83 protein-coding genes, 2 pseudogenes and 1 riboswitch (1 of these 86 running past the window's edge) are annotated in these 115,343 nt (G+C 67.7%); of the genes and pseudogenes, 35 read left to right on the forward strand and 50 right to left on the reverse strand.

Annotated features, from left to right (window positions below; genetic code table 11):
• Positions 1-66 precede the first annotated feature (66 nt).
• The 3 genes from ABE472_RS09630 to hflK all read right to left on the reverse strand — a co-directional run bounded on the left by ABE472_RS09630 (position 67) and on the right by hflK (position 2,307).
• Positions 67-252, reverse strand: coding sequence for a DUF2065 family protein (locus ABE472_RS09630; RefSeq protein ID WP_346466085.1), 186 nt, complete (start codon positions 250-252; stop codon positions 67-69).
• Between the two features lie 70 nt (positions 253-322).
• Positions 323-1,186, reverse strand: a complete 864-nt coding sequence (locus tag ABE472_RS09635) for a protease modulator HflC (protein ID WP_346466086.1) — start codon at positions 1,184-1,186, stop codon at positions 323-325.
• Entirely contained in the window at positions 1,183-2,307 is a 1,125-nt protein-coding gene (gene hflK, locus ABE472_RS09640; RefSeq protein ID WP_346466087.1) for an FtsH protease activity modulator HflK, read from the reverse strand. The genes ABE472_RS09635 and hflK overlap by 4 nt, the downstream gene beginning before the upstream one ends.
• Before the next feature lie 221 nt (positions 2,308-2,528).
• Between hflK and ABE472_RS09645 the strand changes: the two genes are divergently transcribed.
• A complete protein-coding gene (locus ABE472_RS09645; protein ID WP_346466088.1) occupies positions 2,529-3,524 on the forward strand; it encodes a YhdH/YhfP family quinone oxidoreductase in 996 nt (331 codons plus the stop codon).
• Positions 3,525-3,613: 89 nt separating this feature from the next.
• The gene (pilH, locus tag ABE472_RS09650) at positions 3,614-3,997 is read left to right on the forward strand and encodes a twitching motility response regulator PilH (protein ID WP_313210920.1); all 384 of its coding nucleotides are present in this window, start codon (positions 3,614-3,616) and stop codon (positions 3,995-3,997) included.
• A 123-nt stretch (positions 3,998-4,120) separates the two neighbouring features.
• Here pilH and ABE472_RS09655 read toward each other — a convergent pair whose 3' ends face one another.
• Positions 4,121-5,017: a DnaJ C-terminal domain-containing protein gene (locus ABE472_RS09655; protein ID WP_313210922.1), complete on the reverse strand. Its 897-nt coding sequence runs from the start codon at positions 5,015-5,017 to the stop codon at positions 4,121-4,123.
• A 250-nt stretch (positions 5,018-5,267) separates the two neighbouring features.
• Here ABE472_RS09655 and ABE472_RS09660 point away from each other — a divergent pair, with 250 nt between their 5' ends.
• Complete coding sequence (locus ABE472_RS09660; protein WP_102788119.1) at positions 5,268-5,750, forward strand: peroxiredoxin; 483 nt, start codon at positions 5,268-5,270, stop codon at positions 5,748-5,750.
• Between the two features lie 29 nt (positions 5,751-5,779).
• The gene (locus ABE472_RS09665) at positions 5,780-6,352 is read left to right on the forward strand and encodes a ferritin-like domain-containing protein (protein WP_102788120.1); all 573 of its coding nucleotides are present in this window, start codon (positions 5,780-5,782) and stop codon (positions 6,350-6,352) included.
• 194 nt (positions 6,353-6,546) lie between these two features.
• Here ABE472_RS09665 and pbpC read toward each other — a convergent pair whose 3' ends face one another.
• From pbpC to prpB, 7 genes are all read right to left on the reverse strand, one after another.
• Entirely contained in the window at positions 6,547-8,922 is a 2,376-nt protein-coding gene (pbpC, locus tag ABE472_RS09670; protein ID WP_346466089.1) for a penicillin-binding protein 1C, read from the reverse strand.
• Positions 8,923-8,967: 45 nt separating this feature from the next.
• Positions 8,968-13,887, reverse strand: a complete 4,920-nt coding sequence (locus tag ABE472_RS09675; RefSeq protein WP_346466090.1) for an alpha-2-macroglobulin — start codon at positions 13,885-13,887, stop codon at positions 8,968-8,970.
• Between the two features lie 155 nt (positions 13,888-14,042).
• Positions 14,043-15,500 carry a bifunctional 2-methylcitrate dehydratase/aconitate hydratase gene (locus ABE472_RS09680; RefSeq protein WP_070471381.1) on the reverse strand — a complete coding sequence of 486 codons (1,458 nt, stop codon included), beginning with the start codon at positions 15,498-15,500 and terminating at the stop codon, positions 14,043-14,045.
• Positions 15,501-15,520: 20 nt separating this feature from the next.
• On the reverse strand, positions 15,521-16,705 hold the full coding sequence (gene prpF / locus ABE472_RS09685) for a 2-methylaconitate cis-trans isomerase PrpF (protein ID WP_346466091.1): 1,185 nt from the start codon (positions 16,703-16,705) through the stop codon (positions 15,521-15,523).
• Between the two features lie 56 nt (positions 16,706-16,761).
• Positions 16,762-19,377 (reverse strand): Fe/S-dependent 2-methylisocitrate dehydratase AcnD, encoded by a 2,616-nt coding sequence (gene acnD, locus ABE472_RS09690; RefSeq protein ID WP_346466092.1) that lies wholly within the window; start codon positions 19,375-19,377, stop codon positions 16,762-16,764.
• 139 nt (positions 19,378-19,516) lie between these two features.
• Positions 19,517-20,674, reverse strand: coding sequence for a 2-methylcitrate synthase (gene prpC, locus ABE472_RS09695; RefSeq protein WP_088432970.1), 1,158 nt, complete (start codon positions 20,672-20,674; stop codon positions 19,517-19,519).
• 27 nt (positions 20,675-20,701) lie between these two features.
• Positions 20,702-21,592, reverse strand: a complete 891-nt coding sequence (gene prpB / locus ABE472_RS09700) for a methylisocitrate lyase (RefSeq protein WP_346463302.1) — start codon at positions 21,590-21,592, stop codon at positions 20,702-20,704.
• Between the two features lie 157 nt (positions 21,593-21,749).
• Here prpB and prpR point away from each other — a divergent pair, with 157 nt between their 5' ends.
• Positions 21,750-23,372, forward strand: coding sequence for a propionate catabolism operon regulatory protein PrpR (gene prpR / locus ABE472_RS09705; protein WP_346466093.1), 1,623 nt, complete (start codon positions 21,750-21,752; stop codon positions 23,370-23,372).
• 12 nt (positions 23,373-23,384) lie between these two features.
• On the opposite strand, the gene aac(6') is transcribed toward prpR, so the two are convergent.
• Together aac(6') and pdxH are read right to left on the reverse strand one after the other, a co-directional pair.
• Positions 23,385-23,840 (reverse strand): aminoglycoside 6'-N-acetyltransferase, encoded by a 456-nt coding sequence (aac(6'), locus tag ABE472_RS09710; RefSeq protein ID WP_346466094.1) that lies wholly within the window; start codon positions 23,838-23,840, stop codon positions 23,385-23,387.
• A complete protein-coding gene (gene pdxH, locus ABE472_RS09715) occupies positions 23,837-24,436 on the reverse strand; it encodes a pyridoxamine 5'-phosphate oxidase (RefSeq protein ID WP_313210947.1) in 600 nt (199 codons plus the stop codon). Before pdxH ends, aac(6') begins: the two co-directional genes overlap by 4 nt.
• 41 nt (positions 24,437-24,477) lie before the next feature.
• Between pdxH and ABE472_RS09720 the strand changes: the two genes are divergently transcribed.
• Positions 24,478-25,305, forward strand: a complete 828-nt coding sequence (locus tag ABE472_RS09720; protein WP_313210949.1) for a kinase — start codon at positions 24,478-24,480, stop codon at positions 25,303-25,305.
• A 26-nt stretch (positions 25,306-25,331) separates the two neighbouring features.
• Here ABE472_RS09720 and ABE472_RS09725 read toward each other — a convergent pair whose 3' ends face one another.
• The gene (locus tag ABE472_RS09725) at positions 25,332-25,535 is read right to left on the reverse strand and encodes a dodecin family protein (protein ID WP_123730473.1); all 204 of its coding nucleotides are present in this window, start codon (positions 25,533-25,535) and stop codon (positions 25,332-25,334) included.
• A 95-nt stretch (positions 25,536-25,630) separates the two neighbouring features.
• On the opposite strand from ABE472_RS09725, the gene ABE472_RS09730 reads away from it, so the two are divergent.
• The 5 genes from ABE472_RS09730 (at position 25,631) to mdtD (ending at position 30,674) form a co-directional block, all read left to right on the forward strand.
• Entirely contained in the window at positions 25,631-26,173 is a 543-nt protein-coding gene (locus tag ABE472_RS09730; protein ID WP_313210952.1) for a shikimate kinase, read from the forward strand.
• Positions 26,170-27,279, forward strand: coding sequence for a 3-dehydroquinate synthase (gene aroB, locus ABE472_RS09735; RefSeq protein WP_313219137.1), 1,110 nt, complete (start codon positions 26,170-26,172; stop codon positions 27,277-27,279). Before ABE472_RS09730 ends, aroB begins: the two co-directional genes overlap by 4 nt.
• Before the next feature lie 71 nt (positions 27,280-27,350).
• Complete coding sequence (locus ABE472_RS09740; RefSeq protein WP_313210956.1) at positions 27,351-27,602, forward strand: WGR domain-containing protein; 252 nt, start codon at positions 27,351-27,353, stop codon at positions 27,600-27,602.
• 77 nt (positions 27,603-27,679) lie between these two features.
• Positions 27,680-28,753: a uroporphyrinogen decarboxylase gene (gene hemE / locus ABE472_RS09745; RefSeq protein ID WP_313210958.1), complete on the forward strand. Its 1,074-nt coding sequence runs from the start codon at positions 27,680-27,682 to the stop codon at positions 28,751-28,753.
• Positions 28,754-29,270: 517 nt separating this feature from the next.
• The gene (mdtD, locus tag ABE472_RS09750) at positions 29,271-30,674 is read left to right on the forward strand and encodes a multidrug transporter subunit MdtD (protein WP_313210960.1); all 1,404 of its coding nucleotides are present in this window, start codon (positions 29,271-29,273) and stop codon (positions 30,672-30,674) included.
• A gap of 38 nt (positions 30,675-30,712) precedes the next feature.
• On the opposite strand, the gene ABE472_RS09755 is transcribed toward mdtD, so the two are convergent.
• The 4 genes from ABE472_RS09755 to ABE472_RS09770 form a co-directional block, all read right to left on the reverse strand.
• On the reverse strand, positions 30,713-34,243 hold the full coding sequence (locus tag ABE472_RS09755) for an ATP-binding protein (RefSeq protein ID WP_346466095.1): 3,531 nt from the start codon (positions 34,241-34,243) through the stop codon (positions 30,713-30,715).
• A 53-nt stretch (positions 34,244-34,296) separates the two neighbouring features.
• The gene (locus ABE472_RS09760) at positions 34,297-37,806 is read right to left on the reverse strand and encodes a response regulator (protein WP_346466096.1); all 3,510 of its coding nucleotides are present in this window, start codon (positions 37,804-37,806) and stop codon (positions 34,297-34,299) included.
• A complete protein-coding gene (locus ABE472_RS09765; protein ID WP_346466097.1) occupies positions 37,803-41,309 on the reverse strand; it encodes an ATP-binding protein in 3,507 nt (1,168 codons plus the stop codon). Before ABE472_RS09765 ends, ABE472_RS09760 begins: the two co-directional genes overlap by 4 nt.
• 194 nt (positions 41,310-41,503) lie before the next feature.
• Complete coding sequence (locus tag ABE472_RS09770) at positions 41,504-45,052, reverse strand: ATP-binding protein (RefSeq protein WP_346466098.1); 3,549 nt, start codon at positions 45,050-45,052, stop codon at positions 41,504-41,506.
• Between the two features lie 195 nt (positions 45,053-45,247).
• Here ABE472_RS09770 and ABE472_RS09775 point away from each other — a divergent pair, with 195 nt between their 5' ends.
• The 3 genes from ABE472_RS09775 to ABE472_RS09785 are packed head-to-tail and all read left to right on the forward strand — an operon-like array spanning position 45,248 to position 47,099.
• Positions 45,248-45,961, forward strand: a complete 714-nt coding sequence (locus ABE472_RS09775) for a YceI family protein (protein WP_313210970.1) — start codon at positions 45,248-45,250, stop codon at positions 45,959-45,961.
• Positions 45,958-46,530 carry a cytochrome b gene (locus ABE472_RS09780; protein ID WP_313219756.1) on the forward strand — a complete coding sequence of 191 codons (573 nt, stop codon included), beginning with the start codon at positions 45,958-45,960 and terminating at the stop codon, positions 46,528-46,530. The genes ABE472_RS09775 and ABE472_RS09780 overlap by 4 nt, the downstream gene beginning before the upstream one ends.
• Positions 46,531-46,532: 2 nt before the next feature.
• Entirely contained in the window at positions 46,533-47,099 is a 567-nt protein-coding gene (locus ABE472_RS09785; RefSeq protein ID WP_019186059.1) for a YceI family protein, read from the forward strand.
• Between the two features lie 149 nt (positions 47,100-47,248).
• Here ABE472_RS09785 and ABE472_RS09790 read toward each other — a convergent pair whose 3' ends face one another.
• Entirely contained in the window at positions 47,249-47,467 is a 219-nt protein-coding gene (locus ABE472_RS09790) for a glutaredoxin family protein (RefSeq protein WP_313210975.1), read from the reverse strand.
• 97 nt (positions 47,468-47,564) lie between these two features.
• Between ABE472_RS09790 and ABE472_RS09795 the strand changes: the two genes are divergently transcribed.
• Together ABE472_RS09795 and ABE472_RS09800 are read left to right on the forward strand one after the other, a co-directional pair.
• On the forward strand, positions 47,565-48,947 hold the full coding sequence (locus tag ABE472_RS09795) for an L-serine ammonia-lyase (RefSeq protein WP_123730460.1): 1,383 nt from the start codon (positions 47,565-47,567) through the stop codon (positions 48,945-48,947).
• A 311-nt stretch (positions 48,948-49,258) separates the two neighbouring features.
• Positions 49,259-50,260, forward strand: a complete 1,002-nt coding sequence (locus ABE472_RS09800; RefSeq protein ID WP_346466099.1) for an alpha/beta hydrolase — start codon at positions 49,259-49,261, stop codon at positions 50,258-50,260.
• Between the two features lie 120 nt (positions 50,261-50,380).
• On the opposite strand, the gene ABE472_RS09805 is transcribed toward ABE472_RS09800, so the two are convergent.
• Genes ABE472_RS09805 through ABE472_RS09815 form a run of 3 tightly spaced genes read right to left on the reverse strand, consistent with a single transcriptional unit; the run spans position 50,381 to position 53,717 of the window.
• Positions 50,381-51,448, reverse strand: a complete 1,068-nt coding sequence (locus tag ABE472_RS09805) for a homoserine dehydrogenase (RefSeq protein ID WP_346466100.1) — start codon at positions 51,446-51,448, stop codon at positions 50,381-50,383.
• Entirely contained in the window at positions 51,445-52,689 is a 1,245-nt protein-coding gene (locus ABE472_RS09810) for an O-succinylhomoserine (thiol)-lyase (protein ID WP_313210980.1), read from the reverse strand. The genes ABE472_RS09805 and ABE472_RS09810 overlap by 4 nt, the downstream gene beginning before the upstream one ends.
• Positions 52,686-53,717, reverse strand: coding sequence for a homoserine O-succinyltransferase (locus ABE472_RS09815; RefSeq protein ID WP_313219753.1), 1,032 nt, complete (start codon positions 53,715-53,717; stop codon positions 52,686-52,688). The genes ABE472_RS09810 and ABE472_RS09815 overlap by 4 nt, the downstream gene beginning before the upstream one ends.
• Positions 53,718-53,795: 78 nt before the next feature.
• Positions 53,796-53,916, reverse strand: a riboswitch (SAM riboswitch).
• Positions 53,917-54,033: 117 nt separating this feature from the next.
• Between ABE472_RS09815 and ABE472_RS09820 the strand changes: the two genes are divergently transcribed.
• The 4 genes from ABE472_RS09820 to ABE472_RS09835 all read left to right on the forward strand — a co-directional run bounded on the left by ABE472_RS09820 (position 54,034) and on the right by ABE472_RS09835 (position 59,777).
• The gene (locus ABE472_RS09820; protein WP_313219752.1) at positions 54,034-54,936 is read left to right on the forward strand and encodes a M23 family metallopeptidase; all 903 of its coding nucleotides are present in this window, start codon (positions 54,034-54,036) and stop codon (positions 54,934-54,936) included.
• Positions 54,937-55,011: 75 nt separating this feature from the next.
• Complete coding sequence (locus ABE472_RS09825) at positions 55,012-56,616, forward strand: peptide chain release factor 3 (RefSeq protein ID WP_313210984.1); 1,605 nt, start codon at positions 55,012-55,014, stop codon at positions 56,614-56,616.
• Between the two features lie 99 nt (positions 56,617-56,715).
• Positions 56,716-57,357, forward strand: coding sequence for a hemolysin III family protein (locus tag ABE472_RS09830; protein ID WP_172407499.1), 642 nt, complete (start codon positions 56,716-56,718; stop codon positions 57,355-57,357).
• Positions 57,358-57,794: 437 nt separating this feature from the next.
• Positions 57,795-59,777, forward strand: a complete 1,983-nt coding sequence (locus ABE472_RS09835) for an AsmA family protein (protein WP_346466101.1) — start codon at positions 57,795-57,797, stop codon at positions 59,775-59,777.
• A 63-nt stretch (positions 59,778-59,840) separates the two neighbouring features.
• On the opposite strand, the gene ABE472_RS09840 is transcribed toward ABE472_RS09835, so the two are convergent.
• Genes ABE472_RS09840 through mtgA form a run of 3 tightly spaced genes read right to left on the reverse strand, consistent with a single transcriptional unit; the run spans position 59,841 to position 62,040 of the window.
• Positions 59,841-60,272, reverse strand: a complete 432-nt coding sequence (locus ABE472_RS09840; protein ID WP_313212927.1) for a CBS domain-containing protein — start codon at positions 60,270-60,272, stop codon at positions 59,841-59,843.
• Complete coding sequence (locus ABE472_RS09845; RefSeq protein ID WP_313219749.1) at positions 60,232-61,251, reverse strand: glycosyltransferase family 2 protein; 1,020 nt, start codon at positions 61,249-61,251, stop codon at positions 60,232-60,234. Before ABE472_RS09845 ends, ABE472_RS09840 begins: the two co-directional genes overlap by 41 nt.
• A 39-nt stretch (positions 61,252-61,290) precedes the next feature.
• Positions 61,291-62,040 carry a monofunctional biosynthetic peptidoglycan transglycosylase gene (gene mtgA, locus ABE472_RS09850; RefSeq protein WP_313212924.1) on the reverse strand — a complete coding sequence of 250 codons (750 nt, stop codon included), beginning with the start codon at positions 62,038-62,040 and terminating at the stop codon, positions 61,291-61,293.
• A gap of 79 nt (positions 62,041-62,119) precedes the next feature.
• Between mtgA and ABE472_RS09855 the strand changes: the two genes are divergently transcribed.
• The 3 genes from ABE472_RS09855 to ABE472_RS09865 all read left to right on the forward strand — a co-directional run bounded on the left by ABE472_RS09855 (position 62,120) and on the right by ABE472_RS09865 (position 67,350).
• Entirely contained in the window at positions 62,120-63,016 is an 897-nt protein-coding gene (locus ABE472_RS09855) for an Hsp33 family molecular chaperone HslO (RefSeq protein ID WP_313219748.1), read from the forward strand.
• 152 nt (positions 63,017-63,168) lie between these two features.
• Positions 63,169-63,993: a hypothetical protein gene (locus tag ABE472_RS09860; protein ID WP_183073752.1), complete on the forward strand. Its 825-nt coding sequence runs from the start codon at positions 63,169-63,171 to the stop codon at positions 63,991-63,993.
• Positions 63,994-64,344: 351 nt separating this feature from the next.
• A complete protein-coding gene (locus ABE472_RS09865; RefSeq protein ID WP_346466102.1) occupies positions 64,345-67,350 on the forward strand; it encodes a TonB-dependent receptor in 3,006 nt (1,001 codons plus the stop codon).
• 141 nt (positions 67,351-67,491) lie between these two features.
• Here the strand turns inward: ABE472_RS09865 and ABE472_RS09870 are convergent, their stop codons facing one another.
• Positions 67,492-68,094 carry a TetR/AcrR family transcriptional regulator gene (locus ABE472_RS09870; RefSeq protein ID WP_019185113.1) on the reverse strand — a complete coding sequence of 201 codons (603 nt, stop codon included), beginning with the start codon at positions 68,092-68,094 and terminating at the stop codon, positions 67,492-67,494.
• Positions 68,095-68,233: 139 nt separating this feature from the next.
• On the opposite strand from ABE472_RS09870, the gene ABE472_RS09875 reads away from it, so the two are divergent.
• The 3 genes from ABE472_RS09875 to ABE472_RS09885 all read left to right on the forward strand — a co-directional run bounded on the left by ABE472_RS09875 (position 68,234) and on the right by ABE472_RS09885 (position 72,163).
• Complete coding sequence (locus ABE472_RS09875) at positions 68,234-69,154, forward strand: alpha/beta hydrolase (protein ID WP_313212918.1); 921 nt, start codon at positions 68,234-68,236, stop codon at positions 69,152-69,154.
• A complete protein-coding gene (locus ABE472_RS09880) occupies positions 69,151-71,628 on the forward strand; it encodes an acyl-CoA dehydrogenase (protein ID WP_346463275.1) in 2,478 nt (825 codons plus the stop codon). The genes ABE472_RS09875 and ABE472_RS09880 overlap by 4 nt, the downstream gene beginning before the upstream one ends.
• 64 nt (positions 71,629-71,692) lie before the next feature.
• Positions 71,693-72,163 carry a hotdog fold domain-containing protein gene (locus ABE472_RS09885; protein WP_313219746.1) on the forward strand — a complete coding sequence of 157 codons (471 nt, stop codon included), beginning with the start codon at positions 71,693-71,695 and terminating at the stop codon, positions 72,161-72,163.
• A gap of 42 nt (positions 72,164-72,205) precedes the next feature.
• Here the strand turns inward: ABE472_RS09885 and ABE472_RS09890 are convergent, their stop codons facing one another.
• Together ABE472_RS09890 and ABE472_RS09895 are read right to left on the reverse strand one after the other, a co-directional pair.
• Positions 72,206-72,562 (reverse strand): DUF1304 domain-containing protein, encoded by a 357-nt coding sequence (locus ABE472_RS09890; protein WP_346466103.1) that lies wholly within the window; start codon positions 72,560-72,562, stop codon positions 72,206-72,208.
• Between the two features lie 31 nt (positions 72,563-72,593).
• Positions 72,594-73,931, reverse strand: a complete 1,338-nt coding sequence (locus ABE472_RS09895; protein WP_313210512.1) for an MFS transporter — start codon at positions 73,929-73,931, stop codon at positions 72,594-72,596.
• Between the two features lie 169 nt (positions 73,932-74,100).
• Here ABE472_RS09895 and ABE472_RS09900 point away from each other — a divergent pair.
• The 3 genes and pseudogenes from ABE472_RS09900 to ABE472_RS09910 all read left to right on the forward strand — a co-directional run.
• Positions 74,101-75,724 (forward strand): annotated as a pseudogene (locus tag ABE472_RS09900) (choline dehydrogenase).
• A 164-nt stretch (positions 75,725-75,888) separates the two neighbouring features.
• Positions 75,889-77,283: a serine hydrolase domain-containing protein gene (locus tag ABE472_RS09905; protein WP_346466104.1), complete on the forward strand. Its 1,395-nt coding sequence runs from the start codon at positions 75,889-75,891 to the stop codon at positions 77,281-77,283.
• 260 nt (positions 77,284-77,543) lie between these two features.
• Positions 77,544-78,023, forward strand: a pseudogene (locus ABE472_RS09910) (hypothetical protein); the annotation flags it as partial.
• A gap of 924 nt (positions 78,024-78,947) precedes the next feature.
• Here the strand turns inward: ABE472_RS09910 and gcvH are convergent.
• From gcvH to nudE, 8 genes are all read right to left on the reverse strand, one after another.
• Positions 78,948-79,343 (reverse strand): glycine cleavage system protein GcvH, encoded by a 396-nt coding sequence (gene gcvH / locus ABE472_RS09915; RefSeq protein ID WP_123730439.1) that lies wholly within the window; start codon positions 79,341-79,343, stop codon positions 78,948-78,950.
• A gap of 98 nt (positions 79,344-79,441) precedes the next feature.
• A complete protein-coding gene (gene gcvT / locus ABE472_RS09920; RefSeq protein WP_313219742.1) occupies positions 79,442-80,554 on the reverse strand; it encodes a glycine cleavage system aminomethyltransferase GcvT in 1,113 nt (370 codons plus the stop codon).
• A gap of 85 nt (positions 80,555-80,639) precedes the next feature.
• Entirely contained in the window at positions 80,640-81,071 is a 432-nt protein-coding gene (locus ABE472_RS09925) for an NfeD family protein (RefSeq protein ID WP_313210505.1), read from the reverse strand.
• A gap of 1 nt (position 81,072) precedes the next feature.
• Positions 81,073-82,035 (reverse strand): SPFH domain-containing protein, encoded by a 963-nt coding sequence (locus ABE472_RS09930; protein WP_046272684.1) that lies wholly within the window; start codon positions 82,033-82,035, stop codon positions 81,073-81,075.
• A 96-nt stretch (positions 82,036-82,131) separates the two neighbouring features.
• Positions 82,132-82,455, reverse strand: a complete 324-nt coding sequence (locus tag ABE472_RS09935) for a YnfA family protein (protein WP_313210501.1) — start codon at positions 82,453-82,455, stop codon at positions 82,132-82,134.
• A complete protein-coding gene (gene mazG / locus ABE472_RS09940) occupies positions 82,452-83,264 on the reverse strand; it encodes a nucleoside triphosphate pyrophosphohydrolase (protein ID WP_313210499.1) in 813 nt (270 codons plus the stop codon). The genes ABE472_RS09935 and mazG overlap by 4 nt, the downstream gene beginning before the upstream one ends.
• 16 nt (positions 83,265-83,280) lie before the next feature.
• Positions 83,281-84,084 carry a 3'(2'),5'-bisphosphate nucleotidase CysQ gene (gene cysQ / locus ABE472_RS09945; RefSeq protein ID WP_121039024.1) on the reverse strand — a complete coding sequence of 268 codons (804 nt, stop codon included), beginning with the start codon at positions 84,082-84,084 and terminating at the stop codon, positions 83,281-83,283.
• Positions 84,081-84,629: an ADP compounds hydrolase NudE gene (nudE, locus tag ABE472_RS09950; RefSeq protein ID WP_121039027.1), complete on the reverse strand. Its 549-nt coding sequence runs from the start codon at positions 84,627-84,629 to the stop codon at positions 84,081-84,083. Before nudE ends, cysQ begins: the two co-directional genes overlap by 4 nt.
• Before the next feature lie 50 nt (positions 84,630-84,679).
• Between nudE and bioA the strand changes: the two genes are divergently transcribed.
• Together bioA and ABE472_RS09960 are read left to right on the forward strand one after the other, a co-directional pair.
• On the forward strand, positions 84,680-86,071 hold the full coding sequence (gene bioA / locus ABE472_RS09955; RefSeq protein WP_313219740.1) for an adenosylmethionine--8-amino-7-oxononanoate transaminase: 1,392 nt from the start codon (positions 84,680-84,682) through the stop codon (positions 86,069-86,071).
• Complete coding sequence (locus ABE472_RS09960; protein ID WP_346463268.1) at positions 86,062-86,796, forward strand: 16S rRNA (uracil(1498)-N(3))-methyltransferase; 735 nt, start codon at positions 86,062-86,064, stop codon at positions 86,794-86,796. The genes bioA and ABE472_RS09960 overlap by 10 nt, the downstream gene beginning before the upstream one ends.
• Positions 86,797-86,955: 159 nt before the next feature.
• On the opposite strand, the gene ABE472_RS09965 is transcribed toward ABE472_RS09960, so the two are convergent.
• From ABE472_RS09965 to pilG, 7 genes are all read right to left on the reverse strand, one after another.
• Positions 86,956-87,429 carry a chemotaxis protein CheW gene (locus ABE472_RS09965; RefSeq protein ID WP_121039036.1) on the reverse strand — a complete coding sequence of 158 codons (474 nt, stop codon included), beginning with the start codon at positions 87,427-87,429 and terminating at the stop codon, positions 86,956-86,958.
• Positions 87,430-87,460: 31 nt separating this feature from the next.
• Positions 87,461-88,804 carry a chemotaxis protein CheB gene (locus ABE472_RS09970; RefSeq protein WP_346466105.1) on the reverse strand — a complete coding sequence of 448 codons (1,344 nt, stop codon included), beginning with the start codon at positions 88,802-88,804 and terminating at the stop codon, positions 87,461-87,463.
• The gene (locus ABE472_RS09975) at positions 88,770-95,456 is read right to left on the reverse strand and encodes an Hpt domain-containing protein (RefSeq protein ID WP_346466106.1); all 6,687 of its coding nucleotides are present in this window, start codon (positions 95,454-95,456) and stop codon (positions 88,770-88,772) included. The genes ABE472_RS09970 and ABE472_RS09975 overlap by 35 nt, the downstream gene beginning before the upstream one ends.
• A gap of 94 nt (positions 95,457-95,550) precedes the next feature.
• Positions 95,551-97,587: a methyl-accepting chemotaxis protein gene (locus ABE472_RS09980; RefSeq protein WP_346466107.1), complete on the reverse strand. Its 2,037-nt coding sequence runs from the start codon at positions 97,585-97,587 to the stop codon at positions 95,551-95,553.
• A 43-nt stretch (positions 97,588-97,630) separates the two neighbouring features.
• A complete protein-coding gene (locus tag ABE472_RS09985; protein WP_088432919.1) occupies positions 97,631-98,161 on the reverse strand; it encodes a chemotaxis protein CheW in 531 nt (176 codons plus the stop codon).
• A complete protein-coding gene (locus tag ABE472_RS09990; protein ID WP_123730426.1) occupies positions 98,161-98,523 on the reverse strand; it encodes a response regulator in 363 nt (120 codons plus the stop codon). Before ABE472_RS09990 ends, ABE472_RS09985 begins: the two co-directional genes overlap by 1 nt.
• Before the next feature lie 18 nt (positions 98,524-98,541).
• Positions 98,542-98,943 carry a twitching motility response regulator PilG gene (gene pilG / locus ABE472_RS09995; protein ID WP_121039045.1) on the reverse strand — a complete coding sequence of 134 codons (402 nt, stop codon included), beginning with the start codon at positions 98,941-98,943 and terminating at the stop codon, positions 98,542-98,544.
• A 257-nt stretch (positions 98,944-99,200) separates the two neighbouring features.
• Here pilG and gshB point away from each other — a divergent pair, with 257 nt between their 5' ends.
• The gene (gene gshB / locus ABE472_RS10000) at positions 99,201-100,151 is read left to right on the forward strand and encodes a glutathione synthase (RefSeq protein ID WP_121039048.1); all 951 of its coding nucleotides are present in this window, start codon (positions 99,201-99,203) and stop codon (positions 100,149-100,151) included.
• Positions 100,148-101,035, forward strand: coding sequence for an energy transducer TonB (locus ABE472_RS10005; protein ID WP_313219737.1), 888 nt, complete (start codon positions 100,148-100,150; stop codon positions 101,033-101,035). Before gshB ends, ABE472_RS10005 begins: the two co-directional genes overlap by 4 nt.
• Before the next feature lie 28 nt (positions 101,036-101,063).
• On the opposite strand, the gene tsaB is transcribed toward ABE472_RS10005, so the two are convergent.
• The 4 genes from tsaB to mrcB all read right to left on the reverse strand — a co-directional run bounded on the left by tsaB (position 101,064) and on the right by mrcB (position 106,886).
• Positions 101,064-101,771 (reverse strand): tRNA (adenosine(37)-N6)-threonylcarbamoyltransferase complex dimerization subunit type 1 TsaB, encoded by a 708-nt coding sequence (gene tsaB, locus ABE472_RS10010; protein WP_346463263.1) that lies wholly within the window; start codon positions 101,769-101,771, stop codon positions 101,064-101,066.
• Positions 101,772-101,776: 5 nt separating this feature from the next.
• Entirely contained in the window at positions 101,777-103,834 is a 2,058-nt protein-coding gene (locus ABE472_RS10015; protein ID WP_346466108.1) for an ATP-dependent DNA helicase, read from the reverse strand.
• 70 nt (positions 103,835-103,904) lie between these two features.
• On the reverse strand, positions 103,905-104,432 hold the full coding sequence (locus ABE472_RS10020; RefSeq protein WP_123730421.1) for a hypothetical protein: 528 nt from the start codon (positions 104,430-104,432) through the stop codon (positions 103,905-103,907).
• 15 nt (positions 104,433-104,447) lie between these two features.
• On the reverse strand, positions 104,448-106,886 hold the full coding sequence (gene mrcB, locus ABE472_RS10025) for a penicillin-binding protein 1B (RefSeq protein WP_346466109.1): 2,439 nt from the start codon (positions 106,884-106,886) through the stop codon (positions 104,448-104,450).
• A 96-nt stretch (positions 106,887-106,982) separates the two neighbouring features.
• Here mrcB and ABE472_RS10030 point away from each other — a divergent pair, with 96 nt between their 5' ends.
• Positions 106,983-109,082, forward strand: coding sequence for a glycosyltransferase (locus ABE472_RS10030; protein ID WP_313210472.1), 2,100 nt, complete (start codon positions 106,983-106,985; stop codon positions 109,080-109,082).
• Here ABE472_RS10030 and ABE472_RS10035 read toward each other — a convergent pair.
• Positions 109,079-110,641 (reverse strand): hypothetical protein, encoded by a 1,563-nt coding sequence (locus tag ABE472_RS10035; RefSeq protein WP_346463259.1) that lies wholly within the window; start codon positions 110,639-110,641, stop codon positions 109,079-109,081. The two genes, ABE472_RS10030 and ABE472_RS10035, sit on opposite strands and share 4 nt — an antisense overlap.
• A 29-nt stretch (positions 110,642-110,670) precedes the next feature.
• Positions 110,671-112,824 carry a bifunctional (p)ppGpp synthetase/guanosine-3',5'-bis(diphosphate) 3'-pyrophosphohydrolase gene (locus tag ABE472_RS10040; protein WP_346463258.1) on the reverse strand — a complete coding sequence of 718 codons (2,154 nt, stop codon included), beginning with the start codon at positions 112,822-112,824 and terminating at the stop codon, positions 110,671-110,673.
• Between the two features lie 132 nt (positions 112,825-112,956).
• Between ABE472_RS10040 and ABE472_RS10045 the strand changes: the two genes are divergently transcribed.
• Positions 112,957-113,469, forward strand: a complete 513-nt coding sequence (locus ABE472_RS10045) for a hypothetical protein (protein WP_313210466.1) — start codon at positions 112,957-112,959, stop codon at positions 113,467-113,469.
• Between the two features lie 55 nt (positions 113,470-113,524).
• On the opposite strand, the gene hrpA is transcribed toward ABE472_RS10045, so the two are convergent.
• Positions 113,525-115,343: the final stretch of an ATP-dependent RNA helicase HrpA gene (hrpA, locus tag ABE472_RS10050; protein WP_346466110.1), read on the reverse strand. Its footprint extends 2,285 nt past the window's final position; the window shows 1,819 of its 4,104 coding nt (coding positions 2,286-4,104); its start codon lies beyond the right edge, outside the window — the gene reads right to left on this strand; its stop codon occupies positions 113,525-113,527.

A 115,343-nucleotide genomic window follows, 5' to 3' on the forward strand; every position in this document is an offset into this window, starting at 1 on the left:
GCTCGCAGGATGGCCTGGAGCCGGCCAGCGGCCGGCACTACCAACGAGCGCATGGCGGGAACCCTTTCAGTGCTTGAGCCACCACAGGGTAGTGAGGCCCGCCAGCAGGATCACCCCGCCCCAGGTGCGCAGGGCACTGCTGCGCAGCATCAGCAGCTGCTCGGCCATCCGCTTCCAGGCAAACGGGGCGGCGAACAGGAACAGGCCTTCGAGCACGGCCACCAGGCACAGGGCCGAGAACAACTCTTTCATGACATCTCCACCAACAAAACGGGGACCCGGTCTGCACCGGGTCCCCGTGGGTTACCTGCCGCCTGCAGCCTCAGCGATCGCTCTTGAGGTACTGCAGGAACGGGTCGTTCTTGTCGAGCACGATCACGCCGTTGCCGTCGGCCATCGAGCCACGATAGGCCTCCAGGCTGCGGTAGAAGGCGTAGAACGACGGGTCGGCCGAGCCGGCCTTGCCGTAGATGCGCGCGGCTTCGGCATCGCCGGCACCGCGCAGCTGCTGTGCATCGCGCTCGGCTTCGGCCACGATCACGGTGCTGTCGCGGTCGGCCTGGGCACGGATGGTCAGCGACTGTTCCTCACCCTCGGCACGCAGCTTGGCCGCTTCCTGCTTGCGCTGGGCGCGCATGCGCTCGTACACATCGTTGATCACCTGGCTGTCTGTGGGCAGGTCGATCTGCTTGATGCGCAGGTCGACGATCTCCATGCCCAGTTCCTTGACCGCCTTGTTGATGCCGGTCAACTGGTTGGCGATCAGTTCGGTGCGGTCGCCCGACACCAGCTGCTGCAGGGTGCGCGAGTTGATCTGGTTGCGCAGCGAGTCGGTGATGATCGGCGCCAGGCGGGCGTTGGCCAGGGTCGCATCGCCGCCGGTGGCGCGGTAGTAGCTGCGCACGTCGGAGATCCGACCGATGGCGAAGAAGTCCACGCTGACGTCCTTCTGCTCGGCGGTGAAGTAACGCGCCGGCGCGGTGTCCAGCACCTGGAAGCGGCGGTCGAACACGCGCACCGATTCCACCAGCGGCACCTTGAAGTGCAGGCCCGGCTTGATGTCCGCACGGACCACCTTGCCCAGGTTCAACACCATCGCGGTCTGGTCCTCACGGACCACGTACACCGAGCCCAGCAGGCCCAGCAGGGCGGCCACGGCCAGCCCAATCCAAAGGGAACTCTTCATCGGCTGACTCCTTCACGACCGGTGGGGCGGGTGGTCGGGCGTTCGGTATTGCGCACCCCATCCACCGGCGTGCTGGCCGGCAGCGACGGCAGCATCACTTCCGGCGTCACGGCCGGTGCGGCCGGTGCGGCAGCGCCGCGGGTGTCGCCGGGCATCGGCACGTAGATCAGCTGGCGGCCATCGCCACCGATGATCTTGCGGTTCTGGCCGAGCACCTGCTGCACGGTTTCCAGCCACAGGCGCTTGCGGGTGACTTCCGGGGCGTCCTTGTACTGGGCCTGCAGCAGGGTGAAGCGTTCGGCGTCACCCTCGGCCTTGGCCACGGCGGCCTGCTTGTAACCTTCGGCCGTGGTGCGGGCACGCGAGGCCTGGCCGCGCGCTTCCGGCACGACCTTGGCCGCGTAGGCCTGGGCTTCGTTGATCAGGCGTTCCTTGACCTGCTGGGCGCCGTTGACCTCGTCGAAGGCCGGCTTGACCTCTTCCGGCGGGCGCGCATCGGGCAGGGTCAGGCCGGTCACGACCAGACCGGTCTGATAGGCCTTCAGCGAGGCCTGCAGGCGCTCTTCGGCGACCACGGCCAGCGGGCCGCGGTTGTTCAGCACGGCATTGAGATCGGCACGACCCACCTGCTCGCGCACCGCGCTCTGCGCCGACTGCTCCAGCACCTGGTCGGCCGAGACCGAACCGAACAGGTACTGCTGCGGATCGGCGATGCGGTACTGCACGTTGACCGAGACGTTGACGATGTTCTCGTCCCGGGTCAGCACCGGTACCTGGCTGCTGAAGGTCTTGATCTGGGTGGCGTTGACCTTGGTCACCGACTCGATCGGCCAGGGCAGCTTGAAGTTCGGGCCGGGCCCCAGGATCCGCGAGAACTGGCCGAAGCGCAGGACCACGCCGCGCTGCTGTTCGCCGATCAGCTGGAAGCTGGAGAACAGCAGCAGCAACACCGCAGCCACTGCGACCCACCGCAGGATGCCGCCATCGAACAGGTCTTTCAGCGGACCGGGCAAACCGCCCCAACCGCCGCCATTGCCGCCACCGCGAGGACCGAACGGCCCACGTCGATTCTCGTCGGGGCCTTGTCCGCCCTTGTTGCCGCCGGGTGTATTCCAGGCCATGCACGCTCCATCAAGGTAAGGTTGCCTGCGGGCCACTCCCGCACCGTCAACCGTTAAAACGTTAAATCGCTGTCGATTCTACTAGATGGGGCAGATCGACAGGATTGGAAGGGGGCACGCATCTCGGGGAACGATTCATAACCGCCTCCGCGACCGTCCGTGAGGGTCCCCGCGCGCCGGAGCAGCGGGTAAGGTGGTGTTTTCCCCCGTCAGGCATCTTCATGGCAATTCCCGACCGGTTCAACGCTTTCCGCATCCACCAGGACGATACCGGCTACCACGCCGGGCTGGAACCGATCGGCCTGGACCAGCTCAACCCCGGCGAGGTGGTCCTCCGCGCGCACTGGTCCTCGGTCAACTATAAAGATGCGTTGGCCGGCACCGGCAAGGGCAAGATCCTGCGACGCTTCCCGCTGGTCGGTGGTATCGACGTGGCCGGCACGGTGGTCGCTTCGACCGACCCGACCTACCGCGAAGGCGATGCGGTACTGGCCACCGGCTGCGGGCTGAGCGAGACCCGCGATGGCGGCTACAGCCCGTATGTGCGCCTGGCCGCCAGTGCGGTGATCCCGCAGCCGACGGGACTCACCCCGCGTGAGGCGATGATTTTGGGCACGGCCGGCTTCACCGCTGCGCTGGCCCTGGTGCGGATGCTGGACAACCGGCAGACCCCCGCCCACGGACCGCTGGCCGTGACCGGGGCGACCGGCGGGGTCGGCTCGCTGGCGGTGGACATCTTCACCCGGGCGGGTTTCGAGGTGCATGCGATCAGCGGCAAGGCCGACCAGGCCGACTACCTGCGTGGACTGGGTGCCCGCGAGGTCCTGCCGCGGGATGTGCTGGCGACCGCCCGGCCGATGGAATCGGCGCGCTTCGGGGGCGGCCTGGACAACGCCGGCGGCGCGATGCTGACCAGCCTGCTGGCCCAGACCGTGCCCTACGGCTCGGTGGTCAGTGCCGGCCTGGCCGCGAGCCCGGCGCTGGACATGACGGTCATGCCCTTCATCATCCGCGGCGTGTCGCTGATCGGTGTGTCGTCCTCCAGCGCACCGCGTGATCTGCGCGAAGCGGTCTGGGCGAAGCTTGGCGGCGCCTGGAAACCGGCGCATCTGGAGACGATCTGCACGGGCGAAGTCGGGCTGGATGGCCTGCCGGCGGCGTTCGATACCCTGCTCGCGGGCGGCCACCACGGCCGCACGGTGGTACGAATCGACTGAGCGTGGCAGCCGGGCGACGGACGGCACGTCCGGCGCTTCACGACGGTGCGAGGCCCGCACTACACTGCGGGCATCACACGGGGAACACCATGGCACGCATTCTGATCGTCGACGATTCACCGTCGCAGCTGTTGGGGATACAGCGGATCGTCGAAAAACTCGGTCACCAGATCCTGACCGCCACCGATGGCGCCGCCGGGGTCGAAACGGCCAAGGCCGAACTGCCCGATCTGGTGCTGATGGACGTGGTGATGCCCAACCTCAATGGTTTCCAGGCGACCCGCACGCTGGCGCGCGACGCCTCGACCAAGCACATTCCGGTGATCCTGGTGACCACCAAGGACCAGGACACCGACCGCATGTGGGGCATGCGTCAGGGCGCCAAGGCCTATATCACCAAGCCGTTTTCGGAAGACGAACTGTCCGAGGTGCTGGAGCGCGTTTTCAGCCACCAGGAACCGCCGACGGCGTGAGCTGATGGCACGGTGAGCCGACCAACGGTCGGCTTCTACCGCCAAGGCAATCGCGGCCGCCCCGGTAGACACCGACCGTTGGTCAGTGCGCAACGATGACCCGGACGCCGCGCACCACCTGCCTCAGACCTTCTCGCCAAATGCCTTGGCCAGCGTCTTGTACGCTTTCTTCTGCGCCTCATCGGTCGGCGCCGGCGCAATGATCTCCAGCTCCACGATCTGATCGCCATCCGGGTTGCCCGGCAGGCCGCGGCCACGCAGGCGCAGCTTGCGGCCGGCATCGGACTCGGCCGGCACCTTCAGCTCCACCGCACCGCCCAGGGTCGGCACGCTGATGCTGGTCCCCAGCGCAGCCTGCCACGGGGTCACCTGCAGGGTGTACAGAATGTTGCGGCCATCCACCTCGAACTGCGGGTGCTCGGCGTATTCCACTTCCAGCAGCAGGTTGCCGCCACCGGTGCCCTGCCCGGTCAGGCGGATCACCTGGCCCGGGCGGATGCCCTTGGGCACGCGCACATCCAGCTGCTTGCCGCCCACGTTGATGCGCAGGCTGTCGCCCTGATAGGCCGCTTCCAACGGCACCGACAGCTTGGCGCGGGTATCGCGGGTCGGCTGCGGCCCCTGGCTGGCGCCGCCGAAGCCACTGGCGCGACCACCGCCACCGCCGCGCTGGCGCGCGAACAGGCTCTCGAAGAAATCGCTGAAGCCGCCGCCACCGGCGCCGCCCCCGAACACCTCTTCGAAGTCATAGCCCTGGCCACCGCCATAGTTCGGCGGGGTATGGAACTCCTCGCCAGGCCGGTAGCCCTGCGCCTTGAGCTGGTCATAGGCCGCGCGCTTCTGCGGATCGCGCAGCGCCTCGTAAGCCTCGTTGACCGCCTTGAATTTGTCCTCGGCCCCGGCTTCCTTGCTCACATCCGGGTGGTACTTGCGCGCCAGCCGACGGTAAGCGGTCTTGATCTCAGCATCGCCCGCGGTGGGTTCCACCCCGAGCGTGGCGTAGTAATCCTTGAATTCCATCCAAACACCTCGACTAAGTTCGGCCACCCGCGTGGGCGGGCGCCGTCCGCGCAATTCTAGCCGCTGCGGACCGGCCCACCGTGACGCCGGGCGCGAATGATCCTGCGCAATGCGGCGGACATCCCAGCCGGCTACGCTGCCCCGGTAGCCCGCCTCTCCCGCTCCAGATGGGTCTGCACGTCCGGTTTTCAACGTGTTGACATGGCCATCCCATGCCCCTCACTACCCTGCCTGTGTCCAAGGAGTCCGTATGACCATCCACGTTGGCGACCGCATTCCCGAAGTCACCCTCAAGCGCATCCGCGAGGGCATGGAGACCATCGACACCCATGCCCTGTTCGATTCGCGCAAGGCGGTGCTGTTCGGCGTGCCCGGCGCATTCACCCCGACCTGTTCGGCCCGGCACCTGCCCGGCTTCATCGAGCAGTTCCCCGAGTTCCGCCACCGCGGGATCGAAGTGTTCTGCATGGCGGTCAACGATCCGTTCGTGATGAAGGCCTGGGGCGAGAGCCAGCAGGTGCCCGACGGCCTGCAGCTGTTGTCCGACGGCAATGGCGAGTTCACCCGGGCCCTCGGCCTCGAGATGGATGCCAGCAGCTCCGGGATGGGCATCCGCTCGCGCCGCTTCGCGCTGTACGTCGAAGACGGTGTCGTGCGCGAAACCTTCATCGAGGAACCCGGAAAATTCGAGGTGTCTTCGGCCCAGTACGTGCTGGAGCATCTCCCCCGCTAGACCCACGCAACAGAGGAACCCGGCCAGCCATGTCAACGCCAGCCAAGAACACCCCCAACAACGCCCGCCCGCCGGGCATCAGCGACACCGCCACCCTGCGTGCCAAGGCCCGCAAGGACATCGAGGATGGCGCGATCACCGACAGCTACAGCGCCGACCGCAAGGCGGTGATCAAGCTGCTCAACGATGCGCTCGCCACCGAGTACGTCTGCGTGCTGCGCTACTACCGCCATTACTTCATGGCCAAGGGCATGCTCGCCGATTCGATCAAGGCCGAGTTCCTGGAGCACGCACAGCAGGAACAGGCGCACGCCGGCAAGCTGGCCGAACGCATCGTGCAGCTGGGCGGCGAGCCGGATCTGAACCCGGATACGCTCACCGCGCGCTCGCATGCCGAGTACAAGGAAGGCAGCGACCTGCGCGACATGGTCCGCGAGAACCTGATTGCCGAGCGCATCGCGATCGACAGCTACCGCGAGATGATCAACTTCGTCGGCGACAAGGACACCACGACCAAGCGCATCCTCGAAGAGATCCTCGCGCAGGAAGAAGAGCACGCCGACGAATTCGCCGATCTGCTGGATGGCTGGATCGGCGAGTAATGCCGACCGCGTGCCGGCTCTTGGCCCTGTAGTGCCGGCCGCTGGCCGGCTCCTGCAGCATCCGAACGGCGTGCAATGCCGGCCAGCGGCCGGCACTACCGTTCATGGTGTGATGCCGGCCAGCGGCCGGCACTACCGTTGATGGGATGATGCCGGCCAGCGGCCGGCACTACCCGATCGCGGGCAGCAACCCGTCAGCGCAGGATCCGGAACCGCACCTGCGTCCACGCACCATCGGCGGCCAGCGCGGTCAGCGTGTGCTCACCCACCTCGTCGAAATCGCGCTGGAACAGCCGCGCGCCTTCAGTGCGGGCGATCCAGCGGTCATCCAGCAGCCAATCCACGGTCGTTTCATTGCCCAGTGCACGCAGTTGCAGGCGAACGCCGCGCTCGGCGTTCGGCGCGCGTGCGAGGGTGGCGCGGTCGTTGAGCCCCTCGATATGCAGCGTCCCACCACTCTCTCGACCATCGTCGCTGCAGTCCGGGGACAACGCAGGCAACTGCGAGGCCTGACGCTGCGCCTGCGGCAACCACGGCGACAACAGCGCCGGCCAGCGCGCGATCTCACGCGACTCCGCCGCATGCGGTCGGCTGCACTCCGGCGACAGCCGCAGCCCCGTGCGCGCATCCACCTGGAACCGCTGCAGACCCGGCTGCCACAGCCGCGCCTCGCGCTCGGCGAAGGTCGGCGGCACCGCCCCATCGAGCACGAACGCCGGCATCCGCCGCTGGCACAGCGCGGGCGCCATCTGCTCGGCCAGACCACCGGTCGGCCAGCAGATATCGGCCTGCGCCACGCTCGCCGGCATCGGCGCCGCACGGGCATCGCCGGCCTGGCGCGGCAGACTGTCGACCACCTCGAACATCAGCGGCAACGCGGTCACCGCGCCGTACTGCCCGGGCAGCGGCGTGCCATCCGGGCGCCCCACCCACACACCTACCGTGTAATGGCGCGTCGTGCCGATCGCCCAGGCATCGCGGTAGCCGTAGCTGGTGCCGGTCTTCCAGGCCACACGTGGGCGGCCGGTGACATCGAAGGTGCCGGTGCCGTAGCCCGGGCGGGGATTGGACTCGAGCACCTCGCGGGTGATCCACGCCGCGCCGGGGGACATCAGGCGGCGCTCGATCACCGCATCCCCGGCGGTATAACGCACCCGCCCGGCGATACCGTTGCGGTTGAACGCGGCGAAGGTGCCGACCAGATCCTCCAGCCGCGCGCCGGTGCCGCCGAGAATCAGCGAGAGATTGGGCGCACTGCCGTGCGGAAAGCGCAGATTGATGCCCGCATGCGACAGGCGTGCCGCGAAGCGCGCCGAGCCGACGCGATCCAGCAGGTCCACCGCCGGCACGTTGAGTGACAACCGCAGCGCCGTGGCGGCACCGACCGGCCCGTTGAAGGCCGCATCGAAGTTGCCCGGCCGATACCCGCCGAAGCTCTGCGGCGCATCCACCATCAGGCTTTCCGAATGGATCAGGCCATCATCCAGCGCCATGCCGTACAGGAACGGTTTCAGCGTTGAGCCCGGTGAGCGCCACGCCTGCACCATGTCCACATGGCCGAGCCGCTGTTTGTCGCCGAACGCCACCGAACCGACGTAGGCACGTGCCTCCAGTGTGCGGTTGTCCACCACCAGCAACGCCGCCGAGGTGCGCTCGGGCAGCTGTGAAAAGTAGGACGACACACGCTCTTCCAGCGTGCGCTGCAGGCCGATATCCAGCGTGCTCTCGATCCGCGCCGCCCGCGGCTGCGCCGAGCGCAGGCGCTGCGCCAACAACGCCGCATGCAGCGGGGGCTGCAGGGCGCGGGTGACCACCGGCTCGATGCGCGCATCGTCGACCTCCTCGCGTGACCACACACCGAGTGACACCATGCGTTCGAGCACCTTGTCACGCGCCCGCTGTGCCGCCTCCGGATGGCGGTCCGGACGCAACCGGCTGGGCGACTGCGGCAGCACCGCCAGCAACGCCGCCTCGGCATGCGACAACTGCGAGGCCGGCTTGCCCAGATAGGCCCAGCTCGCCGCCTCCACGCCTTCGATGGTGCCCCCATAGGGTGCACGTTCCAGATACAGCGCCAGGATCTGCGCCTTGCTCAGGTGCAGTTCCAGCTGCACCGCGCGCAGCAGCTGCTTGGCTTTGCCCCACGGCGTGCGCGTATGCGGATCGAGGATTCGCGCAACCTGCATGGTCAGCGTTGAACCACCGGAGACGATCCGCTGCTCGAACAGCCATTGCTTGCCCGCGCGCAGCAGGCCCCACGGGTTGATGCCGGGATGCCGCCAGAACCAGCGGTCTTCGTAGTTCAGCAGCGCCTTCAGATACAGCGGCGAGACGCTGTCGGCGGAGGCCGGGTAGCGCCACACCCCGTCCGCATCGGCGAACGCACGCAGCGGCGTGCCATCGCGCGCAACGACCAGGGTACTGGTGTCGCGTTGCCTGGGCAGCGGCGGCGGGAACGCGAGGTCCAGCACCAGCAGCAGTGCAAGCAGCGCCGCCGTTCCCCAGCGCAGGCAGGGCAGCACGTTGCGTCGCACGGATACCCACGACCGTTTGGAAAAAAGAGACATCATGTCCATTCAGCAGGCGGGCCGTCATCGCGACGGCCCGCCCTGCGATCAGGGCTGCACCACGGTCAGCGAGGCCGGGAGGCTGCGCCCCACCCCGCGCAGGTCGGGACGGTACATGTCCTCCACCAGCGGCGGCGGCACGCGGTAGGTGCCCGGCGTGACCGCACGCACCAGATAGAACACCTTGGCAGTGCTGCCCCGCGAGAGTTTCAGCGCGGCCACATAGCGGTCATCGCGGAACTCTTCGTGCTTGATGTTGGCCGCATCGCCGCGGTCGTTGACGCTCAACCCGTCGACCACCACATCGGCCCACTGCTTGGCATCGCCCAGGTTGAAGTTCTCGATCTCCAGCCCGGCCGGCAGCAGATCGGTCAGCAGCGCATCGGGCATGTCCACGTTCGGGGTGACGCTGACCCGCACGATCAGGGCCTCGCCTTCCTTCAGCGGACGCGGCGTCCACGGCTTGCCATCAGTGGTGTACCAGCTGCGCTCCACGCCGAGCGTGCGGCTGTCCGGCTCCGGCGGGTTGCGCGGAATGCCGGCCACTTCCAGGCTGGCGAACATCGGCGGCTCCCCCTGCGGGGTGAAGCGCACGCCCTTGGCCAGCGCGGCGTAGTCGACGCTGCGGCCGAACATGCGGCGTGCCGAGATGCTCTCGCTCTCGCCCCCCACCACCAGTTCGCCCGAGACCAGCTTGGTCTGGTTGGCCGACAGCGCCTTGCCCATGCGCGCCAGCGCCACCTGCTCCTGGGTGCTCAGCCACATCCAGCCACTGTTGCGGCGGGCGTCCAGCGCGCGACCGAGATCGACCGCGCGTGCATCGTAGGCCGGCTTGGACAGCTTGCGTTCGTGCAGCAGCGCGATCATCAATGCGTCATCGCGCACCGCGCTGCCGTAATCGCCGAAGTAGGCCGGACGGTCGTCCGCGCTCTTGGCGAAGCCGGCGGCAATGGCCGCATCGCCGCGCTTGTGATCGCCCTGCAGGGACAGCGCGATGCCCAGGTGCACCAGCGACAGGCCGGTCAGCGACTTGCTGCGTTCGTTGTCGTACAGCGCGCGCAGGGTACCCAGCGGCGCGCGGTTGACCCGGGCCAGCACGTAGCCCGAATACGCCTGGTTGGCGAACTTCAGGTTCTCGCGGCGGTCCTCGCCGTAGAACTGGTTGCCACCGGACAGCAGATCTTCACTCAGGCGGTTCAGCGCTTTCTGCAGCACGTTGTCCGGTACGGCGAAGCCGGCGTCCTTGGCGTCGAGCAGGAACTCGGCGATATACGGCGTCAGCCACGGATTGATGTAGCCGTCGTCGCCCCACATCGAGAAGTTGCCGTTGGCGACCTGCATCGAGGCCAGGCGGCCGAAGGCACCTTCCATGCGCTCGCGGCGGGTCTTGGCATCCAGCCCGTCCGCACCCAGCATGGCCGAGGTCGCTTCATCCAGCATCAGCGCGGCATAGCCCTTGCTGGTGGTCTGCTCGGCGCAGCCATACGGATAGTTGAGCGCGCCATTCAAGGCACTGGCGAACGGAATCGGCGGCAGCGCGCTGACCAGCATGCGTGCGGTCACCGAGTCGTTCATCAGGCCATCGGCCAGCCCGGCGTCCATCGTGACGGCGGCCAGCGGATCCAGCGTGCGGGTCTGTGCGCGCAGCACCTGCGGCCATGCGGCACGCACCGGCAGGTCATAGCGGCGATCGACCTTGAAGCCGTTGCCATCCACGCGCACGCGGACCTTGGCTACCGTGTAGCCCTCGCGCGCGGTCAGCGGGAAGCTCAGCGTGCTCTTGGCGTCGGCGTTGAGCTTGAGCGTGCGGCTGGCGTCGCCCAGGGTCAGCGGCCCGATGCCATCGACCTGCACCTTGAACTCGCCCGGCGTGCCGGTGAAGTTCTGCACATCCAGGGTGACCGTGCTGGTATCCCCGGGCGCCATCACGCGCGGCATGCTGGCTTCGGCCAGGATCGGCGCGCGCACCACGGTCTCCACATCGCGCTTGCCGTACTGGTCATCGGCGTACACCAGCGCCGAGACGCGCAGGGTGCCGTTGAAATCCGGCACCTTCAGCGCGATCCGCGCGATGCCCTTGGCATCGAGTTTCACCGGGCCGGAGAACAGGTCCACCGTCTGCACCCGCGCGGTCGGGCGCTTGGCCTGCGGCATCGCGGCCAGCGCCATGTCGCCACCGAACTTCAGCTTGCCGCTGCTGCCGTCGAAGCTTTCGATCACGCGGCTGTAGATGTCATACGCATCCACGCCCAGACGACGCTGCGCGAAGAAGTGCGCAGCGGCATCGGGCACCGGGAAGCGGGTGATGTTGAGGATGCCCACATCCACCGCCGAGACCGTCACATGCGCGACCTTGCCGGCCAGCTGTGGGGCACTGACGGTGACCGGCAGCTTCTGCTCCGGGCGCATCTGCTTCGGTGCCACCAGGCCGACCGCGATCTGCCGCGCCTTGCGGTCCATCGGCACATGCACCACGCCGACCGCACGGGCCGGGGTGATCTTGCTCGGGGCACTGCCGCCACGGAACACCAGCGCGGTGATGTAGACGTCGTGGCGTTCCCATTCGGCGGTGACCGGAATGTCGTAGGTGCTGCCCGGCTTGGCGTCGATATCCTGGACGTAGAGCATCTTGTCGCTCTCGACCATCAGCACGCCCTTGCCGGCATGCGGCGGGGTCACGGTGACGCGCACGGTATCGCCGGCCTTGTAGCCGGTCTTGTCCAGCGCCAGCTTGACCTTGTCCGGCCGCGCATCCAGGCCGCGGTTGTCGTCGTTCCAGCTCCAGCCGGCGTTGAAGGGATAGCGGCTGGTCAGCCCGGTGGCCGGATCGAACACGTCCAGTCGGTACTCGCCCCACTCCACCGGGACATCAACGCCGACCGCCGCACTGCCCGCATCGACGGTGCGGGTGTCCTTGTTCTCGAAGCGGCGGGTGAAGTCGTAATCCCAGCGGTTGTCGTTGAAGGTCCAGTGGTAATCACGCAGCTCGCGCACCAGCGTGACCTTCAGGCCCTTGGCCGGCTGCGGCTTGCCCGCCGCGTCCACGCGCATCAGTTCGAAGCGCGCGTTGCTGTTGGCATCCGCGCCATCCTTGGGATCAAACAACGGGCGCACACCGACCAGCGCGGCGGCCGGCCACATCACCCGCTTCAGGGTGCGGGTCACGGTGCGGCCACCGGTTTCATACACGCTGCCGGAGAGCACCACGGCGATCGGTGCGGTCGGCTTGACCTCCGCCGGCAGCTCCACGTCCTGGCGCAGTTTGCCGTCGGCCGGGAATTCGGTATCGATGACGTCACGCGCCTCGCGCGGCAGCGCGGTGGTCGGGTCGCCGAAGAAGTAGCCCGGCAGCGACTCGACCGGCGACTGCTCGGCCGCCACGGCCAACCGTGCGGTGAAGCGGTTGCCGTCGGCCGGCGCGCCGTACAGATACGCGGCATCGGCCTGCAGCTTGAGCGGCTCGCCCGGCTTGAGCGTCTTCTGCACGCTGTCCAGGTCCAGCTTCATGCGCTCGGGCAGGAACTCCTCGATGCGCAGGGTCATACCCTGGATCGCTTCCTTGCTGGCCGGGTTGGTGCGGAACTCCACCTGCCAGCGCCCGGTCGGGGCCTCGGCGGGGATCAGCTGCTCGAAACTGAAGTAACCCTGTTCGCCGGGGGTCAGGCGGGTCTCGCGGAAGGTCTTGCCGTCCGGCTGCTTCAGGCGCAGGAAGACGGGCTGCGGCTTCACCGGCTTGCCGTCGTTGTCGCGCAGCAGTGCGGAAATGCGCACGGTCTCGCCGGGACGGTACAGGTCGCGGCCCGACCAGGTGAACACGTCGAACCAGGCGTTGTCGCGCCCGGCCACGGCGAACTCGCTCAGGTCCAGCGCGGGCTGGTTGAACGGCAGCATCGAGGTATCGCCGCCACTGCTGGCGATCAGCACATGGCTGGCATCCAACGTGTAATTGAGCAGCGCATTGCCGTTGCCGTCGGTTGCGCCCTTGAGCACCACCTCACCCTTGCCATCGAGGATGCGCAGCTCGATCTTCTTCAGCGACGCCCCGCTCTGCAGCGAGGCGGTGTGCACGAACAGCTTGTCCTTGTAGGCACGCGTATGCAGGCCGATGTCGCTGACGGTGAAGAAGGCGGTGTCGTACTCGCCTTCGAACGAACCGCTGCGCTTCATCACCGCGAAATACAGGCCGGGCTGCTGCAGCTCCTTGATGTCCTGGGTCGGCAGGTAGGTGAGCACGCGCTCGTTCTGCTTGCCGCCGATCACGAAGCGGTTGACGTACACCGGCTCGGCCAACTGCGACATCGGCGTCTTGTCGCCGTAGTCGCTGTCCAGCTCCCAGCTGCCGCGGCGCCCGCCGCGCTGGTACTGGCTGAAGAAGTTCGGCAGTTCCTTCTCGCGCACGCGCAGGAACTCCACGTCCACTTCCGGCACGTTGACCGAGACCACCGGCAGGCCGCGGCTGTCCTTGGCGGGCAGCACGCTGCCCTGCGAGGCGAACCCGGCCACCGGCTTGAGCTCGCCGGTGAAGACCTTCTGGCGCAGCTCCTTGCCGATCCGGCTGCCATCGGCGGCGAGCAGATCGGGCGAAACGATCAGCGAATATTCCTTGGCCGCCTCCACGAACGGATAGCGCAGGGTCTTGCCGTCATCGGACAGCGACCAGCTGCTGTCCTCGGTGCCGACCTTCTCGGCGAAGCGGACCAGTGCATCGAAATCCTGGGTGCCGACCAGCGGGCGCGAGAACTCCAGCGCCAGCGACAGGCCGTCGCTCTTCTGATCGGGGTAGGCCCGGACCAGGGTGAACTCGGTGACCGCCTCGGCCTTGGCCGTGATCGGCGCGCCGGACGGGGCTGGTAGCTGGCCGCTGTCGTTGCGCTTGCAGCCCCCGACGCCGATGGCCAGGCCGGCGACCAGCGCCAGGCCCGCGATTCCCTTCCAGCTCCACTGCCCGAACCGACTGCGGCTAGCCATGACGTCACTCCTTGAACAAGGCGGCCAGTATACGGGCCGTCCCCGTCCGTTCACGGGCGACCCCGGGCGATCCGGGCGTCATGGGTGACCGGCAGGGCCACCGCCAAGGGCAGCCGCCAAGAGCCATCGCTAAGGCAGCCGACCAACGGTCGGCTCTACCCGGCGACGTAGAGGTCGACGTACTCGTGCACCGGCATCGCTTCCAGCGCGACCGGGTCCAGCGACGCCTCGATGATCCGGCGCTGCTGCACGGTCGGGAACACCCCGGCCAGGTGCCGGCGGAACTTGTCCTCCAGCAGCGGGATGCCCTCGGCCCGGCGCCGGGCGTGGCCCAGCGGATACTCGACCACGGCCTCCATCGTGCTGCCATCGGCGAACGTCACGTGCAGCGCGTTGGCGATGCTGCGCTTGTCCGGGTCCAGGTAGTCGGCCGTGAACTGCGGCTCTTCCACGCAGGTGATCGTCGCCCGCAGCGGATCGATGCGCGGATCGGCCGCCACGTCGTCCTCGTAGTCCTCGGCAACCAGCCGGCCGAAGATCAGGCCGATCGCCACCATGTACTGCACGCAGTGATCGCGGTCGGCCGGGTTATGCAGCGGGCCGGGTTTGTCGATGATGCGCAGGCAGGCCTGCTGGGTGCGCAGGGTGATCTGCGCGATGTCTTCGCTGCGTTTGCCGCTGGCGCGCATCTGCGCATGCACCTGCATCGCCGCTTCGACCGCCGTCTGGCCATGGAACTCGGCCGGATAGCTGATCTTGAACAGCACGTTCTCCATCACGTAGCTGCCGTACGGCCGCTGGAAGCGGAACGGCTGCCCGCCGAAGGAGACATCGTAGAAGCCCCAGGTCGGCGCGGTCAGCGCGCTGGGATAGCCCATCTCACCGGCCGCGGCCATCAGCGACAGGCGCACCGCACGGCTGGTGGCATCACCGGCCGCCCAGCTCTTGCGCGAGCCGGTGTTGGGCGCGTGCCGGTAGGTGCGCAGCGACTGCCCATCCACCCAGGCCAGCGACAGCGCATTGAGCATGCGCTCACGATCCAGACCAAGCAGGTGTGACACCACCGCGGTGGAGGCGACCTTGACCAGCACCACATGATCCAGCCCGACCCGGTTGAACGCATTCTCCAACGCCAGGCAACCCTGGATTTCATGCGCCTTGATCATCGCCTCCAGCACATCGCGCATGGTCAGTGGCGCCCGGCGCAGCGCCTCGGCATTGCGGCTGAGCCAGTCGGCGGTGGCGAGGATGCCGCCGAGGTTGTCGGAGGGATGCCCCCACTCCGCGGCCAGCCAGGTGTCGTTGAAATCCAGCCAGCGGATCATCGCGCCGATGTTGAAGGCGCCCTGCACCGGATCCAGCTCGAAGCGCGTCCCTGGCACCCGGGCGCCGTTGATCACCTGCATGCCGGGCACCAGCGGCCCGAGCAGCTTGCTGCAGGCCGGGAACGATAGCGCCGCCAACCCGCAGCCCAGCGTATCGATCAGGCAGTGCCGCGCGGTGGTGTACGCCAGCGGCGAGCTGACCGGGTAGTCGCGGACGTAATCGACGATGTCGGTCAGGACCGTGTCCCATGGCGGGCGCTGGTTGCTGTGGCTGTCATGACCGGACATCGCGATTCTCCTGTTGGGACTTACAAGGTGGTGGCAGGCACCCTTACCGCACCGTCCATCAAGACGCGGGCACTGCGGCTCATGATGGCCTTGGTGACCGTCCACTGACCGTCAACGAGCGCCGCCTGCGCGCCCACGCGCAACGTGCCGGAGGGATGACCGAAGCTCACCGATTCACGCCCACCGCCACCGGCGGCCAGGTTCACCAGCGTGCCCGGGATCGCGGCGGCAGTGCCGATGGCGACTGCGGCGGTGCCCATCATCGCGTGGTGCAGCTTGCCCATGGACAGCGCGCGCGCGTGCAGGTCGATCTCGCCCGCGGCGATCTGCTTGCCACTGGAGGACACGTAGTCCTGCGCCGGGGCGACGAAGGCGACCTTCGGTGTGTGCTGACGGGTCGCGGCCTGCTCGATGGTCTCGATCAGCCCCATGCGCACCGCGCCGTGCGCGCGGATCGCTTCGAAACGCGCCAAGGCGGCCTTGTCCTCGTTGATCGCCGGCTGCAGTTCGGTGCCGGTGTAGCCCAGATCAGCCGCGTTGAGGAAGATGGTGGGAATGCCGGCGGTGATCATCGTGGCCTGGAAACTGCCCACGCCGGGCACGTCGAGCGTGTCGACCAGATTACCGGTCGGGAACATCGCCCCGCCCTCACCATCATCGGAGGGATCCAGGAACTCCAGCTGGATCTCCGCGGCCGGGAAGGTCACGCCATCGAGGTCGAAATCGCCGTCCTCCTGCACCTGGCCCTCCACGATCGGCACGTGCGCCAGGATGGTCTTGCCGATGTTGGCCTGCCAGATCCGCACGGTGCACAGGCCGTTGTGCGGAATCCGCGCCGGATCGATCATTCCGTTGCTGATCGCGAACGGTCCGACTGCCGTGCTGAGGTTGCCGCAGTTGCCACTCCAGTCGACAAACGCGGTCTCGATCGAGACCTGACCGTACAGATAGTCAACGTCGTGCTCCGGTACCGACGGCGCGGAGATGATCACGCACTTGCTGGTGCTCGACGTCGCGCCGCCCATGCCATCGGTGTGCTTGGCGTACGGATCCGGCGAGCCGATCACGCGCATGAGCAGCGCGTCCCGCGCCGGGCCAGGCACCTGCGCGGCAGCCGGCAGGTCGGTCAGCTTGAAGAACACACCCTTGCTGGTGCCACCGCGCAGGTAGGTGGCCGGAATGCGGAGCTGGGGGAGAAACGCCATATCGAAGTCCTGATGGAAAGACGGCCCGTTGCCGGGCCGTCGTGATGCGGGTGGGATCAGGCGACCTGCGCCGATTCCAGGAAGTCTTGGGCGAACCGCTGCAGCACGCCGCCGGCCTCGTAGATCGAGACCTCTTCGGCGGTATCCAGCCGGCAGGTGACCGGCACCCGCAGCTGTTCACCGTTGCGGCGATGGATGACCAGGGTCAGCTCGGCGCGCGGCACGCGGTCGCCAAGCACATCGAAGGTTTCGGTGCCATCGATGCCCAGGGTCTTGCGGTTGACGCCTTCCTTGAACTCCAGCGGCAGCACGCCCATGCCGATCAGGTTGGTGCGGTGGATGCGCTCGAAGCCTTCGGCGGCGATCGCTTCCACACCGGCCAGACGCACGCCCTTGGCGGCCCAGTCACGCGAGCTGCCCTGGCCGTAATCGGCACCGGCGATGATGATCAGCGGCTGCTTGCGGCCCATGTAGGTTTCGATCGCTTCCCACATGCGGGTGACCTGGCCTTCCGGCTCCACGCGCGCCAGCGAGCCCTGCGTGACCTGGCCATCGATCACGGCCATTTCATTGATCAGCTTCGGGTTGGCGAACGTCGCGCGCTGCGCGGTGAGGTGGTCACCGCGGTGGGTCGCATAGGAATTGAAGTCTTCCTCGGGCAGGCCCATCTTCGCCAGGTACTCGCCGGCCGCGCTGCTGGCCATGATCGCGTTCGACGGCGAAAGGTGGTCGGTGGTGATGTTGTCGCCGAGCACGGCCAGCGGTCGCATGCCGGTCAGGCTGCGGGCACCGGCAAGCGCGCCTTCCCAGTAAGGCGGGCGGCGGATGTAGGTGCTCTGCGGGCGCCAGTCGTACAGCGGGCTGATCGGGGCGCCGTGCTCCACCTTGAAGGTGAACATCGGGTCGTAGACCTTGCGGAACTGTTCCGGCTTGACGCAGGCCTTGACCACCGCGTCGATCTCGGCATCGCTCGGCCACAGATCCTTCAGCGTGATCGCGTTGCCGTCGGCATCATGGCCGAGCGCATCCTTTTCAATATCGAAGCGCACCGTGCCAGCGATCGCATAGGCCACCACCAGCGGCGGCGAGGCCAGGAAGGCCTGTTTGGCGTACGGGTGGATGCGGCCGTCGAAGTTGCGGTTGCCCGAGAGCACGGCGGTGGCATACAGGTCGCGATCGATCACTTCCTGCTGGATCTTCGGGTCCAGCGCGCCGCTCATGCCGTTGCAGGTGGTGCAGGCAAAGGCCACGATGCCAAAGCCCATCTGCTCCAGTTCGGTCAGCAGGCCGGCTTCTTCCAGATACAGCTGCACGGCCTTGGAACCGGGCGCCAGCGAGCTCTTCACCCACGGCTTGCGGGTCAGGCCGGCGCGGTTGGCGTTGCGCGCCAGCAATGCCGCGGAGATCACGTTGCGCGGGTTGCTGGTGTTGGTGCAGCTGGTGATCGCGGCGATGATCACCGCGCCATCGGGCATCAGGCCATCGGCCTGTTCCTGCCTGCCCGAGGCCAGCTTGCCTTCATCGGCGATGCCGCGCGCAGCCAGGTCGGTCGTCGCCACACGCTTGTGCGGGTTGGACGGGCCGGCCATGTTGCGCACCACGGTGGAGAGGTCGAACTGCAGCACGCGCTCGTACTGCGCGGTGGCCAGGTCGTCGGCCCACAGGCCGGTGGCCTTGGCGTAGGTTTCCACCAGCGCGACCTGGGCATCTTCGCGGCCGGTCAGGCGCAGGTAGTCCAGGGTCTGCTGGTCGATGTAGAACATCGCCGCGGTGGCGCCGAACTCCGGCGTCATGTTGGAGATGGTGGCGCGGTCACCGATGGTCAGCGCGTTGGCGCCCTCCCCGTAGAACTCGATCCACGCCCCCACCACGCGCTCCTTGCGCAGGAACTCGGTCAGCGCCAGCACCACGTCGGTGCAGGTGATGCCCGGCTGCGGTCGGCCGGTCAGCTCCACGCCGATGATGTCGGGCAGGCGCATCCAGGACGCACGGCCGAGCATGACGCTCTCCGCTTCCAGGCCGCCCACGCCGATCGCGATAACCCCCAGCGCGTCCACATGCGGGGTATGGCTGTCGGTGCCGACGCAGGTATCCGGGAAGGCCACGCCCTCGCGCACCTGCACGACCGGCGACATCTTCTCCAGATTGATCTGGTGCATGATCCCGTTGCCCGGCGGAATCACGTCGACGTTCTTGAACGCCTTCTTGGTCCAGTTGATGAAGTGGAACCGGTCTTCATTGCGGCGGTCCTCGACGGCGCGGTTCTTCTCGAACGCGGCCTTGTCGAAGCCGGGGAATTCCACCGCCAGCGAGTGATCCACGATCAGCTGGGTCGGCACTACCGGATTGATCTGCGCCGGGTCACCGCCGGCATCGGCGATGGCATCGCGCAGGCCGGCCAGATCGACCAGGGCGGTCTGGCCGAGAATGTCATGGCACACCACGCGGGCCGGGAACCACGGGAAATCCAGGTCCTGGCGGCGCTCGATCAGCTGCCGCAGTGACGCATCCAGGGTGGCCGGGTCGCAGCGGCGCACCAGGTTTTCGGCCAGCACGCGCGAGGTATACGGCAGCGTGGCATAGGCGCCGGGCTGGAGCGCGTCGACCGCGGCCCGGGTATCGAAATAGTCCAGCGCGGTGCCGGGAAGGTTCTTGCGGTACTGAGTATTCATGGCTGGCGATAGCTGCTTGTTGGCGGGCCGGGGCGTCGTGACACCGGCGAAGAAGGAGTAGCGACGCCGCAACGGAGCAGACCGGCATCGCGCCGGCCTGGTCCGCAAGGCACCCGCGAACGGGTGCGGTACGTCTGTCTTACTTGCGCTGGTCGATCGGCACGAAGGCCTGGTCTTCCGGGCCGGTGTAGTTCGCACTCGGGCGGATGATCTTGCCGTCGATGCGCTGCTCGATGATGTGCGCGCTCCAACCGGAGGTGCGCGCGATCACGAACAACGGAGTGAACATCGCCGTCGGCACGCCCATCATGTGGTAGCTGACCGCGCTGAACCAGTCCAGGTTCGGGAACATCTTCTTGATATCCCACATCACCGATTCCAGGCGCTCGGCGATGTCGTACATCTTGACGTTCTGCTGCTCGGCGGACAGGTCCCGTGCCACGTCCTTGATGATGCTGTTGCGCGGATCGCTGACGGTGTAGACCGGGTGGCCGAAACCGATCACGACTTCCTTGCGCTCCACGCGGGCCTTGATGTCGGCCTCGGCATCGTCGGGGCTGTCGTAGCGCTTCTGCACTTCGAAGGCCACTTCATTGGCGCCGCCGTGCTTGGGACCGCGCAGTGCACCGATGCCGCCGGTGATCGCGCTGTACATGTCGCTGCCGGTGCCGGCGATGACGCGGCAGGCGAAGGTCGAGGCGTTGAACTCGTGCTCGGCGTACAGGATCAGCGAGGTATGCATCGCCTTGACCCACGAATCCTGCGGCTTCTCGCCGTGCAGCAGGTGCAGGAAGTGGCCACCGATGGAGTCATCATCGGTTTCCACGTCGATCGCACGACCGTTGTGGCTCCAGTGGTACCAGTACAGCAGCATCGAACCCAGGCAGGCCATCAGCTTGTCGGCGATATCGCGCGCGCCGGGATGGTTGTGGTCGTCCTTCTCCGGCGACACGCAGCCGAGCACGGAGACGCCGGTACGCATCACGTCCATCGGGTGCGCCGACGGCGGCAGTTCTTCCAGCGCGGCCTTGACCGCGGCCGGGATGCCACGCAGCGACTTCAGCTTGGTCTTGTAGGCGACCAGCTCGGCGCGGGTCGGCAGCTTGCCATGGACCAGCAGATGCGCGATTTCCTCGAACTCGCTGGTGTTGGCCAGATCGGCGATGTCATACCCGCGGTAATGCAGGTCGTTGCCGCTGCGGCCGACGGTGCACAGCGCGGTGTTGCCGGCGGCGGTGCCCGACAGGGCGACGGATTTCTTCGGCTTGAAGCCGGGGGCGGTAGTGGTGTCGCTCATGATCCCTCCAGAAAACAGTGTGCGGTCTTACTTCTTGGCGGCGAACAACGCATCGAGCTGCTGCTCGAAGGCGTGGTAACCGATACGGTCGTAGAGTTCCTCGCGGGTCTGCATCGCCTCCACCACATTACGCTGGTGGCCCTCGCGGCGGATGATCTCATACACGTTCTCTGCCGCCTTGTTGGCAGCGCGGAACGCGGACAGCGGGAACAGCTGGATGGCGACGCCGGCCGAGGCCAGCTCGTCGCGGCTGAACAGCGGCGTGGCGCCGAACTCGGTGATGTTGGCCAGCACCGGCACCTTCACCGCATCGACGAAGCGGCGGTAGGTATCCAGATCGTAGGCGGCCTCGGCGAAGATGCCATCGGCACCGGCCTCGACGCAGGCGATGGCGCGTTCGATCGCGGCATCCACGCCATCGACCTGGATGGCATCGGTGCGTGCGATCAGGAAGAAGTCCGGATCGGTCTTGGCATCGGCGGCGGCCTTGACCCGGTCCACCATCTCGCCCTGCGACACGATCTCCTTGCCCGGGCGGTGACCGCAGCGCTTGGCGCCGACCTGGTCTTCGATATGGCAGGCGGCCGCGCCGGCCTTGATCAGCGACTTGACCGTACGCGCGATGTTGAACGCGCTCGGACCGAAACCGGTGTCGATATCCACCATCAGCGGCAGGTCGCACACATCGGTGATACGTCGCACGTCGATCAGCACGTCTTCCAGGGTATTGATGCCCAGGTCCGGCAGGCCCAGCGAGCCGGCCGCGACGCCGCCGCCGGAGAGGTAGATCGCCCGGTAGCCGGCGCGCTTGGCCAGCAGCGCGTGGTTGGCGTTGATCGCGCCGATCACCTGCAACGGCGATTCGGCGGCCAGTGCGGCGCGGAAACGGGCGCCAGCGGAAGAAACGGGGGTGCTCATGCGACATTCCATCGTGATTGACCCATTGATAGGCGCAAAGGCCGTGCCAGGTGACAAGTGTCTGATTTCATTGAGGCAGCGAGGTGACTGCGACGTTTCACCTTGAAACATTGAAACATCTGTAACATGGCTGAAACTGAACCATTGAAACAGCCTCATGTCGATCAGCCTGCCCCGCCACCGCGCCCGCCTGTCCGATCCCGATGCCGGCCAACTGCCGGTGATCTGGACCGTCAGCGTGTCGCGCCTGACCGGACTGCTGGGGGATGTGATTCCCGAGTTCGACCGCCGCGCCCGCATCGTGCCGATCAACCTTGGTTTCGAGGAGGCAGTGGATGTCATCGGCCAGCGCCTGCGCCGCGAACACTGCGATGTGGTGATCGCCGGTGGTTCGAACGCGGCCTACCTGCGGAGCCGGCTGGAGGTGCCGCTGGTCCCGATCCAGGCCAATGGTTTCGATCTGATGGAAGCGCTGGCGCGCGCGCGCCGGATCGCCCCGCGGATCGGTCTGGTCACGCATGCCACCGACGTGCCGACGTTCGGCAGCTTCCAGCACAGCTTCGGGCTGGACATCGAGCACCGCCGCTTCGTCACCCGTGAGGATGCGCGCGACTGCATCGCCGATCTACGTGCCAACGGCATCGAGGTGATCGTCGGCACCGGCATGGCGATCGACCATGCCGAGCAGGTCGGCCTGCCCGGGGTACTGCTGTACTCGGCCGATTCGGTGCGGCAAGCCTTCGAACATGCCTTGGAGCTGACCCAGACCCTGGCCCGTTCCGGGGCATCGTCACTGCGGCGGCGGGCACCGGCCAAGCGCCGGGATGCCGACCACGCCCTGCTCGGTGACAGCGCGCCGATGCAGCAGGTGCGCGAGCACATCGCGCTGTACGCCCCGTACGACAGCACCGTGCTGGTGACCGGCGCGACCGGCACCGGCAAGGAGCTGGTCGCGCGGCAACTGCATACCGCCAGCGGCCGCCGGGGCCGTTTCGTCGCGCTGAACTGCGGGGCGATCAGCGAGTCACTGCTGGAAGCCGAGCTGTTCGGTTACAACGAAGGCGCCTTCACCGGCGCACGTCGTGGCGGTCGTGTCGGTCTGGTCGAAGCCGCCGAGGGCGGCACCTTGTTCCTCGATGAAATCGGCGAACTTCCGCTGCCGTTGCAGACCCGGCTGCTGCGGGTACTGGAAGAGCGCGAAGTGCTGCGCGTGGGCGCTACCGAGCCGACGCCGGTGGACGTGCGCGTGGTCGCGGCCACGCTGCAGACGCTGGAATCGCTGGTGGACACACAACGCTTCCGCCGCGATCTGTACTACCGCCTGGCCGCGCTGCGCATCGCGCTGCCGACGCTGCGCGACCGGCGCGCGGATGTGCCCTTGCTGATGAGCCACTTCTTCCGGCAGCTCGCGGATACGGATTCGCCGCTCTCGCCGGAGGCGCTCGCGCGGCTGCGCGACTACGCCTGGCCGGGCAACGTGCGTGAGCTGCGCAACATGGTCGATCGCCTGCGCATCCACTGGCAGCAACAGCCGGGCGCGCTGACGTTGCCGCAGATGCTGCAGTGGTTGCCGGAACTGCACGCGGCGCAGCGGCCACTGGCGGTTCCAGGCGGCGGCACCCCGGCAGCCCTCACTGCTGCGTCAACGGCGCGACCGGATGCGGCCGCGCTGCGGCGGTTGCTGGCCGACTGCGGCGGCAACCGCGAGCAGGCGTGCGCGCTGCTGGGCGTATCGCGGACAACGCTGTGGCGGTGGCTGCGCGAGGGGTCGGTGGGTTGAACAGACCGCGCGTCAGGCAGCCGGATCCAGCGGCAGCCGGAAATACACCACGCGCTCGGTTTCCTCGAATCCACAGGCCCGGTGCGCCGCCTGGGCAGTCACGTCTTCAAGCCGGCTGTCGGAGGCCAGCTCACTGCAGCCCTTCGCGCGCGTCCACGCCTTGGCCGCCGCCAGCAGCGCGCGGCCCAGGCCACGTCCCTGCCAGTCCGGCTGCACGTACCAGCCTTCCAGGAAGCCGACCGGCGTGGTCTCGGTTCCGTTGACGTAGTCGTGCCGGAGCCGCACCTCGGCAAATCCGACCGCTGCATCGGCGCAGGCCAGGAAGACGGCAGCGTCGGCGTCAGCCAGGGCGTCCTGGAGCTCCCCCAGCGTCTCATCGGCATCAGGCCACAGACCCCGCCGCAGGCTTGCCCACGCCGTGGCGTCCACACGCGTCGCGTGCCGGATGACCGGCGCGGCAGCGTTCACGGGAACAACATCCGCTTGCTCCACTGCCCGTCCACACCAGTCTCATAGCACCAGCGCTCGTGCAGACGGAACTGCGCGCCGTACCAGAACTCGATCCGCTGCGGCACCACGCGCAGGCCGCTCCAGCCGTCCGGACGCGGCACGTCGCGGCCCTCGAAGCTGGCCTCGGTGGCCGCCACGCGTGCGTCGAATGCTTCGCGCGAGGCCAGCGTCTTCGATTGCAGTGACGCCCAGGCGCCGATCTGGCTCATGCGCGGGCGCGAAGCGAAGTACGCATCGGCCTCGGCGTCGCTGACCTTCTCCACTCCGCCTTCGATCCGCACCTGGATGCCGGCTTCGCGCAGGCTGCGCCACAGGAACAGCAGCGCGGCGCGTGGATTGGCCTGCAGTTCACGCCCCTTGTGGCTGTCCAGATGGGTATAGAACACGAAGCCGCGCTCGTCGAACGCCTTCAGCAACACGGTCCGCGCGGAGGGCTGGCCGTTCGGGTCGGCCGTGGCCACCGTCATCGCATTCGGTTCGACTTCGCGGCTTGCCTTGGCTTCTTCGAACAGCCCGGCAAAGGTGGACAACGCTTCGGCATACAGATCGGTCATGGCGGTTTTCTTGTCACGCGGTTTGGGTTTATTGTCGCTGCATGCCTGCACCTGCGTACATGCCCCCGACGAAAGGTTTTCCGGATGCACTGGTCGCGCAGGCGCTGGACGACGCGCTGAACTGCGGCGCGGCCGTTCCAGTATTGGCGATCAGCGGCCTGCAGGGGAGCGGCAAATCGACGCTGGCGGCCCAGGTGGTCGCATTGGCGGCATCGCGCGGCCTGCGCGCGGCCATGCTCTCCATCGACGATGTGTACCTCACCCGTGCCCAGCGCCAACGTCTGGCGCGGCAGGTGCACCCGCTGCTGCTGACCCGCGGCCCGCCAGGCACCCACGATCTGGCCCTGGCCCATGCCACCTTGGACGCGGTCGCGGCCGGCGGCCCGGTCGCCCTGCCCCGTTTCGACAAACTGGCCGACGAGCGCCTGCCCGAAAAGGACTGGCCGCGCCTCGACGGCCCGCTCGACCTGCTTGTGTTCGAAGGCTGGTTCCTGGGCACGCCGGCACAGGACGAGGCCGACCTGGATCCACCGCTCAACGCACTCGAGCGCGACGCCGATGCCGACGGCCGCTGGCGCCGCTGGTGCAATCACGCGCTCGCGCAGGACTACCCCGCGCTGTGGCAGCGTTGCGACCGGCTGTGGTTCCTGCAGCCGCCGGACTTCTCGGTGATCCCGCGCTGGCGCTGGCAGCAGGAGCAGAACCTGCAGGCCGCCCAACCCGACCGCAGCAGCATGAGCCGCGCCCAGCTGGAGCGCTTCGTGCAGTACTACGAACGGGTCAGCCGGCAGGCGCTGCGTACGTTGCCGGCGCTGGCCGATACGGTGATCGCACTGGACGAACAGCGCCGGATCGTCGCGCCGCGCTGACCGCGGCATCGACGGAAACGCAGCACTCAGCCGACCAGGAAGGTCACCCGCAGATTCACCCGCCATTCGGTGATGTTGCCCTCGCCATCGGTGACGACCTTGGTTTCATTGATCCAGGCGCCCTGGATGCCCTTGACCGTCTCGGCCACCTTCTTCAGGCCGCTGCGTACCGCGTCCTCGACGCTGGTCTTGGAGGACGCGTTGATCTCGATGATTTTGGCGACGGACATGGGGCGCTCCGGTGGCGCGCGGGAGAGTCCGCGCCGGCCCACCATGGGGGCCGGCACGTAAAGGCGATGGCACGGAGATGTTAGGATCGAGGGTAATGAATCCCGCGCCGAACCTCATCCTGATTGGCCCGATGGGCGCCGGCAAAACCTGCATCGGGCGCCGGCTGGCCGAGCGCTTCACGCTGGACTTCGTGGACGCCGACCAGGCCATCGTGGACAGCACCGGCGCCAGCATTCCGGCGATCTTCGAACACTCCGGGGAGGCCGGCTTCCGCCAGCACGAGCGCCAGGTCCTGCACGCCCTGCTGGACGGCCACGGCCAACTGGTCTCCACCGGCGGTGGCGCGGTGCTGGATCCGGACAACCGCGCCGCGATCGCACGCCGGGGTTTCGTGGTCTACCTGCGGGTCAGCGTGCCGGCCCAGCTGGAGCGGCTGGCCCGTGACCGCGGCCGCCCGCTGCTGCAGCGGCCGGACCGCGAACAGGTCCTGCACGACATGGCCGCCGCCCGCGACCCGCTTTACCAGGGCCTGGCCGATCTCACCCTGGATACCGATCTCTACACGCCCGCCGAGGCCACCGCGCAGCTGGTGCTGCGCCTGGCCGCGCAGTGGCAGCGACAGGAAACACCCGAATGACCCCCTCCCCGCGTACCGTTGCCGTCAGCGGCGACACCCCCTACACCATCCACATCGGCCCGGGCCTGCTCGGCCACGGGGAGCTGCTGGCCCGCCACGTGCGCGGCCGCCATGTGCTGCTGCTCAGCGATTCCTCGGTCGCCCCACTGTATCTGGCCGGAGTGAAGTCGGCGCTGCTGGCCGCGCGTCCGGATCTGCTGATCGGTGCGCTGGTGCTGCCGGCCGGCGAAGCCTCCAAGACCTTGGCCCACTTCGGCGATGCGATCACCGCACTGGCCGCCCTCGGCGCCACCCGAGATGCCTGCGTGATGGCCCTCGGTGGCGGCGTCGCTGGCGACCTGGCCGGCTTCGCAGCCGCCTGCTGGATGCGCGGCGTGGACTGCGTGCAGTTGCCGACGTCACTGCTGGCGATGGTCGACTCCTCGGTCGGAGGCAAGACCGCAGTGGACATTCCCGAAGGCAAGAACCTGGTCGGCGCCTTCCACCCGCCGCGCGCCGTGATCGCCGATACCGCCGCCCTGCGTACCCTGCCGCCGCGCGAGCTGCGGGCCGGCCTGGCCGAGGTGATCAAGTACGGTGCGATCCGCGACCCGTTGTTTTTCCAGTGGCTGCAGGCCGAACACGCCGCGCTGCTGGCCGGCGACGACACCGCGCTGGCCCAGGCCATCGCGCGCAGCTGCGAGCACAAGGCCGAGATCGTGGCGCGCGATCCGCTGGAAAAAGGCGAGCGTGCCCTGCTCAACCTGGGCCACACCTTCGGCCACGCGATCGAAACCGAACAGGGCTACGGCGCACCGGGCAACGACAACCTCAACCACGGCGAAGCCGTCGCGGTCGGCATGGTCCTGGCCGCACGCCTGTCGGCCCGGCTGGGCATGAGCGAGGACGCCGACACCGACCAGCTGCGCGAGCTGCTGCTGCGCTACGAACTGCCGGTGGCCATTCCTGCCGGCCTGCAGCCTGAGGCGCTGCTGGCCCGGATGCGGCTGGACAAGAAGAACGTCGCCGGCCGCCTGCGCCTGGTGCTGTGGCGTGGGATCGGCCGGGCCGAAGTGGTCGCCGATGTCGACGAGGCCGACGTGCTGCGCGTGCTCGCCGCCGGCTGAGCCTGCGACCTTCCGCCGCACCTGCCCCGACGCTGACGGCCACCTCCGGCGTTCACGGCTACAATCGGGGCATGCGCGTCTTCCTGCACCAACACGCCCGCGGTGCCGATCCGGCCCGCTATCTCCAGCTCACCCTGCAACCGGACCTGTTCGGCGGCTGGGAGCTGCTGCTCGAATCTGGCCCCATCGGCGGGCGCGGGCAACTGCGGCGCGAGCTGCATCTGCAGCAAGACCTGGCGCTGGCCGCGTTCGAGAAGGCGCGCGACGCGCACCTGCATCGCGGCTACGAAGTGACCTACACCAGCGGTGATCCGCCGCCCTGAGCGGCCATCGCACCGCCATCGCCCTACCGTCATACCCCCCTTCGGCCCCGCGCCACCAGATCCCAAGGAAGCGTTCCGTGACCAGCCCCTCCCGCCATGATCGCCTGCTGCGCGCCCTGCGCCGCGAACCGGTGGACTGCACCCCCGTCTGGCTGATGCGCCAGGCCGGCCGTTACCTGCCCGAGTACCGCGCCACCCGCGCCAAGGCCGGCAGCTTCCTGGCGATGGCCAAGAACCCGGACATCGCCTGCGAAGTCACCCTGCAGCCGCTGCGCCGCTTCGACCTCGATGCCGCCATCCTGTTCTCGGACATCCTCACCATCCCCGACGCGATGGGCCTGGAGCTGTACTTCGTCGAAGGCGAAGGCCCGAAGTTCCGCCACCCCGTCCGCGATGCGGCCGCCATCGCCAAGCTGGCCGTGCCGGACATGGAAACCGAACTGCGCTACGTGATGGACGCCGTCCGCGTGATCCGCCGCGAACTCGATGGCAGTGTGCCCTTGATCGGCTTCTCCGGCAGCCCGTGGACGCTGGCCTGCTACATGGTCGAAGGCGGCGGCAGCAAGGACTTCGCCCGCATCAAGGCGATGGCCCTGAACGAACCGGCCGCCCTGCACCAGCTGCTCTCGGTCGTCACCGACGCGGTGATCGCCTACCTTGCCGCCCAGCGCGCGGCCGGCGCGCAGGTCCTGCAGGTGTTCGACACCTGGGGCGGCGTACTCAGCCCCACCATGTACCGCGAATTTTCCCTGCGCTACCTGACCCGCATCGCCCAGGAACTCGAACGCGGTGAGGGTGCCGAACGCACCCCGCTGATCCTGTTCGGCAAAGGCACCGGCCTGCATCTGGGCGCCCTCGCCGACACCGGCGCGGACGCCCTCGGTGTCGACTGGACGCTGGACCTCGCCGACGCCGTCGCCCGCACAGGCGGCCGCGTCGCCCTGCAGGGCAACCTCGACCCCACCACCCTGTACGGCAATCCCGCCGCCATCGAACGCGCCGCCGGCCAGGTGCTCGACAGCTACGCCCAAGGCAACGGCGGCTCGCGCGAAGGCCACGTCTTCAACCTTGGCCACGGCATGTCGCCCGACATGAATCCCGACCATGTCCAGGTGCTGGTGGAAGCTGTACACCGCTTGAGCCGACGCTGATCGCCATCGGCAGGTAGCCGGCCAGCGGCCGGCACTACCCTGGCTTGGCCGACGACGCACGCGTTCTGCATCCAGGACGCGTGAGCTCGTTTCCACCCTCGAGACGCACCACACGTGCCGTCCGCAGGCGATGGGTGCCAATCATTGCCGCGCTGCGCGCGGCCATCCACGCATGGCGTGGATCTACCCATGTCAGTCCCGGCATTACATCCATTCCAGACGAGCGACTGGTTTCCTGCATGTCCGCTCTTCCCCTGACAGCCAGACAACGGTCATGGGTGTGGCACGGGTGGGTTGGCGGGACCATGAGCGCCATGGATGGCGCGACATGAGCCTCCATGGACGGATTTACGGCGTGTCCCGCCAACCCACCCGTGCCGCACCCTCTCCGCGACACCGACCGAGCCGATGCTTCGGCTTCGGCTTCGGCTTCGGCTTCGGCTTCGGCTTCGGCTCTTGACCACACCCTGATCCCACATCGGCGATCATATCGCCCTCGTTGACGAAGGCCCGCACCATGACGACCAGCAGCTACGCCTCGATCCGGCCCCTGTTGTGGCTCGTATCGCTGGCCATCTTCATGCAGATGCTGGACTCCACCATCGTCAACACCGCATTGCCTGCCATGGCCCGCAGCCTCGGTGAAAGCCCGCTGCAGATGCAGTCGGTCGTCTTCAGCTACGCCCTGGCCGTCGCCACCTTCATCCCTGCCTCCGGCTGGATCGCCGACCGCTTCGGCACACGACGCACCTTCCTTGTCGCGATCATCCTGTTCACCCTCGGCTCGCTCGCCTGCGCGCTCGCCCAGACCCTGCACCAGCTCGTCGGCGCCCGCGTCCTGCAGGGCATCGGTGGTGCCATGCTGTTGCCGGTCGGCCGCCTGGCCGTCATGCGCTCGGTGTCCCGCGAAGAATTCCTTCGCGCCATGAGTTTCATCGCCATCCCCGCCCTGATCGGCCCGCTGATCGGCCCCACCCTGGGTGGCTGGCTCGTCGAAGTCGCCTCCTGGCACTGGGTGTTCCTGATCAACCTGCCGATCGGCATCATCGGCTACGTCGCGGCGATGAAGATCATGCCGGACCACTACGCCGAACACCGCACACGCTTCGACATCGCCGGCTACCTCATGCTGGCCTTCGGCATGGTCGTACTGTCCCTCGCGCTGGACGGCATCTCCGGCATGGCCACCCCGCATGCACTGGTCATGCTCATGACCGTCGCCGGCCTGGCCGCCCTCGTCGGTTACTGGCTGCACGCCGCCAACTCCACGGCGCCGCTGTTCTCGCTCGCGCTGTTCCACGTGCCCAGCTACCGCATCGGCATCCTCGGCAACCTGTTCTCACGTATCGGCAGCAGCGCCATGCCGCTGCTGATTCCACTGCTGCTGCAGGTCGGCATGGGCATGAGCCCGATGAATGCCGGCCTGTTGATGATCCCGGTCGCCGCGGCAGGCATGGTCTCCAAGCGGTACGCGGTCAAGCTCGTCGAGCGCTTCGGCTATCGCCGCGTGCTCATGGTCAATACCGTGCTGGTCGGCCTGGCGATGGCCAGTTTCATCTTCATGACGCCCGGCCAGCCGCTGTGGATCCGCATCATCCAGCTGGCCCTGTTCGGTGCCGTCAATTCACTGCAGTTCACGGTGATGAACACCGTGACCCTGCGCGATCTGGACCGCGACTTCGCCAGTGCCGGCAACAGTCTTCTTTCGATGGTGATGATGCTCGCAACCGGCTTTGGTGCGGCCGCTGCCGGCAGCCTGCTCGCCGCGTTCAATCATCTCGATGCTTCGCATGGCGCGACGGCTGCGCTGCACGCCACCTTCGTCTGCGTCGGCGCCATCACCCTGACCTCCACACTGATCTTCTGGCAACTGCCGGACACGCGGCCCTCGCCACGCGACGTTGAGGAAGTCGCCGAGTAACGGCGGGCACGCACCGTCAGCGGACCACCGGTCCGCTGCTACCGGGTGGCGTGCAATACGCGCGCGATCGCCTCCACCAGCAGATCGCCGGTGACCGGCTTGCGCAGGAAGGCATCGAAGCCTGCGTCGCGGGCCTGCTGCTCGATCGATGGATCGGTGCGCGCCGTGACCGCGATCAGCGGCATCTCGAACCCTTGGCTGCGCAGGTGCTCAGCCAAGGCGATGCCGCCCAGTCCTGGCAGATCCAGATCCATCAACACCACCTCGAACGGTGCCTCGCTGACCTCGCGCAGCGCCGCCAATGCGTGCTCGGCATGGACCACCTGGTGGCCACGCGCCGATAGCAGGCCACTGACCACCTCGGCCACGGTCAGATCGTCCTCCACCAGCAGGATGCGCAGCGGCGGCAATACCCATTGCTCGCCCTCGGCCGCGCCCGGCGCGCCGGTGGTTGCCTGCTCCAGGGGCAACGGCAGGGTCACCGTGAAACGCGTTCCCACGCCGAGCTGGCTCTGCACGCCGATCTGCCCCTGCATCGCCAGTGCCAGCTCGCGGCAGATCGCCAGACCCAGCCCGCTGCCCCCGTACTGCGCGGCGGTGCGGGCGCCATCGGCCTGCTCGAAGCGGCGGAACAGTCGCTCCTGTTGATCGGTGCTGATGCCCGGCCCGGTATCGGATACCTCGATGTGCAACCCGCGGCCGGCCGTGATCGCGCGCAACGTCAACCGTACTTCGCCGTGGCTGGTGAACTTGACCGCGTTGCCCAGCAGGTTCAGCAGGATCTGGCGCACGCGCAGCTCGTCACCGACCGTGCGGGTGCCGGCCGGCAAGGTGTTGTCGACCACGAACCGCAGCCCCTTCTGCCCGGCCAGCGCGGCCATCAACGCGCAGACGTCGTCGATCGGTCGCTGCAGCTGGAACGGCTGCGCCTGCAGTTCCAGGCGCCCCGACTCGATCCGGGCCAGGTCCAGCGCGTCGTTGACCAGATGCAGCAGGTGCTCGCCTGCGTGGCGGATCGACTCGGTGTAGCCGCGCTGCTGGGGGTTCAATGGCGAGGACAAGAGCAGCTCGCTCATGCCCAGCACCCCGGTCATCGGCGTGCGCACCTCATGGCCCAGGTTCGCCAGGAAACGGGTCTTGGCCATCGAAGCCTGCTCGGCCAGTTCCTGCTTCTGCAGTGCCAGCTGATACGCATGCCGGCGCTGCAGCCGGCGCCGGTACAACCAGGCGAACAGACTGAGCAGCAGCAACACGGCCGAGGTCAGCAGCAACAGGCCCGACAGGCTGCGCCACCACGGCGGCAGCACCCGGAACTCCAGCACCTGCACCCGCGACCAGATGTGGTCGGCCGAACGGGCCTGGATTTCCAGCCGGTAGCGGCCCGGCGGCAGGCGCGAGAACAGGCGTTCGCCGCCGGGCCCCACTTCCACCCAATCCGGGTCGTAGCCGGCCAGCCGGTAACGGTAGTTGTTCGAGGTGGAATCGGCGAAGGACAGCAGCCGCGCGACGATCCGCAGATCGCGGTCGCCGTCGGCGATGTCCAGCGGAACCGCATGGGTCAGGTCCAGGACACGCTCGCCACGACGCACCTCGACCCGCTCGATCACCAGGGGCGCGCGTCGCGTCGCCGGCTTGACCTGTGCCGGATCGAATACCACCACCCCGGCAGGCGTGCCACCCACGATCCGACCACTCGGGGTCAGCGTCAGCGTGCGGCGGCGAAATTCCTGGCTGGGCAGGCCATCATGTACGCCGTATTGGCGCACGCTGCCCGCCTCCGGATCGACACGCACCAGGCCCCGAGCATTTGCTGCCCAGACCACGCCCTGCCGGTCCACCACCAGGCCGGTGGCGGTGATCGCGGGGTAGCCGGCACTGCTGCCGATCACTTCCTGCAGGGTCAACCGATCGCCCTGCCAGCCGTAGTGCGAGAGCTTGCCTTCCTCGGAAAGCCAGACACTGTCATCGCCGGCCAGCGCCATCGCATGCACGCTCGCCGCGGGGCCACCCGGCAGCGGCTCGAAACGCGAGCGCGCCGCGACCCACTGCAGCAGCCCCCGCCCGGTGGCCACCCACAGGCGGTCCTGGGGACCGCACCGGATATCGAGCGCGTTCTGGCCAGCGCTCAATCCGGCGTGGCCGAGCGCGACGCGATGCAGAACGCGTCCATCGAGATCGCGCTGCTGCAGCCCGTTGGCCGAGGCCGTCCACAGGCGCTGCCCGTCGCACAACGCCAATGATTCGATCGCGCCCTCCATCGTGGCGTCCACCGCCGCGTCGCGCCCCCAGCGCCGTATCCGCTTCTGCCGGGGGTCATAGCGCAGCAGCGCGTCCCAGGATCCGATCCAGACCTGGCCGCGCGGATCCTCCAGCACCGACTGCAGCCATTGCGTGCCGTCCACCCAGGTCCGGTGCTGTTCGATCTTCCCGCTGACCGGGTCGAACTTGTCCAGGGCACCATGCGTACCCACCGTCCACACGCCGCCGTCCGCGGCTGCGCCCATGCCCAGCACATACGCATTGCGCAGCGAGGCCGGGTCATCTTCCAGGCGCGACAGCACCGAGAACTGCCACCATCGCGGCAGCAGATGCCACAGGCCGCCGTTGGTGCTGGCCAGCCAGATGCCGCCCTCGCGATCTTCGTAAGCGCCGGTCCAGTTCGGCCGCACCTGCCCGCGCGCGATCGCGCTGTACAGTGGCACCTGCTGGAACTGACCGTCCATCGCACGGCCCAGGCCCGAACGGGTGTCCAGCCAATACCCGCCCTGCTCGTCGCGCAACATCATGCCCAGGATCTGATCGCCATCGGCAACGGCCCAGGGAGCCGGTTCGAAACGGCCATCCGGGCGGCGCACCGCCACCCCGACATTGCTGCTGATCCACAGGCTGCCATCGGGCTCGGCGGTGAGGCCATTGATGACGCGCGCCGACAACTGGGCACTGGGCACCGGTTCGAAATCGTGTCCGGTCCAGCGCGCCAGGCCGGCTTTGGATCCGATCCACAAGGTGCCATCCAGGGTGGTGGCCAGATTGCCGACCGATGCCGCCGGCAGGCTGCGCGGGTTGCCCGGCTCGGGCATGAAGCGGGTCAGCGTGCCATCACGCTCCAGCCGGTGCAGGCCGCCCTGGTAAGTGCCGAACCAGATCGCACCGTCCGGGGTGGACGCCACGCTCCAGATCGTGTTGCTGCCGATTTCCGGATGGCTGTCGCGATCGTAGAAGCGGATCTCGCGGCGATCGGCCGACATCATCGCCAGGCCGGCGTTCTCCGTGCCGATCCACAGCTGATTGCGCGCATCCACGTGCACGCTCCAGACGTGGTTGTCGCGCAGGCCGTCCTCGGCACGCCAGATGCGGTAGTTGCGGCCGTCGTAACGGGCCAGGCCATCATTGGTGGCAATCCACAGATAGCCGTAGCGATCCTCGGCCATGCGATTGACGGTGTTGGATGGCAGGCCATCGAACACGGTGAGCTGCCGCGGCGTCGGCGGTACCGGCTGGGCCGACGCAAGCGCCGGCCAGAGCACACACAGGCCGATCAGCAACGGCCACAGCACACGCAACACCAATGGCTCTCCCGGGTCTGTCCCTCGATTCACTGCCGTCGCCCGGAACGGGCCTGTCACCCCTGACCACCCCGGTCGTCGGGCAACGCCCCGCATAGTAAACCGTTCCCTGCGCCGGCACGATCCACGCGCGGCAAGGCGAGCCGTTGTATCGCCGCGTGCAGCACATCGCCCTGCAGCGGCTTGTGCACCACACCGTCCGCCCCTGCGGCGATGACCTGCATCTCCAGGTCCGGCTCCCGTCTCGCCGTGAGCACCAGTACCGGCAGGCGTTGGCCCTGCTGACGCAGCAGGCGCAGCAATGACAGCCCGTCCATGCCCGGCAGGTCCAGATCCAACAGCATCAGCTGTGTGCCGGGGCGGGCCAGCGCGGTCAGTGCCGCCAGCGCGTGCGCGGCATGGACGACGGTGTGACCGCGCAGCCGCAGCAGTGCGCCGACCACCTCGGCCACCAGGGGATCATCTTCCACCAGCATGACCTGCAGGGCATCGAGCGCGTCGCCCTGCGGTGCCGCCGCGTGGGGCTCGATCGGCTGGCAGCCTTCCAGCGGGACACTCAGCGTGGCCTGCCAGCGGTGATCAGGCAGCCGCACCACGCTCACGTGCCCGTGCATCGCGCCGATCAGTACATCGACATCGGCCAGCGCCTCGCGCACCTGCAACGTCGCTGGAGACGGACAGGCCCCCGGTTCGGCGAGCACATCCATCAGCAGGCCACTGCGGCCTGGCCGCCAGCCGATGCGCAGGGTCAACCGCACCGCCCCGATCTGCTCTGCCAACCCGCACGCGAACAGTGCCACGGCTTGCCGCAACCGGTCCGGGTCGCCCACGACGCTGGCACCGGGCTGCACTGGCGGAGCCAACGCGAGGCGGCAGCCACCCGCCTCCAGACCACCGGCCACGGCGGCGTGTACCTCGTCCCACCACGGCCCGATGGCAAAGCCCCGCGGATGCAGCGTCACCTTGCCGGCCTGCAGCCTGGCCATCTCCAACGCCTCGTCCACCACCTGCAGCAATGCACGCCCGCCCTGCTGGATATGCAGCACTTGTTCGTGCGCGCCGGCTGGCAGCGGCGTGGTCAACAGCAGTTCGCTCATGCCAAGCACACCGGTGAGTGGTGTCCGGACTTCATGCCCAAGCGTGGCCATGTAGCGCGCCTTGGCCTGCGCGGCCTGCTCGGCCCGTGCCTGGCGACGCGTGGCGGCCCGCCAGGCGAGCGCTCGCTGCCGCCGCTGCCTCAGCGCCCACACCAGCAACGTGCCCGCACTGGCGGCGAGCAGCCACAGCAACACCCACGCCCCAGGATGCGCCCACCCGTTGTAGGCCACATGCAGGTGCACCTGCTGCAGGGCCGACCATTGCCCATCCACGTCACGTGCCTGGAATTCCAGTACATGCTCACCGGCCGGCAGACGGGGGAAGCCGCGCGTGCCGCGTCGCCCGGCGCGGACCCATTCGGGGTCTTCGCCCCGCAGCCGGAATCGATACCCCGTCACCCCATCGGGTCGGCCGCTCAGCAGGCGCGCCGACAACTGGATGTCGCGATCATCGGCGTTGAGCTGCAGCGGATCGGTGGAAGGCAGCTCGACCCAGCGCCGCTGTCGGCGCACCTTCACCTGGTCGATCACCAGCGAGGCCGGCGTCGTGGCGTCGACCATGCCCGCCGGATGCAATACGAGCACGTCGCCTTTGGCCTCCATGGCGAGCAGATGCGCTCCGGCAGCAACCAGTCCGTTATCGAACACCATCATCGGCAGGCCATCATCGGCGGTGTACAGCCGCGCACTGCCGCGATCCGGGGCAAGACGCACCACCCCGCGCGCCGTAGTGGCCCATAGCGCACCATCCTGGGCGTCGGTCAATCCGCGTGGCAATGCGGCTGGTATTCCCTGCCCCGCGTCAACCCGCCGGCTGTGAGGCGGGCGGCCAGGCGCATGCTGGTAGGCCGACCATCCTTCCGCATCGGCCGCCCAGAGCCACCCATCGGTGCCCAGATGCAGCGCGCCGATCTCCCGCCGCCCGCTGCCCGGCACCGGGAGAAAACGGCTGGCGGCCACGTGCCACTGTTTGAGACCCTCGCCATCCCCCAGCCATACCTCTCCGCCGGGGCTGCACTGGAGCGCGAATCCCGCTACGCCCGGACGCAGGCCCGCCGCCTCGTAGGCAGCACTGGCCAGGACCCTGCCATCGCCCGAACGCTGCTCCACGCGGCCATTGCCGGCGAGCCACACTCGATCGCCACAGGCCAGCAATGCGGCCTGCGGCGACGTCCCCGACGACACACCGGCCGGCCCCACCTGCCAGCGCTGCCGACGCCGGCGCGACGGATCGAACCGGGTCAGCCACGGCGCCGCGAAGACCCACACCACGCCCTGCGGATCTTCAACCACCACGTGGCGATCGGCACGGGCTGGATCCTGTGCATAGGACCACCGCGTGTGGGGGAAGCCCTGCTCCGGCGAGAGACGGGCGAGTGTGCCGCCGCGTGCCCACCATGCGTGGCCATCTGCCGTCGGGGCCAGGCTGCCTGCCGCAGCGGAGATGGGTCCCGCCGGTGCGGCAAAACGCTCCAGGTGCCGCCACTGGGCGCCGAGTCGCCACACGCCCTGGCGGCTTCCCGACAACCAGACCCGCCCCTGCCGATCCTCGAACACCCGCCCGATGCGCGACACATCGCGCCCGTGCGGCCGGGGCAGTTGGAGTGCGTGGTGGTTCCGGCCGTGCTGATCCTGCCACCACACCTGGTCGCCATCGCCGAACCAGTCCCCGCCGCGCCACGCCGGCCCGAGCCAACGGGCCGGTGTGCGGTGCCCGGCAACGGGTTGCAAGGACGGCAGCTGCCGCACCCGCGACCCCTCGGCCGTGCTGGAATGCAACCGCCCCTGCGAATCCAGGCCGAGCGCGGTCACCGGCCGCGTGGAAGCCCCCAGCATCGCAGGCGTCTGGAACCGATCGTGCTGCCATCTCGCCAGCCCGGCGGCACTGCCGATCCACAGGCCGCCGTGCGGATCTGACACGAGCCACTCCACCCGTGCCGACGGCAAACCACCACCGCCAGCGGCCGGCAGGTGCTGACGCAGGAGGTGATCGCGGTCGAGCCGGAACAGACCGGTATCGCGGGTACCAAACCAGACGCTGCCATCGTCCATGGGCTGGATCGCCAGAATCGGGCTGGCCGCCACGGTGGGTGCCGGCGGCCCCGCCCACCGGGCGAACTGTTGGCGGTCCGACGAAAGACGCTGCAGATAGCCGTTGCCGGTGCCGATCCATAGCTGGTCACGGCCATCCAGGGCCAGGCTGCGCACCACGTTGTCGGCCAGACCGTGTTCCATCCGCCAGATCCGGAACCCGCTGCCGTCATAGCGCGCCAGGCCGTCGCCGGTCGCGAACCAGAGATAGCCCTTGCGGTCCTCCACGATCTGATGCACCACGTTGGACGGCAATCCGTCGACTGTCGTCATCCGTATGCCATGGCTGGACAGCGCCAGCACCGGAAACGCCTGCAGCAGCCAGAACAGCAGCCCCCACCATCCGCACCGGCGCCATGGGCGCGGCAGGCCGCTCATGCGCTGCGCCGGCATCTGGCCAGCCCATCGCCCAACGCCGCCCGGCTCACCGGCAGGCGCAGGAACAGCTCGAAGCCGGCCGCGATCGCCTCGCGCTGCGCAACGGCATCCGCGCGCGCAGACAGCGCAACCCGTGGCACCCCCGGCCACCTCCGCGACAGGCGTGACCCCACGCGTTCGCCATCGATCCAAAGGGCTGGATCGACCACGATGACGTCCCAACCCGCGCCGTCCGCGGCGGTGGGCGGCAATGCATCCGCGCCAGGAAAGTGCACGGGCAGATGGCCCAGAGAGGCCAGCATGGCCAGCAGCACTTCGGCAACGACCGCTGACGGACAGACCACCAGCACCCGCAGTGCGCCGGCCGCAGCCGGTCCCGGCGGCGCACACGATGCCACGATGGCGGTGGGGAGCTCACCGCGCGGCAATGGCAGCGCCACCTGGAAACAGGTGCCCTGGCCGGGAACGCTGGTCACGGTGATATCGCCGCCCATGGCCACCGCCAGATCGCGTGAGATCGACAATCCCAGCCCACTGCCGCCGTAACGGGCCGCGGTCCGCGCGCCATCGGCCTGTTCGAAACGCTGGAACAGGCGCTGGCACTGCGCCGGCGTCATGCCCGGCCCGGTATCGCACACCCGCAGCACGACCCCTTGGCCATCGCTTACGCCGTGCGCCTCCAGCCGTACCGTTCCCCGTGCGGTGAACTTCAGCGCGTTGCCGAGCAGGTTGAGCAGGATCTGGCGCAGGCGACGCGCATCGCCGATGACACACGCCGAGGCCGGCAGCGTGCTGTGCCACTCCAGCGCAAGCGCCTTGCCCTGCGCCACCGGCAGCAGCAGCGCGTGCAGCGCTTCGATCATCTGCTGCAGCACGAACGGTGCAGGCTGCAACTGCAGTTCCCCCGATTCGATGCTTGCCATGTCCAGCGCGTCATCCATCAGCCGCAGCAGGTGTTCGCCGGCGTAGTGCAGGCTGCTGACCCGGCTGCGCTGGGGTGGCGGAAGCGGCAAGCGCAGCAGCAGTTCGCTCCATCCCAGCACCGCGGTCATCGGCACCCGGATGCGGGTCCCCAGCGAGGTCAGGAAGCGGGTGCGCTGCACGGATGCGCGCTCGGCATGCCCCTGCCGGGCGCGCAGCCAGCGCCAGCGCCGCTGTCGACCGCGGCGTACGTGCAAGCGCCATCCCCAGAGCCACACCGCGCCCAGCCCGGCGGCCGTGGCTGCCCACCGGGCCGGCGGCGCCTGCCACCATGCCGGGGCCACCTGCAATGTCACCCGGCGCACCGGCGACCACCGGCCGTTTGCCTGCCTGGCCTGCACCTCCAGCGTCTGCAGCCCCACCGGCAGACGCTCGAACACGCGCAGGCCAGTGGCATCACTTTCCTGCCACTGGGCCTCGTGATCCTGCAGCCGGAACCGATACTGCATGTGCGACGGCGCACCGCCACTGAGCAGCCGCGCGGCAACGCGCACGTGCCGATCAGCGCCGGTGAGCGGCACCGGGCCGGCGCCGACCGGCAGCGTGATCTGCGCCTTGCCACGGCGAGCGGTGATCGCATGGATGACCAGGCCCGGCGCGCGTTCAGGGCCCGCGACACCGGCCGGATCGATCAGCAACAGCCCGCCTTCGCTGACCGCTGCGGCGAGCCGACCCTCGGCGGCGCGCACCAGACCGTGCGGCAGCACGCCCTGGGCCGGCAGCCCCTCATCGCCGCCGAACTGACGTACGCCGCCGCCATGCGGGTCAACCCGGATCAGGCCACGTGCATCGCCTGCCCATGCAATGCCCGCTGCGTCGACCACCAGTGCGCGTGCCAGCAGACGCGGGTACCCGTGCGTGGGCCCGAAGCTGTGGGTCTTGCGCAGCTGCTGGCCATCCCAGCGGTAGCGGCGCAGTACCCCGAGGCTGCTGATCCAGTAGTGGCCATCCTCGCCGCGGGCGATCGCCCCGGCTTCACCGCGCGGCGCTCCCTCGACGGCGGCGAAACGTCCCTGTGCCGGCAGCCAGCGTTTGATGCCGCTGCGGTCGGTTGCCCACAACAGGCCATTGTCATCGCACAGCAACTGGGGGCCGTGGCTCGGTGGCACCAACCCGAGGGTGTGCGGCGCGGCGGACAACTGCAGCACACCGTCGGCATCGCGTCGCTGGATACGGTCGGCACGGCCGAGCCACAACGATCCGTCGCCGCAGGCCTGCAGATCGACCCTCCCCGCATCGCCGTCCACGCCCAACAACCAGTGACGACGCCCATCGCTGCCCGGCAGGTAGCGCGACAACGTGTTGCCACTGGCCACCCATACCTGACCGCGACGGTCTTCGGCGATCGCCACGGTGCCCGCACGCAGGTGATCGGGGCGGTAGTCGAGGCCCAGGTCACTACGCCCGCTCACCGTGTCCACGCGCTGCAGGCGCCCGTGGTCGCTGGCGATCCACACCCGCCTGCCATGGGCGGGCGCCAGGGCCAGCACGTGGTCGCCATCGAGTCCGGGCCAACCGTCACGGGCGGCCGCCAGCAGCGTGAACTGGCGCCACCGCGCCGGCAGGTGCCACAGGCCCTCGCCGCGGCCGATCCACCACAGGCCGCCGACCCGGTCCTCCATCGCCTGGCTGACCACGGCAGTGCTCATCACGGCCCCGGAGTATCCACGCAGCGGCACCGGCTGCGACGTCTGCCCGCGCGCATGAAGTCGCAGTCCGCTTGCGCCGGCGCTCCAGAGGTCGCCCGCGGTACTGCGCAGCACCGGCATCTCCGTGTCCTCCGGCATCCGATGCACCGCGCCGTCGCGCCACCGGTGGACGCCCCGCGATGTGCGCACCCACACCCCGCCGTCCGGATCGGGCCAGAGCACGTGCACGTCAACGTGCTGGTCATCGTGCAGCGGTACCTGGATGAAACGATGTTCCTCACGCCGCAGTGCCCCCGCCGGCGTCCCGATCCAGAGCCGTCCCTGGTGGTCGGTGATCAGGGCAGTCACCCGGCGCACGGGGCCACCGTGCAGCTGCAACGGCACGCGTTGCCAGCGGCCGTCAGGCTGCCGTGCGAACAGGCCATCGTCGAGGGTACCCACCCACACCACACCGTCGGGGGTGCTGGTGATCTGCTCGACGCCGATGCGGGGCAGGACCACCGCGCCATTGCCCGGCATGCTCTGGATCACGCGGCGATCAGCAGACAGCGTCAGCAGGCCCTGCGAGGCGGTCGCCAGCCAGAGCTGGTTCTGCGCATCGAGATGCAGCGCGCGCACGTCCACATCCGGCAGCCCCTGCTCCCTTCGCCACGCGCTGAAACGATGACCATCAAAGCGCAGCAGTCCATCGTCGCTGGCGAACCACAGATAGCCGTCGCGGTCTTCCACGACCGCACGCAGCGCCGCAGTCGGCAGCGCGTCTGCAGGGCCCAGCGGCCGGGGCCAGGGCGCCGTGACGGGATCGCCGGCCAGAACAGGGACCGGCAGCCAGAGCACGAGACCCAGCATCACCGCAGCCCAGCGATTGCCCATCGGTGCGGATCGGCCTCCCCCCACGCGTACCCCGACCTTGCTCTCCGGCATGAACAGCACGGTATGTCGAAGCCACGCGAAGGGGGCTGGCAGGATCTGGACCCGGTCACAGTCCGATCAATGAAATTTCAGATCAAAAAAGAAACTTCGAGGAATGGCATTGATCGCACCGATGCGCACAGCGCCTCGGCTGATCAGTGTCGCGGCGACTTCCCGGCGCGGGCCTGCACGATCGCATCGATCAGCATGTCACCGGTCACCGGCTTGCGCAGGAAACCGTTGAATCCGGCCGCCCGCACCTGCTGCTCGGCGTAGGCATCCGAGCGTGCGGTCACCGCGATCAAAGGAAGCTCATAGCCCATTGCGCGCAGCTGTCCGGCAATGGCAATACCATCCAGCGCCGGCAGATCCAGATCGAGCAACCCGACATCGAAGCTCCCCGCAGCGACTTCGGACAATGCCGCCAAGCCGTGCAGCACATGCACCACGTCATGCCCACGGGTGCGCAGCAGCCCGGCGATCACATCGGCCACGGTGGCATCGTCCTCCACCAGCAGGATGCGCAGGGGCGGCAGCTGCGTGCGCGTCTCCAGGCCGGTTTCACCCGACGCCGCAGCCGACTGCACGGTCCACGGCAGCGGCAGTTCGACGGAGAAGCGGGCGCCATCGCCCAGCCGGCTGTCGATCCGGATGTGGCCGCCCATCGCCACCGCCAGTTCCTGGCAGATCGCCAGGCCCAGGCCGCTGCCGCCATAACGCGATGCGGTGCGAGGGCCATCGGCCTGTTCGAAGCGGTGGAACAACCGCTCCTGCTGGTCCTGGTTGATGCCCGGCCCCGTATCGGAGACCTCGAAGATGATCGCGCGCCCGCCGTCGAGCAGCTCGACGCCAAGGCCCACATGGCCATGCTCGGTGAACTTGATCGCGTTGCCGAGCAGGTTCATCAGGATCTGGCGCACGCGCATCTCGTCGCCACTGACCTGCACCGGACCGGGCAGGTTGAAGCTGCGCTCGAAGGCCAGGCCACGGTGATGGGCCATCGGTTCCATCAAGGCCTCGACCTGGTCCAGCAACGACATCAGATCGAACGGCCGCAGATCCAGTTCCAGTCGCCCAGCCTCGATGCGGGCCAGATCCAGCGCGTCGTTGACCAGCCGCAGCAGGTGTTTGCCGGCATGCTGGATCGAGCCGGCGTAGCCGCGCTGCACGTCATCCAGCGAGGTGGACAGCAGCAGTTCGCTCATGCCCAGCACACCGGTCATCGGCGTGCGCACTTCATGCCCCAGCGTGGCCAGGAACCGGCTCTTGGCCTGTGACGCCTGCTCGGCCAACTGTTGTTTGTGCACCGTCAGCTGCCATTGCTGGCGACGGCGCAGGCGCGCACGTGCGACGTACGCCAGCGCGGCGATCCCGATCAGGCCCAGCAGCGCATAGCCCACGATCGCCCAGCCACTGCGCCACCATGGCGGACGCACCTCCAGATCCAGCGTGCTGGGCGGCGTCCACGCGCCCTGCGAAGTCGCGGCCTGCACCTCGATGCGATAGTGCCCGGCGGGCAGGCGCGAGAGCAGGCGTTCGCCGTCGGCCGCCTGCATCACCCAGTTCTGGTCATAGCCGGACACCCGGTAGCGATAGCGGTTGCCGTGCGGGTTGGCGAATGAAAGCAGACGCGCGGACACGATCAGATCGCGGTCCTGCGGCCCCAGCACGATCGGTGCCTGCGTCGGCAGCATCTGCTGCCCTTCGGCATCGTCACGGCGGACCTGCACGCTGTCGATCACCAGCTGCGATGGCGGCAACAGCATGTCCGCCGCATCCGGATCGAAGCCGACCAACCCGGTCGCGGTCACTGCCAGGACACGACCGTCGCGTGTCTGCACCGGCGGGCGGTTGCTGAACTCCACATCCGGCAGCCCATCGCGTTCGCCATACAAGCGCAGCCGCCGTTCGGCGCCCTGCCAGCAGATCAACCCACGCGGGGTGGTTGCCCAGACCTGCCCGTGCCTGCCCAGCGCCAGCCCGCCCATCGACACAGCAGGCAGGCCCTGGGCAGCGCCGACACGTTCGCGCAGGCTCATGCTCAGGCCATCCCAGCGATAGCGCTCCAGCGCGCCCTGGCGTGCCAGCCACAGTTCATCCGGGCCGGTCCAGGCCGCATCGTAGATGCTGCCGCGGGAAACGCCCGGCACCTGCTCGAAGCGGCCATTGCGCCACCGCATCAAGCCCATGCTGTCGCCCATCACCCACAGCTGCCCACGCGGATCGAACACCATCTGTTCAACCGGGTTCTCGGTCAGCCCACGGTGCTGGTCATTGCGGATGGTGTCCAGCACGTTGCCCTGGGCATCCCGACGCTGGATGCCGAAGTTCATGATCGACAGCCACAGGTCGCCATTCGGCGCCTGACGGATCAGATCGATGCGTTGGCGCACGTCCGCCCCGCCACCGATCTTCCACTCGCGCAGCGTGCGCGTGGCGGGTTGATAGAGGCTCAATCGACCGGCGCGTCCGATCCACACCGCACCATCTTCGCGCGGCAGCAGCGACCACGCCGCGCCCACTCCGATCTGTTTGTCGTCGGCGATCTGGCGCAGCTGGCCCTGCGCATCCAGCGTATAGAGACCGTGCGCACCGGAGATGTAATACGTATCGCCCAGCGCTGCCGCGCCGAGCAGATAGGCGCTGTCCAATGGCTTGCCGTCGAGCTGGTACCAGCTGGAGAAGCGCTTCCAGTCTGGCGGCAGATACGCCAGCCCCTGGGTCAGCATCGCCACCCACAGTCCACCTTCGTGGTCCTGCAGCATGTCCAGCACGCCGCTGCGCGCGGTCAGGAAGCCACTGCCGGCGTCGCCGGCGAGCAGCCGCACCGCACTCGCATCGCCGCGGTACAGGCCATCAGCCGTGCCCAGCCAATAGCCGCCATTGCGGTCATGGATGACCGTGGCCGCACGCACATCGGCACTGAGCGTCCAGGGTGCGGGCCGGACCTGATCATCGGCACCGATCTGGAACAGCCCACCTTCGGTGCCCGCCCAGACCGTGCCATCAGGCTCACGGGTGAGGCGGAACACGCTTTTTCCACCGAGCAGGGCCGGCGCGATCCGGGTGAAGCGATCGCCATCCCAACGGGCAACGCCATTGGAAGTGCCTACCCAGACACGCCCTTGCGGATCGGCCAACAGACTGTAGATGGTGTTGTCGGGCAGGCTGCGCGGATCGTCCGGCGCGGCCTGGTACCTGACCAGCGTGCCGTCCTCGCTGCGGCGGCAGATGCCGTGCTGGTTGGTGCCGATCCACAGCGATTGCGCGGCATAGGCCAGCGACCAGAACTGGCCCTCGCACGCGGCATTGAGCTCGGGGAACCGCGCGAACGCGCTGCGGTCGGGGCCGAGCATGCTCAGGCCAACCCCATTGCTGCCCACCCAGACCCGGTCTTGTGGATCGATGAGCAGGGTTTCCACTTCGTTGCCGGGCAGCGAGCCGGGCGCGTCCGGATCATGCCGCCACACCCGCAGGCCAACGCCGTCCACGCGGGCCAGGCCATCATCGGTACCGGCCCAGATATAGCCCTGGCGATCCTGGGCCAGCGCCAGCACCATGCGCGACGGCATGCCCTCGGCCGCGCCCAGACGGCGCAAGCGTGGCGTTTCTGCCGATGTCCCTGCGGCTTCCAACACTGGCGGCACTGCGCACAACCACAGCCCCAACAGCACGATGCCTGCACCCCAGCGGCGCGTGCTCATCGATCCGGTCTCCCTGTTGGTGCGGATTGTCACACAGCGATCAGGACGGTGTCCGCATTCTGAGTCGGCTGCCGTGGATGGAACGGGCTGTTTCCGCCCTGGGCGAGCGAGACAGCACAGGCGGGCGGCGCTGTTGTCCGCCGCACCACGATCTGTTGCAGCCATGACGCTGCATCCGATGACGTGGCTGTGCGTATGATCGCCCCAGACCCTGATGGAGGCTGCGCCGTGCTCAAGCGCCTGACACTTTCCCTGCTGCTGGCCGCCACCCCGCTGCTCGCCACTGCCGCCCCCGACAGCTACCGCATCGATCCGGTGCATACCCGCGTGCTGTTCGCGGTGGAGCATGCCGGCTTCTCCCATGCGCTGGGCACCGTGTCCGGCAGCGAAGGCGTGCTGGTATTCGACCCGGACGACTGGCGCACGGCACGCCTGGAGGTCAGCGTACCGATCCAGCGGCTGGACCTGGGCGATGACAAATGGAACACCGCCACGCTGGCGCGCAACCTGCTCGACGGTGAGCGCTTCCCCCAGGCGCGGTTCGTCTCCACGCATGTCGAGCCCATCGATCCGACCCACGCCAACGTTACCGGCCAGCTCACCGTACGGGGGGTGACCCGCGAGGTCACGCTGGCCGTCACCCTCAATGCGCTCAAGCGCCATCCACTGCCGCCGTTCCGCCGTACCGCCGGCTTCTCGGCCACCGCCACGCTCAGCCGCAGTGCCTTCGGCGTGGATGGCTGGGCCTCGATGATCGGCGATGAGGTGCAGCTGCGGATCGAGGCCGAAGCCGTGCGTGATCGCAACGCCGGCGATCCTGCCGATGCCGCGCCCACCGATGCGCCGGGAACTCCGGCCGCGCCAATCGACTCAGATACCCCACAGCCGGTCCAGGAGACCACGCCATGACCGCCAAGAACACGCCGACCCGCTGGGGCGGTGTCAGCCAGACCCTGCACTGGCTGATCGCCGTGCTGATCCTCGCCCTCGGCATCGTCGGGCTGACCATGGGCGAACTGCCCAAGACCCCGAAGTACTTCTGGGTCTACACCATGCACAAATCGATCGGCATCACCGTGCTGGCGCTGGTCGTGACCCGCCTGCTGTGGCGCCTGTACGCCGGCGCACCCCATCCGGTCCCAGGCACGCCGACCTGGCAGGAGCGCATCGCCTCCGCCACGCATTGGCTGCTGTACGTGCTGATGTTCGGCATTCCGCTGTCGGGCTGGCTGTACGACTCGGCCAGCGGCCTGCGTCCGTTCCGCTGGTTCGGCCTGGTCGACGTGCCGAAGCTGAGCCCACCGGACGAACGCGTCACCCAGATCTCGCACGCCATCCATGAGTGGGGCTTCTGGCTGCTGATCGCCGTGGTCCTGGCCCATGCCGGTGCCGCGCTTTATCACCATTTTTACCAACGCGATGCCACGCTTGCGCGCATGCTCCCGCAGCGCTGGCTTGCCTCCCCCCAGAAGGATTGACCATGAACATCAAGCTCACCTCCCCCGCCGCGGTCGCCGCCGCCCTGGCCGGCCTGCTGGCCACCGCCCCGGTCCTGGCCGCCGATTACGTGCAGGCGCCTGGCTCGGTACTGGCCTTCGCCACCAAGTACGACGGCGAAGTGTTCACCGGCACCTTCCCGGGCTTCGATACGCGGATCAGCTTCGATCCGGCCAAGCTGGACGATGCCAAGCTGGAAGTGACCATTCCGCTGGCCAGCGCCAAGAGCGGCAACAGCGACCGCGATTCGACCCTGCAGGGCGCGGACTTCTTCAACGTGGGCAAGTTCGCCCAGGCCAAGTACAGCGCCACCAAGTTCCGCTCGCTGGGCAACAACCAGTACGCCGCCGACGGCACGCTGGAACTGCGCGGCGTGAGCAAGCCGGTCACCCTGACCTTCACCTGGACCCCGGGCGCGCAGCCCGTGCTGGCCGGCAAGGCCACGGTCAAGCGCCTGGACTTCGGCGTGGGCGGCGGCGACTGGGCCGATACCAAGACCATTCCGAACGAGACCGCGATCAGCACGAAGGTCGTGCTCAAAGCAAAGTAACCCGACCGGACGGGTGCCGGCCGGCTCGCCCAAACCGGGTAGAGCCGACCGTTGGTCGGCCTCCAGAGCAACGACGCCCGCGGTAGAGCCGACCGTTGGTCGGCTGCCAGGACGTCATCGCCGCCAGGGCAACCGACCAACGGTCGGCTCTACCGGATCCACGCGTCTACCGCCGCCACATCGAACGGCCAGTCCAGCTCGCGGCCCCGCGCATCGCGCAACACCGGCACCCGCAGCCCGTAGCGGGCCTCCAGCGCGGGGTCGTCATCGATGAACACACTGTCCAGATCGGCCACCCGGGCCTGCGCCAGCACCGTCAAGGCCTGGTCGCACAACTGGCAGTCATCACGCTGGTACAAGGTAAACACCGGCCCACCCACCTCGGAAAATGTTGCGCCGCAGCCAGAGCCGGCGGCACGAAGCGCATAGAATAGCGCTCCATCCGATACCCGCAGTTTGGCAATCATGGCTGTCAGCACGTTCGACGTTTTCAAGATCGGCATTGGCCCGAGTTCTTCGCACACCGTAGGACCGATGAAGGCTGCCGAACGTTTCGTGCACCGCTGGCTGCTCGATCCGGGCCATCTGCAGGACGTGGTGCGCATCCGCGCCGACGTCTATGGCTCGCTGGCCCTGACCGGCCGTGGCCATGGCACCGACAAGGCGGTGCTGCTCGGTTTGGAAGGCCAGCGCCCGAACCTGATCGATCCGGACATCATCCCCGAGACGCTCGAGCGCATCCGCAGCAGCAAGCGCATCCGCCTGATGGGCCAGCATGAGATCGCCTTCGACGAGAAGCGCGACCTGGGCCTGAACAAGCGCCAGAAGCTGCCGTACCACACCAACGGCATGCGCTTCACGGCTTACGGTGCGGACGAGCAGGTGATCGCCACGCGCGATTACTACTCCGTCGGCGGCGGTTTCGTGGTCAACCAGGATGACGCGGCCGATGACCGCATCGTGCCCGATGAAACCCCGCTGCCCTACCCGTTCAAGAGCGGCGATGAGCTGCTCGCGCAGACCGCCCGCAGTGGCCTGAGCATCGCCCAGATGATGTTCGAGAACGAAAAGTGCTGGCGTACCGAGGACGAGATCCGCGACAGCCTGCGCGAGATCTGGAGCGCCATGCAGGCCTGCGTGGAGCGCGGCATCCGCCAGGAAGGTACCCTGCCCGGCGGCCTGCATGTATCACGCCGCGCCCCGGCGCTGTACCGCGAACTGTCCTCCAAGCCGGAAGCGGCGATGCGCGACCCGCTGACCACGCTGGACTGGGTCAACCTGTACGCGCTGGCCGTGAACGAAGAAAACGCCGCCGGTGGCCGCGTGGTGACCGCACCGACCAACGGCGCAGCCGGCGTACTGCCAGCGGTGCTGCACTATTTCGACCGCTTCTGCCCCGGTGCCAACGAACAGCGTGTGTTCGATTTCCTGCTGACCTCGGCGGCGATCGGCATCCTGTACAAGGAAAACGCCTCGATCTCCGGTGCCGAAGTGGGCTGCCAGGGTGAAGTGGGCGTGGCCTGCTCGATGGCCGCCGGCGGCCTGGTCGCCGCGCTCGGCGGCAACCCGAGCCAGATCGAGAATGCCGCCGAGATCGGCATGGAACACAACCTCGGCCTGACCTGCGACCCGATCGGCGGGCTGGTGCAGATTCCCTGCATCGAGCGCAATGCGATGGGCGCGGTCAAGGCGATCAATGCCTCACGCATGGCCATGCGCGGCGACGGCAAGCACAAGGTCTCGCTGGACAAGGTCATCAAGACCATGCGCGACACCGGCCGCGACATGCAGGACAAGTACAAGGAAACCAGCCGCGGCGGGCTGGCGGTCAACGTCATCGAGTGCTGATCCACCGCCCCCGGCGGTAGAGCCGACCGTTGGTCGGCTGCTCCCGTTCGCATCATCGGCACGCCTGCACATCCGCTCGGATGTAGAGCCGACCGTTGGTCGGCTGCTCCCGATGGCATCGTCGGTACGCCTGCACGGCCGCTCGGATGTAGAGCCGACCGTTGGTCGGCTGCTCCCGGTGGCATCGTCGGTACGCCTGCACGGCCGCTCGGATGTAGAGCCGACCGTTGGTCGGCTGCTCCCGGTGGCATCGTCGGTACGCCTGCACGGCCGCTCCGGTACAGTCAGGACTTCCCCCGATGGAGACTGCCATGCGCATCCTGGCCGCCGCCCTGCTTGCCTGCCTGCCGCTGACCACCCTCGCCGCTGAGACTTACGGCCCGCGGCTGGAAGGCTTCGACTATCCGTACCCCGTGAAGATCTTCCGGTTCGAGTCCCAGCGCCAGCCGCTGGAGATGGCCTACATCGACGTGCCCGCCGGTGGCAAAGGCTTCGCCGGGACGGTCGTGCTGCTGCATGGCAAGAATTTCTGTGCGGCCACCTGGAAGGACACCATCGCGGCATTGAGTGCGGCCAGTTACCGGGTGATCGCGCCGGATCAGATCGGCTTCTGCAAATCGAGCAAGCCCGAGCGCTATCAATACTCGTTCGGCCAGCTGGCTGCCAATACCGAAGCGCTGCTGGAGCATCTGGGCTATGGCGAGGGCAAGCTGCACATCGTCGGCCATTCAATGGGGGGCATGCTCGCCGCGCGCTTCGCGCTGATGTACCCGCAGCGCACCCTCAGTCTCTCGCTGGTCAACCCGATCGGACTGGAAGACTGGAAGGCCAAGGGCGTGCCATGGCGCAGCATGGACGCCTGGTATGCGGGCGAGCTGAAGACCAGCTTCGACAGCATCAAGACGTACCAGCTCGACGTCTATTACAACGGCCAGTGGAAGCCCGAGTACGAGCAATGGGTGCGCATGCAGTCACGCATGTACGACGGCCCCGGCAAACAGGCGGTGGCATGGAGCCAGGCGCTGACCTCGGACATGGTGTTCAACCAGCCGGTGGTTCATGAGCTGCCCAGGCTGACCGTGCCAACCACGCTGTTCATCGGCCAGACCGACCGTACTGCAATCGGCCGCGATCTGGCACCGCCCGCCCTGAAAGCGACGCTCGGCAACTACCCTGCGCTGGGCAAAGCGGCGGCGGCAGCGATCCCAGGCGCCACCCTGGTGAGCTTCGAAGACCTCGGCCACTCGCCACAGGTGCAGGACCCGGACCGGTTCAATGCGGCACTGCTGAAGGCAATCTCACAACACGACTGACCTGCCCAGCCCCCCGGTAGTGCCACGCCATGCGTGGCAGCAGCCGTCCTCAGCGTTCTCCGCCGACGCAGCAAGCCCACCCCTGGCGCTACCGTGTGCCTTGCTGGGATCGCGCGGCAATCAGCGCCGCACGATCGCCAGCACGTCGTCCAGCAAGGCGGCGGCGGTAACCTCCGCCCCGGCGCCCGGCCCCTGGATCAACAGCGGCTGGGCGTGATACCGGTCGCTATGAATCGCCACCCGGTTGTCGGTCTGCGCGCCGCCGGCCAGCGGATGGTCGCGCGGGAGCACACGCAGCCCCACCGACGCACCGTCGTGATCGAAGCCACCGACGAAGCGCAGGCACCCACCTTGGTCGTTGGCCTGCTGCCAATACTGCTGCAGCGGCGCATCCAGCAGTGACAGTTGCGCCAACGCCTCGGCCGGCGGCAACGCGGCGAGTGCCTCCGGCACCAGCGAGGCGACCTGTACCTGCTCGGCACGCAACGCAATGCCGCTGGCGCGCGCCAGGATCAACAGCTTGCGTCGGACATCTTCGCCGGACAGATCCACCCGCGGGTCCGGCTCGGTGTAGCCGGCCTCGGCCGCCTCCCGCACCCACGCAGAGAACGGACGCTGGCCATCGTAATGATGGAACAACCACGCCAGCGAACCGGACAGCACGCCCTCCACGCGATGGATGCGGTCGCCGCCGGCGACCAGCGCGCGCAGGCTGCTCAGCAGCGGCAGGCCTGCGCCCACGGTGGCACTGTCGCCATAGCGCGCGTCACCCTGCTGGCCGCTGTCGGCGATGGCCTGCGCACGGGCCAACTGTGCGCCTTGGCCGAGCTTGTTGGCAGTCACCACGTGCACGCCCCGCGCCAGCCACTGCTCGTGCCAATTGGCTACGTCGTCACTGGCGGTCGCATCGACCACCACATCGCCGCGCTGCAGGCCCTCGGCTTCCGCCCACGGCTGCAATGCGACCGCACCGCGCGCGGCCAGATTGGCCTGTGCAAGCTCATCGGCAGGCGTCTGTTCGCAGGCGCGCGCCGTGCGTGAGTTGGCCAGCCACGAGAACGCGGGCAGCGTGACGCCGCGATCCTGCAGCGCGGCGTACCGTTGCACGAACGCGGTGCCGACCGTGCCGGTACCGAGCAGGGCCAGCTTGCGGTGGGCCCCCAGCGGCAGGTTCAGCACCGCGCTCATGCATCCACCTGTTTACGGCGCTGCACGTCGCGGTGCTGATCGATCACGACCTGGGCGCGTTCCAGCCCGGCCTGCAGATCGGCCACCAGGTCTTCCGGTGACTCGATACCGACCGACAGGCGCAGCAGCCCTTCGCTGATCCCGGCGTGCGCACGCGCTTCCGGGGTCATCGCCGCGTGGGTCATGGTCGCCGGATGCGCGACCAGGCTTTCCACGCCGCCCAGCGATTCGGCCAGGGTGAAGCAGCGCAGGCCATCCACGAAGGCGCGCACCGCCGCATGCGGATCCTCGCCCGGGCACGAGGCCAGTTCGAAGGACAGCATCGCGCCAAAGCCGCTCTGCTGACGGGCTGCGATGGCGTGGCCGGGGTGATCGGCCAGCCCCGGGTAGTACACGCTGGCGACTGCATCGCTGGCGGCCAGCAGCTCGACCACGGCCGCCGTGTTTTCCTGGTGTGCGCGCAGGCGTGCACCCAGCGTACGCAGGCCACGCAGGGTCAGGAAGGCATCGAACGGCGAACCGGTCAGGCCCAACGCGTTGGCCCACCACACCAGCTGCTCGTGCACCGCCGGATCACGCGCGATCACCGCCCCGCCGACTACATCGCTGTGACCGTTGATGTACTTGGTGGTGGAGTGCAGCACCAGATCGGCACCGAAGCTGATCGGCTGCTGCAGCGCCGGGGACAGGAAGGTGTTGTCGACGACTACCTTGGCACCGGCCTTGTGCGCGGCATCGATGACGAAGCGCAGGTCGGTGATGCGCAGCAGCGGGTTGGACGGGGTTTCGATCAGCACCAGCGTCGGCGACTGTGCCAGCGCGTCGGCCAACGAGCGCGGGTCGGTCAGGTCGGCGGTGATCAGGCCGAAGTGGCCCTTCTTCGCCAATGCGTTGAACAGGCGCCAGCTGCCGCCGTACGCATCGTGCGGCACCACCAGCGTATCGCCGGGCTGCAGCAGCGCATTGAGCACCAGATTGATCGCGCCCATGCCGGTGGAGGTGATCACCCCGCCCGCGCCGCCTTCCAGTTCGGCCAGCGCTTCACCGAGCAGATCGCGGGTCGGGTTGCCGCTGCGCGTGTAGTCGTACTGGCGCTTGTTGCCGAAGCCATCGAAGCTGAAGTTCGAGGACAGCACGATCGGCGGGGTCACCGCGCCGTGGGCGGTGTCACGGTCGATGCCGGCACGCACGGCGGCGGTGACGCGGCTACAGGACGGCTCGGTACCAGCGGAACGGCTCATGCGGTTTCTCCGGGGGATCGAAAAGCGGTGGCGAGGATCGCGTCGATGCGATCGGTTTCTTTCAGGAAGGCGTCGTGGCCATACGGCGAGCGCAGCACGCGCAGGCTGCCGCGCGGGCCCAGCCCCTCGACCAGGCCGACGCAGTCGGCCAGCGGGACCAGGCGATCGCCTTCCACAGCGACCACGACGGTCGGCACCTGGATGGCGGCCGGGTCGATGCGGTGCAGGTCGATGGATTCGGACAGGCGCAGGTAAGCATCGACCGGGGTGCGGGCGACATACTGCGCACCGGCGGCATCCAGATAGTCTTCGGCGGCAACGCGCACGCGGCCGTTGACCACTTCCGGCGCGGCGTCGAAGCGTTCGCCGAATTCTTCCGGCGTGCGGTAGCTGAGCATGGCGAACTGGCGCGCCAGCGACAGCCCGTGGCTCTCGGCGCACTGAAGCTGGCCCAGCGCAACCGCACGGCGCTGCAGCGCACGCCAGGCCGCGGCATACGGATGCGGGCGATGCGCACCGCTCACCGCGATCAACTTCTGTACGCGCTGGCGGTGACGGATCGCGAACTGCTGGCCGACCAGCGCGCCGTAGGAGTAGCCCACGAAGCACTGCAGGCGGGCGATGCCAAGATGGTCGAGCAGCAAGGCCAGCGCATCGGCCTGGTCGGCGGTATCGATCGGCAGGTCGAGCGCGCCGTCGGCGCCGATGAAATCGAACGCCAGGATGCGCAGCGAGGCCGGATCCAGCGCGCGACCTGCGGCCACCAGGCCCTCGGCCCAGCCCTTTTCGGGGAATTCGGCATTGGCCGCCACATGGCGGTGCGCGGAGATGCCGCCGGCCAGCACCACCACCGGCGCATCGGCACGGCCGACGCATTCGTAGCGCAGACGTACCGGCCGCGGTCCGCCGTGACGCATCGACAGCACCGCCGCGATATCGCCGCGCACGGCGTTCAGCCCGGCGTCGACGGGGACGCTGAGCGGGGCGAAGGAGTCGGTGGCGACAGGGGCGGCGGTGGCGAAGCGCATGGCGGTATCCAAAGTAGGAAAACGGCCATCGAGCTTTCGCGGAGCTCGCGTTCGAAGCGCACGTACGGTGCACGGTTCGAACCATCTTTCGGAAGACACCAACGGTCTCCGCAGGATTTGGCACCTACGCAGGTCGCTTTCGCGTCTGCGGGCTGCCCCGGCTTCAAAGGGCCTGTCCCTCTGCCGGTCTCGATGGTGGAGCCACGATGCCAGCGCTCCCGGCCCATGTCAATCCCTTCATCGGCATGAAGCGATATATATTCCAGATGATCATCAGTCGCGCATACTCCGGGATCCTCCCTGACCGGCCGACGCCTTGCGCTGCTTACGTTTCACCGCGGTGATTCTGATGATGATGCCGGTGCTGAACGCCTGGGCCGGCCCGGGGGCGAACTGGCGGAACGGCTGGCGGGCCGACCGGCCTGCAACCGCTGCCCCGGCGCAGCGCACCGCTGGCGCGCCGGTGCCGGCCCTGGCCGTACTGACCCTGGAAGGGGCTGGAGACCGCTGGCAGGCCCGGGTCGACAACCGCGTGGCCGGGCCGGTCCAGGTCGAACTGCGCGCCGCCGCCGGCGCCCCCGCGCTGCCGGGGCTACCCGTTCAGACGGTAGTGGCCGCCGGCGCCAGCGTCGTGGTGACCCGCCTGCAGCCGCCGGCCGGTAGTACCACGCTCCGCCTGGATCTGACGGCCGTTCCGGGCGACCCCGGTGCGCGCCCGCAGAATGTGACCTACCTCCTGCCCTTCGATGCCGCGCGCATCCAGGTCAGCCAGGCACCGCAGGGGCAGTTCAGCCACAACGATGCAGAGAACCGCGAGGCCATCGACTTCGCCCTGCCCGAGGGCACGCCCGTGCTCGCGGCGCGGGCAGGAACCGTCATGCAGGTCCAGGCCGGGTATCAGGGCAATGGGCAGGACCGGGACCACGATCTGGGCCGGGCCAACCTGGTGCGGGTGCTGCATGAGGACGGCAGCATGGCGGTGTATGCCCACCTGCAGCACCACGGCGTACTGGTCCGCCCGGGCGAGCAGGTCCAGGCGGGGCAGCGGATCGGGCTCTCGGGCAACACCGGCTACAGCGCCGCGCCGCACCTGCACTTCGCGGTCCAGGTCAATGCGGGCATGCGGCTGCGCTCGATCCCGGCACGGATCGTCAGCCCACACGGCGAGCTGCACTTCGCCCGGACAACGGACGAGGCCGGCGCATCCGCCCTGCCCTGACCCCGGCTACGCCCGCCCCCGTTATACTGGGCGGCTCATCTCCATGAAAAGCGCCCCGGGCGGGCGCGTCACGCCATGTCCGAAGTCGCTACCGAAGCTGCGCGCCGCCGCACCTTCGCCATCATTTCCCATCCTGACGCCGGCAAGACCACGCTGACCGAAAAGCTGCTGCTGTTCGGCGGTGCGATCCAGATGGCCGGTTCGGTCAAGGGCCGCAAGGCCGCGCGCCATGCGACCTCCGACTGGATGGCGCTGGAAAAGGAGCGCGGGATCTCGGTCACCTCCTCGGTGATGCAGTTCCCGTACGAAGGCAAGATCGTCAACCTGCTCGACACCCCCGGCCACGCCGACTTCGGCGAGGACACCTACCGCGTGCTCACCGCGGTGGACTCGGCACTGATGGTGATCGACGTGGCCAAGGGCGTGGAAGAGCGCACCATCAAGCTGATGGAAGTCTGCCGCCTGCGCGACACCCCGATCATGACCTTCATCAACAAGCTCGATCGCGAGGGCAAGGAGCCCATCGATCTTCTGGATGAAGTGGAAAGCGTGCTCGGCATCCAGTGCGCGCCGGTCACCTGGCCGATCGGCATGGGTCAGCGCCTGAAGGGCGTGGTCCACCTGATCAGCGGTGAGGTGCACCTGTACGAGCAGGGCCGCAACTTCACCCGCCAGGATTCGACGATCTTCCCGTCGATCGATTCGCCGGGGCTGGCCGAGAAGATCGGTGAGCGCATGCTGGCCGACCTGCGTGACGAGCTGGAACTGGTGCAGGGCGCCAGCCATCCGTTCGACGTGGAGGCCTACCTGGCCGGCAAGCAGACGCCGGTGTTCTTCGGCTCGGGTGTGAACAACTTCGGCGTGCAGCCGCTGCTGGATTTCTTCGTCGAGCATGCACCGTCACCGCAGCCGCGCGCGACCACTGGCCGCATCATCGCGCCGCAGGAAAACAAGCTGACCGGCTTCGTGTTCAAGATCCAGGCCAACATGGACCCGCAGCACCGCGACCGCGTGGCCTTCATGCGGGTGTGCTCGGGCCGTTTCGTGGCCGGCATGAAGACCTTCCATGTGCGCACCGGCAAGGAAATGAAGCTGGCCAATGCGCTGACCTTCATGGCCAGCGACCGCGAGATCGCCGCCGAGGCATGGCCGGGCGATGTGATCGGCATCCACAACCACGGCACGATCTCCATCGGTGACACCTTCACCGAGGGCGAAGCGGTCAGCTTCACCGGCATCCCGAACTTCGCGCCGGAACTGTTCCGCCGCGCACGCCTGCGCGATCCGCTCAAGCTCAAGCAGTTGCAGAAGGGATTGGCGCAGCTCTCCGAAGAGGGCGCGACGCAGTTCTTCCGCCCGCTGATGAGCAACGACCTGATCCTGGGCGCGGTGGGTGTGCTGCAGTTCGATGTGGCGGCGTATCGCCTGAAGGACGAGTACGGCGTGGAAGCCACCTTCGAGCCGGTCAGCGTGACCACGGCGCGCTGGGTCACCTGCAGCAACGAGAAGAAGCTGGAGGAGTTCCGCGAGAAGAACGCCGGCAACCTGAGCATCGATGCCGCCGGCCAGCTGGTCTATCTGGCACCGACGCGGGTCAACCTGCAGCTGGCGCAGGAGCGCGCACCGGATGTTCGCTTCGCGGCCACCCGCGAAGCAGCGCACAGCATCTCGGTCAGCTGATCGCTCCACCGGTCTACCGGCTGAACAGGCGCGCGTGCATGCGCGCGCCATCGCGGCGATGATAGGGGGGAGCGGGCTCCCCCTCCCCGCACTCCGATCATCGCCATGACCTCTGTCGTTTCCGTTCGAGAAGAAATCGCCAGCGCCCTGACCCACGGGCTTGGCGCCGTCGCTGCACTGGCCGGCAGTGCGGTACTGATCACCCTGGCCGCCATCTATGGCGACGGCTGGCAGCTGGCCAGTGCGATCGTATTCGGGGTGGCGCTGTTGCTGTTGTATACGGCGTCCACGCTCTATCACGCGATCCAGCATCCGGTCGCCAAGGGCCGGCTGAAGGTGTTCGATCACTGTGCGATCTACCTGTTGATCGCCGGTACGTACACGCCGTTCACGCTGATCGGTCTGCGCGGGGGTCCGTGGGGCTGGGGGATGTTCACGGCAATCTGGGCGCTGGCGCTGTTCGGGGTGGTGTTCAAGTTGTTCTACACGGGCCGGTTCAAGCTGCTGTCGACGATCATCTATATCGCGATGGGCTGGATGGTGATGGTGGCGATCAAGCCGATGTGGCATTCGCTGGATGCGTGGACGCTGGGGTGGCTGTTGGCCGGCGGGGTGTTCTATACGTTGGGGACGGTGTTCTATCACCGGGAGTCGGTGCCGTATTCGCATGCGATCTGGCATCTGTTCGTGATCGGTGGGAGTGTGTGCCACTTCGTTGCGGTGACGGCGCAGATTCTCTGAGTGCTGTTTTCTGCCAGGCAAGTGCGACGGCACCCGGACCAGCGAGAGCACTAGCACTAGCACTAGCACCAGGACTAGCAACAGCAACGGCAACGGCAAGAGCAAGACCAAGAGCGACTCGGGCGTCAGGAATGCGCCAGGCGGGGTCGGCACGGGTGGGTCGGCGGGACACGCCGTGAATCCGTCCCTGGAGGCTCATGTCGCGCCATCCATGGCGCTCATGGTCCCGCCAACCCACCCGCACCGCCCCGCTCACCCTTGGCCGGTGGCCTGAGAAGGTCAGAATCCTGGTTGGACCGGATGCCAAGCATGGCCGACGCACCGCGCCTGGAGCAGTCATCGACAACGGCGGCGCCGACGGTCGACACGCCTCACCCTGACAGTACCCTTACCAATGCTTCGCGCTGCCTGCACGATGCAAGGGCAACCATGGGGATGTGAATACTGTGCCCTCCCCTGTTCCGTCCGATGCCCCTTCCCGTTCCCGCTGGCGCTGGCGTCGTCCTGGCAAGCGGGGGCAGCGGTGGTTGGCGATCCTGGTGTTTCTGTTCGCTGCGCTGTTGATCCTGATCGCATTGTGGGATTGGAACTGGTTCAAGGGACCGGTGGAGCGGGCGGTGCAGGCCAAGACCGGGCGTGCGTTCCATATCACGGGCGATCTGGATGTCGATCTGGGTCGGGTGACGACGGTGCGCGGTGATGGGCTGACCTTTGCCAATGCGACGTGGGCCAAGCAGTCGCAGATGGCGACGGCCGATCGGGTGGAGATCGATCTGCGGGTGTGGCCGCTGCTGCGTGGGCAGGTGCGGATTCCGGAGATCCGCTTGACGCGGCCGGATCTGTTGCTGGAAACCGCGCCGGAGAAGAATCAGCCGGGCAATTGGGATTTCCTGGGGCCGAGCGACGGTGATCCGCCGGTGCTGCAGCGGTTGTTGGTCGATGATGGGCGGCTGCAGTTCCGGGATGCGGCGGGCCGGACCGATGTGCTGGTGTCGCTCGACAGTGGCAAGCCACGCGACAAGGACAGTGGTCCGCCGCTGCTGGTGAAGGGCAAAGGGCGCTGGCAGGGCAATCCGTTCTCGCTGGAGGGCAATACCGAGTCGCCGCTCGAGCTGACCAATACCGGCCATCCGTTCCGCATCCATCTGGATGGGCGCGCCGGGAATACGCATGCGATCGCCAGTGGGACGTTGACCAATCCTTTCCAGTTGCGGGTGTTCAATCTGGAGTTGATGCTGAGTGGCCAGGATATGGAGGATCTGTACCCGCTGATCGGGGTCGCCATGCCCTCCACGCCGCCGTACAAGCTCAAGGGACAGCTCAAGCGCGACAACGCGATCTGGCGCTATGAGAATTTCACGGGCACGGCCGGTGACAGCGATCTGGGCGGGACCGCGCAGATCGATGTGAGCGGTGACCGGCCATTCCTGAAGGCGGATCTGGTGTCCAAGCGATTGGACTTCGACGACCTGGCCGGCTTCATCGGGGCGCCGCCGAAGACCGGCGCGGGGGAATCGGCCAATGCCGAGCAGAAGGCGAAGGCAGCCGCGCTGGCGGCCCGTGCCAAGGTACTGCCGGATACACCCTACAACCTGTCCAAGCTGCGCGCGATGGATGCCGATGTGCGCTGGAAAGCGCAACGGATCAACTCGCCGGCCCTGCCGCTGGATGACATGGATGCGCACCTCAAGCTCAACGACGGGCTGCTGCGCCTGGAACCGCTCAACTTTGGTGTGGCCGGCGGCGATATCCGCAGCACGATCCGGATGGATGCCCGCAAGCAGGCCATTTCCACGCAGTTGCAGGCCACCATCCGCAAGGTGCAGCTGGGCAAGCTGTTCCCCGATGCGAAGCTGGCCGAGCAGGCCTCCGGCGGTATCAGTGGCGACGTCAACCTGACCGGGCAGGGCAACTCCGTCGCGGCCATGCTTGGCAGTTCCGATGGCACCGTGGCGGTCGGCATCGGCCGCGGCCATGTCGGCAATCTGATCATGGAACTGGCCGGGCTGGATGTCGCCGAATCGGTGAAGTTCCTGTTCACCGGTGACAAGCAGATTCCACTGCGTTGCGCGTGGGGCGACTTCGGGGTGACCAACGGCGTGATGCAGTCGCGTTCGCTCGCCTTCGATACCACCGACACCCTGATCCTTGGCGAGGGCAAGGTGGATCTGAAACAGGAACAGCTGGATCTGCTGCTGCGACCGCGCCCGAAGGACATGAGCATCCTGGCGCTGCGCTCGCCGCTGCGCATCGGCGGAACCTTCAAGGATCCCTCGTTCCGGCCGGACTTCAAGGCGCTGGGCATCCGCGGGGCGATCGCCCTGGCGCTGGGCAGCATTGCCCCGCCCGCCGCGCTGCTGGCGACGATCGAAACCGGGCCGGGCGAGGACAGCAACTGCGGTGGCCGCTACGCCAAGTGATTCCGGCCCATTCTGGCCAGATGCCGACTCATGGCCGGCATGCCGGCCAGCAAGGATCCACGCTCAACCGGCGACGATGTACTGTTGGAGCTGATCGAGTTTCTGTGCTTGTTCGTCGATCACCGACTTGACCAGGTCGCCGATCGAGATCACGCCGAGGACCCCGTTGCCATCGACCACCGGAAGGTGGCGGATGCGGTAATCGGTCACCAGTTGCAGGCAGTGCTCGACCTGCTCGCCTGGCGCGACGGTCACCACCTTGGGGGTCATGATCTCGCGGACTTCGGTTGTGCGTGAGGAGCGTTCGTGCAGCACGATCTTCCGCGCGTAATCGCGCTCGGACAGAATGCCGACCAGGTGCCGGCCTTCCATCACCAGAACCGCGCCGATGCCCTTTTCAGCCATCAACCGGATGGCGTCGATCACCGCCGACGTCGGGGCGACTGCGAATACCTCAGGGGACTTGCCTTCCAACAGCTGTCGTACCGTGGTCATCTCGCTGCTCTCCACCGATGGGATGCAGGGCCGAGTCTGCCACGAACGGGGCCTGCCAGGTGTCAATCAGGTACAGCGGGCGCTGTTTGGATTCTTCGTACAGCCGGCCCAGGTATTCACCGATCAGGCCCAGCGCGATCAGCTGTATCCCGCCAAGGAACAGGATCACCGCCATCATCGTTGGCCACCCAGCGACACGGTCGCCGTACAGCGCGGCCTTCAGCACCACGACCAGCGCAAACAGGAACGCGAAACTCGCCGCTGCCAGGCCCAGATAGGTGGTCACCCGCAGCGGCGCGGTCGAAAAGCCGGTGATCCCTTCCAACGCGAAGTTCCACAGCCGCCAGAACCCGAACTTGCTCTCCCCGACCAGCCGCGCATGGCGGTGGTAAGGCAGGGCCTTGCGCCGGAAGCCCACCCAGCCGAACAGCCCCTTCATGAAGCGGTGGCGCTCACGCAGCTGACCCAGCGCCTGCAGCGCGCGCGGCGACAACAGGCGGAAGTCGCCGGTATCGGCCGGAATCGGTGTCTTGGACAGCCGCCCGATCACCCGGTAGAACGCCTTGGCTGTAGACCGTTTGAGCCAGCTTTCGCCATCGCGCACCAGGCGCGTGCCGTACACGTTGTCATAGCCCTGTTGCCACAGCGCGACGAACTCGGGAATCAGTTCCGGCGGATCCTGGCCATCGGCATCGAGGATCATCACCGCACCGTCGTCGACGAAATCCAGCCCGGCGGTGAGCGCCGCTTCCTTGCCGAAATTCCGCGAGAGCCGCAGCACGCCGACGCAGCCGTCGGCAGCGGCCAATCCCTGCATGACGTCCCATGTCGTATCGGTACTGCCGTCGTCCACATACAGCACGCGGCCGTCGATACCTTCCAGTCCATCGAGCACCGCACGCAGCCGTGGGTGCAGCATCGGCAAGGCAAGCGCTTCATTGTGGGCGGCGACGACGACGGTCAGGCGTGGGCTGTTCATGCGGCGATTGTAGCGTCAGCCAATCACGTTCATGAACGCTCAATCCTCGCTGAGGTAACCACTCCCGCCCAACTGCCGCGCCTGCCGCTGGATCCATGTCGCGCGGCGCTGGACGTAGGGTCCGGGCTGGGCCGCGTTGTAACGTCGCGGTGATGGCAGCACCGCTGCCAGCCGCGCGCTTTCGGCCGGGCTCAGCCGCGACGCGTCCTTGTTCCAGTACTGCCGGGACGCGGCCTGCGCGCCATAGATGCCGTCGCCGAACTCGGCGATGTTGGCGTACATCTCCAGGATCCGCGACTTCGGCCACAGCGCTTCGATCAACACGGTGTACCAGACCTCCAGGCCCTTGCGGATCCAGCTGCGGCCCTGCCACAGGAACAGGTTCTTGGCGACCTGCTGGCTGATCGTGCTGGCCCCGCGCAGGCGGCCGCCGCGTGCGTTGTGGTCACGCGCCTTCTCGATGGCCTGCAGGTCGAAGCCGTTGTGCTCCGGGAAGCGCTGGTCCTCGGCGGCCACCAGCGAAATCGGCAGGCTCGGCGCCATCTGGTCCAGGTCGCGCCACTGGTAGTGCAGCCGGTAGCTCCAGTCGCCCTCCCCCAACGCTTCGCCATAGCGCCACAGCATCACGCTGGACACCGGCGGGTCGATGAAACGCAGGGCCAGCACCTGCAGCACACTGAAGCCGACAAACAGTACCGGCAGCCACAGCAGGCGCTTCCAGTGCCAGCGGCGCGGACGTGACGGTTCCAGGTCCGGCTCGACCTTGAGGTTGCTGCGCTCTGCCCCCATTACTGGTGCATCCTTTACTTGCACGGTTGTCGGCGCATTATCCGGCAACCGGCACTCCTTTCGCGCAGCCACCGAACCGATGACCGCCCAATCCGACTCCCTTGTCCGTTTCCTGCTCCCCGATGCCGGCGTCCGCGGCGTGCACGTGCACCTCGATGACACCTGGCGGGAGATCCTGTCCCACGCGGTCTATCCGCCGGGCGCCGCTGAACTGCTCGGCGAGGCCAGCGTGGCCTCGGCGCTGTTCACCGGCCACACCAAGGTCGATGGCCGGCTGTCGATCCAGCTGCGCAGCAACACCGCGATGCGTACCCTGTTCGCCGAGTGCACCGCGGCCGGCACGCTGCGCGGCATCGTCCAGCTGGCCGACGGCGGCGGCGACGCCCCGCGCGACCTGACCGCGCTGGGCGAGGACGCGCTGCTGGCGATCACCATCGAAAACCCCGGCCTGGACCCGCGCGAACCGCAGCGCTACCAGAGCCTGGTCGGCCTGACCGCAGCCGGTCTGGACGAAGCCTTCGAGGATTATTTCCGCCAGTCCGAACAGCTGCCCACCCGGCTGCTGCTGGCCGCCGACGGCACCCGCGCCGCAGGCCTGCTGTTGCAGAAGCTGCCGGGCGATGAAGGCGACCAGGACGGCTGGTCGCGTGCCAGCGCGCTGTTCGAGACCCTGGGCAAGCAGGAACTGCTGGAGGTACCGGGCCACGATCTGCTGCACCGCCTGTTCCATGAAGAGACGCCGGAACTGCTCGGCGACAAGGCCCTGCGCTTCGCCTGTTCGTGCTCGCGCGAGCGGGTGGCAGGCATGTTGCAGTCGATTGGCGAGGAAGAGGCCCGGGCTGCCGCCGAGCCAACCGGCGCGGTGGAAGTGCGGTGCGAATTCTGCGGGCAGGAGTATCACTTTCCGTTGACGGAATTCGACATACTGTTCCGCGAGATGGATGTATCCTCGCCGGCACCTGAACGGCTTCAGTAAACTTGGCAAGCGTTTTGTTCTGGGGAGAACCAAGACTTGTTAAGAAATCATAAACGCCCTAGGATCAATGTCCCGCTTCGGCGGGAACTTGTGTTCACCGCGCTTGTCTGAGAGTTCCAATGCATTCCCTTCTGCGTCTACCGCTGGCCCTGATGATCGCCCTAGGCGCGATCTCGGGCGCGCATGCGCAGGCCAAGGGCAAGCAGGACGGCACCGTGTTGCCGGTCTGGAACAAGGGCAGCGGCAAGGTGGAGGCGTTGCTGTATCTGGAACCCACCGGCGAGCAGGCGGTCGGTGCGCGCTGGCATTTCGGCCGCAGCTCCCTGGACGCGGCCTTCGGCCTGTCCTCGGGTGACTCGCTGGGTCTGCTGTGCAACAGCAGTCGCGGGACGAGCATCAGCGGATTGGCCAGCCATTGCATGCTGGCGACACTGGGCGATGAGGAAGACAACACGCTCAGCCGCCGCGTCAGTGGCACCGCCGCGTTCAACCGGCCTGGCGGCCGCGTGGGCATCACCGCCGGCAGCGGCCGCGACACCCTGCCCGCGTGGCTGGCTGGCCCGAACAAATCGCCTTCGCTGCGCGCCGAACAGAACGACCTGACCGTCTTCGGGCAGAAGAACATCGGCCGCGAGGGCTTCGTCTCGATCGGCGGCACCTATGCCAAGGCGCGTCTGGTCCCCATCGCGGACGCCTCGCCGGCGATCGTGGACCGCTGGGACAGCAAGAGCCTCACCATCGGTGCCGGCTATGGCAACTTCAGCGGCAACATCATCGGCCGCGTGGTCGATGTTCCGGGCCAGCCCGGCAAGTGGGAAGGCCTGGGGGTCGGCCTGACCTGGCGCACGCCGTGGAGCGGGCAGCTCACCGTGGGCGCCGAGAACGTGGTCACCCGCGGCAAGAACCCGTTCGCCCCCCGCAACGAGAGCACGGACGAGGGCACCGTCCCCTACGTGCGGTACGAGCAGGATCTCTGACCTGTCGTTGCGACGACCCGTCAATACACGTCATCCAAAGGGCGCCTCCACGAGGCGCCCTTTTTCGTTTGGGCTGCCTGTCAAGGGCGCACACGGCCCATTCAGGGTGAAATTTTTTTAACAAAAATCTTAACAAATGAGACGTTTTAGGCGGCAGATATCGCTTAGAGCCTTATGCTGCAAAGGCTTTGCCGAATTTCACCTAAATCACATGGAACATTAACGGCTCTTTAATTTTTAGTTGCACGTGGTTACTATCGAGTCAGCTTCACGGATTGGGAACGCCTTTCGTCCCCGCGCTGAAGCCCATCCCAACACGTTGCACCCAAGTCAACTTGGAGAGAGAGCCCAATGAATCGCAACAGCAACAAACTGCGTGACGCCGTCGTCCTCGCGCTGATCGCCAGCGCTGCCGGCACCGGCAGCGCCGTCGCCCAGGAAGCCACTGGCACCACCAATCTGGACCGCATCTCGGTCACCGGTTCGCGCATCCGCCAGGTTGACGTCGAGACCGCGCAGCCGGTGCTGACCATCTCGCGTGCAGATATCCAGAACCAGGGCTTCAGCTCGGTCGGCGACATCCTGCAGAACATTTCGGCCGCCGGTAGCCCGAACTTCAGCCGCGCCTCGCCGCTGACCTCCAACCAGGAAGCCGGTGGTCAGTACATCGACCTGCGCAACCTGGGCGCACAGCGCACGCTGGTGCTGGTCAATGGCAAGCGCCTGGGCATCAGCCCGGACGGCTACCAGGACATCTCCATCATCCCGACCTCGATGGTCGAGCGCATCGACGTGCTGAAGGACGGCGCCTCGTCGATCTACGGTTCGGACGCGATGGCCGGTGTGATCAACATCATCACCCGCAAGAACTTCGACGGCCTGGAAGCGAACGTCTACAAGGGCCAGTACAGCCAGGGCGATGGCGAGAAGGAAACCTACGACTTCGTCATGGGCTTCTCCGGTGACCGCGGCTCGCTGACCGTCGGCGCCGAGTACCACAAGGAAGAAGGCGTGTGGGCCAAGGATCGTCCGTTCACGGCCGACACCTACCCGGATTGGGATCCGGCCTCCTCGCTGACCCCGGTCGGCCAGTACGGTAACTACAACCGCTTTGCCAACCAGTTCAACCGCAATGCTGCGGGCGCGCTGGTGCTCAACGCCCAGGGCAACCCGGTCCGCCGCAGCGCCGGCTGGTCGGTCGCCAATCAGGGCAGCGATGCCATCGGTGCCAACGACTTCCACCCGCAGACCGCTGCGGATCAGAGCCGTTCGTCCGATCAGATGCACCTGCTGACCCCGCTGGAGCGTCGTTCGCTGTTCGTCAGCGGCAACTACGACATCACCGACAACGTCCGCTTCACCACGGACCTGTCCTACACCAAGCGCCAGTCGCAGCGTCAGATCGCCGGTTACCCGCTGCAGTCGTCCGCCTTCGGCGTGCCGATGGCCGGCGCGGTCTATCAGACCAATCCGGATGGCAGCCGCACCCTGGTCAGCAATGGCAGCTACTTCAACCCGAACGGCAATCGTGACCTGTACCAGGCCGACGTCGCCAGCTTCGTCGATGCTGATGGCAACCCGCTGTACTCGCAGACCAACGACGTCGACTTCCGTCGCCGTGGCTGGGAAGTCCCGCGTACCACCGATTCGACCCTGACCACCTGGCGTTTCGCCGCGGCACTGGAAGGTTCGTTCGAAATCGGTGACCGCTTCTTCAACTGGGATGTCGGCGCGCTGTACAACGAAAACGACAGCCTGCTGATCAACAACGGCAACTTCTACATCCCGGCCGTCGCCGCGGCTGTGGGTCCGTCGTTCCTCAACTCCTCCGGCCAGGTCGTCTGCGGCACCCCGGGCAACGAGATCGCCGGCTGCGTGCCGTGGAACCCGTATGCCGGCTACGGCGCAGGCAGCGACCAGTACTCGCTGGGCGATCCGAACGTGCAGAACTACCTGTTCCGCGAAGAACACGCCACCGGCAAGACCACCACCCACAACTACTTCGCCAACCTGTCCGGCACCATCGTGCCGCTGCCGGCGGGCGACCTGGGCTTCGCGGTCGGCTATGAATACCGCAAGGAAAGCGGTGCGTTCAACCCGGATGCGATCGCCCAGTCGGGTGACTCGACCAACCTGGCGTCCGGTCCGACCAAGGGTTCCTACGCCCTGGATGAGTTCTACCTGGAATTGAACATCCCGATCCTGGCGGATCTGGCGTTCGCCAAGGAACTGACCCTGGACGTGGCCACCCGTTACTCGGATTTCACCAGCTTCGGTGACACCACCAACAACAAGTTCGGCCTGAAGTGGCGTCCGATCGACGACCTGCTGGTCCGTGCCACCTATGCCGAGGGCTTCCGCGCCCCGACCATCGGTGATCTGTACGGCGGCACCTCGCAGACCTTCCCGACCAACTTCGTCGATCCGTGCGACAGCGTCTACGGCGACGTCCGCGGCAGCGCACGCTGCGTCCAGGATGTCGGCCAGGGCTACCGCCAGCTGTCGCAGGGCTTCGTCCCGACGACCGGCCGTGCCGCACAGAGCCCGGTGCCGTTCAACTCCGGCTCGAACCCGAACCTGACCCCGGAAACCTCCGAGTCCAAGACGGTCGGCTTCGTGTACAGCCCGAGCTACGTCACCGGCCTGAGCGTGGGTGTGGATTGGTGGAGCATCCGCATCGACAACACGATCGTCAGCGACAGCCCGAACCTGATCATGGAAGACTGCTATGTCCGCCTGATCGAATCGCGCTGCTCGATGTTCAGCCGTGACCCGAACAACGGCAACATCGTGGGCACCCTGAACTACGGCAACCGCAACGCCGGTTACACCGAAACCGAAGGCTTCGACTTCGACATCAGCTACAGCCGTGACACCGATTTCGGCCGCTTCTCGGCCAAGTCGTCGACCACGTACGTGGGCAAGTACGAAGAGAAGTCCACGGACGATGTGGACGCCGTGCCGTCGCAGAACAATGGCTTCGGTGCATTCTTCCGCGTGCGCTCGAACCTGGGCCTGGGCTGGAGCATGAACGACCTGTCGGTCAACTGGAACGTGCGTTACTTCTCCGGCACCAAGGAAAGCTGCCGCTTCCCCACGCGTTGCACCCTGCCCACCTACAGCGCACCGGACACCCTGGGCGTGATCTCGCCGCAGACCGAGCTGGGCGCAGTGACCTTCCACGACGTGCAGGTGTCCTATGCCACCCCGTGGAATGCCACCGTCGCCGTGGGCGCCAACAACGTGTTCAACAAGGTCGGCCCGATGATGACCTCGCAGCCGAACTCGAACTTCTCGTACTACGGCGGCTACGACATCGGTCGCTTCCTGTACATGAAGTACTCGCAGAAGTTCTGATCGATCCACTGATCAACAACGTCTGATGCAACGGCCCCGAAAGGGGCCGTTGTTTTTTGTGGCGACGCGCGGCCCCGTCCAACGGCCGCATACAAAAAAGGCCGCGTTTCCGCGGCCTTCTGCTTGCCTGCAGCGATCAGATCACCCCAGCGGGATCAGCGTCTCGATCACGTGCTCGACATAGGCCTCGAAATCTTCGCGGGCCTGTTTGGGCTGCTGCAACTGCAGCGACAGCTGCAGGAAGCCGACATAGGCGGCATAGGCCAGGCGTGCACGGTGCTGCGCATCCGTGCGGCTGAGCCCGGCCTGGCGGAACGAGGCGACCAGGTACTCCAGGCGGCGATGCGAGACACGGTCGATGACCGGGCGCACCATCGGGTGATCCAGCGCCTTGAGCAGTTCGCTGTAGATGATGTGCGGCTGCACCTCATGCGCCACCACCTGGAACAGCTGGCGCAGGCGTACGCGCGGGTCGGTCACATCGGCCAGGCTGCCGAACACCTGCTCCTGCTCGAACAGCTCCCAGCGCTCCAACGCGGCCTGCAGCAACGCATCGCGCGAGGGGAAGTGCCAATAGAAGCTGCCTTTGGTGACACCCAGGCGCCGCGCCAGCGGTTCCACCGCAACCGCGCCCACGCCTTGTTCGGCAATCAGATCCAGTGCGGCCTGGGCCCAGTCTTCGGCACTGAGGCGGCTGTTGCGGCCGGCACGTGGCTCGCCGGCGGAAGCTTCGGGTTCATTCATAGGTGGATTTAACCATACGCCGGGGTTGGTTGCAGTACGTCAATGCACACAGGGGCGCCTGGAGCCTCGCCGCACAAGGGATGTCCCCACCATACTCCCAAGTATTGACATCGCACAGGGCAGGTCCATACTAGCGAGTATGGTCACTCCTTCTTCTACTCTGCCCCGTTTTGACGATGAGCGACTGACCGGCGCGCACGACGCCGTGCTGGCCGCCACCCGGTCGGGCCCGGGGCGTCGCGGCACCGTGCTGTTCGCCCACGGCTTCGGCCAGACCCGGCATGCCTGGAATGCCACCGCGGCCGCGCTGGTCGACGCCGGTTACCAGACCCTGTCCTACGACGCACGCGGCCATGGCGATTCAGACTGGAATCCGGCCGAACGCCCTTACCACGGCGAACAGTTCGCCGATGATCTGATCGTGCTGGCCGGCGAGCAGGCGCAGCCGCCGATCCTGATCGCCGCCTCGATGGGCGGCCTGTTCGGTTTGCTCGCCGAGTCGCGCTGGCCGGGCCTGTTCTCGGCGATGGTGCTGGTGGACATCACCCCGCGCTGGGACACCGCCGGGGTCGAAAAGATCCTGATGTTCATGACCGCACACCCCGACGGCTTTGCCTCGCTGGCGCAGGCGGCCGATGTGATCTCCGCCTACCTGCCGCACCGCCCGCGCAAGTCGGACGATTCCCTGCGCGCGTTGCTGCGCGAGGACGGTCACGGCCGCTGGCGCTGGCATTGGGACCCGCGCCTGGTCGCCGAACTGGCGCGTGACAGTGAACACCACCAGGACGCGCTCGCCGACGCAGCGCGCCAGGTGAAATGCCCATTGCTGCTGGTCAGCGGTGGCCGCAGCACCCTGGTCACCCCGCAGACGGTGGCCGAGTTCCTCGCGTTGGTGCCACATGCACGCCACGTGCAGCTGCCGGAGGCCACGCATATGGTCGCCGGTGATGACAACAACGCCTTTACCGCTACTGTGTTGGACTATCTGGACGTGTTGCCCTCGGCCTCCGCCGTCGCATCGTCCGCCATTACCGAGCACGTCACCGGAGCACGCTCATGAGCATTGTCGTTCCCTTCCTCGTCGTCCTGTTGGCAGGTGCGTTCGTCGCCTACCACCGGATGCGCCTGATCACCTGGACGATCATCAGCCTCGTGCTGCTGGCCGCCTGCTGGTTCATCCCGTACGTCAACCAGACCGCCACGATCGTGGCCGCGGCCATCGTCGCCGTGATCGCCGTGCCGCTGCTGCTGCCCTTCATCCGCAAGCCGCTGCTGACCGCGCCGATGATGAAGGTGTTCCGCAAGGTGCTGCCGCCGCTGTCGCAGACCGAGCGCATCGCGCTGGAAACCGGCTCGGTCGGTTTCGAAGGCGAGCTGTTCACCGGTGACCCGGACTGGAACATCCTGCTCAACTACCCCAAGCCGCAGCTCACCGCTGAGGAACAGGCGTTCCTGGACGGCCCGGTCGAAGAGCTGTGCAAGATGGTCAACGACTGGGAAATCACCCACGTCTACGCCGACCTGCCGCCGGAGCTGTGGAGCTTCATCAAGAAGAACAAGTTCTTCGGCATGATCATTCCGAAGGAATACGGCGGCCTGGGCTTCAGCGCGCTGGCCCACCACAAGGTGATCCAGAAGCTGGCCTCGGTGTCGAGCGTGGTCAGCTCCACCGTCGGCGTGCCCAACTCGCTGGGCCCGGGTGAACTGCTCAACCATTACGGCACCCAGGAACAGAAGGACCAGTACCTGCCGCGCCTGGCCGATGGCCGTGAAGTGCCCTGCTTCGGCCTGACCGGTCCGTTCGCCGGCTCGGACGCCACCTCGATTCCCGATTACGGCATCGTCTGCAAGGGCGAGTGGAACGGCGAGCAGGTGCTCGGCGTCAAGCTCACCTTCGACAAGCGCTACATCACCCTGGCCCCGGTGGCCACGCTGATCGGCCTGGCCTTCCGCATGTACGACCCGGATGGCCTGATCGGCAGCACCCGCGACATCGGCATCACCCTGGCGCTGCTGCCGCGTGATACCGCCGGCGTGGAAATCGGCCGTCGCCACTTCCCGCTCAACTCGACCTTCCAGAACGGCCCGATCCGCGGCAAGGATGTCTTCATCCCGCTGACCCAGCTGATCGGCGGCGCCGAGAAGGCCGGCAAGGGCTGGAACATGCTCAACGAGTGCCTGGCCGTCGGCCGCTCCATCACCCTGCCCTCCACCGCCAGTGGCGGTGCCAAGGCCGGTGCGGTGGTGACCGGTGCCTATGCCCGCATCCGCAAGCAGTTCGGCCTGTCGGTCGGCCGCTTCGAGGGCGTGGAAGAAGCGCTCGCCCGCATCGGTGGCAAGGCTTACGCGATCAGCGCGCTGTGCCAGGCCACGGCGGCGGCGGTGGACCGCGGCGACGTGCCGTCGGTGCCGTCGGCCATCGCCAAGTACCACTGCACCACCATGAGCCGTGAAGTGATCTCGGACGTGATGGATGTGATCGGCGGCAAGGGCATCATCCTGGGGCCGCGCAACTTCGCCGGCCGCAGCTGGCAGGCCGCGCCGATCGCGATCACGGTGGAAGGCGCCAACATCATGACCCGCAGCCTGCTGATCTTCGGCCAGGGTGCGATCCTGTGCCACCCGTGGGTGCTCAAGGAAATGAAGGCCGCGCAGGATCCGGACACCCGCGCCGGCCTGCAGGAATTCGATCGCAGCCTGTTCGGCCACATCCGCTACGGCATCTCCAACGCCGTGCGTTCGTTCTGGTTCGGCCTGACCGGTGCGCGTTTCGGTGCCGCCCCGGGCGATGCCTACACCCGCCGCTACTTCCGCAAGCTGGACCGTTACTCGGCCAACCTGGCGCTGATGGCCGACATCTCGATGATGACGCTGGGCGGCAAGCTGAAGTTCAAGGAATCGCTGTCCGGCCGCCTGGGCGATGTGCTGAGCCACATCTACATGACCAGCGCCATGCTCAAGCGTTACCACGACGAAGGCGCCCCGGCCGCCGACCAGCCGCTGCTGGCCTGGGCCTTCCATGACAGCGTGCACAAGATCGAAGAATCGCTGTCGGCCGCCCTGCGCAACTTCCCGGTGCGCCCGATCGGCTGGCTGATGTGGGCGCTGATCTTCCCGTTCGGCCGCCGTGCAGAAGCCCCGGGCGACCGCCTCGGCCACCGCGTGGCCGCGCTGCTGATGGCGCCCAACGAGGCCCGCGACCGTCTGGCCAGTGGCGTGTTCCTGACCCCGTGCGAGAACAACCCGGGTGGCCGCATCAACAGCTACCTGTCCAAGGCGATCATGGCCGAGCCGGTGGAGCGCAAGTTCATCAAGGCGCTCAAAACCAAGGGCATCGAGGCGCTGGACTTCGTTACCCAGCTGGACGAAGCCGTGGCCGAAGGTGTGATCACCCAGGACGAACGCACCCTGCTCGAAGAGCTGCGCACGCTCACCCTGGAAACGATCACCGTGGACGACTTCGATCCGGAAGAACTGCGCTCGGCGGGCTACTACAAGCGCCAGCAGAAGGACGCGCAGTCGCAGGCCGCGTGATCCCGGCCACCAGGTAAACCACAACGGCGGACTTCGGTCCGCCGTTTCTTTAGGGAGACCCCCGATGTCCGCTCCACTGCTCACGCTTTACCGCCGCATGCAGCGTTGGCCTGCCGGCAACTGGCTGTTCTCGCGCGCGGTGTGCGTCAAGGCGCCCTACTTCGCCAGCATCGCCCCGCGCATCACGCTGCTCGAACCGGGCCGCTGCGAAGGCCGCATCGCGCACCGGCGCAAGGTCACCAACCACATCGGCACGGTGCACGCGATCGCGCTGTGCAACCTGGCTGAGCTCACCGCCGGGCTGATGGTGGATGCCTCGCTGCCCAAGGGCATGCGCTGGATCCCGAAGGGCATGGAGGTGCAGTACCTGGCCAAGGCGACGGGCACCCAGTATGCCGTGGCCACGCCGGAGCAGCCGATCGTGGCGGCCGAGGCGGGTTACGCGCTGCCGGTGAAGGTGCAGGTGCGCGATGACGCCGGCACGGCCGTGTTCGAGGCACGGATCGCCATGTGGGTGTCGCCGGTCAAGCGTTGATCGGTGCCGCGCAGCCACCCATGGGGTGGCTCTACCCCCCGGTCAGGCCGGCACCATCCACCATGCCGCTACGGCCAGGATCGCCGGCAGCGCCTGGATGAAGAAGATCCGCTTGTTGACGCTGTACGCGCCATAGCAGCCGGCCACGATCACGCAGCCCAGCATGAAGTTGACCAGCATCGGCAGGTGATCGAACAGGCCCCAGAACAGGCCCGCGGCAAGGAAGCCGTTGTACAGCCCTTGATTGGCCGCCAGCACCCGCGTGGCCTGCGCCTTTTCCGGCGTATTGCGGAAGGTCTTCAGGCCCAGCGGCCTGGTCCACAGGAACATTTCCAGGACCAGGAAATACACGTGCAGCAGGGCGACCAACAGGGTCAACGACAGCGCGATCCAATACATGGGCTCAGGTTCCTGGAAGACTGCAGAGAGCTTACTCCGGACGCTCGCCCGGCAGCTTCTTTTCCTCGCGCAGTAGGCCCAATGCTGCGACGGTCATCGCCCCGGCCACGACCAGCCCACCAACGAACACAATGTGCGAACCGAACAGGGACAGTCCCTTGTGCACCCAGGCGAAGGTCAGATCGCCACCGCGGTAGACCACGGTGTCGATCGCCGCGCCGGCCTTGTAGCGCCACTGGCGGTCCACACGGGTGTAGATCGTCTCGCGCGCCGGCTTGGCCAGTGAGAATTCGCTGGCGCGGGTCATGACCTGCACCATCGCCACCATCAAGGGCAACGGGGAGGCCGCCAGGATCGAGAACCCGATGATGATCGCCACGCCGGGAATCAACAGCGCCGGGGCGATCCCATACCGCGACAGCAACCAGCGCGTGAAGCCAAGCTGGATGATCAGGGTCAGCGTGTTCACCGCCAGGTCCACGCGTGAAAAGAACGCCGTGCTTGCCGCTGCATCGGGGTACAGGCGGCGCACGATCGAGGCCTGCTCGTTGTAGAGCATCGTGCCTACGCCCACGCCGAACAGCACCATCAGCGCCAGCCAGCGCAGCATCGGCTCACGCACGATCAGCTTCAGGCCATCGAACACGCTGCCGCCCATCGGCGTCTCACCGGAAACCAGCTGCCGCTCCTGTTCGCGTGCCACCGCCCACAGCCGCAGCCGCCAGATGCAGCCCAGGCAGATCAACAGGAAGCCGGCCGAGACCAGCATCAGATTGGCGATGCCGACCCGCTGCACCAGCGCCGAGGTGATGATCGGCCCAAGGAATGCGCCGATCGTCCCGGCCGCGCCGAGATAGCCGTAATACGCGCGCGCCTCCACGTTGGAGAACACGTCGGCCATGAAGCTCCAGAACACGGCCACCGCAAACAGGTTGAAGACGGTGATCCAGAAAAAGAACGCCATCCCCCGCCCGGGCACGCCGGTCTCGAACATCACGTAGAAGCCGAGCAGGGTGACAATGAAGAACCCATACACCGCCGGCAGGAACACCCGGCGCGGATAGCGGCTCACCAGCGCGCCGTACAGCGGCTGCAGCACCAGCATGATGAAGAACACGCAGGTGAACAGGAACTGCAGCACGAAGTCCTGCAGGGCGATCCCGTGCCCGGCGAACCACTGGATCAGCGGCAGCGGAAACACGGTCTGCAGATCCGACGAGGCCGCCATCGCTTCGCGCACCGGGCGCAGGACGTAGTAGCCGCTGAGCAGGCAGAAGAAGTACAGCGAAGCCCAGATCAGCGGCGGCGAACGCCGCCACGCACTCAGCATCCCACCGGCTGCCGTGCCGGTCCCGGTCGCCGCGGTCATTGCCCGCTCTGCGCGGACAGGGGGCGTTGCAACGGCAGCATGTGGGGAACTCCGGGCGTCGAAGCGCGCAAGGTAAACGATGCACCGCAACATCGCCAGCCTCCGGCACGCCCATCGGCGCAACGCTGCGTGGCGCACCCCGCAGCCCCTGCCTGCCCCAACCTGTCTTATGCTCGGTGCGCACCCCGGCAAGGAGCGGCATGTACGACTACATCGTGATTGGAGCCGGTTCTGCCGGCTGCGTGCTGGCCCACCGGCTCAGCGAAGACCCGGCCTGCCGGGTACTGCTGCTGGAAGCGGGCCCGCGCGATACCAACCCCTTCATCCATATGCCGGCCGGGTTGGCGCGGCTGGTCAACAACCGCCGCATCAACTGGAACCTGGAGACCGAGCCGGAGCCTGCACTGGAGGGCCGTCGCCTGTGGTGGCCGCGCGGCAAGGTGCTGGGGGGCTCGAGTTCGATCAATGCGATGTGCTACGTGCGCGGCGTACCGGCCGACTACGACGGCTGGGAAGCGGGTGGCGCCATCGGCTGGGGCTGGGACCAGGTGCTGCCCTGGTTCCTGCACAGCGAGCGCAACAGCCGCGGTGCCAGCGCGCTGCACGGCGCCGCAGGACCGCTGTCGGTGTCCGACCTGCGCCACCACAATCCCCTGTCGGCCGCTTTCATCGCCGCCGCACAGCAGGCCGGCCATCCCCACAATGCGGACTTCAACGGTGACCAGCAGCTCGGCGTCGGGCTGTACCAGGTCACCCAGCGCGACGGTGCACGGTGTTCGAGCGCGGATGCCTATCTGCGCCCGGCACGCCACCGGCGCAACCTGACGGTGCTCACCGGGGCGCAGGCGACCGCGCTGAGTTTCCAGGGCACGACGGCGACCGGCGTGCACTATCGGCGTGGCGCGCACCACCTCCACGCACGCGCGGGCGCGGAGGTGATCCTCAGCGCCGGCGCCATCCACTCCCCGCACCTGCTGATGCTCTCCGGCATCGGCGAGGCGGACACGCTGCGCTGCCACGGCATCACCCCGCGCGTGGATCTGCCCGGTGTCGGCCGCAACCTGCAGGACCACCTGGACATCTGCACCGTCGTGCACACCGGCCCGGGTGTCAGCTACGACCGCAGCAGCGAACTGCGCATCGCCGTGGACTACTTCCTGCGCGGCCACCGCGGTGCCGGCACCAGCAACCTGGCCGAGGCCGGCGGCTTCGCCCGCTCGTCGCTGGCTACGGAGGCCCGCGCCGACATCCAGTTCCATTTCGTCCCGGCGATGCTGGACAACCACGGCCGCCACCGGTTGCCGGGCGATGGCTATACGCTGCATGCCTGCCCGCTGCACCCGCACAGCCGCGGGCAGCTGCGCCTGCGTGATGCCGATGCGCGCTCACCGCCGCGCATCCACGCCAACTACCTGGGTGACGCCGCCGGCCACGATCTGAAGATGATGCTTGAATGCGCCCGGCTGTCGCGCAGGATCCTGCAGCAGCCTGCGTTTGACCGCTGGCGCGGCGCGTCGGTGTTCCCCGCGCACAACGCGCTGGACGACGCAGCATTGGAAGCCTTCATCCGGGCCAAGGCCGAGACCATCTACCACCCGGTCGGGACCTGCGCGATGGGGCAGCATGCCGAGGCGGTGGTCGATCCGGGCACCCTGCGCGTGCACGGCACCGAACGGCTGCGGGTGGTGGACGCCTCGGTGATGCCGCGCCTGATCAGCGGCAATACCAATGCACCGACCATGATGATCGCCGAGCGGGCCGCACACTGGATCCGGACCGCCGCCACTGCCTGAACAGGGGTGCGCTGGACCGCCCTCCCCCGGCGCGCCGGATCCGCTCGGGATTGGCAAAACCCACGCGTTTTCAACGCGATACGCATTCATCTTCGATTCGTTTGTGCAATCACGAAAAGCGGCGCTAGAATCGGTCACAGCAGTCGCGCACGGGCACCCATACGATGAACCAGAACAACAGGCGCCGACCGATCCGTTCGGCGGCAACCGGGTTGTTGGGCATGTTGATGCCCATCGCCATGTCTTCCACTGCACAGACACCCGCCGCTGCGCCCGCCGGGTTCCCGGTCAACATCGAGGAATCGGCGCCGACCGCCGCCCCGCATACCCAGCCTGCCGCGTATCGCACCACGCCGGCCGGCCTGAAAGTGCAGCCGCCCGCGCAGGGTTTCAACGTGGCCTCGATCGAATCGATGGCGCAGCAGCTCACCTACGGCGAGCGCGTGCCGGGCATGGCGGTTGCCATCGTGCAGGGCGGCCGCGTGCTCAGCGCGCGCGGCTACGGTGTCACCGACGTCAACAACCCGCAGCAGGTCGATGCCCACACCGTGTTCCGCCTGGCCTCGTTGTCCAAGGCTTTCGCCGGCACCATGGCCGGCCTGCTGGTCAACGATGGCACCCTGCGCTGGGACAGCAAGGTCACCGACTACGTGCCCGGCTTCCAGTTGAGCACGCCCGAAGCAACCGAGCGCCTGACCGTGGCCGATCTGCTCAGCCACCGCGTCGGCCTGCCCTACAACGCCTATGACCGCGACGTCGAAGCCAACGCCGAGTACTACACACTCACCCACAAGCTGGCGGCCACCTCGCTCAAGTGCCTGCCCGGCGATTGCTACGCCTACCAGAACGTGGCCTTCAGCCTGATCGGTGATGTGGTCTACGCCGCCTCCGGCAGCTTCTACGAACAGTCCGTCGAGCGTCGCCTGTTCAAGCCGCTGGGCATGGACGATGCCAGCCTTGGCCTGGCCGGCATCCAGGCGAGCTCGCGCTGGGCACGCCCGCATGTGCGCAGCCGCAATGGCTGGGTCGCGCTCACGCCCAAGCCGACCTACTACCGCCTCGCCCCGGCCGCCGGCGTCAACGCCAGTGCCAGCGACATGGCGCAGTGGCTGCTGGCACACACCGGCCATCGCCCCGACGTACTGCCCGCTCCGTTGCTGGCCACGCTGCATGCCAGCCTGATCAGCACCCCCGGTGAGATGCGCTCGGGCTGGCGCCGCGAGCGCCTCAACTCGGCCGGCTACGCGCTTGGCTGGCGCACCTTCGATTACGCCGGCCATGAAGTGATCTTCCACGCCGGTGCCGTCCAGGGCTATCGCGGCCTGGTCGCCCTGGTGCCCGAGCGCGACCTCGGCATTGCCATCATGTGGAACGGCGAAAGCAGCCTGCCCAGCGGCCTGCTGCCCACCGTACTGGACCAGGCCATGGGCCTGCCGACCCAGCGCTGGCTGGACGTGGACACCGAATTCGGCAGCGACAACCTGATGGCCGAAGACGCCGCCCCGCAAGGCAAGCGCAAGGGTGTCTCGTCGAACCGCGCGGTCGCTTCACCGCGCTGATCCCGCCCGCAGGTGGCATCGAAAAAGGCGGCCGGATGGCCGCCTTTTTTGTGGTTTTTTGGTATCGCCCATAAAAAAACTCCTTCCCCGCTGGGCTGCCAGGGAAGGAGTCTCAGGTACGGCTATCGGGAAAAACTCAGATCAGCGGTGCCGGGGTTGCCGGCAGCGCGACCGGCGCGGCCTTCTTCTTGCGAACGGCCGGCTTGCGCTTTGCGACCTTCTTCACTGCCTTCTTCGCGGATGCCTTCTTGGCCGGAGCCTTGCGGGCAGTCGCCTTCTTGGCGGTGGCCTTCTTGGCTACCTTGCGGGTGGCCTTCTTGGCGGTCTTCTTGGCAGCCTTCTTCGGAGCGGCCTTCTTGGCTACCTTGCGGGTCGCCTTCTTGGCCGTCTTCTTTACCGCCTTTTTCGCGGTCTTCTTGGCAGCTGCCTTCTTTGCAGTCTTCTTGACGGCTTTCTTCGCCGTCTTCTTGACGGCCTTCTTCGCCGTCTTCTTCACTGCCTTCTTTGCGGTCTTCTTGGTCGCAGCCTTCTTTGCCGTCTTCTTCACGGCCTTCTTGGCCGTCTTCTTTACGGCTGCCTTGCGAGCGGTCGCCTTCTTGGCCGCCTTCTTCACCGTCTTCTTGGCAGCGGCTTTCTTGGCTACCTTCTTCACGGCCTTCTTGGCAGTCGCCTTTTTAGCGACCTTCTTGGCTGCCTTTTTGGCGGCCGGCTTTTTCTTCGCAGCTTTCTTGGTTGCCATGGGATGGCTCCTCGTCAGTGATCTATGGAGTGGAAACGCCCAGGTAAAGCAAACCCGCCGTTGCTGCGTCGCGGGGACCGCCGTCGCGTCATGCGCGTCGTGACGGATACGGAGACACCTGCCACATGCGGCCAGGCAGATATCGGATCAGGAAGGGTCTTGCGGTTCGCTGAAGGAAGCGAAGCCATCTCCACCGTCATCGGACGCGAGGTGGATGTCCAGGTTGTGCTTCGCGACTTGATGTCGATTCTGCTCACTCTGTTCGCAGGCAAGGTCTGCTGAGGCGAAACCTAATCACGCTTTTTTTCACTGTCAACAACCCCGGCGAAAAATTTTCACACCGGCACCCTGCCGCGGCCCCCTCTGCGTACCCGTCATCGAGCCGACGAGAGCGCCATGCCAACGCCACCGCGAACACCCCACGCAACCAAACACAGGCAACACAGAAAAGAAAAGCACTTAAAAGAAGCACTTTCGTGTAGCGACATCGCAACAACGCCGTGCGCCGTCCTGCAACGCCACGCGCGCATCGCATGCCATCACCCCTGCCACAGGACTCCCCGTGCGCACCTTAAACAGACCGCAAAACTTTTCACATCTGCCCGCGCTTTTTTCCGCCCGATTTGCGTAACTGCGCAAACTTTTGACCGTTCGGGACCGACACGTTCGCGCCTGGCGTTCGCCGTTGAACATCGCCGCACGTCCGCCGGGATACCTGTTCGGCATGCCATTGGCGCGTCGGCGCAGACCAGATCGCCGGCGCGCATCGGCACCGAACCGATCGTCATGAGCCAGCCGTCGCGATCAACGCCCATCGCGCGCGCACTGCAATCCTCACGCACTACTAACGCGATCGGCGCGCGCCCGACGCGCGGGCAAAAAAAAACGGCCGCACCGGGCGGCCGTTCTTCAGCGGAAACGACGATCAGTGATCTTCGTTTTCCAGCAGCTCGGCGTAGTCGTCCGGACCCAGCAGGTCGTTGACTTCGTCCAGGCCGGCCACTTCGACGACATAGATCCAGCCGTCGCCGTAGGCGTCTTCGTTGATGGTTTCCGGCTTGTCGCTCAGGGCCGAATTGACCTCGACCACCGTGCCGGTGATCGGGCTGTACACGTCCGAAGCGGCCTTCACCGACTCGACCACGGCAGCCTGTTCGCCGGCCTTGACCTCCTGGCCAACCTCCGGCAGTTCAACATAGACCAGGTCGCCAAGCAGGCCCTGGGCGTGGTCGGAAATACCGACGGTGACGCGGCCGCTGCCTTCAACGCGTGCCCACTCGTGGGACTTGAGGAATTTGAGGTCGCCGGGGATCTCGCTCATGGGACTGCTCCGAGGAATATCAGGGGGGGTCAAGAAACGGGGGTAGTGTAACCAACCGGCGCGGACACGAACGCGTCCGCACCGGATACATCACGGCATCAGCCGTCGATCAACACGCCGGGCTGGGCCTGGCCTTCGCGCACGAACGGGAACTTCACCACGCGGACCGGAATCTGCTTGCCACGGATATCCACGCGGACCTCGCCCAGTTCGCCGCCCGGCACGCGGGCGAACGCGATGCCCTTGCCCAGGGTCGGCGAGAAGGTGCCCGACAGGATCTCGCCCTCACCGCTGGCGGTGAGCACCGCCTGGCCGTGACGCAGCACGCCCTTCTCATCCATGACCAGGCCGATCAGCTGGCGGGCGTTGCCCGCCGCCTTCTGCGCCTCGAGCACGTCGCGCCCGATGAAGTCGCGGCCTTCGTCCAGTGCCACGGTCCAGGCCAGGCCGGCCTCATAAGGTGTGATCTCCTCGTCCATGTCCTGGCCATAGAGATTCATGCCGGCTTCCAGGCGCAGCGTATCGCGCGCACCCAGGCCGGCCGGACGCACGCCGGCGGCGCTCAGCGCATTCCAGAAGGCGACCACGGCGGTCTGCGGCAGCAGGATCTCGAAACCGTCTTCACCGGTGTAGCCGGTACGCGCCACGAACAGCGCGGTGCCGTCGGCGGTGGCGGTCTCCAGGGCAGCGAAGCGGCCCAGCTTTTCCAGCGCGGCGCGGTCGCCCTCGCCCAGCAGGCCGATCACGCGCTCGCGTGCGGTCGGGCCCTGCACGGCGATGATGGCCAGCTCTTCGCGCTCGATGACCTCCACGTTGAAGGCTGCCGCCTGCTCGCGGATCCAGGCCAGGTCCTTTTCGCGGGTGGAGGCGTTGACCACCATGCGGAAGAAATCGTCAGCCATGTAATAGACGATCAGGTCGTCGATCACGCCGCCGCGGGCATTGAGCATGCACGAGTAGAGGGCCTTGCCGGTGGCCTTGAGCTTGTCCACCGAGTTGGCCAGCAGCGTGCGCAGGAACGGCTTGACCTGCTCACCGCGCAGATCCACCACGGTCATGTGGCTGACGTCGAACATGCCGGCATCGCTGCGCACCAGGTGGTGCTCGTCCAGCTGCGAACCGTAATGAATGGGCATGTCCCAGCCACCGAAGTCGACCATCTTGGCGCCGAGTGCGCGGTGGGTATCGTTGAGAAGCGTCTTCTGGGTCATGACCGGTTCCGGGGGAATGAAGGCAAGCCATCATTATCCCAGAACCGTCTTCACAACGCCTGCGGCGGTGCGGGAAAACCGAGGATCAGGCCTGCTGTACCTTCAGCGTCATCCCTTCCACCGCCACCACGCGCACCGGGCTGCCGGCCGGCAGATCCGGCCCGGCGACCACCCAGAATGCATCGTCGATCTTGGCCCGGCCCTTGCCGGCCACGATGCCCTGGTCGAGCACGACCACCCGCCCGATCAACTGCTCGGCGCGCCGGTTCAACAGCGGCTGGTCGCTCTGGCGATCGTGTGATCGCCCCCAGCGCCGGTAGCACTGGATCGAGACCACGCTGAGCACCACGAAGGCGACCACCTGCCACAGCAGCGGGATCTCGGCGAACACCGCGACCAGCACGAACACGGCCGCCGCACCGATCCCGATCCACAACATGAAGGCGCCGGGCGCGAGCGCCTCGGCGGCGAACAGCACCAGTGCCAGCGCGCCCCAGGCCACCACTTCCCAGCGCATGTCAGCCTCCGATCCGCGGCGGGACGCCGCGCGTGGCTTTCTTCTCTTCCTGCTTGGCGAACGCCTCGCGCGCCAGTTCGGCCACGCCGGCGATCGAGCCGATCACGCCGCTGGCCTCCATCGGCATCAGCACCAGCTTCTGGTTCGGCGAGGTCGCCAGTTCCTTGAATGCTTCCACATACTTCTGCGCGATGAAGTAGTTGATCGCCTGCACGTCTCCCTGGGCGATCGCCTCGGAGACCATCGTGGTTGCCTTGGCCTCCGCCTCGGCCAGGCGCTCGCGCGCTTCGGCATCGCGGAAGGCCGCCTCCTTGCGGCCCTCGGCCTCCAGCACGGTGGCCTGCTTCTCGCCTTCGGCGCGCAGGATCTCGGACTGACGCGAGCCTTCGGCTTCCAGGATCTGCGCGCGCTTTTCGCGCTCGGCTTTCATCTGCCGCGCCATCGCATCGAGCAGATCGCGCGGCGGCTGGATATCGCGGATCTCGATGCGGTTCACCTTCACGCCCCACGGGTTGGTGGCATGGTCGACCACGCTCAGCAGCTGGGCGTTGATCACCTCCCGCTGGCTGAGCGATTCATCCAGATCCATCGAGCCGATCACGGTGCGGATGTTGGTCTGCACCAGCGCGATCATCGCCACCTCCAGGTTGGCGACCTCGTAGGCCGCCTTGGCCGCATCGAGCACCTGGAAGAACACCACGCCATCCACGCGCACGGCGGCGTTGTCCTTGGTGATCACTTCCTGGCTCGGCACGTCCAGCACCTGCTCCATCATGTTCACCTTGCGGCCGACCCCGTAGACGATCGGGATCAGGAAGTGCAGGCCGGGCGACATGGTGTGGGTGTAACGGCCGAAGCGCTCCACGGTCCATTCGTAGCCCTGCGGCACCATCCGCACGGCCTTGAAGAGGATGACGACGGCCACGAAGGCCAGCACCAGCGAGAACAGCATGGTCGGAAACATCAGGTCACTCCCTTTCCCCGGATTCGTAACGCCGAGTATAGCCACGGCACCTTCACACCGGCATCGGGAAGTGCCCTGGCGGGCCGTCAACCAGGTTCAGGCGGTGCGCGGGGCGAACATGATGACCATCATGCCGGCCAGGCACAGGCCGACGCCGAGCAGGTCCCAGCGGCTGGGGCGGATGCCATCCACCAGCCACAGCCACATCAGCGCGGTGCCGATATAGACCCCGCCGTAGGCGGCGTAGACGCGCCCGCTGGCGGTCGGGTGCAGGGTCAGCAGCCAGGCGAACAGCGCCAGGCTGACGGCCGCCGGCAGCAGCAGCCACGCACTGCCGTCCTTGCGCAGCCACAGCCACGGCAGGTAACAGCCGACAATTTCGGCCACGGCGGTCAGCACGAACAGCAGCAGCGTCTTCACGCGGCGGGCTCGTCCGCCTTGGCCTGCTGCCAGAGCGCCTCCTGCGCCTCCAGATCCAGCGCGGCCATGGACTGCCCCGCTGCATCGGCCTGGGCCTCCATCGCGCGGAAGCGTCGTTCGAATTTGTGGTTGGCCAGACGCAGCGCAGCGCCCACATCGACCTTGGCGTGGCGGGCCAGGTTGGCGCAGACGAACAGCAGATCGCCCAGCTCCTCCTGCAGGCGCGCGTGATTTTCCTCGACCGGGCCACGCGCGAATTCCGCGGCGACTTCGTCCAGTTCTTCGCGCACCTTGTCCATCACCGGCGCCGGGCCCGGCCAGTCGAACCCGACCCGTGCCGCGCGTGCCTGCAGCTTCACCGCCCGCTGCCACTCCGGCAGGCCACGCGAGATGCCGGCCAGCGCCGAGGTATCGGTGTGGCCCTTGGCAACGCGCTCGGCGCGTTTGATCGCCTCCCAGTTGCTGTTGACGTCCTCGGCCCCGTCCACCTGGACCTGGGCGAACACGTGCGGATGGCGACGCTCCATCTTGTCGCTGATCGCGCGGGCGACGTCGGCAAACCCGAACGCCCCCTGCTCCTGCGCCATCTGCGCGTGGAAGACCACCTGCAGCAGCAGGTCGCCGAGCTCATCCTTGAGGTCATCCAGATCGCCACGGTCGATCGCATCGGCGACCTCGTAGGCTTCTTCGATGGTGTACGGCGCGATGCTGGCGAAGTCCTGCTGCAGGTCCCAGGGGCAGCCCTGCAGCGGGTCGCGCAGGCGCGCCATGATGCCCAGCAGGCGGTCCAGTTCGGGGGTGGCAGGCATCGTTGCTCCAGTCAGGTCAGGCGGGCAGCCACGCGCGCCACGGCAGGCGGGTATCGCCCAGCGCGATGAAGTCGCCGTTCAAGAGGCTCTCGCGGCGGTTGTAGCGGAACGGCTTGCCGGTCTCGGCCGAGAGCACCGCGCCCCCGGCGGCGTGCAGCACGCACTGCCCGGCGGCGGTATCCCACTCGGAGGTCGGCCCCAGCCGCGGGTACACGTCCAGCGTGCCTTCGGCCAGGCGGCAGAACTTGAGCGAGGACCCCTGTGCGAGCACCTCGATATCGCCCATGCGATCCAGCAGCGCCTGCGTCTGCTCGCTGCGGTGCGAGCGGCTGGCGGCTACCCGCAGCGGGGCCGAAGCGGGCGTACGGGTGCGCAGCACCGAATCGCGCATGCCGTCGCGGCGGTAGGCGAGTTCGCCGCGCATCGCATGCCAGATCTGGCCGGTGGCCGGGGCGAGCACCACGCCGAACGCCGGCGCGCCCTGGTAGATCAGTGCGATGTTGACGCTGAACTCGTCGTTGCGTTTGACGAATTCGCGGGTGCCATCCAGCGGATCGACCAGCCAGTAGGCGCCCCAGTGCTGGCGGATCTCCCACGGCACCTGCGCCGATTCTTCGGAGAGGATCGGCAGCTCCGGGGTGAGCTGGGCCAGCCCACGCTCGATCACCTGGTTGGCGCCGAGATCGGCTGCCGTGACCGGGCTGTGGTCGGATTTGATTTCCACATCGAACGGCGTGGCATACACCGCCATGATGGCGGCGGCCGCGTCCTGGGCGATGGCGATGACGGTTTCGCGCAGATCCGTCGTGAGTTTGATCATTCCTTCCGCCCCAGCCACTCGCGTGCGATGAACAGCGCCGCCAGCGATCGGCCTTCGGAGAAATCCTCGCGCAGCATCAACTGGTCCAGATCGGCCAGCTTCCACGGCACGACCTCCAGCTCCTCCGGTTCATCACCGACCAGGCGCTCGGGGTACAGATCCCGCGCCACCACCAGCCAGGACTGGTGGCTCATATAGGTGGGGGCCAAAGTCATCGCGCGCAGCACGTCGACCCGGCGGGCGCCGTAACCGGCCTCTTCCTTCAACTCACGGTCGGCGGCCTGCTCGGGGGTTTCGCCGGCATCGATGCGGCCTTTCACCAGCCCCAGCTCATACCGGTGCATGCCGGCGGCGTATTCACGCACCAGCAGCACGGTCTCGTCATCGAGCATCGGCACCACCACCACCGCGCCGTGACCGCGGGTCACCAGCCGCTCGAAGCGGCGGCGTTCGCCATTGGAAAACTCCAGATCCAGATGCTGGCGCTGGAACGGCCCGCTTTCCTCGTCCGTGATCTGGTGGATGATGGGCAGGCGACGGCTCATGCGAGCATCTCTAGAATGGGTACTGGTGAAGACGTGTTCATGAGCCCGAAATGCTAGCAGACCCAGCCCCCCTCACGCTGGCCGATCAGTGGCGGCAACGCGATCTGGCCGTGCTGTGGCACCCGTGCACCCAGATGCGTGAGCATCCCGACACCCTGCCCCTGCTGCCGATCGCCCGCGGCGAAGGCCCGTGGCTGATCGACCATGACGGCCATCGCTATCTGGATGCGGTGAGCAGTTGGTGGACCAATCTGTTCGGCCATGCGCAACCGCGCATCGGTGCGGCCATTGCCCAGCAGGCCACCCAGCTGGAACAGGTGATGCTGGCCGGCTTCAGTCATGAGCCGGCGGTACGGCTGGCCGAGCGCCTGCTGGCGATCGCCCCCCGCCAGGCCGGGCGCGACCCGCTGGCCAAGGTGTTCTATGCCGACAACGGCTCGGCCGGGGTGGAAGTGGCGCTGAAGATGGCGTTCCACTATTTCCGCAACCGTGGCGAGAACCACCGCACCCGGTTCGTCGCGCTGGAGAACGGCTATCACGGCGAAACCCTGGGGGCGCTGTCCGTCGGCGATATCCCGCTGTATCGGCGCGTGTATGCGCCGCTGCTGACCGAGGCGCTGTTCGCCCCGTCGCCCGACGCCTACCTGGCCGAACCGGGCCAGAGTGCCGCCCAGCGCGCGCACCAGGCGGCCGATGCACTGGCCACGCTGTTCGACCAGCACCCGGGCGAAATCTGCGCGGTGATCCTGGAACCGCGCCTGCAGTGCGCCGGGGGCATGCGCATGTACGACCCGGTCTATCTGCAGCGTGCGCGCGCGCTGTGCGATGCCAATGGTGCCTTCCTGATCGCCGATGAGATCGCCACCGGCTTCGGCCGCACCGGCACGATGTTCGCCTGTGAGCAGGCCGGGGTGATGCCGGACCTGCTGTGCCTGTCCAAGGGCCTGACCGGCGGTTTCCTGCCGCTGTCGGCGGTGCTGGCGACCCAGGCGCTGTACGACGCCTTCCTGGATGATTCACGCGAGCGCGCCTTCCTGCATTCGCACAGCTACACCGGCAATCCGCTGGCCTGCGCCGCCGCGCTGGCGACCCTGGATATTTTCGCCGACGAAGACGTGATTGCACGCAACCGCAGCACTGCCGAGGTGATGCGCACCCTGGCCGCACCGTTCGCCGACCACGCGCATGTCGCCGATGTACGCCAGGCCGGGATGGTGGTGGCCTTCGAGCTGACCCGCAACGGCGACAAACGCACGCCATTCCCGGCCGAGGCCCGGATCGGGCTGCATGCTTATAAAGCGGCGCTCAAACGCGGCGTGGTGCTGCGCCCACTGGGCAATGTGCTGTATTGGATGCCGCCGTACTGCGTTGAGGATGAACACTTGGACCTGCTTGCCCTGACCACCCTCGCCGCCATCGACGAGGCCATCGCATGCGCGTGACCCGCAGCCATATCGACCATCCGCTGGCGGTCGGACAAACACTGGCACTGCCCGAAGACGCCGCCAACCATCTGGTGCGCGTGATGCGCCTGCGCGAAGGCGATGGCTGCGTGTTGTTCAACGGCGATGGCCAGGACTACAGCGCCACCCTGGTGACTGTCGGCAAGCGCGATGCGCAGGTACGGATCGAGGCGGCCACCGCGCTGGACAACGAATCGCCCTTGCACATCACCCTGCTGCAGGGCATTGCCCGCGGGGAAAAGATGGACCTGATCCTGCAGAAGGCGACCGAACTCGGGGTGCAGGCCTTCGTGCCGGTCAACGCCGAACGCACCGAAGTGAAGCTGGATGCAGCGCGTGCCGAGAAGCGACTGGCGCACTGGCGCAGTGTGGTGGTCTCGGCCTGTGGCCAATCCGGCCGCGCCCGCGTGCCGACCGTGGCCGCGCCGCGCTCGCTGCAGGACGCCGCCAACGCGGTCCCGGCCGAGGCATTGAAATTGACCCTGGATCCACAGGGCGAGCATCGCTTGTCGACGCTCTCGGCCGCACCGGGCGGGGTGGTGATCGCGATCGGCCCGGAAGGCGGCTGGTCGCCGCGCGACCGCCAGGCGCTGGCCGCGGCGGGCTTCCAGGGCTTGCAGCTGGGCCCGCGCGTGCTGCGCACCGAGACCGCAGGCTTGGCGGCGATCGCTGCCGTGCAGGCACGGTTGGGCGATCTGGGCTGAAAAACAACGTTGTTCCTTCTGCCCCCTTGATTCATCTGGAGCCATGGCCCCCTTGAGTCAAGGGGGCGCGCCGGCAGGCGCGTGGATCTGGGAGATTGTGACGCGGGGGGCCCGCGGTTTGCGAAGCAAATCGCGGGGAGGTTTCGCGAATGCGCAACCTCACCCCGCCACGGGGAAGGATTCGTCCAGCGCCGCTTCCAGCGCGTCCAGGTCCGGCAGCAGCGCGCTCTGTTCGCCCAGCAGCACGCGCATGTGCACGCCCTGCGGCAGGGTTTCCTCGGAGGCGTCGGCCAACAGCCCGTCGCGCGGCACCGCGATCAGCTGCGGGAAGGTCTGGGTCAGCAGCGCGAAGTAGGGCCGGCGCGGATTGCCGCCCAGCGCCTTGAGCACGACAACCTTGTTGTTGGCCACCACCGGCTCGTCACCCTGCCCGGACAACCGGGCGAAGGACAGCAACGGCACGTCCCAGCCGTGCCAGGCGATCTGCCCGACCAGCCAGGCCGGCGCATCGGGAACGGTTTCGACCGGCACCTTGGACATCATTTCGGCCACGGTGGCGTTGGGCAGCAGCACGCGTTCGTGCCCGGCCTGGATCAGGACACCGCGGATTTCGTCGTTGCTGGCGTAGCTCATGGGTCTTCCTTCAAAGGTGCGTCGGCGCCACTCAGGCGTCCACGCCCCAGCGTGCGGCGATGGTGGCGGCCAACTGCGGCGGTTCCCCGGCGTCCTGCCCGGCAGCAACCACCGCACTGGCCGCGGTCGGGTCATAGCAGCCTTCGCCGATCTGACCGGCCACCCAGGCACCGGCGGCGGCCAGGGCGAGCACGGCGTCCACCTGGGCGGCGTCCGCGCCGCTGAGCAGGACCACGCCGCTGTGCGCGGCCGGCAATGCCTCGATCTGGATGCCGGCGGTGTCGGCGATGAACTGCAGGCTGCCCTGCCGCACGGCGATGCCGATGTCGTCGGGCAGGATGTAGGCCTGGCCGGCTTCAACGGGCTGGGCGTCCTCGGCCAGCAGCACCGGCAGTGCGGACACCCGTGCCATCTGCTTGACCAGATTGCCGTAGCGGCCGCCGTCCAGGCGCATATGCACCAGGACGGCGGTGTTCAGCGATTCGGGCAGCGCGGCCAGCAGGCGGCGCAGCGCATCCGGCCCGCCGATGCCGGCCAGGACCAGCACCGCGCCCGCGCAGCCACCGGCGGAACCGGCCTCGGGTTCGAGCTCGACCAGTGACAGACGTTCGATGTCGAAGCGCTCCGGTGCCGGCGCCGTGTCGCTGATCGACGGGGGCGCCGCAACAGCACCGTCATCGTCCACCAGCGACCACCGGCGGTGATCGCCGATCGATACGGCAGCGGCCGCGGCGGGTGGTGCCGAGGCCGGAATCGGTGGAATCGCCGGTGCGATCGGCTCGGGCGCCACCGGCTGCAGCGCCGCCAGCGCCTCTTCCAGCGACACCGGCTCGTGCAACTCCGCCGGCGCCTGGTACAGGCCATCGGCCGGCACCTCGGCGGCCGCATCCTCGGCTTCGCGCAGATGGAACGCCAGCGGTGCGTCGGCATGCAGCTGCGCCGGGGTGACCGGCAGACCCGGTTCGGGCTGCAGCTGCTGGTCCTGTTCCGAACCCGGCGGCAGCACGTCCTGATGGCCGTGCAGCTTGGCCACCAGATGCCGTGCCCAGCGCTGCGCTTCCCAGCCGTCGCGGCGTGCAGCCAGCTCGGCTTCGTCGAAGATCAGGGTCAATGACGGCGAACCCAGCACCGGATCCAACCGCTCCAGAGCGTCTTCGATTGCCGGTTCCAGCGCGATCAGGACCGCACCGGGATCGGCATCACGCAGGACCTGCAGGTCGAGCGTGTTGGGGTCGTCCTCCAGCACCACGCGGGCGCCGGCATGGTCGAGCGCTTCGCGCAGGCGGTCGCGTACCGGGCCGGAACGGGCCAGCAGGGCCACCGTCAACAGGGGATGGGCATCACTCGCGTGCACGGGCGATCCCCAGCAGGTCATACACGTTGCGCATCAGATCCAGTTCCTGGTACGGCTTGCCCAGGTAGCGCTGGACACCGAGTTCAAAGGCGCGTTGACGGTGCTTGTCGCCGCTGCGCGAGGTGATCATCACGATCGGCACACCCTGGTAGCGCGGGTCGGCGCGCATGACGCTGGCCAGCTCGTAACCGTCCATGCGCGGCATTTCGATATCCAGCAGCATCAGGTCGGGCACGCGCTCATCCAGGCGCTCCAGAGCTTCGATACCGTCACGGGCGACCGTGACCTCGAAGTTGTGGCGCTCCAGGATGCGGCCGGTGACCTTGCGCATGGTCAGCGAATCGTCGACCACCATCACCAGGGGTACATCGCGATCACTGACCTTGGCTGCGGCGGTGATCGGCTTGTGCGGGTTGGCCAGGTAGCGGCGCACCAGCGGGGCCACGTCCAGGATCACCACCACGCGGCCATCGCCGGTGATCGTCGCACCGTAGATGCCCGGCACCGAAGCGATCTGCAGGCCGACCGGCTTGACCACGATTTCGCGGTTGCCCAGCACCTGGTCGATCGCCACGGCCACGCGCAGGTCGCCAGCGCGGACCAGCAGCAGCGGCACCTGGGCCTGGCCTTCGGCGCGGGCCTGGGCCTGGCCGATCAGCGTCCCCAGATCATGCAACGCGAATTCTTCGCCACCGTAGTGGTAGCCGCCGTTGGCGGTTTCAAAGCGCTCGCGCGAGATCCGGCCGATACCACTGACCGAGGCCACCGGCACGGCAAAGGTGGTCTCGCCGATCTGCACGAACACCGCCTGGGTGACCGCCAACGTCTGCGGCAGGCGCAGGGTGAAGGTAACGCCCTGGCCGCTGACCGAGTGGATGTCCACCGAACCACCCAGCTGGCGCACTTCGTTGTGGACCACGTCCATGCCCACGCCACGGCCGGCCAGCTGGCTGACCTGGTCGGCGGTGCTGAAGCCGGGCGAGAAGATCATCGCATCCAGTTCGGCATCGCCGAGCACGGCATCGGCGGCGATCAGGCCACGCTGTTCGGCGCGGCGACGGATCGCCTCGCGGTCCAGCCCGGCGCCATCGTCGGCCACTTCCAGCACGATTTCCGAGCCTTCGCGACGCAGGCGGATGGCGATTTCGCCCTCCTCCGGCTTGCCCGCGGCCCGGCGCTGTTCCGGGGTTTCCAGGCCATGCGCCACCGAGTTGCGCAGCATGTGTTCCAACGGCGCGACCATGCGGTCGAGCACGTTGCGATCCAGTTCGCCGTGGGTCCCTTCGAGGGTGACGTGAACCTGCTTGCCGGTGTCCTGGCCGGCCTGGCGCACGACCCGGCGCAGGCGTGGCACGAGACCATCGAACGGCACCATGCGCGCGCGCATCAGGCCGTCCTGCAGCTCCGAACTGACGCGCGACTGCTGTTGCAGCAGCACGTCGTACTGGCGCGACAGATCGTCCAGCACGCCCTGCAGACCGCCCAAGTCAGCCGCGGACTCGTTCAGCGCGCGGCTGAGCTGCTGCAGCGTGGAGAAGCGGTCCAGTTCCAGCGGGTCGAATTTGTGATCGGCCTGGTCCTGCTCACGCTGATAGCGCGCCACGATCTGCGCTTCGGTTTCCAGATCAAGGCGACGCAGCTGATCGCGCAGACGGGCATTGGTACGGTCCAGTTCGCCCATGGCGCCCCGGAAGGCACCGAGCTGCTGCTCCAGACGCGAACGGTAGATCGCTACTTCACCGGCGTGGTTGACCAGGCGGTCGAGCAGATCGGCGCGCACGCGCACCTGTTCCTGCTGCGGCCGCGGCAGACCATCTTCCTCGCTGACGGTTTCCAGCGGGACCGGTGCCGACAGCGGCGCCGCCACGAGCGCGGCGATGGCGGCCTCGACCTTGGCATCGCCGGACGCAAGCGGCGGCTCGGTGGTCTCGATCTGTTCCGGCTCGACACGGCCCTGGGTACGCTGCTCGAACGCGGCGATCAGGTCGTCGGGCATCGCCACGGTGCGGTGCTGCCCGGTCCGGGTCAGCAGCTGGTGCAGGCGATCAAACCCGCGCTCCAGCAGATGCACGTCGCTGCGGTCGATATCGGTGCGGTTGGCCGCGACGGCTTCCAGCAGCGATTCAATGCCGTGGCCAAGATCGCCGATCGGATTGATCCCGGCCATGCGCGCGCCCCCCTTGAGGGTATGCAGGTCGCGCTGCAGGCCGGCGATCACGTCGCGGTCCTGGGGCGCGGCACGCAGTTCGCTGATCAGGCCATCGCAGTGGTCGAGCAGGTCCTTGCCCTCTTCCACGAAGATATCGACCAGCTCCTGGTCGAGCAGGGTGAAATCGAGCGCATCGCCCGGCGCGAGGTCGGCGCTGTCGGTGGCGTCCACGGGGCGGACATCATCGGCTTCCGGGGCGGTCGTGAAGGTTGCAGCGGGTGCGTCCTCCAGTTCGAAGAAGCGCGCCGGGGTGGCCGCGTCGGCGGAGACATCGGGCGCCGTGGCCTCGATCGCCTCGGCGAACGCATCGGCTTCGCCGGTGTTCTCATCCGTGGCGTCCAGACCGAGCACGCCGGTATCGGAGGCATCCGGCGCATCGACGACGGTCAAACCGTCATCCACCGCCTGCTGGGCGTCCACCACCTCGCCAAAGGCCGGCGGCGGCGGCAGGACCTCATCCAGCGCGTGCGCATCTTCCTCGCTGTCCGGATCGGTGTCGCTCCCGCTGTCGTTGGCCGCGTCATCGACGGCGACCGCATAGTCGCTGTCCTGCTCAACGGCATGGGCATGGGCATCGACATCAGCGGCCGGACCGTCGGCGACGTCCACGGTCGCCGCTTCCACGCCGGACCGGGTGTCGGTCGCGGTGTCTGCGACGCCTTCGGCTTCGGCCCTGGCGTCCGTGTCCGTGTCCGTGTCCGTATCCGTGTTGGAGGCGGAGGCGGTTTCAGCGCCGACGTCGACCGGACGTTCCGGCGTGACCGGCTCGGCGAAATGATCGAAGTAACGTGAGAGATCCTCGGCCGAGGTCAGCTCGACGGCTTCCAGGCCTGCATGCACAGACGCCAGATCCGCGTCGGCCGGGACGTCCGGCGACGCCAGCGCATCTGCTTCGCGCGCGGTGTCCGGCAGCTCGGCATCAAAATAGGCGGACAGGTCGTCCGTGCCCGTCAGTTCCATGGCGATGAGGGCATCGTCGTCGGCCACAGCGACCGCGCGACCGGGCTCGATCACGCTCAGGCCATCGGCATCGATCCCGGCCTGCTGCTCGTCGGTAACCGTAGCGTCGTGCGCATCTGCTGCTTCGACGACGTCGTATGCCTCAACGGCCTCAACCGCTTCGACGGCTTCGACTGCTTCAACCGCTTCAACCGTATCCGCGTCTGCTGCCCTGCCCTCGACCGTATCCACGTCGATGGCAGCCGCTTCCACGGCATCTGCTGCCGTCGCTTCGTTGAATGCTCCCGCATCTGCCGCTTCAGTCGCCTCGGCGTACGGTTCGTCGTCCACAAGGTCCAGATCGTCTTCGACCAGTGCCGGCCAGCGCGCTTCCGGCAACGTATCGGCCAGGGCAACCAGGCGGGCCGCCAACGCGTTCTGCACGGGCACCCGCGGCGCCTCGTCCTGCAGTGCCGCCATGGTGGTGGTGATCGCGATGCAGGTCTCGGCGAGCGCGTCCATGCCTGCCGCGCTGGGCAGTACATCGGCGGCCAGGGAACGCTTGATGTAGCTTTCCGCCGCACCGGTGACCGCCGTGATCTCCGGCACGTCGGTCATGGCGAAGGCGCCGTTCATGGTGTGCACGGCGCGCAGCAGCCCGTCGGTCACTGGCTGCGGTGCATCGGTGGCAGCATCCAGCCACGCCTGCAGCGTGGCCTGATGGACCTCGACCTCGGCTTCCAGGATCTCGCGCAGCACACTGTCGATATTGGCCGGTGTGCTCTCGATCATCGGCGCAGCGTCAGTCGTCCCACTGTCCACGGCCATCGCCACGGGCGCTGCAGCCGCACGCTGCAGCGGCACATGGAAGGTCTCCTCACCCGCGGCCACACGATCGGCGATGGCCTGCATGGCCTGCAGATCGGCGGTGACACGGCTGCCATCGCGCAGCGCGGCGTTGAGCTGCGGCAGCACCTCGTAGGCCTGGCCGACCAGGGCGACCACGGCCGGCGAGGCCGGACGGCTGCCGTCGAGCACGCGGTTGAGCATGCCCTCGATCTTCCAGCTGAACTCGCCCAAGGTACGCGCACCGACCAGCCGGCCACTGCCCTTGAGGGTATGGAACACGCGGCGGATCGGGCGCAGGCGGTCCAGGTTGTCCGGCGCGATGCGCCAGGCCGGGAGCAGGTTGCCCAGGTTCACCAGTTCTTCGTCGAACTCTTCGATGAAGACCTCGCGGATGTCCTGGTCGATGTTCTCGCCATCATCCTCGAAGCCGGCCTCGATGCTGGTGTCGTCGGCGGCCACGGCCACTGCCGGGCTTGCCGGTGCAGACGCGGCCGACACGGTACCGGTGTCGGCGCCTTCCGGGCGGAACTGCGCGGCGGCGGCGTCCAGTTCGGCCAGGAAGCGGGTGGATGCGTCGTCCAGTTCGATACGGCGGATGACCGCATCCTGCACGGCGGGCGGCGGCAGCGCGGCATCTGCCGCGGCCTGCGGCACCGTGTCGGCGCCATCGATGAACGCCTCGATCGGCTCGGCGACACCGTCGTCCGCCGAGGCCACCGGAATCTCCTGCAGGAACGTCGGCAGGGCATCCACATCCACCGCGCGCTGCGCGAACGGGCTGGACGCGGCCGTCTGCGCGGCAACGCTATCGGTGTCGGTGTCGCTGTCATCGATCTGAAGCGACACCACGTCGTCGGCGTTGCGCAGGTCCTCATCGAAGGTGAAGTCGATCGGCTCGTCGCTCAGCTCCAGCATCTCGTGCTCGGCGGCCACCGGATCGAAGCCGGCGCCCGTGGCCACGAAGGCCGGCATCTCCAGCGACACGTCGGAAACCTCGGGCGCACGCTCCGGCGTCGCCACATCCACCTCATCGTGCGCAGCATCGGCGTGCACGGAGGGCAGCGGCGCGACGTCCCACCCGGCGCCGGCCGGCACGTCGGCAATGACCGGATCGAAATGGGCAAACGTAGGCAGTTCGTCCACATCGTCATGGCTGGCCAGTGTCCACTGCGGCGCATCGGCGGCGACCGGGGCGGTGGAGGCGTCGAACACCAGCGCCACGGGTGCCGTGGGCAGCGGGGCGGTGATCGCCGGCGGCGGATCGAAGGTGAAGTCCGGCAGCGGCGGCGGCAGGTTGGCCGGGCGCGGGATGTCAGCGGTGACGCCGAGCTGGATCGGCTCGGGTGCAGGCGTGTCCCACGGGGTGAGCTCGATGGGTTCGGCCGCGACCGGCAACGACTCCGGTCCGGTATCGGGGGTCGGCTGGTTGGCAGCCGGCAGCGGCCAGTAACGCAGGGTTTCCAGGCTGCTGCGGGTGATGTCCAGAATGTCATCGCGGCCCGGACGACGTTCGCGCAGGGCCTCGAGGTAATACTCCAGGCTGGCCATGGCGTCGGCCAGGGTGTCCAGCTGGCGCCCGCTGGGCACGCGCTGCTTGCCGAGCAGTTCAACGGCGATGTACTGGCGCACGCCCTGCAGGTAATCGGCCGGAACCGACAGATCCAGCATGCGCAGGGCACCGGCGACCTCGCCGAGCAGGCGCGGTACTTCCTGCAGCTGCTGGTGGTTCCAGTTGGTTTCGATGAAGGCGACGAAATGCTCGCGCGCCGCAGCGAAGTTGGCGATGGCTTCATGTGCCAGCACCTCCACCGTGCGCCGGTTCTCCACCGCGCTCGGATCGTCCTCGCCGCTGCCGCCGGCGCCCAGATGGGCGACCTGGTCATCCAGCGAGGCATCCACGTAAAGCAGCGCGCCGGCGATATCCAGCAGCAGCGTTTCATCGATCTGCTGCACGCCCTCGACCACTTCGCGCAGCGCATCGCGCTGCTGTACGACCACGCCGCGGGCCACGCCCAGGCCCATCATGCCCAGCGTATCGGCCACCGCGCCCAGCTCGTTGACCTGGGTCTGCAGCTGCACCGGCTCGCCACCGGTACGCAGGTGCAGGTCCAGCGCATCCTTGATGCGCAGCAGTTCTTCCTTGACCGCGTTGCCGACCGTATCGAGCAGTTCGCGGTTGCGCCCGCTCAGGCTGCCGCGCGCGTGATCCAGCTCGGCTTCGGTGGCGCTCGCGCTGTCCGGCGCGAAGGCGAACAGCACGCTCTCGTTGATGCCCGGGGCGGCGCGGGCCGACCGGATGTCATTGAGCAGCGGCAGCAGCACGATCGGAATATCGCGGTGACCGTTCTGCAGGCGCTCCAGGTAATCGGGCAGCAGTACGCTGCCACGCATCAACGTGGCGCAGGCTTCATCACGGTCGGGCACCTCACCGGCACCGATCGCATTGGCCAACTGCTCCAGCTCCTCGGCCACCATCGCCGGGGCATACAGCTCGACCATCCGCAGGGTGCCCTGCACCTGGTGCAGGTAGCCGGCGCAGAAGCGCATCCGGCTGCCATCGGCAGGGTCTTCCACGTAGTACTCGACCTCGTTGCGCACCTGGCGCAGGGTCTCGTCCAGCTCCGGCTTGACCCAGCCCAGCGCAGCGTGGCTCATGGCATCGCGCAGCGTGCTCATGCCAGGTCTCCCGGCAGCTCGGCGCACATGGCGTGCGGTGATTTCTCGCGATGCATCATCTGCTTGTTCCTTCCCTCTCCGCCCTGCCCGCGGCTCACGCCGGCAGCTTGAAGTCGGCGACCGAGCGGCGCAGGTCGGCCGCCAGCTGTGCCAGGTGGCCGATCGACTCGGCGGTCTGTCCCGCGCCCTGCGAGGTCTGGCCGGTAATCTGACGGATCACGCCCATGGTGCGGGTGATGTCCGATGCCGCGGCCGACTGCTGCTGGGCAGCGATCGAGATGTTCTTGATGAGGTTGTTCAACGCGTTGGAGACGCGCTCGATTTCGGTCAGCGCGGTACCGGCGTCTTCGGCCAGGCGTGCACCGGAGACCACTTCGGCGGTGGTCTGCTCCATCGAGCTGACCGCCTCGTTGGTATCGGCCTGAATGGCCTGCACCAGGTTTTCGATCCGTCGGGTTGCACCGGAGGTGCGCTCTGCCAGCCGCTGCACTTCGTCGGCCACCACCGCGAAACCGCGACCGGCCTCACCGGCCGAAGCCGCCTGTACCGCGGCGTTCAACGCCAGGATATTGGTCTGCTCGGAAATGTCGTTGATCAGTTCCACGATCGAGCCGATTTCCTGCGAGGACTCGCCCAGGCGCTTGATGCGCTTGGAGGTTTCCTGGATCTGGTCGCGGATCTGGTCCATGCCCTGGATCGTTTCACGCACCACGCCGGCACCTTCGGCGGCGATGATCACCGAGCGCTGCGCCACGTCGGCCGACTCGGCCGAGTTGCGCGACACCTGCTCGATGCTCGAGGCGATTTCGCCGATGCGGTCGGAGGCCGAGGTGATCTGGTTGGCCTGGTGGCCGGCCGCTTCGGCCAGCTGCATCGCGGTAGCCTGGGTTTCCTGGGTCGACACGGCGACCTTGGCCGAGGTGTCGTTGATCGTGGTCACCAGGTGGCGCAGCTCATCCACGGCGTAGTTGATGGCGTCGGCGATGGCGCCGGTCATGTCCTCGGTCACCGAGGCCTTCACCGTCAGGTCGCCTTCACCCAGAGAGCTGATTTCGTCCAGTAGCCGCATGATGGCCTGCTGGTTGCGGCTGTTGTATTCCACCTGGGTCTGGTACCGCAGTTCCTGTTCGCGCGAGCGGCTGCGCACCGTGCTGCCGACGAAGCCGATGATGGCGATCAGCGACAACGCACCCGACGCCACGCCCAGCCAGAAGTTGGGGAACAGGCGGGTATCGCGCAGCGAGCCGAACGAAGAGAAGGCTTCGAACAGCTTCTTGCTGTCGCGCAGCATGTCTGCCGAACCGCCGGTGAGGGCCGCGGCCGAGGACTGCGCGGCGAACAGCTGGCGCGAGCTGGCCAGGATGGCGTCGGCATCCTGCTTCATGGTGTCCCACTGCTTCTGCGACTGCTCCAGCGCGGCCAGCGCAGGACCGTTGCGGACCGCGGCAATGCCCAGTTCCTCGTTGCCGTTGCGCAGCGCATCGAGCACCTGGGTGAAGACCACCGAGTCGCGGGCGAGCGCGTCGCCCGCGGCAGCCGCATTGGCACCACCGGCGCGCATTTCTGTCACACGGCGGGCCATCGAGCCGACCACCACGACCTGCTGCAGGGCGTTGTAGACCTGCGAGGACGGCGCGCCACTGGCCGACATCGCGCGGACCACTTCGTTCAGCTGTGCCTGCAGGGCGGGCACGCCGTTGACGAGGTTGTTCGCGTTGCCGGCCAGGGCCAGCACGGCCGGTTCGCTGGCGACCAGCTGGCCGGCGCTCTTGCCGAGCGGCTCCCAGGTCTGGATCAGCGTGTTCAGCGGCCCGGCGACATTGGTCTCGGTGCCGTAGCGGCCCTGCAGCCCACTGACGGTGCTTTCGATGTCGCTCTTGGTCAGCTTGAACGCGGTGAACGCCTGCGCGTTGCCCGAGACCGCCTCACGGCCCTGGTTGGCCAGCTGCTGCGAGAGCACCTGCAGGTTCGCCGCATCGGTGCTCGCACTGGCCAGGCGACTGCCCTGCCAGGTCGCCACGCCGGTGTTGACGCCGAACACGATCATCGACACGGCCAGCAGGCCGAGCCAGAAATTGGTGCCCACCGAGCCGAGCTTGCCGGCCTTGGCGGATTCCGAAGCAGTACTCATCGTTCAACCTCGATCTTCAATGCGGAGAGACAGGCGCCTGCGGTCAGGCCGCGGCCTGCCTGAATTCGGGGGTACGCGACAGCAGCGACAGCGAGAACACGCCCCAGTCATGGCCATCGCCGTGGAACGCACGGTCGATGAAGTGCGCATAGCGGCCGGTGGCCAGATCGCCGGCGACGATGTCCTGGTCCAGCTCGAAGCTGCGCTGGCCGAACAGTTCATCGATGGTCAATGCCACGTCGCCGCCGGCCTGGCGCATGATCAGCACGCGCTGACCCTCCTGCTGCACGGTGCGCTCGCCTTCCAGGAAGAACTTCAGGTCCACCACCGGGAACAGGTTGCCGCGCAGGTTTCCCACGCCCAGCAGCCACGGCTGTGCGCCGGGCACCGGGGTGATCGGCGGCATCGGGACGATTTCCACCACTTCGCGGAAATCCGAGACCAGCCGGCGCTTGCCCACGCGATAGCCGACGCCTCGCCACAGGTCCTGCGAGAACTGCCGCTCGGGCAGCTGCACCGCATGGGCCAGGCTGCGTCGCTCGTAGGCCTGGAGGATGTCGAAAGGAGAACGCATCAGACCACCAACTGGTTGATCCGCGCGATCAGTTCCTCCTCGCGCGGCGGCTTGACGATGTAGTCGGCCGCCCCCTGGCGCAGCCCCCATGCCTTGTCGGTTTCCATCGCCTTGGTGCTCACGATGACCACCGGAATGTGCTTGATGGCCGCGTCGCGCGCCATCGCACGGGTCGCCTGGAAGCCACTCATGCCCGGCAGGACCACGTCCATCAGCACCAGCTGCGGCGACTGCTCGCGCACGAGCTTGAGCCCGTCCTCGGCGTTGTCCGCTTCCAGGACTTCATGACCGGCCTTGGTCAACCACTGCGTGAACACCGCACGGTCGGTCGGTGAATCCTCGATCAGTACGATTCGAGCCATTGTGCCTTTCCCCCCTGGTCAGGCGTTGACGTATGTGCGGATGGCACCCAGCAGTTCTTCACGCGTGAATGGCTTGGTCAGGTACTGCTCCGAGCCGACGATGCGGCCGCGCGCCTTGTCGAACAGGCCGTCCTTGGAGGACAGCATGATCACCGGCGTGGACTTGAACAGCTGGTTGCCCTTGATCAGCGCACAGGTCTGATACCCGTCCAGCCGCGGCATCATGATGTCCACGAAGATGATCTGCGGCTGTTGATCGGCGATCTTGGCCAATGCCTCGAACCCATCGGTCGCGGTCACCACTTCGCAGCCTTCCCGCTTCAGCAGGGTTTCCGCGGTTCTGCGGATGGTCTTCGAATCATCGATGACCATCACGCGCAGCCCTGCGAGTTCCCCACCCGCAGCCATGTATTCAGTCATTACCTTTCCCCAAGCGCGCGACGCTTGCCTGATCCCCGGCGTCGCTGCGAAAGCGTATCTATATCCCAATACCGGCGCGCGCTTCAAGCACACCCACCGCGGCCCCGGTGCCAGCGGCCCGGCGGGCGCCCGGCCCGGGCCGTTTGCGCAAACCCGGGGCGGCGCCCACCCGGCCGGACACTGCGTTCCGCGCCCCCGGGCAGGCATTGCGGACCCATTGTCGCTACCATCATCGGCCTGCCCGCCAGGTTGCGACCATGCCGTTGAATGTCATCGTGGTGATGGACCCCATCGCCCATATCAAGATTGCCAAGGACACCACCTTCGCGATGCTGCTGGAAGCCCAGCGCCGCGGCCATGCCCTGCACTACGTCAGCCCCGGCGGGCTGGCCCTGCGTGACGGCCAGGCCATCGCCCGCACCGCCCCGCTGCAGGTGCGCGAGGACAAGAACGACTGGTTCACCCTGGGCGAGTTCAGCCAGACCGTGTTCGGCCCCGGCCAGGTGGTGCTGATGCGCAAGGACCCGCCGGTGGATGCCGAATTCATCTACGACACCCACGTACTCAGCGTCGCCCAGCAGGCCGGTGCGATGGTGGTCAACGACCCCCAGGGCCTGCGCGACTACAACGAGAAGCTGGCCGCCCTGCTGTTCCCGCAGTGCTGCCCGCCGACCCTGGTCAGTCGCCGCAATGCGGACCTGAAGGCCTTCGTGCTCGAACATGGCCAGGCGGTGCTCAAGCCGCTGGACGGCATGGGCGGGCGCTCGATCTTCCGCAGCGGCACCGGTGATCCCAACCTCAACGTGATCCTGGAAACCCTGACCGATGGCGAGCGCACGCTGGCCCTGGCGCAGAAGTTCATCCCGGACATCACCGCTGGCGACAAGCGCATCCTGCTGGTCGATGGCGAGCCGGTGGACTACTGCCTGGCGCGGATTCCGCAGGGCGATGAGTTCCGCGGCAACCTGGCCGCCGGTGGCCGTGGCGAAGGCCGCCCGCTGAGCGAACGCGACCGCTGGATCGCCGCCCAGGTCGGACCGGAGATGAAGCGGCGCGGCATGCGCTTCGTCGGCCTGGATGTGATCGGCGATTACCTCACCGAAGTGAACGTCACCAGCCCGACCTGCGTGCGCGAGCTCGACGCCCAGTTCGGACTGAACATCGCCGGCACTCTGTTCGATGCGATCGAGGCCAGCCTGCCGCGATGAGCGCCAGCGTCGTCCCGGCCCCGACGTGGCAGGCGCGCGAATCCCAGCGGCTGGGCGCGACCCTGACGCTGTCCGTGCTCGTGCACGCGTTGCTGCTGCTGGGGGTCGGCTTCGCGGTCAGTGACAGCGCGCCGCTGGTGCCCACGCTGGATGTGATCTTCAGCCAGACCCAGACCCCACTGACACCCAAGCAGGCCGATTTCCTGGCCCAGGCCAATCAGCAGGGCGGTGGCGACCACGACAAGGCCCAGCGCCCGCGCGACAACCAGGCCGGAATCGTGCCGCAGGCGCAGGCCGGGCTGTCACCGGTCCCGCAGCAGCGCCAGGAGGCGGCCAGCGTGCCGCCCCCGCAGACCCGCGTGGTCAACAGCCGCAATGGCGCCGACACCATCGCCGAGGCGCAGCCACAGCCGCTGCCCGAGCACCCCCGCCCGGATGCACCGATGACGGCCCGCGAGCAGCGCGATGTGGAGATGGCGCGGTTGGCCGCCGAAGTGCATCTGCGCTCGGCCCAGTACGCCAAACGCCCGAACCGCAAGTTCGTCTCGGCCAGTACCCGCGAATACGCCTATGCCAATTATCTGCGCGCGTGGGTCGATCGCGCCGAGCGCGTCGGCAACCTGAACTACCCCGATGAGGCGCGCGCCCGCCGGCTCGGTGGCCAGGTGGTGATCACCGTCGGTGTGCGCCGCGATGGCACCGTCGAAAGTGCCCGCATACTGCAGTCCAGCGGCACGCCGTTGCTGGATGAAACCGCGCTGCGCGTGATCACGCTTGCCCAGCCGTTCCCGCCGCTGCCCAAGACCGAGGATGCGATCGACATCCTGCAGGTGACCCGCACCTGGGTGTTCCTGCCCGGCGGCGAGCTGCGCGACGACCGCTGAGGGGGCGATAGCCGACCAACGGTCGGCTCTACCGGGCGGCCTTGGCCGCCCGCGCCGCCTGCTGTTCCACCAGGGTCAGCGCCACGTTGTTGCGCAGATAGGCCGGCTCCACCAGCTCCGGTGCCATGCCCTCGCCGCGCTCGAACGCCGGTACCGCCAGCGCCAGCACATCCGCCGCGCGCGGCAATGCCAGCGCATCCACGCCGGTCAGTTGATCGGCCAACCGCGTCGCCAGCACGCCGTCGGCCGCGCCGAAGCCAGTCCCCACGCCGAACCAGCGCGTGCCCTCAGGCAACACCACCTGCCCCGGCGCGCACACGCTCTCCTCGCCCTGCAGCTGCCACTGCCCGTCCACGCGGATGTGGCGTGCGGCATAGACCTCGCCCATGCGTGCGTCGATGCTGGCCAGTACATGATCGGCTTCGGCCGGCGCGCGCAGCGCCAGCGCCTGCAGGGTGGAGACCGCGATCAACGGGCGGTCCAGCGCCAGGGCGATCCCCTGGGCGATGGCGATCGCAAGCCGCACGCCGGTGAACGCGCCCGGCCCCCGCCCCAATGCGATCGCATCCAGCTGCGAACGGGCCACCCCCGCCTCGGCCAGCAGCGCCTCGGCCCAGGGCAGGCTGAGTTCAGCGTGGCGGCGTGGGGCGATCTCGAAGCGCTCAGTGACCTGCCCATCCACGTACAGGGCAACGGAACAGGCTTCGGTGGCGGTTTCAAAGGCGAGCAGCTTCATGGCGGTCAGAACAGGGAAGTGGGGAAGTCATCGGTGGACGGCAGCCGTTGCACGGGCTGTGGTGAAGCAGGCGCGGCGACGGGTGCGGGGTCAGCGAGGGACCATTGTGGCGCAAAGAAGGCCTGTACATCGGTCAGCGAACGGGTACGTCGGAACGGCGGCAGTGAATCCAGGAAAATCCGGCCATAGCTGCGGCTGAGCAGGCGCGGATCGCACAGCACCAGTACACCGCGATCGGTCTCGCTGCGGATCAGGCGGCCCACGCCCTGTTTGAGCGCGATCACGGCCTGCGGCAGCTGCTCATCGCGGAACGGGTTGCCGCCGTCGCGGCGGATCGCATCCAGCCGCGCTTCGAACACCGGGTCATCCGGTGCGGCGAACGGCAGCTTGTCGATCACCACCACGCTCAGTGCATCGCCGACCACGTCCACGCCCTCGCGGAAACTGGCCGAGCCCAGCAGGACGCCGTTGCCCGATTCACGGAAGCGCTGCAGCAGCGTCGCGCGCGGCGCCTCGCCCTGCACGAACAGCGGCCACGGTGCATCGCGCAGGGCCTCGGCCGCTTCGCGCAGTGCGCGGTGCGAAGCGAACAACAGGAACGCACGGCCGTGCGAGGCCTCCAGCACCGGCGTCAGCGCGCGGATCAACGCGGTGCCGAAGCCGCGCGCGGCCGGATCGGGCAGATCGGTCGGCAGATAGCACAGCGCCTGCTGGGCCCAGTCGAAGGGGCTGGGCTGCAGCAGGCTGACCGGATCATCCAGGCCCAGCCGCTGGGAAATATGCTCGAAACCCCCGTCCACGGTCAGCGTCGCCGACGTAAACACCCAGGCCGCCATCGAGCGCTGCCGATGCTCGCGCAGCGGACCGGACACATCCATCGGCGTGCGCTGGCAGCGGAAACCGCGCGGCGTCAGTTCATACCAGAGCACCTCCGCTGGCGGCGGCGCCTCATCCGGGTCGGTATCGAAATCCAGCATCGGCGCATCGTCGCCCAGCCAGCGCGACAACCGCGAGACCGCTTCCATGGCGCGCGCATGGCAGGCGTCCAGGCCGGGCGACGCCTCGCGCACCCCGGCCAGCGCATCACGCAGCTGCACCAGCGTACTCATCGCCGCATCGAAGCCATCGCGCACCTGCGGCACGGTCAGCGCGCGCCACTGGGTGCCGCGCGGCGGCAGGCCATCCATCGCCACGCGCAGATCGCGCAGGGTCTGCTCCAGCGCGGCCGCGGGCTCCTGCAGGGCCGCCTGCGCACCGGCCACGCTGCGGCTCTCGGCCAGGCAGTCGCGTGCCAGCTCCTGCCACGGGCGCATGCCGAAGCCTTCGCCGAAGAAGTTGGCCGCCAGTTCCGGCAACTGGTGCGCCTCGTCGATCACGAACGCCTGCGCGCCCGGCAGGATCTCGCCGAAGCCCTCCTGCTTGAGCGCCAGATCGGCCAGCAGCAGGTGGTGGTTGACCACCACCACGTCGGCCGCCTGCGCCCGCTGCCGTGCCTGCACGACGAAGCAGTCATCCCAGAAGGGGCATTCGGTGCCCAGGCAGTTATCGACGGTGGAGGTCACCATCGGGTACAGCGGCGAATCCTCCGGCAAGGCCTCCAGCTCGGCCATGTCGCCGTACTTCGTGCGTCCGGCCCAGGCCAGGATGCGCTGGAACTGCGCGACCTGCTCAGGGGAACTGAAACGGGGTTCGCCCCGGGCCTGCTGCAGCCGATAGCGGCACAGATAATTGGCGCGCCCCTTCAGCAGCGCACTGCTGTGGCCCACACCGAGCGCGGCCCGCACGCGCGGCAGATCGCGGTGATACAGCTGATCCTGCAGCGCGCGGGTACCGGTGGAGATGATGGTCTTCAGCCCGGACAGCAGCGCGGGCACCAGGTACGCATAGGTCTTGCCGGTGCCGGTGCCGGCCTCGGCCAGCAGCACGTCGCGCTGGTCGAACGCTTCGGCGATCGCCGCGGTCAGGCGCAGCTGGGCCGGGCGCGGAACGAAGGCATCGAGCTGGCTGGCGAGCGCACCGCCCTCACTGAGGGCATCGCGGCTGGCGTGGGCAAGTTGGGACATGACGCCATGATAAAGGGTGCCGACCGATGCCCGGCGCTACGCCGTCACGCATCCGACTGCATCGCCCACATCAGTAACGCATGATCCCCGGCACCGTGCAGCCGTCCAGCTGTGCATGCGCCGAGGCCGCGTTTTCTTTTTCACCGCGGGCCAGACGCGCCTGCTCGATCGTCGCCCAATGGCGACGGCACAGCGGGCCGGTCTTGGAACCGAGTTCAACCGACTTGCGGGCGAAGGTTTCCGCTGCTGCCCAGTCGCCCTGCAACAGGGCGATCTCGGCCCGGTCCTGCAGCACCGACGGGTCCGAGGCCATGATCGCCAGCGCCTGATCCAGCGCCGCCGCAGCGCCGGTCAGGTCGTTGGCCTGGCGACGGGCATGCGCGGCCTGGCGCAGGTCTTCCACCTCGCTGTCGCGCAGCGGCTGCACGGCCAGCTCTTTGTCGTCATTGCCCGCAGCGGCATCCACGGCGGCCAGGCGCTGGGCCGGCGTGGTGGTGTCGACCGGCGCCTTCACCACCGGCGGCGGAGTGACGCAGGCCGCCAGCGCGAGGCACAGCGTGGCAAGCGACGCGGAACGGATCAGGAAACGGGTGGTCATGCAGGCAGGCCTCGATCAGGGTTGACGCGCGGGGGTGGCGGCCGGTGCATTCTGCGCCGGTTCGGGGGCGGGCTCCGGCTTTTTCTCCAGGCCGAACCAGCTGCGCCAGCCACCGCCTTCACTCTGTTCGCCGCCCTCGCCTTCCGGCAAGGCGCTCGGCGCGGTGCACGGTACATAGGCCGGGGTGTAGCCGACCACGAACGGGAAGCGACGCGCGCCCGGGCAGGCTTCATCGGTGGTGGCCGTGCCGCTGGCCTCCACGTACTGCCAGTCCAGGCCCTTGTTGCTGACCTTCAGCGGCGAACTGGGCAGGCGCTGGAAAATGCCCGACCAGACCCGCATCGACCCGGTCGCGCCATACAGCCCGGCCTGTTCGTTCTGGTCATTGCCCATCCAGATCACGGCCAGATGGTCACCGGTGTAGCCGGCGTACCAGCTGTCGCGGCCGTCGTTGGTGGTGCCGGTCTTGCCCGCCGGCTGCAGGCGGCCCAGGCCATCGGCGTTGAGGCGCTGCGCGGTACCGCTGGCCACGACCTGCTGCAGACCGATGCTGATCAGGTTGGCGGCAATCGAGTCACCTTCCTGCGCCGGCGCCGGGGTCTTGTCGTAGCGCTTCATCAACTTGCCCTGCGGATCGAGCACGCCACGCACCGCGTGCAGCGGCTGGATCTCGCCCCCGGAGGCCAGGAACTGATACAGCTGGGCCATCGCATACGGGCTTTGATCCGTGGAGCCCAGGATCACCGCGGGATTGGGCTCGGCCTTGATGCCGGCCAGGACGTGGATCAACTGCGTGACCCGCTCGGGGCCGACCTGCATGCCTACCCGGACCGTGGCCTGGTTGTAGGAATGGGCCAGCGCATCGATCAGGCGGACCGTGCCGTGGCTGCGGTTGTCCGCGTTGCCGGGCGACCACTGCTTGCCACGGCTCAGCTGCACCGTCACCGGCGAATCATCGACCCAGCTGGACAGCGAGTAGCGGTCCGGCTGCGCAAGCGCCAGCAGATACACGAACGGCTTGAGCAGCGAGCCGACCGGGCGCTGCGCCTCGATGGCCCGGTTGAAGCCCGGTTCGGACACGTCACGGCTGCCGACCACGGCCAGTACATCACCGTTGTGCACGTCGGTCAGCACCAGGCCAGCCTGCAACGCGGGACGGCGCTTGCTTTCCAGTGATTTGATCGTCTTGGTGACCGCACCTTCAGCATAGGCCTGCGCCGAGGGCGCCATGCCGGTCATCACGCTCAGGCCGGCGCCCTGCAGCACCGACTCGGGGTAATCGTGGCCGAGCTGGCGACGGACCAGATCGACATAGGCCGGGAAACGGTTGGCCGCGATCAGGCCCGGGGTCTTGGGTACGCCCAGCGGCGCATCGACCGCACGCTTGTACTCGGCATCGTCGATCAGGTTGGCGTCGCGCAGCTTGCCCAGCACGAAGTTGCGGCGATCCAGCGCGCGCTCGGGATTGCGGCGCGGATCGTAATAGGACGGGCCCTTGACCAGGCCGATCAGCAGCGCGACGTGCTCGGTGTTGAGCGAGGCCAGATCACGCCCGAACCAGAACTCCGCGCCCGAGGACATGCCGTGGATCGCCTGGCTGCCGCGCTGGCCCAGATAGACCTGGTTGAGGTAGGCCTCCAGGATGGTGCGCTTGTCGTAGCGCGCTTCCATGATCAGCGCGTACAGCACCTCATTGAACTTGCGGGTGACGGTCTGCTCTTTGCCGATCCCGAGCAGGCCGCTTCGGGCCAGCTGCTGGGTCAGGGTCGAGGCGCCCTGGCGGCTCTGGCCACCAGAACGCACGGTCACCCAGATCGCACGGGCGATGCCGCTCAGGTCGATGCCGTGGTGCCGGTTGAAGTCCTTGTCCTCCACCGCCTGCAGGCCGGTGACCAGCAGCTCGGGGGTCTCTTCGATCCGTACCAGCCGGCGCTCTTCCTGCTTCTGGCCATACAGCGTGGCGATACGGGCCGGATCCAGACGCGCGGCCTTCAGCGCCTTGCGGGTGTCGGGGTCACGCAGCGAAGCGATCGACCCGCCGGACAGGCTCAGCTCGACGCGGCGCGGGGCGACCCGGCCATCGACGTCGTTGTAGCCACGGCTGGAGATGACGAAACGCCCCCCCTCCTGCGTGTACGTGGCCGGTGATTTGCCGATCCCGTCATCGCGGTAGGCCGAGGCCGCCAGCTCGGTCTTGAGCGTGGCCGCATCCATCGCCACGCCGGGCGCCAGCGGCAACGGCCGCGCATAGACGCGCGTGGGAATCTGCCAGCGCAGCTCACCGAAGCGCTGGGTGACCTGTTGGTTCAGGTACACCGTATAGGGGATCAGGAAGCCCAGCCCCAGCGCGACAGCCGCCATGCTCCAGGTGATCAACCGGCGCCGCCACATCGGGGCGCGGCTTTCGGTGTCGTCGAACTCGTCGATGTCGTCGGAATCGTAGCGTCGGGGCACGGGGATGCGAGAATATGGATTCCGGCGAGTCTAACGCAGCCACTGCGAGCGGCGCGTTCTCCCGGGTTCCCCCGCTTAAGCTGGAGTTGCAACGGGATGTCGATGTCCTTGGCCGATGCTCGCTATTTCCTGAACCGCATGCTCGGCCTGTTCCGTCGCAGTCTGGCCAGTCTGCGCACCCGGGGCTGGCGCGCCACCTGGCAGCGCATCCGGGTCCACACCCAGGCCGTGCCAGCGCCCCGCGGGGCGCCCCTGTACCTGCCGGAGGCCACAGCGTTCGCGCCGTTCACCGTCCCCGCCAGCGAGCGCCCGGTGGTCAGCATCATCATTCCGGTCTACAACCACGCTGCGCACACCTTGGCCTGCCTGCGGGCACTGGCCGCGCATCCGCCGCAGGTCGCCTGCGAGATCCTGGTGGTGGACGACGGCAGCAGCGACGAGACGATCACCTGGATGCCGCAGATCCGCGGCCTGCGCCATGAAGTGCGCGCGAGCAACGGCGGCTTCATCGAGGCCTGCAACGATGGCGTCGCGCGTTCGCGTGGCCAGTACGTGGTGCTGCTCAACAATGACACGGTGCCGCAGCCGGGCTGGCTGGATGCCCTGCTCGCCACCTTCGCCCGGGTGCCGCGCGCCGGCCTGGTCGGTTCACAGCTGCTCTACCCCGACGGCCGCCTGCAGGAGTCGGGCGGGGTGATCTTCCAGGATGGCAGCGGCTGGAGCTACGGCCGGTTCGAATCGCCCGAAGATCCGCGCTACAGCGCGCTGCGCGATGCCGACTACTGCTCCGGCGCCGCGCTGATGATCCCGCGCGCCCTGTGGGAAGAGATCGGGGGTTTCGACCTGCGCTACAAGCCGGCGTATTACGAAGACACCGACCTGGCCTTCGCCGTGCGCGCCAGCGGCCACCGCGTACTGGTGCAACCGGCCAGCCGCGTGGTGCATGACGAGGGCACCAGCAACGGCACCGATACCGGCAGCGGGATCAAGGCCTACCAGGTCCGCAACCGCGGCGTGTTCGCGGCGAAGTGGGCTGGCGCACTGCAGGCGCAGCCCGCCGTCGGCAGCGTTCCCTCGCCAGCCCTGCTGCACCGTGCCCAGCGCCAGGTCCTGATCCTGGATGAAGAAGTGCCGCAGCCGGACCGCGACTCGGCCTCGCTACGCCAGTACAACCTGATCCGCATGCTGCTCGAAGCCGGGGTCCACGTGGTGTTCGTGCCGACCCGGCGCGAGCACGGCGGCACCGCCACCGAGGCGCTGCAGGCGCTTGGCGTGGAGGTCTGGTACGCCCCCTACCTGGACGGTGTGGCGCCGTGGCTGCGCGCCAACGGCGCCCGCTTCGATGTGGTGATGATGGTCCGCTACCACGTCGCCCACGAGTGCCTGCCGCTGCTGCGCAGCTGTGCGCCCCAAGCCCGCACCGTCTTCGATACCGTCGACCTGCACTACCTGCGCGAACGCCGGGGTGCGGAGATCGCCGGGGATGCCGGGCTGCTGCGCAATGCCGAGCGCACCCGCGCACGCGAGCTGGCGGTGATGGAAGAGGTTGATGTGACCGTGCTGGTCAGCGCTGCCGAGCGCGAGCAGCTGCGCGTCGATGCCCCGGGCGCGACCGTGGAACTGATTTCCAATCTGCACGAGGTTGCTGGCGCCGGCCCTGACTGGGCCGAGCGGCGCGATCTGGTGTTCGTCGGCGGCTTCCGTCATCCGCCGAACCTGGATGCCATGCAGTGGTTCATCGGTGACGTCTTCGCGCGCATCCGTGCACAGCTGCCCGACATCCGTTTCCACTGCATCGGCGCGGCCGTGCCCGACACCCTGCGCGCGCTGGCCGCGACCCAGCCGGGCGTGGAGATCCACGGGTTCGTGCCGGACGTGGTGCCCTACATGGATGGCATCCGCATCGCCGTCGCGCCGCTGCGCTTCGGTGCCGGCGTGAAGGGCAAGGTGAATCTCAGCATGGCGCATGGGCAGCCGGTGGTCGCCACGACCTGTGGCGTGGAAGGCATGCATCTGCGCGATGGCGAAGATGTGCTGGTGGCCGATGATGCCGAGGCATTCGCGCAGGCCGTGGTGCGGCTGTACCAGGACGAGGCCCTGTGGCGCCGGCTCTCGACTGCCGGGCTGCAGAACATCGTGGATCATTTCTCGCTGGATGCGGCCCGCGCCACCGTGCAGCGGGTGTTCCTGGATTAAGTGCCCGAGCCACCGCCGGCGCTGCGCAGGCGCTCGGCGAAGGCCGGTAATTCCGGCAGGTCCGGTTGCCAGCGCCGCGCCTGCTCGAGCGCCTGCTGCGCGTAAGCGATGTCGCCCGAGCCCAGGCGCTCGCTGCCGATGGCCAGCCAGCGCTGCGCCAGCCGCCGTCGCGCGGCGGCCTGGGCGGCATCATTGGTCGACAACGTCTGCCAGGCGTCCAGACACGCCCCCGCCGCCAACACGCGGTTCTCGCGCAGGCGATCTTCGAAGCACTGCCGGCTTGCGGGCAGCAGGCGCTGCGCGGCGGCTCGCACCCGCGGGTCCTGCGGCGCGACGCCCTGGGCCTCGCGCAGGGCGTCGTAAGCACTGCGTCCGGGCGGGTCCAGGAAGTTGCCACGGCCCTCTGCCTCCTCCAGGCGCGTGAGCAGACGGCGCAGTGTGCGTTCGCGCTGCGCCCTCGGCACCGCCGGGGTCTTCAATGCCGCCTGGGAGCGTTGCGCCTGCTCGATCACATGGCGGGCCGCCTCCAGCGAACGCGTGGACGCGCCCAGCGATTGGGCCACCTGAAGCGCCCGGGCTGCGTCGTCGAAGCGGAAGTTGCCGGCCAGCCGCGTCGCACGCGTGAGCTGCGCATCGGCGACCTGCAGCTGGCCACGGCGCGCGGCAGGATCGTCGGGCAGCGCTGAAAGCACCGCTGCGAATGCATCGGCCGCAACCTCCAGCTTCTGCCGGCGCAGCGCGATCTCGCCCTCGCGCTGGCGTCGCTCCAGCGCGTTGTTCAGCGCCTCCTGGGTGGCCGGCAGATCGACATGCCCGGCATCGAAACCACGCGCGCTGCGCACCAGCGCCGCCGCCCTGGCTACGTCGCCGCGTCCGGCCGCCGTGCGCGCCTGCTGGAGGAGATCGGACAGCGCATCCTCGCGCCCCTCCAGTGCGCGCACCTGATTGGGGGACAGCGCCAGCACCTGCTGGAACAGCGGCAGCGCGCTATCGGGGCTGCCCTCGAGCCGCTGCGCCTGCAGGGCCGCTTCGGCGCGCCCAAGCAACGCCCCGATGCCCGCGCGTGCCTGGTCGTGTGCGTGCAGCTGCTGCGCCACCGCATCGGCATCGCGCTGCGGCACCTGCAGTTCGCGGGCCAGCGCAAGCGCGGCGGTCGCCGCCGGTGCATCGCCCCGGTCCAGCGCATCCCGCGCCTGCTGCAGGGCAGCCTGGCCGGTGCGTGCCAGACCGCTGCGCGCCTGCAAGCGGTCGGTGTCCAGCGCCAGCGCGGCCTGGAAGGATTCACGTGCGCCACTGCCATCTGCCGCACTCAACCGGCCAGCGGCCAGCGCGCGATCGCCCTGGTCGAGCAGCTGCTCGATCTGCGGCTCGTTCCAGAACCAGTTGGCCAGCGGCCGGCGCAACAGGGCCAGGCTGACGAACAGCAGCACGGCCACCAGCAGCGCCCAGCGCCAGATGCGCCGGGCATGGCGCGCCTGCAACCACCACCAGCGGCCTTCGCGGCGCACCCGTCGCAGTGCTTCGTGGGCGGCGTCATGCCTGTCATCGTCCCGGCTCATGGCGCGAGCCTAGCGTGGGGCACGTGAGCTCAGCCTAGACGCCGGGCTTCGCTGACGCCGGGCAGTGCATCCAGCTTGCCCAGCAGGGTCGAAAGCTGGCCGTAGTCACTGACCTTCAGGCGCAGGCGCAGATGCGCACGGCCACTGTTGCGGACGTTGTCGCTGTGGATGTCCAGCACATAGGCATCCTCCTGCGCGATCAGGTTGGTGATGTCCTTGAGCAGCCAGCGCCGGTCGACCGCGTCGACCACCACGTCCACTTCATAGCCACCGCCGGCCTGGCCCCACTCCACCGGAAGAATCCGCTGCGGGCTGGCCGCGGCCAGCCGTGCCAGCGCGGCACAGTCGGTGCGGTGCACGGTGACGCCGCGCGCGCGCGTCAGATACCCGACGATCGGCTCGCCGGCCACCGGCTGGCAGCAACGCGCCAGCTGCACCAGCAGGTTGCCCACGCCCTGTACGGTGAAATCGGCACTGCGCACACTCTCGCGCCGCGCGGTCGGGCGCGGCAGTACCGGCGCCGCCGGCTGGCTGGCGGCACGTTCGGCTTCCAGCAGCGTGCGGCTGACCTGGTTCGGCCCGGTATCGCCCAGCGCCACCTGGATGTAGAGATCGTCGACGCTGTCGGCGTGGAACTTCTTCACCGCGATGGCCAGATCGGCGTGCTGCAGGCCGAGGCGCTTGAGTTCGCGCTCGAGCAGCTCGCGGCCGGCCTGCACGTTGCGCGCGCGGTCCAGCTTGTGGAACCACCCGCGCACCTTTTCACGCGAACGGTTGCTGGCCAGGAACCCGCTGGAGGCCAGCAGCCAGTCGCGCCGGGGATCGGCCTCCTTGCCGGTCAGGATCTCGACGCGGTCGCCGCTGCGCAGGCGGTAGGTCAGCGGCACGATGCGGCCGTTGACCTTCGCCCCCCGGCAGCGATGCCCGACCATGGTGTGCACGTGGTAAGCAAAATCCAACGGCGTGGCGCCCTGGGGCAGGTCCATCACCTCGTCCTTGGGACTGAGCGCGTAGACCCGGTCTTCGGTCAGCTCGGCATCCAGCGCACCGGCCAGTTCGCCTGCATGCCCGTCCTGGGATTGCTCCAGCAGCTGCCGCATCCAGGTGATCTTGCGGTCGAACGCCTTTTCCGCGCCCTTGCTGCCTTCCTTGTAGCGCCAATGCGCGGCCACGCCGAGCTCGGCCTGGGCGTGCATGTCGTGGGTGCGGATCTGCACTTCGATGGTGCGCCCTTCCGGGCCGACCACGGCGGTATGCAGCGAACGGTAATCGTTGGCTTTCGGGCGCGCGATGTAATCGTCGAATTCGCTCGGCACCGGCGCCCACAGTGCATGCACCACGCCCAGCGCGGCGTAGCAGGCGGCCACGTCGTCCACCATCACGCGCACGGCGCGGATGTCGTACAGCTGCTCGAAGGCCAGACGCTTCTTCTGCATCTTCCGCCAGATGCTGTAGATGTGCTTCGGGCGGCCGCTGACCTCGGCGCGGATGCCCTGCGCCAGCAGCTCGCGCGACAGCGCCTTTTTGACGCCCTCGACATAGCGCTCGCGCGCCAAGCGCGTTTCATCCACCTCGCGCGCGATGCGGCGGTAGGTCTCCGGTTCCAGATGGCGGAACGCCAGATCCTCCAGCTCCCACTTCAACTGCCAGATGCCGAGCCGGTTGGCCAGCGGCGCATGGATGTCGCGAGTGAGCTGGGCCAGCGCGCGGCGCTCTTCTTCGGGCAAGCGATCGGCACCGCGCATGCGGGCCAGCTGGCGGGCGAGCAGGATCGGCACCACGCGCAGATCGCGGATGATCGAAAGCAGCAGGCGACGCAGGCCTTCGCTGTTGCGCCCGGCCTCGCGCCCGGCGTGCAGCGCCCAGACCTGGTCGGCGGCGTCCAGGCCGTCCAGCAGGCCGACGACCACCGGCTTGAGCGCACCGATCGGCAGCGTGTCCAGACCGGCACGCAACCACGGCAGATCGAACAGCAACGTGGCCAGCAAGGCAGACTCGTCGGCCGAGAGCAATGACAGCGCATCCAGCGTGTCAGCCAGCACCGGCCAGCCCGCGCGCCGTTCCAGATCGGCCTCGGGTTGCTGCCAGCGCTGCAGCAATGCCTCGCGCAGCTCAGCCGGCAGCGAAGCCACCGAGGGTCGGTTCAACAAGCCATCCAGGCCAGGGGAGGAAGCGCGGTTCACAGCATCGTACAGACAAGACAGAGGCCACCTACACTAGCGCCGCAGCGCCCCCCCGACAATCGCCATCACCAGCATGTGCACATGCCGGGGCGCTGGCACTACACTGCGGCCATTCCTAGGAGAGACCCTGCCATGCGCTTTTCCCGTCTGCGGTTGTTGGCCTGCGCGGCCGTCATGATGAGCCTCTCGCTCCCGGCGCTGGCCCAGCGCGTGGTCGAAGGCGATCTGCAGCAGCAGATGTCGCCGGCCGAGTTCAAGGCGGCCGGGCTGGAGAAGCTCACGCCGCAGGAACTGGCCGAGCTCAACAACTGGCTGCAGGGCAAGGTGGCCGCGCTGGCGGCCGATGCCCGCGAGCAGGCCCGCGAAGAGGGTCGTCAGGAAGTCATCGTGAAAAACCACGGCTTCTTCGACTTCGGCACCAAGGAGCCGATCAAAAGCGTCTTGACCGGAGAATTCCGCGGCTTTGGCAAGGGCCAGCGTTACGCGCTCGCCAACGCCCAGGAATGGGAGCAGGTCGACGATGTCCAAGTCGGTGGTGTCCGCCGCCAGTCGCCTGAGGTCAGCATCGCTCCCGGCGTCGGCGGGGTGTGGTACATGCAGATCCAGGGCGTCAACACCCGCGCCAAGGTCCGCCGCGTCAAATAATCCGCTTCAGGCAACCCCAGTGACCCGTGCCGACCTGGCACGGGTCACTGCCGGATCAAGGCTTCTGCAGCGCGGCCACGCGCTGGGCCAGCTTCTTGGCTGAAATCCCGGTCTTCGCGCCCAGCTCCTGGGCAAACAGCGAGACCCGCAACTCTTCCAGATCCCAGCGCAGGTCCTGCCACTGCGGCCGCTCCCGCAACCCGCGGGCCTCGGCCTGTGCCAACGCATCCACGAATGGCCGCAGCTCCAGCATCCGCGCCTGGTCGCGCGGCGGATCGCGCTTGGCACGCTCAGTGCGAAGGATCATTGCGCGCAGGTAGCGCGGCAGTTGCGCCAGGGCATCGGCCGGGGTCTCGCGCAGGAAGCCAGGATGGACCAACGCGGCCAGCTGCTGCTCCATGTCATCCAGATTGCCGCGTGCCCAGCCCATCAGCGGCGCTTCCAGCTGTGGTTTGAGCTCGGCCACATGGGCCAGGATGTTCTCGGCCAGCTTCAGGCGGGCCATCGCCTCTGCGAACAACGCCTTGCCCGCCTCCGCGCTGCGCTTGGCGAACGCGGCCGGGTCGCGGATATCACCCAGGCCATCGGCAAGCACCGCGTTCATCGCGGCATCGACCAGGTCGCCACGCAGGCGTTCCTGCGATTCGATCGCGGCATACAACAACCCGGTCTTGGGCGGCACCGGCAGCTGCTTGCGCGCCTGCTTGGCCTTGTCGGCCAGCGCAATCTCCAGCAATCGACGCACGCCGAGCGGATGCTGCTCCAGCGCCTCGTTGCGATCGGCGAAAATCTTCAACGCGGCGGTCTCGCCCTGGTCGACCAGCGCCGGATAGGCCGGCACGCCGGCTTCGCCAGGCACCTGCAGCGGGATCGGGCTGGCCGGGAAATCGCGCAACCCTTCGGCTGCCAGCGCACGCCCGGCGCGTGCGGCAAAGGCATCCCCGGCTTTGTCACCGAAGCGGGCGCGCAGTGCATCCAGATCGCGCGAGGTCGCCAGCACCTTGCCATCGGCATCGCGCAGCCGCAGGTTTATGCGCAGATGGGCGTCCAGCGCTGCGTCATCGAAATCGGTCGCGGCCAGCTTGGCACCGGTCGCACGCGACAGGAACCGCGCCAGCTCGCCACGGATGTCATCGGCGGTCGGCTCGGCAAACGCTTCGGCGAACGCGCGCCCGAAGTCCGGTGCCGGCACATAGTTGCGGCGCATCGCCTTGGGCAGGCTGCGGATCAGGGCCGCAGCCTTGTCGGCCACGAAGCCGGGCGCCAGCCACGACAACCGCGCCGGATCGAGCGCGTTGAGCAGGTGCAGCGGCACCTCCAACGTGACGCCATCTTCGTCGGCACCCGGCTCGAAGGTGTAATGCAGCGGCAGCCGTGCATCACCCAGCGGCAGATACGCGGGATACCGTTCGGCGTCGCTGCCCTCGCCCGGCAGCAGATCGGCCAGTGCCCACGACAGCGCGCGGCGTTTCTCCGGCGCCAGCGCCTTCCACCAGGTATCCAGGCCCATCGCCGAATGGATCTCGGCCGGAATCCGGTCCAGGTACCAGCGCGCCTGCCAGCCTTCATCGGCGACGATGCCGGCACGGCGCAGCTTGGCCTCCTCTTCGCGCGCCTGCTCCAGCACCTTGAGGTTGTCGGCGACGAAGCCGGCACGGGTGTTGATTTCGCCGGTCACCAGGGCCTGCCGCACGAAGATGTCGTGCGCTTCGCCCGGCGCGATGCGGCCGTAGTGCACCGGCTTCTTCGGGGCCAGCACCAGTCCGAACAGACTGATCTGCTCGGAGGCCAGCACCTGGCCCTGCGCGCGCGACCAATGCGGATCGAAGTGCTTGCGCAGCAGCAGGTGCGGCAGCTCGTTGATGACCCAGTCC

The sequence above is a fragment of the Stenotrophomonas sp. TWI809 genome (genome assembly GCF_039673205.1).
Lineage (GTDB): Bacteria > Pseudomonadota > Gammaproteobacteria > Xanthomonadales > Xanthomonadaceae > Stenotrophomonas.

Bases quoted from the DNA above. Each gene is read 5' to 3' on its own strand.
- ABE472_RS09770 (WP_346466098.1), bottom strand. From the start codon at position 45,052: ATGAGCACGCGCCGCTGGGGTGCAGGCATCGTGCTGTTGGGGCTGTGG.
- ABE472_RS09925 (WP_313210505.1), bottom strand. From the start codon at position 81,071: ATGCGCTGGGAAGTGGTGGCCTGGGGCGCGCTGGCACTGGTGCTGTTC.
- ABE472_RS09860 (WP_183073752.1), top strand. From the start codon at position 63,169: ATGATCGCCCTAGGCGCGATCTCGGGCGCGCATGCGCAGGCCAAGGGC.
- ABE472_RS10030 (WP_313210472.1), top strand. From the start codon at position 106,983: ATGTCGATGTCCTTGGCCGATGCTCGCTATTTCCTGAACCGCATGCTC.
- ABE472_RS09785 (WP_019186059.1), top strand. From the start codon at position 46,533: ATGAACATCAAGCTCACCTCCCCCGCCGCGGTCGCCGCCGCCCTGGCC.
- ABE472_RS09795 (WP_123730460.1), top strand. From the start codon at position 47,565: ATGGCTGTCAGCACGTTCGACGTTTTCAAGATCGGCATTGGCCCGAGT.
- bioA (WP_313219740.1), top strand. From the start codon at position 84,680: ATGCTAGCAGACCCAGCCCCCCTCACGCTGGCCGATCAGTGGCGGCAA.
- ABE472_RS09960 (WP_346463268.1), top strand. From the start codon at position 86,062: ATGCGCGTGACCCGCAGCCATATCGACCATCCGCTGGCGGTCGGACAA.
- prpR (WP_346466093.1), top strand. From the start codon at position 21,750: ATGTCGATCAGCCTGCCCCGCCACCGCGCCCGCCTGTCCGATCCCGAT.
- pbpC (WP_346466089.1), bottom strand. From the start codon at position 8,922: ATGATGTCTCTTTTTTCCAAACGGTCGTGGGTATCCGTGCGACGCAAC.
- pilG (WP_121039045.1), bottom strand. From the start codon at position 98,943: ATGACTGAATACATGGCTGCGGGTGGGGAACTCGCAGGGCTGCGCGTG.
- ABE472_RS09720 (WP_313210949.1), top strand. From the start codon at position 24,478: ATGCCTGCACCTGCGTACATGCCCCCGACGAAAGGTTTTCCGGATGCA.
- ABE472_RS10020 (WP_123730421.1), bottom strand. From the start codon at position 104,432: ATGACCACCCGTTTCCTGATCCGTTCCGCGTCGCTTGCCACGCTGTGC.
- ABE472_RS09875 (WP_313212918.1), top strand. From the start codon at position 68,234: ATGGTCACTCCTTCTTCTACTCTGCCCCGTTTTGACGATGAGCGACTG.
- ABE472_RS09725 (WP_123730473.1), bottom strand. From the start codon at position 25,535: ATGTCCGTCGCCAAAATCATCGAGATCAACGCGTCCTCCAAGACCAGC.
- prpF (WP_346466091.1), bottom strand. From the start codon at position 16,705: ATGGCGTTTCTCCCCCAGCTCCGCATTCCGGCCACCTACCTGCGCGGT.
- mtgA (WP_313212924.1), bottom strand. From the start codon at position 62,040: ATGGGGGCAGAGCGCAGCAACCTCAAGGTCGAGCCGGACCTGGAACCG.
- ABE472_RS09805 (WP_346466100.1), bottom strand. From the start codon at position 51,448: ATGAGCGCGGTGCTGAACCTGCCGCTGGGGGCCCACCGCAAGCTGGCC.
- tsaB (WP_346463263.1), bottom strand. From the start codon at position 101,771: ATGAAGCTGCTCGCCTTTGAAACCGCCACCGAAGCCTGTTCCGTTGCC.
- ABE472_RS09845 (WP_313219749.1), bottom strand. From the start codon at position 61,251: ATGAACAGCCCACGCCTGACCGTCGTCGTCGCCGCCCACAATGAAGCG.
- nudE (WP_121039027.1), bottom strand. From the start codon at position 84,629: ATGAGCCGTCGCCTGCCCATCATCCACCAGATCACGGACGAGGAAAGC.
- aroB (WP_313219137.1), top strand. From the start codon at position 26,170: ATGACCCCCTCCCCGCGTACCGTTGCCGTCAGCGGCGACACCCCCTAC.
- ABE472_RS09740 (WP_313210956.1), top strand. From the start codon at position 27,351: ATGCGCGTCTTCCTGCACCAACACGCCCGCGGTGCCGATCCGGCCCGC.
- prpB (WP_346463302.1), bottom strand. From the start codon at position 21,592: ATGAGCACCCCCGTTTCTTCCGCTGGCGCCCGTTTCCGCGCCGCACTG.
- ABE472_RS09870 (WP_019185113.1), bottom strand. From the start codon at position 68,094: ATGAATGAACCCGAAGCTTCCGCCGGCGAGCCACGTGCCGGCCGCAAC.
- gcvH (WP_123730439.1), bottom strand. From the start codon at position 79,343: ATGAGCGAGATCCCCGGCGACCTCAAATTCCTCAAGTCCCACGAGTGG.
- ABE472_RS09985 (WP_088432919.1), bottom strand. From the start codon at position 98,161: ATGCGTTCTCCTTTCGACATCCTCCAGGCCTACGAGCGACGCAGCCTG.
- hflK (WP_346466087.1), bottom strand. From the start codon at position 2,307: ATGGCCTGGAATACACCCGGCGGCAACAAGGGCGGACAAGGCCCCGAC.
- ABE472_RS09840 (WP_313212927.1), bottom strand. From the start codon at position 60,272: ATGACCACGGTACGACAGCTGTTGGAAGGCAAGTCCCCTGAGGTATTC.
- gshB (WP_121039048.1), top strand. From the start codon at position 99,201: ATGCCGTTGAATGTCATCGTGGTGATGGACCCCATCGCCCATATCAAG.
- ABE472_RS09880 (WP_346463275.1), top strand. From the start codon at position 69,151: ATGAGCATTGTCGTTCCCTTCCTCGTCGTCCTGTTGGCAGGTGCGTTC.
- ABE472_RS09975 (WP_346466106.1), bottom strand. From the start codon at position 95,456: ATGAGCACGCTGCGCGATGCCATGAGCCACGCTGCGCTGGGCTGGGTC.
- ABE472_RS09675 (WP_346466090.1), bottom strand. From the start codon at position 13,887: ATGGCTAGCCGCAGTCGGTTCGGGCAGTGGAGCTGGAAGGGAATCGCG.
- ABE472_RS10045 (WP_313210466.1), top strand. From the start codon at position 112,957: ATGCGCTTTTCCCGTCTGCGGTTGTTGGCCTGCGCGGCCGTCATGATG.
- ABE472_RS09780 (WP_313219756.1), top strand. From the start codon at position 45,958: ATGACCGCCAAGAACACGCCGACCCGCTGGGGCGGTGTCAGCCAGACC.
- ABE472_RS09855 (WP_313219748.1), top strand. From the start codon at position 62,120: ATGACCGCCCAATCCGACTCCCTTGTCCGTTTCCTGCTCCCCGATGCC.
- prpC (WP_088432970.1), bottom strand. From the start codon at position 20,674: ATGAGCGACACCACTACCGCCCCCGGCTTCAAGCCGAAGAAATCCGTC.
- ABE472_RS10005 (WP_313219737.1), top strand. From the start codon at position 100,148: ATGAGCGCCAGCGTCGTCCCGGCCCCGACGTGGCAGGCGCGCGAATCC.
- ABE472_RS09645 (WP_346466088.1), top strand. From the start codon at position 2,529: ATGGCAATTCCCGACCGGTTCAACGCTTTCCGCATCCACCAGGACGAT.
- ABE472_RS09815 (WP_313219753.1), bottom strand. From the start codon at position 53,717: ATGCGCTTCGCCACCGCCGCCCCTGTCGCCACCGACTCCTTCGCCCCG.
- pdxH (WP_313210947.1), bottom strand. From the start codon at position 24,436: ATGACCGATCTGTATGCCGAAGCGTTGTCCACCTTTGCCGGGCTGTTC.
- ABE472_RS10015 (WP_346466108.1), bottom strand. From the start codon at position 103,834: ATGTCCCAACTTGCCCACGCCAGCCGCGATGCCCTCAGTGAGGGCGGT.
- ABE472_RS09895 (WP_313210512.1), bottom strand. From the start codon at position 73,931: ATGACCGCGGCGACCGGGACCGGCACGGCAGCCGGTGGGATGCTGAGT.
- ABE472_RS09970 (WP_346466105.1), bottom strand. From the start codon at position 88,804: ATGACCTGCTGGGGATCGCCCGTGCACGCGAGTGATGCCCATCCCCTG.
- gcvT (WP_313219742.1), bottom strand. From the start codon at position 80,554: ATGACCCAGAAGACGCTTCTCAACGATACCCACCGCGCACTCGGCGCC.
- ABE472_RS09930 (WP_046272684.1), bottom strand. From the start codon at position 82,035: ATGTTTCCGACCATGCTGTTCTCGCTGGTGCTGGCCTTCGTGGCCGTC.
- ABE472_RS09730 (WP_313210952.1), top strand. From the start codon at position 25,631: ATGAATCCCGCGCCGAACCTCATCCTGATTGGCCCGATGGGCGCCGGC.
- mdtD (WP_313210960.1), top strand. From the start codon at position 29,271: ATGACGACCAGCAGCTACGCCTCGATCCGGCCCCTGTTGTGGCTCGTA.
- ABE472_RS09980 (WP_346466107.1), bottom strand. From the start codon at position 97,587: ATGAGTACTGCTTCGGAATCCGCCAAGGCCGGCAAGCTCGGCTCGGTG.
- ABE472_RS09990 (WP_123730426.1), bottom strand. From the start codon at position 98,523: ATGGCTCGAATCGTACTGATCGAGGATTCACCGACCGACCGTGCGGTG.
- ABE472_RS10035 (WP_346463259.1), bottom strand. From the start codon at position 110,641: ATGAGCCGGGACGATGACAGGCATGACGCCGCCCACGAAGCACTGCGA.
- ABE472_RS09630 (WP_346466085.1), bottom strand. From the start codon at position 252: ATGAAAGAGTTGTTCTCGGCCCTGTGCCTGGTGGCCGTGCTCGAAGGC.
- ABE472_RS09775 (WP_313210970.1), top strand. From the start codon at position 45,248: ATGATCGCCCCAGACCCTGATGGAGGCTGCGCCGTGCTCAAGCGCCTG.
- acnD (WP_346466092.1), bottom strand. From the start codon at position 19,377: ATGAATACTCAGTACCGCAAGAACCTTCCCGGCACCGCGCTGGACTAT.
- ABE472_RS09760 (WP_346466096.1), bottom strand. From the start codon at position 37,806: ATGAGCGGCCTGCCGCGCCCATGGCGCCGGTGCGGATGGTGGGGGCTG.
- ABE472_RS09635 (WP_346466086.1), bottom strand. From the start codon at position 1,186: ATGAAGAGTTCCCTTTGGATTGGGCTGGCCGTGGCCGCCCTGCTGGGC.
- ABE472_RS09965 (WP_121039036.1), bottom strand. From the start codon at position 87,429: ATGAGCTACGCCAGCAACGACGAAATCCGCGGTGTCCTGATCCAGGCC.
- pilH (WP_313210920.1), top strand. From the start codon at position 3,614: ATGGCACGCATTCTGATCGTCGACGATTCACCGTCGCAGCTGTTGGGG.
- ABE472_RS09865 (WP_346466102.1), top strand. From the start codon at position 64,345: ATGAATCGCAACAGCAACAAACTGCGTGACGCCGTCGTCCTCGCGCTG.
- ABE472_RS09660 (WP_102788119.1), top strand. From the start codon at position 5,268: ATGACCATCCACGTTGGCGACCGCATTCCCGAAGTCACCCTCAAGCGC.
- ABE472_RS09885 (WP_313219746.1), top strand. From the start codon at position 71,693: ATGTCCGCTCCACTGCTCACGCTTTACCGCCGCATGCAGCGTTGGCCT.
- ABE472_RS09890 (WP_346466103.1), bottom strand. From the start codon at position 72,562: ATGTATTGGATCGCGCTGTCGTTGACCCTGTTGGTCGCCCTGCTGCAC.
- ABE472_RS09810 (WP_313210980.1), bottom strand. From the start codon at position 52,689: ATGAGCCGTTCCGCTGGTACCGAGCCGTCCTGTAGCCGCGTCACCGCC.
- ABE472_RS09655 (WP_313210922.1), bottom strand. From the start codon at position 5,017: ATGGAATTCAAGGATTACTACGCCACGCTCGGGGTGGAACCCACCGCG.
- cysQ (WP_121039024.1), bottom strand. From the start codon at position 84,084: ATGATCAAACTCACGACGGATCTGCGCGAAACCGTCATCGCCATCGCC.
- ABE472_RS09825 (WP_313210984.1), top strand. From the start codon at position 55,012: ATGTCCGAAGTCGCTACCGAAGCTGCGCGCCGCCGCACCTTCGCCATC.
- ABE472_RS09680 (WP_070471381.1), bottom strand. From the start codon at position 15,500: ATGTCCGGTCATGACAGCCACAGCAACCAGCGCCCGCCATGGGACACG.
- ABE472_RS09765 (WP_346466097.1), bottom strand. From the start codon at position 41,309: ATGGGCAATCGCTGGGCTGCGGTGATGCTGGGTCTCGTGCTCTGGCTG.
- ABE472_RS09905 (WP_346466104.1), top strand. From the start codon at position 75,889: ATGAACCAGAACAACAGGCGCCGACCGATCCGTTCGGCGGCAACCGGG.
- mazG (WP_313210499.1), bottom strand. From the start codon at position 83,264: ATGCCTGCCACCCCCGAACTGGACCGCCTGCTGGGCATCATGGCGCGC.
- ABE472_RS09665 (WP_102788120.1), top strand. From the start codon at position 5,780: ATGTCAACGCCAGCCAAGAACACCCCCAACAACGCCCGCCCGCCGGGC.
- ABE472_RS09800 (WP_346466099.1), top strand. From the start codon at position 49,259: ATGCGCATCCTGGCCGCCGCCCTGCTTGCCTGCCTGCCGCTGACCACC.